Origin of the sequence: Roseimarinus sediminis, assembly GCF_050433125.1 — a bacterium.
Classification (GTDB): domain Bacteria; phylum Bacteroidota; class Bacteroidia; order Bacteroidales; family Prolixibacteraceae; genus Roseimarinus; species Roseimarinus sediminis.
Map to the genome: position 1 here is coordinate 288,358 of NZ_JBNPXV010000001.1, position 115,343 is coordinate 403,700.

83 protein-coding genes and 1 tRNA gene (2 of these 84 only partly in view) are annotated in these 115,343 nt (G+C 44.7%); 29 read left to right on the plus strand and 55 right to left on the minus strand.

Annotated features, from left to right (window positions below; translation table 11 throughout):
• The 3 genes from FHS86_RS01225 to FHS86_RS01235 all read left to right on the plus strand — a co-directional run.
• Positions 1-802 carry the 3' portion of a coiled-coil domain-containing protein gene (locus FHS86_RS01225; protein WP_429410283.1) on the plus strand. Its footprint begins 113 nt before the window's first position, so 802 of the gene's 915 nt are visible here — the last part of the coding sequence; the start codon falls outside the window, past its left edge; its stop codon occupies positions 800-802.
• 192 nt (positions 803-994) lie between these two features.
• Entirely contained in the window at positions 995-2,176 is a 1,182-nt protein-coding gene (locus FHS86_RS01230; protein ID WP_429410284.1) for a hypothetical protein, read from the plus strand.
• Positions 2,177-2,267: 91 nt separating this feature from the next.
• Entirely contained in the window at positions 2,268-3,152 is an 885-nt protein-coding gene (locus tag FHS86_RS01235) for an oxidoreductase (RefSeq protein WP_429410286.1), read from the plus strand.
• Positions 3,153-3,401: 249 nt separating this feature from the next.
• On the opposite strand, the gene FHS86_RS01240 is transcribed toward FHS86_RS01235, so the two are convergent.
• The 14 genes from FHS86_RS01240 to FHS86_RS01305 all read right to left on the minus strand — a co-directional run bounded on the left by FHS86_RS01240 (position 3,402) and on the right by FHS86_RS01305 (position 17,323).
• Entirely contained in the window at positions 3,402-4,595 is a 1,194-nt protein-coding gene (locus tag FHS86_RS01240; protein WP_429410288.1) for a phosphoglycerate kinase, read from the minus strand.
• Between the two features lie 471 nt (positions 4,596-5,066).
• Positions 5,067-5,459: an RNA recognition motif domain-containing protein gene (locus tag FHS86_RS01245; protein WP_429410290.1), complete on the minus strand. Its 393-nt coding sequence runs from the start codon at positions 5,457-5,459 to the stop codon at positions 5,067-5,069.
• Between the two features lie 249 nt (positions 5,460-5,708).
• Positions 5,709-6,806: an Mrp/NBP35 family ATP-binding protein gene (locus FHS86_RS01250; protein WP_429410292.1), complete on the minus strand. Its 1,098-nt coding sequence runs from the start codon at positions 6,804-6,806 to the stop codon at positions 5,709-5,711.
• An 84-nt stretch (positions 6,807-6,890) separates the two neighbouring features.
• The gene (locus FHS86_RS01255; protein ID WP_429410294.1) at positions 6,891-7,226 is read right to left on the minus strand and encodes an MGMT family protein; all 336 of its coding nucleotides are present in this window, start codon (positions 7,224-7,226) and stop codon (positions 6,891-6,893) included.
• Between the two features lie 9 nt (positions 7,227-7,235).
• A complete protein-coding gene (locus tag FHS86_RS01260) occupies positions 7,236-7,721 on the minus strand; it encodes a DUF4294 domain-containing protein (protein ID WP_429410296.1) in 486 nt (161 codons plus the stop codon).
• The gene (locus FHS86_RS01265) at positions 7,718-8,584 is read right to left on the minus strand and encodes an outer membrane protein assembly factor BamD (RefSeq protein WP_429410298.1); all 867 of its coding nucleotides are present in this window, start codon (positions 8,582-8,584) and stop codon (positions 7,718-7,720) included. The genes FHS86_RS01260 and FHS86_RS01265 overlap by 4 nt, the downstream gene beginning before the upstream one ends.
• Entirely contained in the window at positions 8,550-9,383 is an 834-nt protein-coding gene (locus tag FHS86_RS01270) for a hypothetical protein (protein ID WP_429410300.1), read from the minus strand. Before FHS86_RS01270 ends, FHS86_RS01265 begins: the two co-directional genes overlap by 35 nt.
• Entirely contained in the window at positions 9,367-9,765 is a 399-nt protein-coding gene (yidD, locus tag FHS86_RS01275) for a membrane protein insertion efficiency factor YidD (RefSeq protein ID WP_429410302.1), read from the minus strand. Before yidD (FHS86_RS01275) ends, FHS86_RS01270 begins: the two co-directional genes overlap by 17 nt.
• Positions 9,755-10,426, minus strand: a complete 672-nt coding sequence (locus tag FHS86_RS01280) for a hypothetical protein (RefSeq protein ID WP_429410304.1) — start codon at positions 10,424-10,426, stop codon at positions 9,755-9,757. The genes yidD (FHS86_RS01275) and FHS86_RS01280 overlap by 11 nt, the downstream gene beginning before the upstream one ends.
• Positions 10,427-10,545: 119 nt before the next feature.
• Positions 10,546-11,001, minus strand: coding sequence for a hypothetical protein (locus FHS86_RS01285; RefSeq protein ID WP_429410306.1), 456 nt, complete (start codon positions 10,999-11,001; stop codon positions 10,546-10,548).
• Between the two features lie 361 nt (positions 11,002-11,362).
• Positions 11,363-12,364 (minus strand): tryptophan--tRNA ligase, encoded by a 1,002-nt coding sequence (gene trpS / locus FHS86_RS01290; RefSeq protein ID WP_429410308.1) that lies wholly within the window; start codon positions 12,362-12,364, stop codon positions 11,363-11,365.
• A gap of 466 nt (positions 12,365-12,830) precedes the next feature.
• Positions 12,831-13,964 carry an AAA family ATPase gene (locus tag FHS86_RS01295; RefSeq protein WP_429410310.1) on the minus strand — a complete coding sequence of 378 codons (1,134 nt, stop codon included), beginning with the start codon at positions 13,962-13,964 and terminating at the stop codon, positions 12,831-12,833.
• Between the two features lie 212 nt (positions 13,965-14,176).
• Positions 14,177-16,558, minus strand: a complete 2,382-nt coding sequence (locus tag FHS86_RS01300) for a TonB-dependent receptor (RefSeq protein WP_429410312.1) — start codon at positions 16,556-16,558, stop codon at positions 14,177-14,179.
• A gap of 21 nt (positions 16,559-16,579) precedes the next feature.
• Positions 16,580-17,323, minus strand: a complete 744-nt coding sequence (locus tag FHS86_RS01305) for a hypothetical protein (RefSeq protein ID WP_429410314.1) — start codon at positions 17,321-17,323, stop codon at positions 16,580-16,582.
• A 239-nt stretch (positions 17,324-17,562) separates the two neighbouring features.
• On the opposite strand from FHS86_RS01305, the gene FHS86_RS01310 reads away from it, so the two are divergent.
• A complete protein-coding gene (locus tag FHS86_RS01310; protein WP_429410316.1) occupies positions 17,563-18,891 on the plus strand; it encodes a deoxyguanosinetriphosphate triphosphohydrolase in 1,329 nt (442 codons plus the stop codon).
• Between the two features lie 2 nt (positions 18,892-18,893).
• Positions 18,894-19,850 carry a DUF58 domain-containing protein gene (locus tag FHS86_RS01315; RefSeq protein WP_429410318.1) on the plus strand — a complete coding sequence of 319 codons (957 nt, stop codon included), beginning with the start codon at positions 18,894-18,896 and terminating at the stop codon, positions 19,848-19,850.
• 8 nt (positions 19,851-19,858) lie between these two features.
• Here FHS86_RS01315 and FHS86_RS01320 read toward each other — a convergent pair whose 3' ends face one another.
• The 3 genes from FHS86_RS01320 to FHS86_RS01330 form a co-directional block, all read right to left on the minus strand.
• Positions 19,859-20,782 carry an oxidoreductase gene (locus FHS86_RS01320; RefSeq protein ID WP_429410320.1) on the minus strand — a complete coding sequence of 308 codons (924 nt, stop codon included), beginning with the start codon at positions 20,780-20,782 and terminating at the stop codon, positions 19,859-19,861.
• Positions 20,779-21,129, minus strand: a complete 351-nt coding sequence (locus FHS86_RS01325; protein ID WP_429410322.1) for a hypothetical protein — start codon at positions 21,127-21,129, stop codon at positions 20,779-20,781. The genes FHS86_RS01320 and FHS86_RS01325 overlap by 4 nt, the downstream gene beginning before the upstream one ends.
• 105 nt (positions 21,130-21,234) lie before the next feature.
• A complete protein-coding gene (locus FHS86_RS01330) occupies positions 21,235-22,149 on the minus strand; it encodes a glycoside hydrolase family 16 protein (protein WP_429410324.1) in 915 nt (304 codons plus the stop codon).
• 432 nt (positions 22,150-22,581) lie between these two features.
• Here FHS86_RS01330 and lacZ point away from each other — a divergent pair, with 432 nt between their 5' ends.
• The 4 genes from lacZ (at position 22,582) to FHS86_RS01350 (ending at position 32,511) form a co-directional block, all read left to right on the plus strand.
• Positions 22,582-25,707: a beta-galactosidase, LacZ type gene (gene lacZ / locus FHS86_RS01335; protein WP_429410326.1), complete on the plus strand. Its 3,126-nt coding sequence runs from the start codon at positions 22,582-22,584 to the stop codon at positions 25,705-25,707.
• Positions 25,708-25,868: 161 nt separating this feature from the next.
• Positions 25,869-30,008, plus strand: a complete 4,140-nt coding sequence (locus tag FHS86_RS01340) for a hybrid sensor histidine kinase/response regulator transcription factor (RefSeq protein ID WP_429410328.1) — start codon at positions 25,869-25,871, stop codon at positions 30,006-30,008.
• 200 nt (positions 30,009-30,208) lie between these two features.
• Positions 30,209-31,363: a glycoside hydrolase family 43 protein gene (locus FHS86_RS01345; RefSeq protein ID WP_429410330.1), complete on the plus strand. Its 1,155-nt coding sequence runs from the start codon at positions 30,209-30,211 to the stop codon at positions 31,361-31,363.
• A 179-nt stretch (positions 31,364-31,542) separates the two neighbouring features.
• Positions 31,543-32,511 carry an L-threonylcarbamoyladenylate synthase gene (locus tag FHS86_RS01350; RefSeq protein ID WP_429410332.1) on the plus strand — a complete coding sequence of 323 codons (969 nt, stop codon included), beginning with the start codon at positions 31,543-31,545 and terminating at the stop codon, positions 32,509-32,511.
• A gap of 77 nt (positions 32,512-32,588) precedes the next feature.
• Here the strand turns inward: FHS86_RS01350 and FHS86_RS01355 are convergent, their stop codons facing one another.
• The 10 genes from FHS86_RS01355 to FHS86_RS01400 all read right to left on the minus strand — a co-directional run bounded on the left by FHS86_RS01355 (position 32,589) and on the right by FHS86_RS01400 (position 54,271).
• The gene (locus FHS86_RS01355) at positions 32,589-34,226 is read right to left on the minus strand and encodes a RagB/SusD family nutrient uptake outer membrane protein (protein WP_429410334.1); all 1,638 of its coding nucleotides are present in this window, start codon (positions 34,224-34,226) and stop codon (positions 32,589-32,591) included.
• A gap of 29 nt (positions 34,227-34,255) precedes the next feature.
• The gene (locus tag FHS86_RS01360; RefSeq protein ID WP_429410336.1) at positions 34,256-37,456 is read right to left on the minus strand and encodes a SusC/RagA family TonB-linked outer membrane protein; all 3,201 of its coding nucleotides are present in this window, start codon (positions 37,454-37,456) and stop codon (positions 34,256-34,258) included.
• Between the two features lie 31 nt (positions 37,457-37,487).
• Complete coding sequence (locus FHS86_RS01365) at positions 37,488-39,032, minus strand: fasciclin domain-containing protein (protein WP_429410338.1); 1,545 nt, start codon at positions 39,030-39,032, stop codon at positions 37,488-37,490.
• 22 nt (positions 39,033-39,054) lie between these two features.
• On the minus strand, positions 39,055-41,010 hold the full coding sequence (locus FHS86_RS01370) for a fasciclin domain-containing protein (RefSeq protein ID WP_429410340.1): 1,956 nt from the start codon (positions 41,008-41,010) through the stop codon (positions 39,055-39,057).
• 37 nt (positions 41,011-41,047) lie between these two features.
• The gene (locus FHS86_RS01375; RefSeq protein ID WP_429410342.1) at positions 41,048-43,012 is read right to left on the minus strand and encodes a fasciclin domain-containing protein; all 1,965 of its coding nucleotides are present in this window, start codon (positions 43,010-43,012) and stop codon (positions 41,048-41,050) included.
• A 27-nt stretch (positions 43,013-43,039) separates the two neighbouring features.
• Positions 43,040-44,596, minus strand: a complete 1,557-nt coding sequence (locus FHS86_RS01380; RefSeq protein ID WP_429410344.1) for a RagB/SusD family nutrient uptake outer membrane protein — start codon at positions 44,594-44,596, stop codon at positions 43,040-43,042.
• Between the two features lie 12 nt (positions 44,597-44,608).
• Positions 44,609-47,896 (minus strand): SusC/RagA family TonB-linked outer membrane protein, encoded by a 3,288-nt coding sequence (locus FHS86_RS01385; RefSeq protein WP_429410346.1) that lies wholly within the window; start codon positions 47,894-47,896, stop codon positions 44,609-44,611.
• Positions 47,897-47,903: 7 nt separating this feature from the next.
• Complete coding sequence (locus FHS86_RS01390) at positions 47,904-50,447, minus strand: hypothetical protein (RefSeq protein WP_429410348.1); 2,544 nt, start codon at positions 50,445-50,447, stop codon at positions 47,904-47,906.
• Between the two features lie 46 nt (positions 50,448-50,493).
• Positions 50,494-53,160, minus strand: a complete 2,667-nt coding sequence (locus FHS86_RS01395) for a glycosyl hydrolase (RefSeq protein WP_429410350.1) — start codon at positions 53,158-53,160, stop codon at positions 50,494-50,496.
• Between the two features lie 262 nt (positions 53,161-53,422).
• The gene (locus FHS86_RS01400) at positions 53,423-54,271 is read right to left on the minus strand and encodes a tetratricopeptide repeat protein (protein ID WP_429410352.1); all 849 of its coding nucleotides are present in this window, start codon (positions 54,269-54,271) and stop codon (positions 53,423-53,425) included.
• Positions 54,272-54,811: 540 nt separating this feature from the next.
• On the opposite strand from FHS86_RS01400, the gene FHS86_RS01405 reads away from it, so the two are divergent.
• The 3 genes from FHS86_RS01405 to FHS86_RS01415 all read left to right on the plus strand — a co-directional run bounded on the left by FHS86_RS01405 (position 54,812) and on the right by FHS86_RS01415 (position 61,907).
• Positions 54,812-58,450, plus strand: a complete 3,639-nt coding sequence (locus tag FHS86_RS01405) for a LamG-like jellyroll fold domain-containing protein (protein WP_429410354.1) — start codon at positions 54,812-54,814, stop codon at positions 58,448-58,450.
• A 424-nt stretch (positions 58,451-58,874) separates the two neighbouring features.
• Positions 58,875-60,665 carry a glycoside hydrolase family 2 protein gene (locus tag FHS86_RS01410; RefSeq protein WP_429410356.1) on the plus strand — a complete coding sequence of 597 codons (1,791 nt, stop codon included), beginning with the start codon at positions 58,875-58,877 and terminating at the stop codon, positions 60,663-60,665.
• A 96-nt stretch (positions 60,666-60,761) separates the two neighbouring features.
• Positions 60,762-61,907 (plus strand): glycoside hydrolase family 88/105 protein, encoded by a 1,146-nt coding sequence (locus tag FHS86_RS01415; protein ID WP_429410357.1) that lies wholly within the window; start codon positions 60,762-60,764, stop codon positions 61,905-61,907.
• Between the two features lie 378 nt (positions 61,908-62,285).
• Here FHS86_RS01415 and FHS86_RS01420 read toward each other — a convergent pair whose 3' ends face one another.
• The 7 genes from FHS86_RS01420 to rlmH form a co-directional block, all read right to left on the minus strand.
• Entirely contained in the window at positions 62,286-66,476 is a 4,191-nt protein-coding gene (locus FHS86_RS01420; protein ID WP_429410359.1) for a BNR-4 repeat-containing protein, read from the minus strand.
• 272 nt (positions 66,477-66,748) lie between these two features.
• Positions 66,749-70,144, minus strand: coding sequence for a family 43 glycosylhydrolase (locus FHS86_RS01425; RefSeq protein ID WP_429410361.1), 3,396 nt, complete (start codon positions 70,142-70,144; stop codon positions 66,749-66,751).
• A 218-nt stretch (positions 70,145-70,362) separates the two neighbouring features.
• Positions 70,363-71,211 (minus strand): endonuclease/exonuclease/phosphatase family protein, encoded by an 849-nt coding sequence (locus FHS86_RS01430; protein WP_429410363.1) that lies wholly within the window; start codon positions 71,209-71,211, stop codon positions 70,363-70,365.
• A 16-nt stretch (positions 71,212-71,227) separates the two neighbouring features.
• Positions 71,228-72,529 (minus strand): pyridoxal phosphate-dependent aminotransferase, encoded by a 1,302-nt coding sequence (locus tag FHS86_RS01435; RefSeq protein WP_429410365.1) that lies wholly within the window; start codon positions 72,527-72,529, stop codon positions 71,228-71,230.
• Positions 72,530-72,622: 93 nt separating this feature from the next.
• Entirely contained in the window at positions 72,623-74,125 is a 1,503-nt protein-coding gene (locus FHS86_RS01440; RefSeq protein ID WP_429410367.1) for a type I glutamate--ammonia ligase, read from the minus strand.
• Between the two features lie 21 nt (positions 74,126-74,146).
• Positions 74,147-77,815, minus strand: coding sequence for a sensor histidine kinase (locus FHS86_RS01445; protein WP_429410369.1), 3,669 nt, complete (start codon positions 77,813-77,815; stop codon positions 74,147-74,149).
• 49 nt (positions 77,816-77,864) lie between these two features.
• Entirely contained in the window at positions 77,865-78,338 is a 474-nt protein-coding gene (gene rlmH / locus FHS86_RS01450) for a 23S rRNA (pseudouridine(1915)-N(3))-methyltransferase RlmH (RefSeq protein WP_429410371.1), read from the minus strand.
• Between the two features lie 487 nt (positions 78,339-78,825).
• Between rlmH and FHS86_RS01455 the strand changes: the two genes are divergently transcribed.
• Positions 78,826-79,224 (plus strand): DUF4783 domain-containing protein, encoded by a 399-nt coding sequence (locus FHS86_RS01455; protein ID WP_429410373.1) that lies wholly within the window; start codon positions 78,826-78,828, stop codon positions 79,222-79,224.
• A gap of 24 nt (positions 79,225-79,248) precedes the next feature.
• Entirely contained in the window at positions 79,249-80,196 is a 948-nt protein-coding gene (locus FHS86_RS01460; RefSeq protein WP_429410375.1) for a YihY/virulence factor BrkB family protein, read from the plus strand.
• Positions 80,197-80,214: 18 nt separating this feature from the next.
• Here the strand turns inward: FHS86_RS01460 and FHS86_RS01465 are convergent, their stop codons facing one another.
• Together FHS86_RS01465 and FHS86_RS01470 are read right to left on the minus strand one after the other, a co-directional pair.
• Complete coding sequence (locus tag FHS86_RS01465; RefSeq protein ID WP_429410377.1) at positions 80,215-80,850, minus strand: O-methyltransferase; 636 nt, start codon at positions 80,848-80,850, stop codon at positions 80,215-80,217.
• Position 80,851: 1 nt separating this feature from the next.
• A complete protein-coding gene (locus FHS86_RS01470) occupies positions 80,852-82,072 on the minus strand; it encodes a M16 family metallopeptidase (protein WP_429410378.1) in 1,221 nt (406 codons plus the stop codon).
• A gap of 192 nt (positions 82,073-82,264) precedes the next feature.
• Here FHS86_RS01470 and FHS86_RS01475 point away from each other — a divergent pair, with 192 nt between their 5' ends.
• Together FHS86_RS01475 and FHS86_RS01480 are read left to right on the plus strand one after the other, a co-directional pair.
• The gene (locus FHS86_RS01475) at positions 82,265-84,637 is read left to right on the plus strand and encodes a TonB-dependent receptor (RefSeq protein ID WP_429410380.1); all 2,373 of its coding nucleotides are present in this window, start codon (positions 82,265-82,267) and stop codon (positions 84,635-84,637) included.
• 58 nt (positions 84,638-84,695) lie between these two features.
• Positions 84,696-84,768: transfer RNA gene (locus FHS86_RS01480), tRNA-Phe, on the plus strand.
• A gap of 117 nt (positions 84,769-84,885) precedes the next feature.
• On the opposite strand, the gene FHS86_RS01485 is transcribed toward FHS86_RS01480, so the two are convergent.
• From FHS86_RS01485 to FHS86_RS01495, 3 genes are all read right to left on the minus strand, one after another.
• Entirely contained in the window at positions 84,886-85,740 is an 855-nt protein-coding gene (locus tag FHS86_RS01485) for a hypothetical protein (protein WP_429410382.1), read from the minus strand.
• 137 nt (positions 85,741-85,877) lie between these two features.
• On the minus strand, positions 85,878-86,612 hold the full coding sequence (locus tag FHS86_RS01490; RefSeq protein WP_429410384.1) for an HAD family hydrolase: 735 nt from the start codon (positions 86,610-86,612) through the stop codon (positions 85,878-85,880).
• 95 nt (positions 86,613-86,707) lie between these two features.
• Positions 86,708-87,109 carry a DUF1761 domain-containing protein gene (locus FHS86_RS01495; RefSeq protein ID WP_429410386.1) on the minus strand — a complete coding sequence of 134 codons (402 nt, stop codon included), beginning with the start codon at positions 87,107-87,109 and terminating at the stop codon, positions 86,708-86,710.
• 217 nt (positions 87,110-87,326) lie between these two features.
• On the opposite strand from FHS86_RS01495, the gene FHS86_RS01500 reads away from it, so the two are divergent.
• The 4 genes from FHS86_RS01500 (at position 87,327) to tdh (ending at position 92,201) form a co-directional block, all read left to right on the plus strand.
• Entirely contained in the window at positions 87,327-88,796 is a 1,470-nt protein-coding gene (locus FHS86_RS01500) for an aminotransferase class V-fold PLP-dependent enzyme (RefSeq protein ID WP_429410387.1), read from the plus strand.
• An 80-nt stretch (positions 88,797-88,876) separates the two neighbouring features.
• Positions 88,877-89,539, plus strand: coding sequence for a uracil-DNA glycosylase (ung, locus tag FHS86_RS01505; protein ID WP_429410388.1), 663 nt, complete (start codon positions 88,877-88,879; stop codon positions 89,537-89,539).
• 104 nt (positions 89,540-89,643) lie between these two features.
• Positions 89,644-91,032, plus strand: a complete 1,389-nt coding sequence (locus FHS86_RS01510; protein WP_429410390.1) for a GH32 C-terminal domain-containing protein — start codon at positions 89,644-89,646, stop codon at positions 91,030-91,032.
• A 137-nt stretch (positions 91,033-91,169) separates the two neighbouring features.
• Positions 91,170-92,201 (plus strand): L-threonine 3-dehydrogenase, encoded by a 1,032-nt coding sequence (gene tdh / locus FHS86_RS01515; protein ID WP_429410392.1) that lies wholly within the window; start codon positions 91,170-91,172, stop codon positions 92,199-92,201.
• A gap of 1 nt (position 92,202) precedes the next feature.
• On the opposite strand, the gene FHS86_RS01520 is transcribed toward tdh, so the two are convergent.
• Positions 92,203-93,066: a hypothetical protein gene (locus FHS86_RS01520; protein WP_429410394.1), complete on the minus strand. Its 864-nt coding sequence runs from the start codon at positions 93,064-93,066 to the stop codon at positions 92,203-92,205.
• A 136-nt stretch (positions 93,067-93,202) separates the two neighbouring features.
• Between FHS86_RS01520 and rbfA the strand changes: the two genes are divergently transcribed.
• From rbfA to FHS86_RS01535, 3 genes are read left to right on the plus strand one after another with little or no spacing between them, the layout of a single operon-like run.
• Positions 93,203-93,541, plus strand: coding sequence for a 30S ribosome-binding factor RbfA (gene rbfA, locus FHS86_RS01525; protein WP_429410396.1), 339 nt, complete (start codon positions 93,203-93,205; stop codon positions 93,539-93,541).
• 11 nt (positions 93,542-93,552) lie between these two features.
• Positions 93,553-94,365 (plus strand): class I SAM-dependent methyltransferase, encoded by an 813-nt coding sequence (locus FHS86_RS01530; RefSeq protein WP_429410398.1) that lies wholly within the window; start codon positions 93,553-93,555, stop codon positions 94,363-94,365.
• Complete coding sequence (locus FHS86_RS01535; RefSeq protein WP_429410400.1) at positions 94,366-95,586, plus strand: ABC transporter permease; 1,221 nt, start codon at positions 94,366-94,368, stop codon at positions 95,584-95,586.
• 3 nt (positions 95,587-95,589) lie between these two features.
• Here FHS86_RS01535 and FHS86_RS01540 read toward each other — a convergent pair whose 3' ends face one another.
• The 8 genes from FHS86_RS01540 to FHS86_RS01575 all read right to left on the minus strand — a co-directional run bounded on the left by FHS86_RS01540 (position 95,590) and on the right by FHS86_RS01575 (position 102,528).
• Entirely contained in the window at positions 95,590-97,176 is a 1,587-nt protein-coding gene (locus FHS86_RS01540; RefSeq protein ID WP_429410402.1) for an aspartate:alanine exchanger family transporter, read from the minus strand.
• 122 nt (positions 97,177-97,298) lie between these two features.
• A complete protein-coding gene (gene pepE / locus FHS86_RS01545; RefSeq protein WP_429410404.1) occupies positions 97,299-98,009 on the minus strand; it encodes a dipeptidase PepE in 711 nt (236 codons plus the stop codon).
• Positions 98,010-98,179: 170 nt separating this feature from the next.
• Complete coding sequence (locus tag FHS86_RS01550; protein ID WP_429410406.1) at positions 98,180-99,121, minus strand: outer membrane beta-barrel protein; 942 nt, start codon at positions 99,119-99,121, stop codon at positions 98,180-98,182.
• A gap of 93 nt (positions 99,122-99,214) precedes the next feature.
• On the minus strand, positions 99,215-100,096 hold the full coding sequence (locus FHS86_RS01555; protein ID WP_429410408.1) for a tetratricopeptide repeat protein: 882 nt from the start codon (positions 100,094-100,096) through the stop codon (positions 99,215-99,217).
• The gene (locus FHS86_RS01560) at positions 100,023-100,859 is read right to left on the minus strand and encodes a hypothetical protein (RefSeq protein ID WP_429410410.1); all 837 of its coding nucleotides are present in this window, start codon (positions 100,857-100,859) and stop codon (positions 100,023-100,025) included. The genes FHS86_RS01555 and FHS86_RS01560 overlap by 74 nt, the downstream gene beginning before the upstream one ends.
• Entirely contained in the window at positions 100,856-101,320 is a 465-nt protein-coding gene (yidD, locus tag FHS86_RS01565) for a membrane protein insertion efficiency factor YidD (protein ID WP_429410412.1), read from the minus strand. Before yidD (FHS86_RS01565) ends, FHS86_RS01560 begins: the two co-directional genes overlap by 4 nt.
• On the minus strand, positions 101,295-101,999 hold the full coding sequence (locus FHS86_RS01570; protein WP_429410414.1) for a hypothetical protein: 705 nt from the start codon (positions 101,997-101,999) through the stop codon (positions 101,295-101,297). The genes yidD (FHS86_RS01565) and FHS86_RS01570 overlap by 26 nt, the downstream gene beginning before the upstream one ends.
• A 118-nt stretch (positions 102,000-102,117) precedes the next feature.
• Positions 102,118-102,528: a TM2 domain-containing protein gene (locus FHS86_RS01575; RefSeq protein ID WP_429410416.1), complete on the minus strand. Its 411-nt coding sequence runs from the start codon at positions 102,526-102,528 to the stop codon at positions 102,118-102,120.
• Positions 102,529-102,614: 86 nt separating this feature from the next.
• Between FHS86_RS01575 and FHS86_RS01580 the strand changes: the two genes are divergently transcribed.
• Positions 102,615-103,157 carry a hypothetical protein gene (locus tag FHS86_RS01580; protein WP_429410418.1) on the plus strand — a complete coding sequence of 181 codons (543 nt, stop codon included), beginning with the start codon at positions 102,615-102,617 and terminating at the stop codon, positions 103,155-103,157.
• Positions 103,158-103,190: 33 nt separating this feature from the next.
• On the opposite strand, the gene FHS86_RS01585 is transcribed toward FHS86_RS01580, so the two are convergent.
• Entirely contained in the window at positions 103,191-103,916 is a 726-nt protein-coding gene (locus FHS86_RS01585; RefSeq protein ID WP_429410420.1) for a peroxiredoxin, read from the minus strand.
• 67 nt (positions 103,917-103,983) lie between these two features.
• Entirely contained in the window at positions 103,984-104,421 is a 438-nt protein-coding gene (locus FHS86_RS01590; RefSeq protein WP_429410422.1) for a Dps family protein, read from the minus strand.
• A gap of 104 nt (positions 104,422-104,525) precedes the next feature.
• Between FHS86_RS01590 and FHS86_RS01595 the strand changes: the two genes are divergently transcribed.
• The 4 genes from FHS86_RS01595 to FHS86_RS01610 all read left to right on the plus strand — a co-directional run bounded on the left by FHS86_RS01595 (position 104,526) and on the right by FHS86_RS01610 (position 109,360).
• Positions 104,526-105,473, plus strand: coding sequence for a LysR family transcriptional regulator (locus tag FHS86_RS01595; RefSeq protein ID WP_429410424.1), 948 nt, complete (start codon positions 104,526-104,528; stop codon positions 105,471-105,473).
• Between the two features lie 146 nt (positions 105,474-105,619).
• Positions 105,620-107,503 (plus strand): right-handed parallel beta-helix repeat-containing protein, encoded by a 1,884-nt coding sequence (locus FHS86_RS01600; RefSeq protein ID WP_429410426.1) that lies wholly within the window; start codon positions 105,620-105,622, stop codon positions 107,501-107,503.
• Between the two features lie 127 nt (positions 107,504-107,630).
• The gene (locus tag FHS86_RS01605) at positions 107,631-108,698 is read left to right on the plus strand and encodes an AAA family ATPase (RefSeq protein ID WP_429410428.1); all 1,068 of its coding nucleotides are present in this window, start codon (positions 107,631-107,633) and stop codon (positions 108,696-108,698) included.
• On the plus strand, positions 108,698-109,360 hold the full coding sequence (locus FHS86_RS01610) for a DUF4276 family protein (RefSeq protein ID WP_429410430.1): 663 nt from the start codon (positions 108,698-108,700) through the stop codon (positions 109,358-109,360). Before FHS86_RS01605 ends, FHS86_RS01610 begins: the two co-directional genes overlap by 1 nt.
• A gap of 36 nt (positions 109,361-109,396) precedes the next feature.
• Here FHS86_RS01610 and FHS86_RS01615 read toward each other — a convergent pair whose 3' ends face one another.
• The 5 genes from FHS86_RS01615 to FHS86_RS01635 all read right to left on the minus strand — a co-directional run bounded on the left by FHS86_RS01615 (position 109,397) and on the right by FHS86_RS01635 (position 113,793).
• On the minus strand, positions 109,397-110,374 hold the full coding sequence (locus FHS86_RS01615; protein WP_429410433.1) for an anti-sigma factor: 978 nt from the start codon (positions 110,372-110,374) through the stop codon (positions 109,397-109,399).
• 11 nt (positions 110,375-110,385) lie between these two features.
• Complete coding sequence (locus FHS86_RS01620) at positions 110,386-110,871, minus strand: RNA polymerase sigma factor (RefSeq protein WP_429410435.1); 486 nt, start codon at positions 110,869-110,871, stop codon at positions 110,386-110,388.
• 65 nt (positions 110,872-110,936) lie between these two features.
• Positions 110,937-111,458, minus strand: coding sequence for an FKBP-type peptidyl-prolyl cis-trans isomerase (locus FHS86_RS01625; RefSeq protein ID WP_429410437.1), 522 nt, complete (start codon positions 111,456-111,458; stop codon positions 110,937-110,939).
• 238 nt (positions 111,459-111,696) lie between these two features.
• On the minus strand, positions 111,697-112,647 hold the full coding sequence (locus FHS86_RS01630) for a phosphoribosylaminoimidazolesuccinocarboxamide synthase (protein WP_429410439.1): 951 nt from the start codon (positions 112,645-112,647) through the stop codon (positions 111,697-111,699).
• A gap of 150 nt (positions 112,648-112,797) precedes the next feature.
• On the minus strand, positions 112,798-113,793 hold the full coding sequence (locus tag FHS86_RS01635) for a PhoH family protein (protein WP_429410441.1): 996 nt from the start codon (positions 113,791-113,793) through the stop codon (positions 112,798-112,800).
• 189 nt (positions 113,794-113,982) lie between these two features.
• Here FHS86_RS01635 and FHS86_RS01640 point away from each other — a divergent pair, with 189 nt between their 5' ends.
• Positions 113,983-115,343 carry the 5' portion of a TlpA family protein disulfide reductase gene (locus tag FHS86_RS01640; RefSeq protein ID WP_429410443.1) on the plus strand. Its footprint extends 1,195 nt past the window's final position, so the window shows 1,361 of its 2,556 coding nt (coding positions 1-1,361); the start codon lies at positions 113,983-113,985; its stop codon lies off the right edge, out of view.

The following is a 115,343-nucleotide window of genomic DNA, read 5'->3' on the forward strand; positions in this document are numbered from 1 at the left end:
TTTCATGCAACGAAGGGAACACAAGGGCATTGTTCAGGAGTTGAATATAGAGAAAGATTCAATCCAGGTGGAGCTCGAGCAGATGGTGGTCAATTACGATTCGTTGAAAACCGACAACGATGAACTCAACAACCATATTTTGATTACACAGTCGGAAATTAAAAACCTGCTTGTTGAAATTGATCAGGTGAAAAAAGCCAGTTATCGTGAGATTTCGCAGTACCGCGACAAGGTAAATACCCTCAGGGGCATCATGAAAAGCTTGTACAATCAGATTGATTCGCTCAATGAGCGCAATAAGGTGCTCTTTGCCGAGAATCAGGAAGTGAAGCAAATGTATTCTGAAGAAAAAAACCGGAATGAGGAACTCGAAATAGAAAAAGCCAAATTGGAAGAGCGGGTAAAAAAGGCGCAGATTCTCGAAGCACTTAATCTGAGGGGTACCGGCTTAACACCCAGAGATCGTGAAACCGACAAGGTGGCGCGTACCCAAAAACTGATCATCAGTTTTACTTTAAGCAAAAATCTGACGGCGCCCAGGGGAGCCAAAAATGTGTACATACGCATTATGCGGCCCGATCAGCTCTTGCTTCTGAACGAAGGGGAAAACCTGTTCCGTTTCGAAGATCTGAAAATACCCTACACCGCCATGCGCGAAGTGAATTACGAGGGAATGGAACTTCCCGTGAATATCTTCTGGGACAATACCGGAAAAGAAGCGCTGTTGCCAGGCACTTACACCGTCGATGTTTTTGCCGACGGGTACAATATTGGAACTGCCGAATTTGTGTTATTACAATAAATAAAAGCGGTGTTTGCGCACCGCTTTTCCTGATTTTGATAAAAAGAAATCATTCCTGATTTTATTCAACCAATCAACTCCGTTCAATACTTTGTTCTTTATCAGGTATAGCTGTTACGTTAATTTTAATGAGGTAGTTTCAGTTTTGATCTCTTTTCTTTGAATTTTGTTTTACTACTCAAGCGCAAAATCATGGCAAAGCATTTTTCAGGTGACACAATTCATTTTAAGAAATTCAATATCAGTAGTGCATTGTATGCGCTGGCAGCACTCGAACAGGGCTTTAGGGTACGCATAAGCGATTTTGAACCCGACTTTTCCTTTCTGCCCGAACTGAGCACCCTGCATCCAATGAGCCTGAGCGAAGTTCCGGCGGCCTATCGTGCGTGGAAGAGCATTTATCACTTGTCAGGCTTATTTCCGCAGCTCTTTTTTCCGCAGCGGGTCATTGCCCTGAACGAAGCGGGCACCATCGATGTGAATGCAGCGAATCTTTTCGATAAGCTGTTGAAACGTGAGCGCGAAAACAGTTCCCTGCCCCTGAAATTATCAAAATATCCTTCACTTCGGGCACTCAACAGCTCGTTCGACAGCGCCATGCTCGTGTACGAATACCGTTTCGACCGCCAGCAGGCACTTAACGAACTGTATCGCATGTGCATTTCGAAAGGGGCCGTATTAACAAAGTCCGGTGAGGACCGGCAAACGAAACAGGAGTTGCAGGCAATGCCTGTTCAACATGAAGATTACGTACTGTTTGGTGAGGCAGACAAATGGAAGTTCGACAACAGCCTTCGTTATGAAACCGATCATTTCACCATCACGGCACAAAAGGTAGCTCACCAGCTTCCTGTTCATTTCTATCTTAAAAAGCACGAGGCAGGCATTGATGCTTTGCTCAGCAAGGCAGAACAAGGTTTTCAAGGCCTCCAACTCGACTGGCAACCCCGCCACAAGGAAGCTTTGCATAAAATGATTGTGAAGCAGCAAGCACTGATTCCCGACGATGAACTGCTTTACGACGGCCCCTTGAGTATCTGGCCGGCGATGATGAAAATTAACCAGCGAAAAATTAACAGACAACTGGGCGAAAAACTGAAATGGAAAAGCATTTCTGGCACGCAGGCTTCCAACCGGATGTCGGGGCAACTGTTCAGGCAAATTGAGCAGGAATGTAACGAGAAATTCGATCTGGCGCGGCAAACAGGTCTTGCTTATGCTGCTTTTTCCTATTATTTCTACCGCTATCGCGATCATATCGACGAAATGATCGATACGGCCTACGAACTGATGCAGCATCAGCGTAATCCCGAAACAATCTGGAAACAGGCCGAAGAAAAGGTGATCGCTACCGTGTATCGCCGGGAATTGTAATTTTTATGAAAATAAATGATAGGTGAGGGTAACCCTTTGCCCCTTTTGGGAATAAACAGTAAACTAAGTTTATTTAACCAACACTTATCTTATGAACAAAAAAGTGATTTTAATTACCGGGGCATCGGCCGGTATTGGCGAAGCAGCTGCGTGTATGTTGCTAAAAAAGGGCCACATTGTATATGCTGCAGCGCGCAGGGTGGATAAAATGAAAGTACTTGCTGCATCGGGTGCATTGCTTTTAAAGATGGATGTATGCGACGAGCAGTCGATGCGTGCCGGTGTCGAAAAGATCATTGCCGAACAGGGAGGCATCGATGTTTTGGTTAACAATGCCGGATATGGCTCGCTGGGCGCCCTCGAGGAAGTGGCATTGAGCGAAGCCCGGCACCAATTCGAGGTCAATGTGTTTGGGGCAGCCAGGTTGACACAACTGGTGTTGCCGGTCATGCGCAGAAAGGGCAGCGGACGCATCATCAACATTTCTTCGGTGGGAGCGCGCCTGTATGAACCATTGAGTGCCTGGTACCATTCGACCAAGTTTGCCATCGAAGGGCTGAGCGATTGTCTTCGTCTCGAGCTCCAGGCTTTTGGTGTCGATGTGGTATTGATCAGGCCGGGCTTTATCCGTACCGAATGGGACAAGGTAGCCCACGAGCAACTTCAGAAGTTTTCATCGGATGGTCCTTATGCCGGCTTGGCTGAATTGCTGGCCAATGCCCAGCAAGATTTTTTGTTTCCTTACTTTGCCTCCGATGCCAACATTGCCGCCAAAACCATCGTACGCTCCATCGAAGCCCGTAGGCCCCGTACCCGCTATGTGTGCGGTCGTGGAGCCAGGGCCTTTCTTTTGTCGCGTCAACTCTTTTCCGACCGCATGCTCGATCGTGTGTTGCGCCTGATGCTGACCACCTTTGGTAAACCGTCAAAATCAGAAAGTAAGGCAAGGAAAACAGTGCCCGCCCGGCGTGCCTGATTGATCATGGAGAGAATGAACCACCACAAAGGTTTTTGGCCAAAGCCGAAACGCTTCAATTAAAAACGTTGATTCCTCTGATTGGGCATACTTTTAAGTTGACCGATCCGCGAGAAGGAAAAGCCTGGTTTAATGAAATTTGACTTTATCAACAAAGGGCTTTTCCATGCTTGTTTCCTTTGTTTCAATTTAGGTAAAACGAAAAAAGCCCGGAAGTGACTCCGGGCTTTCTTATCTTGTTTCGGGGTTTTAGCTTCTTACAGCTGCCACACCCGGAAGTTCTTTACCTTCGAGGTATTCGAGAAGGGCTCCACCTGCAGTTGAGATGTAAGAAACCCCGTCGGCCAAACCAAATTGATTGATACAGGCTACCGAGTCACCACCTCCAATGAGTGAAAAAGCTCCTTTTTGGGTTGCAGCTACAATGGCATCGCCAATGGCACGTGAGCCTTTCGAAAAGGTTTCGAATTCGAAAACCCCAACAGGACCGTTCCAAAGAATAGTACCCGATTCTTCGATTACCTTTTTCATATTGGCAATGCTTTCAGGACCGGCATCCAATCCCTGCCATCCGTCGGGTATTTCGTTTGAAGGAATGGTTTTGGTATTGGCATCGTTCGAAAAGTCATCGGCTGCCAGTACGTCGGTAGCCATAATGAGCTGAACTCCTTTTTCCTTTGCTTTTTTCTCGATGGTTTTAGCCATTTCAAGATAGTCGTCTTCACAAATTGAATCGCCAATCTTTCCGCCACGGGCTTTTACAAAAGTATAGGTCATGCCTCCGCCAATAATAAGGTTATCAACCTTGTCGAGGAGGTTTTCGATAATGGTAATTTTTGATGATACCTTGGCTCCGCCCATGATGGCAGTAAGTGGTTTCGAAGGGTTCGTGAGCACTTTGTCAAGGCTTTCAAGTTCGCTGCCGATTACGTAGCCAAACATTTTGTCGTTGGGGAAGAATTTGGCAATAATGGCGGTTGATGCATGGGCACGGTGGGCCGTTCCAAAGGCATCGTTGATCCAGCAGTCGCCATTTTTCGACAGTGCCTCGGCAAAAGCCTCATCGCCCTTGGTTTCTTCGGGGTGGAAGCGCAGGTTTTCAAGAATCAGTACTTCGCCGGGTTTAACTTCACCAGCCATTTTTAGTGTGGCATCACCAATGCAGTCGGGTGCAATATTTACTTTTGCTCCGTCGAGCAGCTCCGAAAGGTGATTCACCAGATGGCGCAGTGAGAATTTGTCTTCCGGTCCGTCTTTCGGACGACCAAGGTGCGACATGATAATTGGCGATCCTCCTTTTTCAATTACTTTTTTAATGGTTGGAAGTGCCGCTCTCATGCGGGTATCGTCGGTAATTTCAAACTTTTCGTTAAGCGGCACGTTAAAGTCAACTCTGATGAGTGCTCTTTTGCCTGAAAAATCGTAAGATTCAATTGTTTGCATTGCGTTTAACTTTAGTTCTTAATTGAAAATCAAAGATAAGAATTTATGATTTAACCCCAGATGAACCAACTGATTTATTGATGAATTTAAAATTATGTTAGCATGGGTTTTCTTTTCTGATCAGGGGAAAGCTTCCTTCGGCTCCGGGCGAAAAAAAACCGGCTCTAAAAGAGCCGGATAATAAAATTCAGGCTTAATCGGTGTTCCCCAAACACAACTAAATGTAATGCTTAACTTCAGTACCTGTTTTATAGTTAATTCCGATTTTGATCAATTGGTTACCCTAAAAATAGAAAAAAAATATTCAATTGAACAATATATTCATGAATATTTACTTTAAAAGGTTTGATGTTAAGTGCAAAAGGTATTAATACAGGCACATACAAGTATCTTGTAATGGCAGGAGGTGTGCTTATTTATATTTCTTGTCAGCATGAAAAAAGCTGCCTGGTAGTTGGCAGCTTTTCAAATTTAATCGTCGTATCTGTTATTTCCACGGTCACGATTAAATGACCGATGTTCTCCGCCATCACGGTTTCTGTTATCGAAACGGCGTTGTTCCTGGCGACGGCCTCCTCCGTTGCCAGCTCCAAAACGGCGGTCGGATGTGCGTTTTTCTTTGGGCTTTGGTTCCGATTTTTTTACTACAAGGTAGTTGCCCATAAACTTGGTGTCGTTCAATTGCTCGATTGCTGCTGCGCCTTCCATTTCATTGATCATTTCAATAAAGGCATAACATTTCGACATGCCGGTTTCACGATCCATGATGAGTTTTGTTGAGGCGACGGTGCCGAACTGGCTGAATAGCTCTGTAAGATCATCTGCGGTTGTTTCGGCATTGAGTTTTGCTACAAAAATGTCCATAAAAGAAGATTAAATAAAAAATTGAATAATTAATTGTTAGAAGTTGTGTTGCAAAACAATCAGTCTGGGTGATGAAATGTTATGACGAAACAAATTCTAATGAAGCAAAGCTATTGAATATTAAACAGAAGTAAAAGTGATTTTTAATTTTTCAACATGAAAAAAAGGAGGAAAAATTATAAAATAGATCCATTGGATCGTTTTTTTAGGGAAAAGAAAAAGGGACTGTAGCTAAGTCCCTTATGAAATTTATTTCCGTGTTACATGAATCTTATGTGTTGGAGGAAGGTTTTCATTGCGGTTGGTCACGGCCTGCATCACATGTTGTGCCACCTCAGAAAATGCCTTTCCTGTAACAGAATCGGGATCGTTGGCAGCCGGAGTTCCCATGTCGCCGCCTTCGCGTATGCTTTGTACAATCGGAATTTGCCCCAGGAATGGAATATCGAGTCTTTCGGCCATTTTGCTTCCTCCGTCTTTGCCGAAAATGTAATAACGGTTGTCGGGCAATTCAGCGGGGGTAAACCAGGCCATGTTTTCAACCAGACCCAGTACAGGAACGTCTACCGATTTTCCCCTGAACATGTTTACTCCTTTGATCACATCGGCCAGGGCAACGTCCTGGGGGGTGGTAACAATTACGGCGCCGGTTACCGGAACGGTTTGCATCAGGGTGAGATGAATGTCGCTGGTACCCGGAGGAAGGTCAATCAGCAGGTAGTCGAGTGGTCCCCATTTGGCATCGACAATGAGCTGCTTAAGGGCATTCGAAGCCATGGGGCCGCGCCACACCAAAGCATCTTCGGGATTAACAAAGAAACCAATTGAAAGCAGTTTAACACCAAATTTTTCTACCGGAAGAATCATGTCGCGGTTTCCTACTTTTTCACCCATGGGCTTGGTAAATTCCTCTCCAAACATAATGGGTATCGAGGGGCCGTAGATGTCGGCATCGATAAGTCCTACAGTGGCTCCGGTTTTGGCAATGGCTACAGCAAGGTTGGTCGAAACAGTCGATTTTCCAACGCCGCCCTTACCCGAAGCAACGGCAATGATATTCTTTACTCCCGGCAAAACCGGACGTTGCATGTCGTGCAACGAACGGGTGGAAATGTTTCCGGCTATTTCCACATCGCGGCCCAACTCTTTCCAGATGGCCTGAACACATAGCGACTTTACAACAGGGATGTTGGGATCGTTCGATTTTTGAAATACCAGGGTGAAACTGACTTTTTTACCTTCGATTCTGATTTCCTGAACCATGTCGAGGTCTACAATATTTTGATCCGATCCGGGCATTTTTACCTGCCGGAGTGCATTGTTGATGTCTTTGGGTTGTATGGCCATAATCTTTGTTTTTGATCGTACAAAATTAGAAAAACATGGCGAATAAGATGAATTTATCCGAAATGATTGGTGATGAAAGTTACTTTAAGTGCTTTCGAGTTCAGCAGCGGGATCCCAGAATACTTTATCAAAACCGATAATCTGATCATCTTCAATTGTGATTCCTTCGGCTTCAAGCAATTCCTGCATGACATAAGTACCTCCAAAGAAGTTTTTACCGCTTAAAAAGCCATTTCGGTTGACGACCCTGTGTGCCGGAATTACTTCAGCCTGCGTATGCGATGCGTTCATGGCCCAGCCCACCATGCGAGCCGATCGCTGCATCCCGAGATAGCGGGCAATGGCGCCATAGCTGCTTACACGCCCGGGAGGTATACGTTTTACTACTTCGTACACATTGGTGAAAAAATCGTCTTTCATAAGCCTGGTTCAGTTTGTATCCATTTGAAAACGAAGTTGATTCAGCTGGTTTTCTATTTCGGGATATTGCCCGGCCGAATAAGTGGCTTTCAAATCGGCTCCTGCTATGCGAGCTAATTGCTGCCAGAAAAAGGCCCGGCCATAACTACGATAGGTGCAGAGCAAATCGAAAGGCGTTTGCCCCAGTTCACGATGAATCAGTAATAACAACAGTTTTCCCTGCCGAAGGTTAAGCATGAGCACCTGTTTGAAGTATTTCTGCTTAATTTCATTTTCAAAATTCTTAAGAAAGGCTTCTTTTTCTGCCTTGCCAGTTAGTGCTTGTAGTTGATGATTGGCCTGCCGGTATTCGTAAACAACGGTTTGCACCAGCGGCCAAACCAGCTCCAGATCGGTATTGAGCTGCTTTAGGGCAGTTGAAGGTTCCGATGCCCGACCCGTGAAGGGTAAGCAAAATACAAGCAGCCAAAGATACAGTTTTACACTTCCGATCATGGTGAGTTCCTATTTTCTGGGTTGAGCAGTTCGATGATGCGAAGATAGGATTCGTACCTTTTTTCTTCAATTTTTTCGATGGCCAATTTTTTCGAATGTTCCATTCCTCCATAATAATAGCGCTGTATCCATGGAAAAAGCCCGATAAAGGCATCCAAAAATGAATAGAGACTTACCACCCGGTAGGCGATGAATACCAAGCCACCAATAAGCAGCATAGAATTAAGCCCTTCTTTAACGGCACCTGAACTGAATTGTCCCAGGCCCGGTAAAAAGGCACTCATAATGTAGGCCCTGTTGGGATGATAGCGGCGGGGATAACGGTACACCTTGTCGAATTCGTTATTTAAAAGCACGAGCAATGAATCAGACGGACCGAAGTCTTGAAGCAGCAGCTTAAATTCATCAAAGGCCAGAGCGTCTTCGTGTAAACCCCAGTGGGCGATGCCCTTTAAAAAGTGTTTGTTGGCGCTTTGCATGGCGATCCGGCTTTCTTTAAAATTGTATAATTCGCTGATGCATAAAACGAATTGCTCCTGCATTAACAGGCAAAATGCCTTTTCAAGCACCGCCTCATTTTTCAGGCTGTCGCTGACAGAAAACTGATAAGTCTTGTCGAAGAATTGAGCAGCCAGCCCGTAGTTTCCCATCTGAAAATAACACTGTGCAATTCTGAACAAGAGGATGTCGCGGGGCTGATAAGCAAAATAATAAGCCCGGTTGTACTCCTTTGAAGCGATGTCGTAGTTTCCCAATTCGAACTGTTTTTCGGCCAGTTGAAATACATCGTTCACTGTTTGCGCCTGCAAATTAAGTGCAAGAATCAGGCTAACGAGCGATATCCAAAAGTTCTTCAGTTTCATGAATAAATTGGTGTTCAAGTTCGTCGTTGTATCTCACTGCTGCCCTGTTTCCTCCGTAAATGTTCGCAGCATAATAACTCACGGCCAATCCACCTGCAATCCAGGGATACACTTTTTCGGGACCGTATTTATTAAAAGCCCGGTAAGCAAAAAAACCGGTCGATGCTGTAAAGAGAAGCGAAACGGCACCGTCGCCCCAGTTTCCACAATACGCTTTGCCGCTTCCGGGCAGTATGACCGACATGAGTGTGGCCAGCCAGGGCTTTTTACGCGGTGCATGATAACTCTTTGCAGCAATAGCACTTAAGCCTGCGAGGGTGTAATTATTGACTGGTTCCAATCGCTGACTTAACTGATAGGCAGCTTCCCAATTCTTCAGCATTAAATAGCTGCCAAGCTGGTAGGCCGTTTGCTCACTCAGACTGATGTCCTGTTCAAGCACTTCCAGCGTCTTTTCAAAATTATTCCCGGCCATCAGTAAGCTGATGTATTCCTTCTTAAAGGCATCGTCCATTTGACCAATCTGTTGAAGACTGTAAGCCTCGAAGTACAATTCAGCTTTGTGGTAATTTTTTAGTTTGCGGTACGATTTTAAAAGCAACAGACTGGTGTTATCATCGCTTGTGCAAAAAAACTGAATGCGTTCGATTTCATGCACTGCCAGCTCATATTGTGCGGTGTTAAACAGGTAGGCAGCAAAATTGCGGGAGTTTTCACAATCGTAAAGGTTGCTCTGAGCTTTTGCGCTAAAAACATTTCCTGCAAGCAGCAATACAAGGAGTTTAATCAAGCGGGTCATAAAGCAGGCCGGTTTTCAGATTGTAAGCATATTGGTTTTTTGCAGCAAAGGGATGGCAGCGGGTGAGCCGGTCAAAGGTAAGCAGCCATGCCAGTGGAAACGACTTGCGCTGAAAGGCCTGAATGGCATACACCGAACACGAAGGTGAAAATACGCATGAATTCATGTCCTGCGACGAAACGAAACTTTTATACGTTTTGAATAAAAGGGCAGCACTCGCTTCCAGTTCATTGGTGCTGCGCTGGAAGTAAACATTGTAATTGCTTTTTTCTGCCGGACGAAACAGCTCACTTAAAAGTTCGTGCTTGTCCTTCTTCTGGGCCATGAGCCCACATGAAAGCAGCAGGAAGGATAGCAACAAAATATTTGGTTTATAATTCATAATTGTAAAGTGCATCGTTTCCGGCAAGGTTGATTTTCAGATTGTCGAGCTGTATGATTTGATAAATGCTTCCCTTTTCAAGATAAGTGGCAAGAAGAATTTCGGTGGGAAGAATAAAACCATCCACCTCACGATAGTGTTTTAGTAGCTGACGATTCATTACTTTTCCTTCACCATCAATCATGGTCATTGAGTAAAGTTGTTTATTTCGGGTAGCCACAATGACCTTCGAAACAAGCGGCCTGAGCTGATCCGGGGCAAGCCAGGTGGTGATCACCAGATCGTCTTTTCTTTCAATTCCGGATGCCGTAAAATTGTTTTCATTCAATCCAAAATCAGTAAAATTTCCGCTAAGCATAAAATGAAATACGGATTGTTCGGGGATAAGAAAACTGCTGCGCCTTTCCTTTAATTCATGGTTATTGAAGATATACATGCTGGTATCGCAGAGAATTACCTGTTCCTTTTGTGGAAAGGTAAAATCGAAAACGATTTTTTGATAGTTCTTGTCGTAATAGATTTTGCCTTTGCTGACCTGAAAAGTTGAATCAGCCAGCCGGGTTCTGGTAACGATGTCGGCACTCATGCGGTAGGCAAACTGAGCCAAGGTGCTACCTTCGGCCAGTAAAAAAATCAATACTATTAAAAGAATTTTGCGCATAACGAATATTAAAGCACAGCCTGTAAGTACCTTCTTTAGTTAAATAAAGCAAGCCCTTACTGGCCGGCATTGTGGGCCGGTTGTGAAGTAAGGGCCTGAAAAGTTGTTTTATCAAACGATTAAAAAGCCAGCAGTCCGCCACCAAAAAGTAAACTGCTCACCAGGCATCCCCAGGCCGATTTGGTGATTTGTCCGCTGTCGAAATCGGTGGTTAAACCCACGACCAGCATGCCCACCACATTGAACAAACAGCCCCATAAAAAGGCGCCAACAATGGGTGGTTCAGCCGAACCGGCGTTCATGGCAATGGCTGCCGATGAGCTTACATTCGCAATCAGCTCGCTGTTGCTCTCTTCCAGATCGGCATACGATAATTCACTGTTGTCCTCCAGAGCCAGCATAAGCTCATTTACCTCGTCGAAGGCACTGTAGATTTCCGCCTCGTCAAAATCGGCCAGCACGGCCGCTTCTGCATCGGGAAGCGAATTGGACACACTGTTGTAGGCCAGCGTGGGTACGCTGAACATGATGATGGCCAGTAAGCCGCAAAATACCCTGAGTAGCATCTTTTTCATCGCATTTGTTTTTAAGTAAATGAATAGGCGGGTAGCAATCGGTTGGTCGTGAAGCATGCCTGTTCCGGCTGATAAGGATCACAATTGCCCTTTCATCACGACTTTCGATTATTACCTTGTATAAAAATATGTTAATCTAACTGCTTTTCAAATAGTTTGCAGTTAAATACCGGCTATTTTGAATTATTTTAAGCTAATAACAGAAGACAGAAGACAGCAGGAAGGGTTGCAGGATTACCCGAAAAAGCAGGAATAATGAATAAAATGCGGCTACATTTAAAAACAGTGACCCGGCAAGAACTTTGTCTTAGCGGGTCACTGTTCAACAATGATGTATAAGGTCCACAAAAATTTCTGTGGCTTAAAACAAGCGCTTAAAACCAACCAGATTTTTCACTTCTTCGAGTGTTTTTTGTGCCGATTCGCGTGCTTTTTCTGCTCCCATACGGGCTACTTTGGCCAGGTAGGCGTCGTCTTCAAGGATGTCGATAATGCGCTCCCTTATGGGTTCGGTGTATTTGATAATGTCTTCGGCCAGTTGTTTTTTCAAATCGCCGTACCTGATTTCACAGTTGTTGTATTGCATGTCAAAATGAGCCACGGTATCGGGTGTCGATACAATTTTCAGCAGGGTAAAAAGGTTTTCAACCGGTTCGGGTTTGCTACTGTTGGGTTCGCTTGGACCGGCATCGGTGACGGCGCGCATTACTTTTTTGCGGATCGATTTTGGATCTTCATATAAATTGATGGCATTGCCTTCCGACTTGCCCATTTTGCCACTTCCGTCGAGCCCGGGGACTTTAATCATGTCGGCTCCGTCGAAGGTAAAGGGACGCGGAATGGGGAAGCATTCAGCATTGTACATTCTGTTAAAGCGTTTGGCAAATTTACGCGCCATTTCAAGGTTTTGCTCCTGGTCTTTACCTACCGGCACAAAATGCGCTTTGTGAATAATGATGTCGGCTGCCATGAGTACAGGGTAGGTGAGCAAACCAGCATTGACATTTTCGGGTTGCTTGCGGGCTTTCTCCTTGAACGAAGTCGTACGCTCCAGTTCTCCCAGGTAGGCGTTCATATTCAATATGGTGTACAACTCGTTGACCTCGGGTACATCGCTCTGAATAAAGATGGTCGATTTTTCGGGATCAATACCACAGGCAAGGTATTCGGCCAACACCTGTTTTACTCCGCTCTGAAGATTTCCGGGCGTAGGATGGGTGGTGAGCGAGTGAATATCGGCAATAAAAAAATAGCAATTAAAATCATCCTGCATGCGGATAAAATTCTGCACTGCACCAAAATAATTTCCCAAATGCAAATATCCTGTCGGCCTGATGCCGCTCACTACTGTTGGCTTGTTCATCCCTCTGATTGTTTGAATTTTGTAAATGCGCAACAAAAATATAAAAATCTGCAACAATAAGCCGAAGCTTTTCTGCGAATCTCCGGTTCATCGTCCCTGCAATTGGCTTATAATTTGGGGGGCAAACGGTCTGCGGCTGCAAGCGGCTACCAGCGGCACCTTGTTTCGCAGGGCAGGCAGTCGGCTTCCGCTGGTCGCCACCTGCCTGCCCGCTCAACAACGTTGCCGCCGGCAGCCGGCTTTCCGCCTTCGCCCTGCCCCGGGCGGGATAAGGCTGAGACTGAGGTTAAGGTTGAGGTTAAGGCTGGGTTGAGAAAGAGTAAAGTGCTTAAATGTTTCAGAAAAAGGGACGAAGGTGTTGCAGTTTTCTTTGTCAGGGGAGCAAGCTCTTCCTAATTTCTTGTTTTTTATTCCCAGTTCACTTTTTTACTAAACTTCATTCGTTTCACGCACAAGAATTAACTTGTTACATGCCCAGATGCTGAATCCATCGCATCAGCTGCACATCGTACAGGCGATAGTATCTTTTGCCATCTTCGTCCCACAGACTGCAGATCATTTCTTTCTTCATCAGCGACTTTAGCGAACGGAGCACGGCTGCCGATGATTCGAGCTGGTACCTGCCGATGAAATCTTTTGAGGTTACAGCGTAAATACGCGTTTCAGACGCTACCGCTTTTAAAAGTTTCCATTGCGCGGGCGTGAGCAATTCGCGGATGTTATAAAAAATGGCATCCTGTTCTTTCAGTAGTTTTTCGGCTTCCGATTTCCAAACCTCTGTTGTAACCGCAGGATGATCGGCCATGTAAATTCTGCTGCAAAGCTGCTGTACATAAAAAGTGTGCGTCAGGTTCCAGTCAAGAATTTCAGTCGCCACTTCATTGTTTATTTTTCTCTTTCGGGAAGTGAATTTTTCTACAATGAAGCGGGCATAGACCGATTTTTCGATGGGCTTTAGTTCCATGATCGATGTACTTCTAAAAAAGGGCTTTTGCGGATTGGTAAAAAGCTGATTCATGACATGGTATTCACTGCCCGAAAAAATGAAAACGACATTCTTTAGGCTTTGTACAATGGTGCGTAACCATGCTTCACAGTTTTTTTCACTGTACGATAAAATCTGTTGAAACTCATCGATGGCAATAATACTTGTAAATTCCTGGTCTTCGAGCAGGGAAAACAAACTGCTGATTTCGGTTTTTACATCTTCGGTCCTGCTGATGTCGAACGATACTTTCATGTTGCCACTCAGCTGATCGAAACTCAGGTTAGGCCTTATCGATTGGATAAAACTCCATATTTTTTTTCCTACCGAACTTTTTTGAGGAATGGCCTTGATAATAGCAGTGGCAAGAATATTCAAAAAATCAGACAAACTTTCTGTGTGCAGAATATCGAGATAAATCCCTTTGTAGTCCTGATCAAGTGTATAAAAAAAATGTTGGATCAGTCCCGTCTTTCCCATTCTTCTGATCGACATGATCGTAGTCGACTGCCCCGATGAAGCATTGTTAAGCAATGCTTTCAGTTCTTCTTCACGGTCGCAAAAATATTCAGGTCCGTGATATCCGGTTACCGGGAACAAAATTGCTTTTTTCATTTTTTTCACTGTTAAACATTCCAAAGATAGGCAACCTTTTTCGGGTAACAAAATGTTAGTAACAAAATGTTACTTAAAAGTAGGTGTGGTGTTGTTACTATTGAACGAGGAGAAAGCAGACAAGAGCAGGGCTAGTAAAAACAGAAAACGGACAACAACGGGCAAGCTGAATGGTTTATAAATCAGCAAATCCGTGTTGTCCGTACCCTCAATTAAAATTCAATAATAATCCCCAGAGTTGGTAAAAGTGTTCCACTACGGTTTTCAATGCGTTTTAAATCATAGCGAGTACCATTGTCGAGGGTAAGGGGTACACCGTTTTCGTCGGTTTGGCGTACCACAATGTCCTGGCTTTCGGCCTGAAAATTATAGGCATTCTGAATGTCGATATAAAACTTGGCTGTTAGTTTTTCGAGATAGAAGGCTTTGTCGACTCTCAGATCGAGCTGATGAAAGGCAGAAAAACGTTCTGCATTCAGGCGGTTGTAATCGAGATAGGGGCCACCATTCACCTTCCAGGCTTCAACGATCGATGTTTTTTCAATATCGTAAGGAGTATAAGGCAAACCGCCTACCAGACGCCACTTTGCTCCAATGCTCCAGTCCTTTTTCATTTTGTAGGTTACAAACGAAGTGAGCAGGTGCTTACTGTCCCAGGTTGTGGGGATGTATTCATCGGTATTGGCTTGTTTAAATTCGCTTCTTACGAGGGTATACGAAATGTTACCGTTCAGATTTTTCTGGTTGTTGATGCGGGCAAAAATTTCCATTCCGTAGGCACGGCCTTCGGCAATCGAAAGCACTTCTTCGTCGCCCAGCACACCATAGTCGGCCCCTTTGTTTGCCAGTGGTATGTTGTCGTTAATTGAGTAGGGATATTGATCGTAGGTTTTCAAAAAGCCTTCGATTGAAAGCTGAATCACCTGTTTGGGGCGGTATTCAAATCCGGCAATGTAGTGATTGGTTCCAATGTATTTCAGATCGTTGTTTTTGTTTACAAATTCGTCATTTACCTGAAAACCTAGCGAAGTGTATGGCGGCAACTGATAGTAGCGCCCAATGTTTCCGTTAAAGCTGAGCTGATCACTGAAATTGTAGGCCACCGAAAAACGGGGCGAAAACTGTTCCAGCGGGTTGTTCATGCTGGTCGAGTAATTGTTTCCGTCGAAACGGGTTCCCAGCGAAAGAATCAGCTGATCGGCCAACAGGTTTTTACTGGCCTGAGCAAAAAGGCCATATTTAAAAAGCCGCAGGTCTGTATCGTAGTTAATCTCAACCGGAAAGCCATCGTAGAAACGTTTTTGGTAGGTGTCGTTGGTGTAGCGAACATAAGCAAAATCGCCTCCGTAGTTGAATTTGAAACCATTGACACGGTTGGTGTTTTCAATTCTTAACTTGTTTTCAATTTCCCACGATTTGTAATTAAGTACTAAGTTGTCGGGATCCGATTCGTCATTTTCAAAATATTTGTACGATTCGTTGTTGAGCATGTTCCGGCTTAGGGCAACAGTGCTGAATCCTGTATTGTGAAAATGCTTGTAAACGGCCCCGTTGGTGTAGGTCCATTGTTCGTTTACGGCAATGTTGTTGAGAATAAAATTTTGGAAATCGTCGGGTTCTTCAATGCCTGTATTCAGTTCAAATACATCGATGGCACCAAGGCCAATAAAGGTCAGCTCGTTTTTTTGATCGATCCGTGTTTTCACCTTGAACTGCATGTCGTAAAAGTTAGGCAGGAAGGGGAGCTCAAGTACGCCGAACAGCAATTGCAGGTACGATCGGCGTGCCGATACAATGAAGGTTGTTTTTTCACCAATCGGACCATCGATGGTGGCCGAAACCTCCGATGCTCCCAATGATGCACGGAATTTGAGCTTTTCACTGTTCCCGTCAACCTGGCTGAATTCGAGTACACCACTGAGTGCATCGCTTCGGTTGGCTGGGAAAGCACCCGAATAGTACTTTACTTCGCGAATAAAGTCGGCATTGATGATGCCTACCGGTCCGCCTGATGCACCCTGGGTGGCAAAATGGTTAATATTGGGCACTTCAATTCCGTCGAGGTAGAAAACACTTTCTGAAGGTCCGCCGCCACGAATAATGATGTCGTTTCGGAAAGCAGGGGTGGAGGCAACTCCCGGAAACGACTGGATGACCTTCGAAATGTCGCGGTTGGCTCCCGGGTTGGTTTCAATTTCTCCAACGCCAATACTTTTTAATGATACCGGACTTTCTTCTGTCTTCCGAAAGGGACTGGCCGTTACGGTCACTTCTTCGATGGCCTGATCGGAGGCTTCCATTTTAATTACAATATTGGCAACATTGGCATTGCTCACTTCTACTTCATCCGAAACGGCATCCTTGTATCCGACAAATGATGTATTCAAACGGATAAATCCGGGTTGCAAGCCAAAAAGTTGAAAATTTCCGTCAAAATCGGTCACCGATCCCAGCGTGGTGCCCATCACCACAACATTAACAAATGGAAGTGGCTCATTGGTGTCGGCATCTACTACCTGCCCTTTTATAACCCCGTTTTGAGCCGAAACGAATAATGCTGAAAGGCTTAATATGATTACTAAAAATATTTTCATCTCCTTATATTCTTTAAGCTGTTATTGCTGAATGCTTGCTGATACTTTGTAAACAATGTTTTTGGCTGTGGTAATCGTTGTAAGGTCGGTGTACAGCGAACCGTCTGCTCCGGCATAATGACTATGTCCTATGGGGTTTAAATAGTAAGCCACATCTTCACTGCTCTGATCAATGGTGACGGCATATACCAGGGCAGGCTGACAAGAGGTTTTGTAATCGGGATCATCGGGATAGCGGCTGTTGTGCCAGTATTCGTTCCAGTCCCATGGTTGATTGATTTCCATTAACAACCTGAATTTTTGTGGCAGCGAAGAGCTGGCCCGGGTCGACAGTTTGAAATTATTTTGCGGTGTGGCTCCCGATATTGCATCGGGTAGGGGCTGCTCAGGTGTTGGCAGATAGGTGCTGCCATCGGCTTTGATACCCCGTTTATGTAACCAGTAGGGAAGGGTGGCCGGACGTTTGGCTTCGCCAGGTTTACTATCCCATTTGCCTTCGCCCAGAGATCCGTGGCCGTAAATGCCAGAGGCAAGGTACCGGGTTACAAAAAGTGTTTCGATGTAATTGCCTTCAAGGTCTTCGAGCCAGAAGGCAAAAGTTGGATGGTTGTGTTCTGCTCCAGCAATAAAACGAATGTCGATGGCAATACCTTTACCTTCAATATTGCTTTCAACTGTGGCCGCTGTTTCCGTATTTATTTTTTTATCAAGGCAGCCGGTTATTAGTAAGGCTGCAGCTATAAAAGCCAGTAATTTTGTTTTCATTTTGTAGTTTTTTTAGACGAAACAAGCATGAAACAATTTTGTTTAAATAATTGAAAAAAATACTTACACAAAATTAAACAAAATTTGCTTGGCTCCTAATTTATTTTAGCAGCTTTCATAAAAGGCATCTTAGAAAAGTTTGCATAAGTGAGCTGTAGATGAATTAGGATGGGAAGGTCAATATTTTAAAAACTGCCGGAATTGATTAAAATAGTACCTTTAAGCAATTTTATAAAGTGATGAACTGGAATCAATTGTTATCGATAAAACGACTGGGTAAACCTTCGTCAGGAAAAATAACGGCCGATAGTCGTACTGAGTTTCAGCGTGACTACGACCGGCTGATTTTTTCATCTCCATTCAGGCGACTGCAGAATAAAACCCAGGTTTTCCCTTTGCCGGGAAGTGTGTTTGTTCACAACCGGCTTACACACAGTCTTGAGGTTGCCAGTGTTGGACGTTCACTGGGTAATATCGTCAGCAATGCCATAAGCGAAAAGGGCGTTGTACATCCTTTGCTTGGAGAAATAGGTTCGGTGGTTGCTGCTGCATGTCTGGCACACGATATGGGAAATCCGCCATTTGGTCATTCGGGTGAAGATGCGATCAAAGAATTTTTTAAAAGTGGGCACGGCCGAAGTATGAAAACCGAGCTTTCAGAGGCCGAATGGAAGGATCTTACTTTGTTCGACGGGAATGCCAATGCTTTTCGTATTCTGAGTCATCAGTTTAAGGGAAGGCGGGCAGGTGGTTTTGCGCTTACCTACACCATGCTGGCTTCCATTGTGAAGTATCCCTATGAATCTCAAGTGGCCGAAAAAGCAAAATTTGGTTTTTTCCAGAGCGAAAAGCAGACCTTTGTTGAAATTGCAGGTGATCTGGGGCTAAAAGCGATCGATGGCAGGGGAGTCAGTTTTGTACGACATCCCCTGGTTTTTTTGGTTGAGGCAGCCGATGATATCTGTTATCAGATCATGGACATCGAAGATGCGCACAAGCTGAAAATTTTAAGTTACGATGAAACCAGGGCACTTTACCTGGCTTTTTACGATCGGGCAAACGATGCTGCAACACTTCGGAATATCGAAAAAACACTGAATGAAGTGACCGATCCGAATGAGCAGATTTCTTACCTGCGGGCGGGTGTAATCAGTCGGCTGGTCACCGAATGTGCCGGGGTATTTGTCGATCATTATGATGCCATCATGGAGGGCAGCTTCAGCGCTTCGCTCATCAAAAACCTGTCGCCGGTAAGTGCCGCGGCCATGAAGAATGTGGTCGAAGTGTCGGTCGAAAGGGTTTATGCCGATTCATCGGTCATTGAAATTGAACTGGCCGGATATAAGATAATCAGTACCATCATGAGTCATTTTATCGATGCGGTAAGCGAAGAAAGCAAGTACGGCAAAAAGCTGTTAAAGCTCTTTCCCGAGCAATTCGTCAGCGATGATGAATCAAAGTATGCACAAATCCAGTCGGTGGTCGATTTTGTTTCGGGCATGACCGACGTGTATGCGCTTGATCTTTACCGCAAGATTACCGGGATCAACTTGCCCGGGATCGGTTAAAAATGGTAACTTTGAACCCCATGGAACACATTGCTAACTTACATAACCTCGAGGAGTTTCAGGATTTTGATCATCTTGATTTCATCGCCAAAGAAGTGGTGGAAGGTTTCATTACCGGATTGCACCGCAGCCCTTTTCATGGTTTCTCGGTTGAATTTTCGGAACACAGGCAATACAACGAAGGAGAATCGACCCGTAATATCGACTGGAAATTGTATGGCCGTTCGGAACGCCTGTATGTGAAACAATTCGAGGAGGAAACCAACCTGCGTTGTCAATTGGTGATCGACACCTCGTCGTCGATGTTGTTTCCCTATACCCCCAAGGGAAAATTTCAAATGAATAAACTGGCTTTTTCGGTTTATTGCAGTGCAGCCATTATTTACATGATGCGCAGGCAGCGTGATGCCTCAGGGCTTAGTCTTTTTTCCGATCAGGTTGATTTTCATGTCGAGCCACGGCTTTCATCGGTTCACCTCGATTTGTTGTACAGCCAGCTGGCCGCTTTATTAAAAAGCGAACAAGGGAAACTCGGGAAAGGAACCAATTCGGTTGAGGTTTTGCATCAAATCGCAGAAAACATCCACAAACGCTCGCTGGTAGTAATTTTCTCCGACATGATCGAGAATGCCGATGCCGATGAAGTTTACCAGGCACTTCAGCATTTAAGGTACAACAAACACGAAGTAGTGCTTTTTCATGTAAGTGACAAAAAGCATGAAGAAAAACTAAGCTATTCGAACAGGCCACACAAGTTCATCGATCTTGAAACGGGGGAGCAGATCAAACTTAAGCCCAACGAGGTAAAGGATGCCTATGCAAAGGCCATGAAAGATTCGGTTGAAGCGCTTCGCCTGCGATGTGGACAGTTTCATATCGACATTATTGAGGCCGACATCAACGATGATTTCAGGCATGTACTTCAATCGTACCTCATTAAGCGCGAAAAACTGGTATAAAAGCAGAATCAGAATTGGTAGGTAACACCGGTTAATTTTTCTGAAACTTCCCAAAGTTTTTGAGCTGCTTCAGCCTGATGCGAAGCAGCATTCGATTTCACCTTCACCGGATGCCCCTTCATTTCGTTAAATCCGTCGGGGCCATAGTATTCACCTCCCTGAACATTGGCATCAACTGCAGCCCTAATTTGAGGAAGGGCGCCCATGTCGGGCGTTTGCGAGATCAGTTTAAATACAGGATAGCCGATTTTAAACCACGAATATTTTTCGATATAGCGCATCAGTCCGGTTCGCGAGACGCCCGGGTGGGCGGCAACGGCCATGGTTTCAGCTTTATTGTTATTTAGTTTTCGCTGCAACTCGTAGGTGAACAACAGGTTGGCCAGTTTCGACTGGGCGTAGGCTTTCATGGGCTGGTAGCCTTTTCCGTTTTCAAAAAGCAGGTTGTCGAAATGAATTTTTCCAGCTTTGTGAGCCATGCTGCTTACGTTCACAATACGCGATTTGGGTGTTTTCAATAACAGCCCCAATAATTGTCCGCTCAATGCAAAGTGTCCCAGGTGGTTGGTTCCCAGCTGGGCCTCAAAACCATCGCTGGTGGTGAAATAGGGCGTGGTCATGATGCCGGCATTGTTGATCAGCAGATTTAGCTGTGGCAATTCGGCCTTCATTTTGTCGGCAAAATTTTTAATCGAAGCAAGGCTCATTAAATCGAGGGCTTCCACTTCTATACTGCCTTTAATTTCATTTTTCAAAATTTGGGCTTTGGCCTCTTCTCCTTTAGCCAAATCGCGGCAGGCCATGATTACCCGCGCTCCTTTTTGTGCGAAAGCCTTCACTGTTTCATAACCCAGGCCTGAATTGCCGCCGGTTACGATTGCTATTTTGCCTTCGAGTTGAGGCATGGCACTTAAATCCCAATGTTGTTTCATTTACTGATGGTTTGAACTTTTTGTTTCGATTTAATGATAAAGATTACAATGAAGGCTACTTTCAATGCAATGCCTGGTATCATTAACAAGGCGGGATGAGCAAAGGTTCCCTGTGAACGTAAATAACTTCCACTTAAAAAAAGTGTGAGGCCGAGTAGCAAAAGAAGCAATTCAAAACCTGGTTTGTAACTTCCGTCGCGGTATTTTCCAAGAATGTAGAATATTTTACAGGCAACACCCGTCAGGATGATAAGCAGAGGAAGTGGTGCCTCGAGTCCGCTTGCTTTCATCACAATGCCGGCTGTTAGGAGGATGATTCCTGCAAAAAGTAGCCATTTACTGCTCATGGGTTCTGTTTGTAAATGAATGATTTTAATCTGAGCGAAAATAGAAAGAATTATTGAAACACAGCCCGCTTAAAAACAAACACAAGCAACAATGGAGCCAGGCTCCTATTCAAATTCGTAAAACCTTACATAGTCGACCTCAAAGCTAAGCGGAAATTGGGTGTTTGAAGGATTTCCCCCGTTCGAACCCAGGGCCAGATTCAACAAAAGATAAAAACTTTCGTCCATTCCAAAGGGATTATGACCATCGGGATTAAGTGTTTTTGTTAAGTCAATTTCGTTGATGGTTTCCCCGTCGATGGCAATGCGCATCGTTTGGGCGTCCCAATGCAGCGACCACACGTGGTATTTTTCAACCCAGCGTGGATCTTTGTTCAGAAAATGTTCCAGAGGAACGACGGCTGTATCCCATTCGCCGGTGTATGCTTTTTCCGATCCCCAGGCAGCATTGGCGAGTATGGCGGGCTTTCTGTCCGGGCGATAAAACTCCATGATGTCGATTTCACCTCCATGAGGCCACCGGCCTTTGCTTCCAAGCAGCCAGATGGCCGGCCACGATCCCATGGAAGAGTCGATGCGGGCCCTTATTTCGTAGTAACCTCCCCCTTTCCATTCATGATTACCTCTGGTAATAAGGCATGCCGAGCTGTATTCGGCATATTGCCTGTTAATTCGCCAATTGTCGCTTTGTGGATTGTAGTTGGGATTTATGATCTTTTCCCGCTTTCCTTCGATTAGTAAACGTCCCTTACTGCAATTGGCATTTTGAGGCTGGTACCACTGAAGTTCATTGTTACGAACAAAACCATATTCATAACCCCAGTTGTTGGCATTGGGCTTTCCTTCGTTGTTGAACTCATCGTGCCATATCAGTTTCATCCCTTCATATTCACAGGGTCCATCGTTTACAACATGGTAAGGATCTGTTTCTGCCCCACCGGGATTTTGGCTTCCAAAGCTTTTAAAAAATGGCATGGTGAGCAGCGAAATCAGCAGCAGGCTTGCCTGAATTTTATGCATGGTGTAGGTTTTATTAGTATCAATAATGATAAAGTTTCTCCTTATACAAAAATGCATCCTATTGATATGAAGCACTGGGATGAATCTGAATATTCATAAGATGAAATGGATGGAAATAGCAATTTTTCGGAAATAAATAATACTTTTTAATTCCTAATTGGAGATAAAACTTCAGCCTGCATGATCGAAACTGCTTTCTGAAGACAGGAAGTGTTTTTATTTCAATGATTATTCTGGAAGTTAATTGGCCGGCATTCCTTTTATGACTGGAAAAATTGCTATAAAATGTTGATTTCATTTTACACGGATTTTCACTTTACCAATACATTAGCAACGGGAGTTTTTTTATTGCAAGCGGCTTTCCCGGAAGGCCGGTTTTCCTTCAAATAGAATATTAACCTGTTTATATAACTTATGCTGAAAATGAAGAAAATGAAACAAGCAGTAATATTGCTATTGCTGACATTGTGCACAATGGGGGGAGCGATGGCCCAGCATCCCGACTGGGAGAACCCCGAAGTTTTTGGAATCAACAAGGAGGAAGCAAGGGCTACATCGATGGTTTATCCCGACGAAGACATGGCCTATAAGAACAATTATCAGGCTTCGCCATTTTATCTCTTATTGAACGGAACATGGAAATTTAACTGGGCGCCCAACCCGGCACAACGTCCTGAATTGTTCTATCAGGAAACATACGACGTTTCCCACTGGGATGAAATTAAAGTCCCATCAAACTGGGAACTCGAAGGATATGGTGTTCCGATTTATACCAATATTCGTTATCCCTTTCCCAAAAATCCACCATTTATTGCACACGACAATAATCCGGTTGGCTCGTACCGCCGTACCTTTACCATTGATGAAAGCTGGACTGGTCGCAAGGTTTTCCTGCATTTTAAAGCCGGAACATCGGGCATGTACGTTTGGGTAAATGGCGAAAAAGTGGGATACAGCCAGGTGACGAAATCGCCTGTTGAATTTGATATTAGCCCTTATGTCCGACTGGGAGAGAATACCCTGGCTGTTGAAGTGTATCGCTGGACCGATGGCAGCTACATCGAGGATCAGGATTTTTGGCGCTTAAGCGGCATCGAACGCGACGTGTATTTGTATTCCACTGCACAGGCCCGTATTTTCGATTTTTTTGCCAGACCACAGCTTGACGCCAACTATAAAAATGCTATGTTGAACACCGAGTTGCTGATTCGCAATTATGATGATGAAAAGCTGGAGGGTGCCAGTGTGAAGCTAAATCTTTTCGATGCTTCAGGCAGGCAGGTACTTTCAACGAATAAGCAATTCACTGTGGATGCAGCTTCGGATCAGAAAATCATTATTTCTGAGAAGGTGAAGCAGCCTTTGTTATGGAGTGCCGAAACACCTCATCTTTACAAGTTGGTGCTCAGTCTTCTTGATCAAGATGGTGACCTGATTGAAGCGACCAGTACCCGCATTGGTTTTCGCAGTGTGGAACTGAAAAACGGACAATTGCTGGTTAATGGCCAGCGCATCATGGTAAAAGGGGTGAATTTGCACGAACACGACGATCGCACCGGACACTACGTGCCGCAAGAAACCATCATGAAGGACCTGAAAGTGATGAAGCAGTTCAACATCAATGCCATTCGCACCAGTCATTATCCGCATGCTCCCGAATTGTATGAATTGTGCGATGAATACGGATTTTATGTGGTGGATGAAGCCAATATTGAAACCCACGATATGGGGGCTGAGTTTCAGGCCTGGTTTCGTCAGTCGGAGCACCCGGCCTATCGACCCGAATGGGATGCAGCCCATCTCGACCGCATTGTACGTCTGGTTGAGCGCGATAAAAACCATCCTTCGGTAATTATCTGGAGTTTAGGAAATGAATGCGGAAACGGACCCGTGTTTTTCAAGGCATACGATTGGATCAAGAAGCGTGATATCAGCCGCCTGGTGCAGTTTGAACAGGCCGGTGAAAAATCGAATACCGACATTGTGAGCCCCATGTACCCTTCAATAAGAAACATGAAGGAGTATGCCAGCAGAGAACAGGTCGACCGTCCTTACATTATGTGTGAATATGCACATGCCATGGGCAACAGTACCGGAAACTTTAAGGAATACTGGGACATTATTTATGCTTCGCCCAACATGCAGGGTGGCTTTATCTGGGACTGGGTTGACCAGGGACTTTTAACCACCGATGGCAATGGCCGCAGCTTTTGGGGATATGGCGGCGACCTTGGCAGCGGGCATTTGCACAACGATGCTAACTTCTGCCTGAACGGACTGGTGTTTCCCGATCGTACACCACATCCCGGATTGTACGAAGTAAAAAAAGTATACCAGAACATTCGCTTTACTGCCAATACGCCGGTTGAAGGGAAAATTACTGTGGCCAACGAATACAATTTTACTTCGCTGGGTCAGTTCGATTTTGCATGGGAGCTGCTGGTGAATGGTGAAGTAAAAAAGAAGGGAACTTTTGAAACCAACCTGGGGCCCGGCAAAAGCAGGGAAATCACGCTGCCCCTGGGTGCCATCGATATGAGTCAAAACGATGAGTATTTGCTGAATGTATATGCATACACACGCAAAGCCACCGATCTGCTTCCTGCAGGTCATGAACTTGCCCGTGAGCAGTTCGCGCTCAATGCCGATGCCTGGTTTGCTAAAAATGAAAATTCAAGGGCTTCCGAAAAACTCGAAGTAAAGGAAGATGAGCGTTCGCTCACCGTTTCGGGTGATGCGTTTCAGGTGCGCTTCGATAAAGGTTGGGGCGGGTTGACTGATTACCGATACAAGGGGAAACGCCTTTTACAATCGGCTCCCGATCCGAACTTCTGGAGAGCTCCGGTTGATAATGACTTTGGAAACAATTTGTCGCGTTCGTCAAATAGTTGGCGCGAGGCCGGACATCATAAACGGATGACCGGATTTGAAAGCGAACAGAACGACAATCAGGTGAAAGTAACAGTCAATTGGGAGCTCACCGATGTGAACTCGCAGTATAGCGTGGTATATACCATTTCGCGTGATGGCTCGGTGCAGGTCGATGCTTCGTTCAAGGCAGGAAAAGAAGGCTTGCCTGAGATGCCCCGCTTTGGTATGGTGATGGAAGTACCTGCTGCCTTCAATAACTATACTTATTATGGTCGTGGTCCGTGGGAAAACTACAGCGACCGGAATTATTCATCGCAGCTCGGAATTTACCAAAGCAAGGTGGCCGATCAGTATGTACCCTACATCAGGCCACAGGAAAACGGTAACAAAACCGATGTACGCTGGTTAAGCCTTAGCGACAGCGAAGGAAACGGACTGATGATTAAAGGCAAACAGGCCTTGAGCGTTACTGCTCTGCACAACCCTGTGAATGATTTTGATCCGGGAGTAAGCAAGAAGCAACGACATACCACCGATATTTATCCCCGCGATCAGGTCTTTCTGTATGTCGATTTGCTACAGCGCGGCGTTGGTGGCGATGACAGCTGGGGTCGAAGGCCGCACGACCAGTATCGTCTTTTGGACAAAGCATACAGCTACAGCTACATTCTTTCACCGCTTAAGTAGGAAACAACAAATAACAGAACAAAGGTTGCATCATCGGTTGGTGCAACCTTTTGTTTGTTAAAGAGATCGTGTAGGTGAAGGTCTGAGCTGTCAATTTTCAAGTTAATTCAGTTATCTTTGAAGCACTTATGTCATGGTCTATATTTAAAACTTTTTGTTTTATGTTTCGAATTGGTATTGTTTTGCTGCTCTTGTTTTTATCATCAACTGTTTTTGCTCAGCAGAAGCTCGATTTTAACAAGCTTTCTGTCGAAGACGGATTTTCAGGAAGTAAGGCGAATGCCATCATTCAGGACAGCAAAGGCTTTATCTGGATTGGTACCTGGAACGGTCTGAACCGTTACGATGGTTATCACTGCGAAATTTTCAGACCCGACTATCATGATTCGACCACCATTAGTAGTCGCGAGGTGGTAGAATTGCTCGAGGACAAAGAGGGCAATATCTGGATTGGTACTTCATCGGGATTAAACTGTCTGAATCCTGCCACGCTCGACATTCGCAGGTACGAATTTGATCACCGGATTATTGCACTTTATGAGGACAAGTTGGGCCAGATCTGGGTCGGAACCTGGAATGACGGACTCTATCGGCTTAACCCCCAAAGCGGCGACACCGAACATTTTCTGCTCAACGACATTGTAAGCGACATATTTGAAGATTCGCGTGGAAACCTGTGGATTGCAACTTATTACGGATTGGTCAATTTTGACAGAAATACTTCAGGCTACGTGCGTTATCTTCCCAACGAGAACAAGGCATCCAATTCCATCAGTCATTCCATTATTACCAACATTGTTGAAAGCGAAAACGGTGATTTATGGCTGGGGTCATGGGGTGGTGGCCTCGATCGGGTAAAGGTGCATCCCAACCGCGATAGTCTTCAGTTCATCCATTATATGGCAGGAAGTGGCGAACATGAGCTTTCGTCGAATGTTGTATATCGTCTTTATTACGACGATTTCGACAACCTTTGGATCGGAACCTGGGATCAGGGACTGAATCTTCTGGTGAAGGAACAACAACAGAAAGCACCCGGTGAAGCTGTTTTTTATTCTTATCAAACCGACCTGAGTGATGCCTACAGCCTGTCAGGAAATAACGTCACCTCTCTTTTTGTCGATCGTTCGGGCATCCTTTGGGTGGGCAGTTCGAAGATCGACCGGGCCAATATCAATAAAACAGGAGTAACCCGTTACAAAACCAACCGCCTGGTTGACCATCAATACATCGAAAGCTATGTTCGTATTTTTGAAGAACAGGATCCCTTTATCTGGGTAGGAAGTTCTTCTGAATTAATGCTGTATAAAAAGGATAAACAACAATACCGGAATGTAAAAAATATTGGTCAGCTGCAATACCGCTTCGATAATTACACCTATACCTCGAATTCGGTAATGAGTATCATTCATGTTGATGATGAACTTTGGGTGGGTACCGAGGATGCCGGCTTGCTTTGGTTTGACGCCCGCAATCCTGAAAAAGTATCGATGAATCGGTTCTCCTTTCTGAATACCGCTACACAGCCTGCATTACCAGGTAATAAGGTGAGCAATCTTTTTGCTTCAAAAAAATACAAGGGAGTAATTTGGGGTGGAACCATGCAAAACGGCTTTTTTAGTCTTTACCGTACTGCCGCCGGTATAAAAGTTAAACATTACCGTGCAGGGCGCGACAGCAGCCGTTGCAGTGACAATAACATCAGGGCCATTTACGAGGACCATCGGGGTAAAGTTTGGATCGGAACCCAGAACGGGCTCAATTGTTTCGACCCCGAAACCGAAACCTTTCAGAAATTCTTCTATTCGTTGCCCGACACCAATTCAATCAACGACAATGTTATCAATGTGATTTACGAGGACCACCTGAATAATCTTTGGATCGGAACCAATGCCGGTTTGAATAAAAAGCTGGTGCGTAAAGCCGATGACGGGACAGAAACAATTTATTTCAAAGGCTATCCCAAGGTTGATAACCTGAATAATGAAATAATTCTGAATATACTGGAAGATGATTTCAACCATCTGTGGCTTGGATTTTATCGCGGACTCGTACAGTTTAACGAAGAAGAAGAAAAAATTGTTAAGGAATATTTCACCAATGAATTCCAGAATGTACGTATACAGCGAAGTTCGGCCCTGAAAACCAACAATGGCCTTCTGTTTTTTGGAGGGGATGGTTTTCTGTCGTTCAACCCCGACAGCCTGTTTAAGAACTCACTAGCACCTCAGGTTGGTATCACCGACGTATTGGTTTATAATGAAAGCATTCAGAATAGAAAAGATAAGTACCAACTCGATCAAACCATTCCTTATTTAGAAGGCATCGAACTTTCTTACCGCGACGAAGTGCTTACCTTTGTTTTTTCAGCCATGGATTTTAAAAATCCTGAGAAAAACCGCTATGCCTATATTCTTGAAGGATATGATAAACAGTGGAATGAAATTGGCTCACGAAATACTGCGACCTATACAGGCATTCCGCCCGGCGACTATGTTTTTAAAGTAAAAGCGGCAAACAGCGACGGAGTATGGAGCATTGAACCTGTAAGCTTCGATCTGTCGGTTAAGCCACCCTGGTGGCGCACCATCTGGGCCTATTTATTTTATGTAATTTTAATTTTTGGTCTGCTTTATTTCTTCAAGGAATATTCAATTATACAGGTTAGAGAGAAAAGCCGGATCATGCTCGAACACCTGCACAGCGAAGAAAAGGAACGTCTCAATGAGTTGAAGGCCCATTTCTTTACCGATATTACCCATGAATTCAGGACACCGCTTACTTTGATTCTGGGGCCTGCGCGTGAATTGAAATCAATGGGTGGTATACCTTCTTACGCCGTGAAGCAGGCCGATTTAATTCAACGCAATGCGCATAAACTGTTGCGCCTTGTGAATCAGCTGATGGAATTCAGGGTCATCGAAAAAGGAAAAACCAAACTGAATATTCAGCGCTGTGATGTGGTAGAGCTGATGGATGGCCTCTATGAATCGTTTAAACCCATGGCCGATACCCGTAACATTGATTTCAAAATTAGCTACAATAGTCCGGCAATCATTGCCTGGGTCGATTGTGAGAAGTTTGAAAAAGTGGTTTATAACATTGTGTCCAATGCCTTCAAGTATTCTGAAGACGAAGGGCAAATTGGTATTATTGTCGCGCTGGAGGAAAACGATAAAGAAGAAAAAGTACTTGTCATTGAAGTTGAAGATAGCGGCATTGGCATTGCCGATGAGTACAAGGAGAAGGTATTTGAACGCTTTTTTCAGGTGCATCAAAAACGTACGCAAAATACCGGAGGAATTGGTTTGTACATTTCAAAGTCGCTCATTGAAGAGCATGGCGGAACCATTGAACTCGATAGTGAACCCGGTAAAGGAAGTTGTTTCCGAATTGCTGTTCCTGTTGGTGACGGCCATCAACTTGCATTGAATGAGAACGATGAAGCCATGCCAGCACAGGCAGCGAAGCATGTGGCAATAGAAGAAAGTGCCGAAAATGAAGCCATGCCTGCCCGTAACGGAAACAACAGCAAATTGCCCACGGTGCTGATTGTTGAAGACGATAACGACATGAACGAGTTCCTGGTATCGGGACTCAGCTCCGGATTCAATGTACTGGCATCGTTCAATGGGCGCGAAGGGCTTGAGCTGGCACATAAGGCCAACCCCGACATCATTGTTACCGACATTATGATGCCTGAAATGGACGGCTTTGAATTGTGTAAAGCGCTTCGCAAAGATCTCTCAACATCGCATATTCCTGTTATTTTTCTTACGGCTAAAACCATGCACGAAGACGAAATCAAAGGTTTGAAACTGGGCGCAATCGATTATGTTTATAAACCCTTCAATCTGATTTCGTTGAAGCTGAAAATTCAAAATGTACTCGATAACCGCAAAAGCCTGCACGAGAAAATGCGGGCCGAGCAGTTGCTGGCGCCCGAAACCATCGAGCTCTCATCGCTCGACGAAACTTTTTTAAAGGATGCTGTCGATGCTGTGAATAAATTCCTCGACGATTCGTCGTTCGATGTGGAGAAATTCAGTCAGGAAATCGGGATCAGTGCCAACCAGGCCTATCGAAAAATAAAGGCACTCACAGGTCAAACGGCCAAAGAGTTCATCCGAAATCAACGACTGAAAACAGCAGCCTCGTTGCTGCTTCAGGAAAGGCGATCGATCTCGGAAATCATCTACATGGTCGGATTTTCTAGTCCTTCGTATTTTACCCGTTGTTTTAAGGAATATTATGGCTGTACCCCCAAGGAATACATCGATCGGAAGGGCAATGTTGAATAAATGGGAGTGACTTTGCAGTTTTTACTTCGTTCTCGCTAAAAAACGTTTGTTTTTCGATTTTGTGATAGTTTATGATCGGTTTCTTGCATCCGCTGCGGGCCTGTTCCTTTATTTTTGATTGTTGTGTTTGCTTGATGAACTTTTTAGCTTCATCGTGAAGTTGATAGCTGGCACATCATGCTTAGAAAAACTCCAAAAACATGAGACAAGAACAAAGAGAAATCAAAAAAATGAAGACGGGCTTACTCGCCTTGTTGCTCTTACTAAGTAGCAGCAGTTTTTTATTTGCACAGCAAAAGTCGTTTCGCCCGGGTGAACTATGGCCCGATGAGGAGGGCGTGCACATCAATGCCCACGGTGGTGGTATTTTATTTCACGAAGGTACCTGGTACTGGTTTGGTGAACATAAAACAGCCGGAAGGGGTGGAAATACTGCTCTGGTAGGAATCGGATGCTATGCATCGACCGATTTGTACAATTGGGAAAACAAAGGAATTGCCCTTTCGGTTGTCGACGATCCTGAATCGGACATCGTGAAAGGTGCGGTAATGGAACGCCCTAAGGTAATTTTCAACGAAAAGACGGGCAAGTTTGTCATGTGGTTTCATCTCGAACTAAAAGGGAAGGGCTACAGTGCCGCCCGTACGGGTGTAGCCATCAGCGATAAGGTAACGGGGCCCTACGAATACATCCGCTCGTACCGGCCCAATGCAGGAGATTGGCCACTTGAATTTACCAATGCAATGAAGACGGCCGTCGATAACAAGGAACTGGAATGGTGGACCGCCGAATGGCGCAAGGCGGTTGATGACGGGTTGTTTGTACGCCGAGACTTCGAAAAGGGACAAATGGCACGCGACATGACCCTTTTTGTCGACGATGACGGAACGGCTTATCACATTCATTCTTCTGAAGAAAATCTGACCATTCATATTTCAGAACTTAACTCCGATTATACCGGTTTTACCGGAAAGTGGACCCGTGTTTTCCCCGGAGGCCATAATGAAGCACCAGCACTTTTTAAGCGAAATGGTATGTACTACATGATCACATCGGGTTGTACCGGATGGGATCCGAATGCTGCTCGTTCGGCAGTTTCCAAATCGATTTGGGGCCCCTGGGAACCTCTGGGTAATCCCTGCATGGGCGAAGGAGCCGATCTTACTTTCGATTCGCAAAGCACCTTTGTTTTGCCGGTTCCGGGTAAGCAAGATGCCTTTATTTTTATGGGTGATCGGTGGAGGCCCCGCAATCCCATTGATGGCCGTTATATTTGGCTGCCCCTTGAATTTGATGGCGAAAAACCTGTCATGCGCTGGCACGATGAATGGGATTTATCGATTTTCGATCAATAATTCAATTGCAGGAAAAGCGATAATAAGCTGCAGGAGCCGGTATTTGTATGATGCCGGCTCCTGTGCTTTTGCATTGATAAGCAACTGAGTTAAAAATTAATTCTCTATTTTTGCCGGACATTTTAAAAGCTGTTGTTCATTGGTGCAATGGCTTGTTTATTTTTTCAATATAGAATAGGATGATTGAAAAGAAGGAAGTAAGTATTAATGAAGCGGCCGACATTATAAAACGTGGAGGACTGGTGTCGTTTCCAACCGAGACCGTTTATGGTTTGGGGGCCGATGCCTTTAATGCTCAGGCGGTGGCACGTATTTTTGAGGAGAAGGAACGACCTTCGTTTGACCCACTCATTGTTCATATTGCCGACAAGCAGCAATGGGAAGATTTTTGTCAGCCTGAATTAAAGGAACTTGTCGACCGGCTGGCTGAAAAATTCTGGCCCGGGCCGCTAACGCTGGTGCTTCCGCGAAAAAATAATTTGCCCGAAATTGTCACTTCCGGGCTCTCGACGGTTGGTGTACGCATGCCTGCGCACCCGGTAGCCCTTGAGCTGATCCGGAGGGCAGGCACCCCGATTGCCGCACCCAGCGCCAATAAATTTGGAATGCTTAGCCCGACAGAAGCAGCCCATGTGGTCAAACAGCTCAAAGGGGTCGATGCCGTGCTCGACGGGGGAAAGACGACCGTTGGCATCGAGTCGACCGTGATTTCGCTGAGCCGCGAAGGATTTGTAATGTTACGGCCCGGTGCCATTACCAGTGAGGAACTGGAGCACATCCTGCCGCAAATTACGGCTCCGGCAGGTGGAACAGGCCTTGCTTCACCCGGACTGCTGAAATCGCATTACAGCCCGCGTAAACCGCTTTATATCGAAGGGGAGTCGCACATTAAAGGTGACAAGGGAAAAGCAGGCTACATCGCTTTACAAAAGACTTCAGAGAAGTTACCCTTTGCCCGTGTTGAATACCTTTCGGAAAATGGCGATTTAAAAGAAGCTGCCATTCATCTTTTTAGTGCGCTGCATCGCCTTGAGGAAAGCGATGTTGACTTCATCGTTGCTCAGCCGGTTCCCGAAAAGGGAATTGGTATTGCGGTAATGGACCGATTGCGCAAAGCAGCTTATCAGTACCGTAACGAAGCAGAGTAAGTAGTCAAAAAATACATAAAAAAAGAAGGCTGAAATCTACCCGATTTCAGCCTTCTTTTTAATATACAGTAGTGCGTTTACCGTTGAATATACCAGTTGTTCATGTCCTGGAGTTTCGACTCAATGGCTGCTGCATTGGCAGCGTGTTTTTGAGCTACCTTTTGAGCCAGGTACGAAGGATCGTTGCGACGGATGGCGATGCGCATCAGGTCGTGAAAACGGTTGCCTTCGAAGGCGAGTTCAAGCGCCATTTCGTCAAGCAGTAAATCTTCGACATACTCGATTGAATCGGTAAGCGTTGGAAGTACCGGAATACGGTAAGCCGGTATGGTTGAAACATTGCCCGAACCACGTGCATGGATGCCGCCGTTATTTTCAAATATGTTTTCGTTAAAGTTGGTGTAAGTAAGGAAAGTTCCCGTGCTGTCGGTGTAGCTACTGTATTTTTCGTGGCGCGGAACAATGGAATCTGTCGCCATTACCTGGGGGCTTAAACCATGCTTCAACACGGCAAAGGCCAGATTCGGTTTACCAGCACGGTTTACGGCCTCGGCATAGCGCAGGTATAAGGTGGCAATACGGTAAACAATAATTGCTTTTGAATTATCACCTGTCAGATCACTGTACTTAATAATAACATTCCCCAATTCGGTCGTCGAACCCGAGGCCATCGAAAAATCACGATACGACCCGGGATAACCACGCATGTCGCCTTCGGTTATCATGTTTTTTGATTCATAATACGTTTGCCGATTCCAATTATTAATGGCAGGCTCCGAAGGCATAATTTCGTACTTATACATTGTAAGGCTGTCCATTAACGAGCCATCGCCAAATTCGGTCGAAGCAGCCATCAGTGATATATTTTCTGAACTGTTAAGGTCAAAGATTTGAGTAAACCAGTTACTGTACCATGAATTAAAATTAAACACCTGATCTTCTGTTAGCCAGCGCATGTAGCGCATTGTGCTTGTGTATAAATTCTCTTCCACCATCAGTTCGTGATAAGCCATGGCAGCCTCTTCGTATAAGCCTTTCCACAGATACAAGTCTCCCAGCAGCATATTGACCGGAAAAAACAACTTACTGGACTGGATATTATCGCTCAGTGAAATGGCCTCAGGCAATTCATATTCTTTCCAGGGTAACAGGTCGGCAATCAGTACATCGGCCAGTTCATCGAAAGCATATTCGGGATACTGTTTTTCAGCATCGCTAAGGGTGAGTAATGGATCCTCATAATAAATTACTTTTCCATAGTTTAAAGCCAATTGCATGTAGGTCCAGGCACGTATTCCTTTTATTGCTGCGTATTCGCGGTACATCACCTTTTCAGCTTCAATAACTATGGAAGTGTCGATTTTTTGAATCACATAGTTACAGGCATTAATTACTTCGTAATAACTTTTACTATCGACATAGGGATTGTCAGCTGCAAACTCGAAGTTGTTAATTTCCTTTAGATAGATTCCGGCATTTTCAGTTATATCCATCAGGTCAGCCCTAAGTTCACCGAGTAATACATATTGACCCGACAATTTCGATAGCTTACTTAAGACGCCTGCATTCCCATAAATAGCTTCTTCAGGTGATGCAATGCTATGATCGTCGGGCTTCAGAATCCTTTCCGAATCGACATCGAATATGCTGTTACAGCTGTACATCGAAAATGCCACTGCCAACACGCCCAGCCATATTTTGTTATATTTCTTCATCGTATGTTTGTATATTTTGGTGTTCATCATTAAAGGTTCATTTTAATTCCTATAAAATATCCCCTCGTGGAAGGAATCAAACCGGTATCGATACCCTGGAAAAGTACACTATTGTAGGGTGAAACTTCAGGATCGCGTCCGAGATAGTTGCTGAATGTAAACAGGTTATTAGCCGATAAACTCACGGTTAATCCGGAAATTATACTGGTTTTTAAATCAACTTTGTAATTAAGGGTCAATGATTTAAACTTCAGATAGGAACCATCTTCAATCCAGCGGTCGGAAAAACGTGCATTGCCCATGGGGTCAGCATACATGGCTTTAGGCTGGTTGGTCACATGGCCTTCGTACGACCAGCGGGTAAGCATTGCAGTGGTTTGGTTCATAATGGTTCCTTCAACAGAGCCGCCACCCGATTCGAGTTGCGAACGCAGGTAATTGTACACTTCGTTTCCATATGAATAGGTAAAATAGGCATCGAGACTGAAGTTTTTATAGGCCAGCATGCTTGAGAACGAACCATAAATATCGGGATTTGGATCGCCAATGACTTGTTTGTCCTCTTCGTTGATGATATTGTCATTGTTCAGGTCTTCAAAATGGACATCGCCAGCAGTAAAGTAAGTATCATTCCCAGCCCGGTCAACAATTTTCAGATTTGCATTTGATGCTTCGTCCTGTGTTACAAATACTCCAAGTGATTTATAGCCGTAAAACAATCCAGCCGGATTTCCTTTTGAAGTGATTATTTCAGCATTTAGTACTGAAGTGGTATAGCTGCCTTGTGGCAAATCCATCATCTGGTTGGTGTAATGACCTGCACTGGCCGAAACTTCCCATTTAAGGTTTTTCCTGTTCAAAACTTTAATGCTCGTGTTTACTTCGAAACCAGTATTCTGTAAGCTGCCACTGTTTCCTAAATAATATTTGTCGCCTACAAGCATTGGAGCTTCAAGCATCGAAAGCAGATTGGATGTTTGATTATTATAAACATCAAAGGTCAGGTCCATCCGGTTGTTGAATAAGCTGGCATCGACACCAAAATTCAGCTTTGCTGTAGTTTCCCATTGTACTTTATCGTTACCAAGGTTATCAATTACTAATGCGTTGGCACGTCCCATGTATCTTTCTGAAGATAGATAGGAAACCCAGGCATAGGGAAGGATGTCGTCGTTTCCGCTTAAGCCGTAGCTGGCACGAACTTTCAGGCGGTTGATAAAGTGGATACCGCTCATAAAGTCTTCCGATGATGCCAGCCATGCAGTATTTAGCGATGGGAAGAATCCCCAGCTTTGGCCAAATAGTTGAAAACCACCTTCAGTTTGGCGACCAAAGCGCGATGAACCATCGAGGGCCATGGCTACTGTGGCATAATAGCGGCCCTGATAGTTATAATCGATGTTAATGTAATTCGAAATGGAGCGGATGCGGTTGTTCAGGCCGTCGGCATCTTTAAACTCCATTTCTCCCATCAGGTTCCTCTTCTGGTCCGATCCGGTATTGTGACCTACACCATAATCCATTTCGTAGAAAGTGGATAAGAAACGCCATCCGAGCATCGCGCCAACATGGTGTCCGCTGGTATAGTTTTTTGTGTAGCTGATCCGGGTATCGTCGAAAACGGTGATATCGCGCATAACCTGTCCAATGAACATGTTTTCCGAAATGCCATAGCCCTCGATGTACTGATCGGCAGCTCCGACCATCGGTTTATAAAAAGTTTCCTGTACTTTATCGATACTATAATCGAACATGCTGCTCAGGGTCAGTTCGGGTGTTATTTTATACACCGGCTTCAAACCAATGTTGAGACGGTTATTCTTGTTCAGGTTAAGTGAATTGGCAATTATGGCCGAGGGGTTACCTACATTAAACAAGTCACTGTCTTCGAAATTTTTAGTAAGTGTTCCACTAACAGTATAGGTATTGGGATGTAAAAATGGTGCTTTAATCATTGCCTGGTAGGTGGGCGATGTATAAAAATCAACCCCGTCGTTGAGCATTGTGCGGTCGATGTTGCTGAAACCGATATTGAGCCCCATATTGAAGTTGTTATGCAGCGAAAAGTCGGCATTAAAGCGTGTATTCAGGCGATTCATGTCGGTAGTTTTAATGATCCCTGTTTGCCCAAAATAACCCAACGAGAAGTTGTATAAAGCTTTATCGTCGCCACCACTTACGTTAATGTTCATGCTTTGAACCTTGCCTGTTCGGTAAACTTCATCATCCCAGTTGGTATTGTTGTGAAAGCGGGGATAGGCAGGATTTGTGGGATCATCCTGCACAAAATAATAATTCCCGATGTTGTTGGCATATAACTCGGTAGTACCCATCAGCTCGGTAGCATATATTTTAAACTGATCGAGCCCCATCATTGGAAGCGAGTTGCTGCTTTCGCTTACACCTCCAAGTGCGTTGACAGTAATTTTTGTTGCTTTATCCTTACCTCTGACCGTATTAATGAGGATGACGCCATTCCCACCTTTGCTTCCATAAATTGAAGTTCCGTCTTTTAAAACGGTTACGCTTTCGATGTCGTTTAAGTCGAGCATGGCCAAAGTATTGTTGAAAAATCCGTTATGCAAAGAAGGTGCATCATAATGGTTTTTCCAGATTACACCGTCAACTACAAACAGGGGCTGTGCATTACGATTCAATGAATTGAATCCACGGATAAAATAAGCGGCACCGGTGCCAGGCATGCCCGACCGGTTGATTGTACGCACATTGCCACCCAATTGTTTTTGGATGGTTCCATCGATGGATGCATCGTACAAATCGTTTATTTCATCAATTTGCCTGATCGCAGCCGTAGTTTGCGAAGTACGTTTGATTTTTCCGGCGATGCTTTCCACTAGTTTATATGAGTCGGAAAATATCTTTGGATATAGGTCAACTTCGAGTTTATCGCGGCCTTGAACGGGAATTTCTCCCTGATTGTATTCAAATGCATTGATAATCAACACCTCGTTTTTTGTTACGATATCGATGGTAAATTCTCCTTCGTTGTTGGTAGTTGCCGATGTTTGACTGTTGAAGGTGCTGATTTGAGCAGCTGCAACTGGCTGACCAGTGTTTGCATCGTGCACAACACCAGAAACTTTGAAATTCTGACCGGTCACAACCGAATCGGGTTGAGCGATGGCAGGTACACACAAGGTAATTGCCCACAATAGAAAAAGCGGACGGATTAATTGGTAAATACCCGGGGCTATGTTAGTTCGTTTCATATTGCACTGTCGTTTCATTATTTCGTATTTGTTATTTCATCACAGGTTCCAGAATGATACAATCGATACGCATATCCCTGCTGAACGCTTCTGCTTCTTCCATCTTCACATCGTTCGAGACTTCAAAAGTTATCGGAGCGTCGGGATAATCACGGCTTACAAGGTTTGCAAACTCAAAATCGAACTGCCCCACAAAAAGCCTGGTCACTTTAGTTGGATCGCTTACGGTAACTTCCGGATTAAAGGTTTTGCGACTGGTACGGCCGCCGGTGGTTCGTATATAGTTCAACACAAACTTAGCCTTCATTGGCTTCACATTATTTGGATCGGCAATGGCATTTGGTACAAACACGCAATAAATATTATAGCTTGCCGACAGAATATTGGGTATTGAAAACTCAACTGATGAAACTGCAAGGTTACTGGTTGTTGTGGGTTCAACTAATATGTACCTGTTGTTAGAAACATCATATTCATCGCCACCATAAACCCTTGAATAAACGTTACTATTGGAATTTTCACGACCCTGAGAATTTTCGGCTTCAATTCTTATTTCATTAAACCAGGCAACCGTGTCGGCATAGGGAAATACATCCGATTGGAATACGATTCCATTACTTAAACTGGTTCCCTGTGTGTTTCCAAATATTTCATCAGGGTTATGGAAAGTTGTATTGGTAGTTGATGTAATTGAATCGAGTGATGCCGGTGATTCAATTTTCCCCCGGAACACCAAATCTTTTACAGTATAGAGAGGGACAAGTTCGTTTTTACGTTCTACTCCACCAAATTCGTCGGGGAAGTTAAAATATTTCCCGATACGCGAAGTGGCATCACTCCATGCATCGTTTTTCAAGGTCAGCATGGTATAAATACTATCTTCGATGTCGAGTTCGCCAATGATACCCAGTACCTGGTTGTGAGATACAAAAACTGAATCGTAAATCGGATCACCATTGTCATTGACCCCGATTTCGAGACTCAGCTGCGGCATAAATACTTTTTGGGTTTGGCCAAACAGGTAGTTCCGGAGGGAATCGATACCCTCGGCATTTTGAAGGTGCTCCCATATGTTATTCTGATAGGGGATGTATCCATTCAGAACATGTACCAACCCATTTTTAGTGGGCTGATTTGGTTGAATGATCGACACATTGCCCATTTCGGCCCCATTGGCTCCCTGTGTAATGTTTAAATATTTATTCGAGAGCATTTTAACAGGCTTGCCGCTTAGGTTGGTAGTTGAATATTTATTACGTGCAATATGGGTTTGAACGACCTGTAATACTTTATTGTAATCGTTCAGATCGATACCCGAAAGTGCTTCGTTATTGGGTGCCCAAACGGTAAAGGTTTGCGACGAACCGATTAAGGAATCGTAAGCTGTAACTTTAAGCATTTCGTTAAAAACACTCAATTCTGACTGTTCGGCGATATATTGGGCAAGTGAATACTCTGGCAAATCAAAATTATCTTCGTTGTAATGTTCTTCCCAATTGTCGTTACACGAGAAGAAAAAGAACAAAGCAGCCATTGCGATGAAATGCCTTAAGCCTATGTACTGAAATCTAGTCATTATGATATGGAGTTAAAATATTTTAATATATATCTTCTTTTTCAATTACTTCAAGCGGCACAAATTCGAGGTAGTCGAACATGAACTGACCTTCCTGAGCTGCTTTTACAGAAAACTCGTGGGTGGTCGTTTCGTCGAAGGTAAAAATTCCCAGGATTTTGCGCAGGGCATCTTCGCTGTTTCGGGCAACACCCATGTACCATCCTCCATTGTTCGAATCTTTTATAACCTGAAAACTGGCAGGAGCTTTCATATATCCCCTGTTGCGCATCATTTTGTCATTCTCGTACCCATTTGGATCGTTAGGATCCATACCTGGTACCATATGGCCAATTCGTGGGTCGTTGGCAAGTATTGATAGATTTAATGGAATGCCACAGGGCTTGCCATCCCAGTATAATTGAGCCACGCCCCTGAAGGGAGTGGGCTGGTAACCAAACCTGATTTCATAGGTTCCGGCAGGTATCGGAAGTGTGGTGATGGTAAAATCGTACAAGCCGGTAAGGAATATTTCATCTCCCTGGTAATCCTGAAAACGGTCGTCGGGGGTGATGTAACCAAATACGGTGGTTTCAGAAACCCTTACCCTTTCGATATAACCCTGGGGAAAATCCCATTCAATACTCGGATGTTCTTTCGATGCACTTCCAATTCGCATGTTATTGTTGGTAAGTTCGGGAAAGAAGCTTGCACCATCCATGCGGATGCGTTTGCTGGTAATTTCCCTTTCTACGTCGCGGGTATAGGCTAATATTCCGTCAATCTCGTGGAACACGCCGTTTAAGGCATCGTTATCATAATCGTCGGTTAGCCGAACAGCCTCACCGGTTTCTGAAATCATGTTAAAAATATTGTACTCGTTCGATGTACGCAGAGTGCGTACTTCGATTAAGGTATTGGGTGCCATGGGTTCGATGTATTCAAACATGTCGACCACTTTAATAGCGTGGGTTTCGCCAGTGCTTTCAAAAAACTGACCGGTATTATCGTATGCTTCAATAAAGAGCCTCCGGGTTAATTTCTTATTAATTAAGTGATAGGCAATCAGTCTGTTAAGGCTGTTTTTACGGTCGGTGATATCGCTAATGCCCGCATCTTGTGGGTACATGGGGTCATAAAGCTCTTTGGCATAGGCAGCCATCTCATCAAGATTGCTAATTCCATATTTAGCAAAGGTTTCATTGCTGGGAATCAATGCCGTGTATCCATATTTCTTTTCTTTGGGTACGCTGGTTAGAATTCCGTGGCCTTGTACCACACCATCTCTCTCCAGGAGTACTTCGTCGGGCACATAGTCCTTATCTTCAACCAGTAACAGTTCGTTCCCCAGCCCGGTAGTAATTACAGCATTGTAAAACAATGAAAACTTATCTTCGGCTGCAATGGCTTCGACCAATGAATTTTCGGTAGGAGAAAGTACCTGGTCAATTTCATGAATGACGCCATTATGTACCTCCATGTTCATTTTTGAGATTGCAGAATTTCCATTAATGGTATATACTAATCCGCTGCCATTGCTGCTGATGGCCACGCGCAGGTAACGTCCGCTCATGGTCAGGTTGGGGATAAAACCATTTCCGAACAAATCGGTTTCCAACACATGATCTTTAATGATGTGGTTATACACCAGTTTTTTTATGGAATCAAGCGACATTTCATTCAATGACGAGAAGCCCTCCTGCTCATAATAATCGAAAATGGCCAGGTTGTTTGGCAGGAAACAAGTATACTCGCCATAAGCATTCAGCAAGCTTTTCACTCCTGTCGTATCAAGCATTTTCGAGAATTCAGAATAAACTTCAGGGTTTTCTTCAATGTATTGTCCCATTGTTTTTCCTGTAAATGTGTAATAGTTTTCACCTACATCGTCGCTATCGCAAGCGGTAAATAGGCCAACGAAGGCTCCAATTACCATTACCCATAGTAAGTGCTGACTGGCAAACTTCCTTTGCCTGTCTTTTCCAATTTTATTTTCCATTGAACAATTCATATTTTGAGTGTATTTGGAATTGTTTTTAATAAATATCTTCTTTTTCAATTACTTCAACCGGAACAAATTCCATGAAATCGAACATGAATTCGCCACTAACTGAAGCCTTTACTGAGAAGGTATGATTTTCCATTTCTGGAAAATGATAAATTCCCAATATGCGTCTCAACGAAGCAGGAGTGTACCGGGCTACGCCTTGCCACCAGTCTTCATCAATTACTTTAAATGAAGCAGGACCTTTCATATATCCCCTGTTCCGCATCATTTTATCGTTTTCAAAACCTTCGGGGTCGGTAGGGTCGTTACCGGGAACTACAAAACCAATTTTCGGGTTATCGGCCGCAAGCCTTAAATCAAGCGGAATGCCACATGGCTTACCATCCCAATACATTTGAGCTGCTCCACGATTTCCATTGGGCTGATACGCAAACCTGATTTCGTAGGTGCCGGCAGGAATTGGCGGTGTGGTGATGGTAAACTCGTACAAACTACGAGGCACAAATATTTCGTCGCCCTGATAATCGAGAAAGCGGTCGTCGGCATTGAAATAGCTAAAAACCGATGTTTCGCTTGCATCAACACGTTCCAAAAACCCCGGAGGAAAGCTCCAGCGCTCCGAAGGATAATCTTTTGATGCACTGCCCACCCTGATGTTGTTGTTTGCCAATTCGGGGAAGAAACTTGCGGCATCCATTCTCAGGCGCTTGCCCGACAGCTCTGTTTCAAACGCCCGGGTATAGGCTAGTATTCCATCAATTTCGTGATAGACACCATTCAGAGCATCGTTGTCGTAGTTTTCTGTAATACGAATTGCCTCGCCGGTTTCGCTAATCATGTTGAATACATTGTACTCGTTGGAAGAACGTAAACTGCGCACTTCGATTAAAGTATTCGGACACATTGGCTCGATGTATTCATACATATCGACCGTTTTAACGGCATGTGTTTCACCTTTTGTATCGTAGTCCTGACCGGTATTATCGTAGGCTTCCATGATGTAATACAGCGGCATCTTCTTATTTACCAGGTGATATGCTACAAATCGATTCAAACTGTTTTTAACGTCGGTGTAATCATCGATTGATGCATCTTCGGGATACACCTGATCATAAATCGATTTGGCATATTGTGCCATGGTTTCGACCGAGGTAATGCCATATTCATTAAAGGTTTCGTTGCTCTCGACAAAGGCCGTAAAGCCATATTTGCGCTCTTTTGGGATGCGGATAAGGCTGCCAATACCTGTTGTTTGTTTTCCGTCTCCTTCAATTTCAAGGAAAAGGTCTGAGGGGCGGTAGGCATCGTCTTTAATGGGCAATAAGGACTTGTCAAGTCCTGTGGCCACCAGTGCTTCGTAAAACAAAGTAAATTGATCATCCTGGGCAATGGCCTCAACCAATGTGTTTTCGGTAGGAGAAATTACCTGATCAATTTGATGAAGCACCCCGTTGTGAACAATAAGATTTGGCTCGGTTACCAACGATGCATGATTTATCAGGAAGTTCAACTTTGAATTACTCATATCGAAACTTATTCGCAAATACCGTCCACTCATGGTAAGATTCGATAGAAAGCCATCGGTGAAATATTCGGTATCTAAAACAAAATCCTTTATGATATGATTATAGACCAGTTTTCGAATGGAGTCCATCGACATTTCATTGATACCGCTAATTCCTGCATTTTCATAGAAAGAATAAATTGCCAGGTTGGTGGGGGCAAAGCAAGTATACTTTCCATAAGCATTCAACAAGCTTTTTACCCCGGTTGTGTCGAGCATCTGTGAAAATTCGGAATATATTTCAGGTCGGGCTTCAATGTATTGCCCCATGGTTTCTCCGGTGAACGTATAATAGTTCTCGCCTACATCATCACTATCGCATGCACTTATCAAGGCAGTAAATGCAAAAAGGAGAAGGCCCCAGGTATGGAAATGAAACATTGCCTTATACCGCGAAAAGTGATTTTTTATTTGATGTATATCGTGCATGAATAACATGTTTTTAGCCTTAATTGACTATTTATTGCTGTTTTCAACTTTATAAAATTCGTTTTGTTCCAGCTCCGGGTTGGCATCTATCTCGCTGATATGGATGGGCATGTACAACGCATCCATCACCGACATTTTATAGTAGGAAGATCCTTCACCGCCACCCGATGATTTTTTGGACAAATAGCCCACTACCGCCGATGGTGAATTGGTGCGACGTGCCAAACGCATCAGGTCGAACCAACGTTTTCCTTCAAACATTAATTCACGTTGACGTTCGCGCAAAACCAATTTTTCCAATTCTCCCTTATTGCTGTAGTTATTCAGGGTAAGTGGCAGTACTTCCTGTTCATCGTCGTAATTGGCACGCACATAAGTCTGGTTAACCAGGTCGATTACTTGTTGATTATCGGTTCCCAGTTGCACCAATGCTTCGGCTTTCATCAGGATAATATCCGACAGGCGATAAACAATCCAGTTGGGGGTTCCACTGCCGTAATAATAGCTATTTCCGCCCAATGAATTTTTCATGCGCATTACTCCGGCATATTTAAATACGTTATAGGAATCGCCTGAAGATCCCATGAACAGAAAATCGTATTGCCTTTGATCGTGTTCTCCTTCATATCCCGTAGCAAGCTTATAATAAAATGGACTATCGTTTGATGATATAACAGAATATGGGAATTCCCATTCGCCTGCCATCTCACCCATTTTTCCATAATAATTTTCAACAATGTTGTTTCGGTACAAATCTTCGTCAAACTGAATTTCAAAGATGCTTTCAGTAGAATTACCCATATAAAACACCTGCTGTAAAACCTCTTCACCATCAAGTAGTTCAAGGGTTTCGTCGCTTAAAACCTGATCGCAATATTTGATGCTGGTTTCATAATCACCTTTCCACAAGTATACATCAGCCAACATAGAACGAACGGCATTTTTGGTAATTCGGCCCTTACTGTATTGGTTCGTTTCGAATTTTTCACGGGTGAACTGTAATGCTTTTTCCAGATCGGCGATAATGTTATTCAAAACTTCATCTTCCTCCGATTGCTTTACCAAATAATTCTGATTATCGTCGATACTTGGCGTATCAATCCATGGTATTCTGTTGAAGGTGCGTACCAGATAAAAATAGGCGAGCGACCTGATGGCCAGTACTTCAGCCTCGAGCGAGCGGTATTCCGATTCGGTGAAGTTTTCATCGATGTCGACCACGCCGGGGGCATAATGAAGGAAAATATTACAATAATTGATTACCGTATACATTGGTCCCCATTTACTGAACTCATTGCCGGTATTAATATCGAGGTTAATGATTTTTACCTGGTCTTTATGCATGTCGGTACCGTAGGTGACGTTGTCAGAACGCAATTCGCCCCAGGCCAACATACGGCTCATGACCCCATCTTCGGTGAGCGATCGGTAGCAGGCAGCAACAACTTCATTAACCTGGGTTTCGTTTTGCCAGAACTCATCCAATACTACATCGCTTTCGGGCCTGATATCAAGCCATTCGTTGCAGGCAGTACCAAACATTAATAGAATGGTTGAAGCCAGTATGATATATATCTTTTTCATCTTCACAAACTTTTAAAATGTTAACGAAATTCCAAGGGTTACATCCTTCGAGCGTGGTGTTTGGGCTTTATCTTCACTAATACCCAAACCACCATAACCCACCTCAGGATCCACACCACTGTATGCACTCCAAACATACAAGTTATTCACAGTAAGGTAGAAGTTCATTCTTTCTACATTGAGTTTTTTAACCATATTCTTTGGTGCTGTATAGCTGAATGTCATATACTTTAAGCGGGTAAATGAGCCATCCTCGACATAACGGTCGCTGCCCAGCCAGTTGTAACCATAGTTGTACAATGCACGGGGCATATCGGTTTCATCACCGTCTTTTCTCCAGCGCCAGTTAACCGATTTGCTCTGGTTATTGAGCGAATGCATGTTTTCCATGTGCATGCGGTTGTTATTGATGACCTTATTTCCATAACGGAAGTTAAAGAACAGGGTGCAACCAAAATTTTTGTACCTGATTGTTGAGCCAAAACCTCCGTTTACCTTAGGATTTGAGTTACCCAGGTATACAATATCGAGTTCGTCGATCGAGCCATCGTGGTTGATGTCTTCGTAGATGGCATCACCACCCTGGAATTCGTATTCATTGCTTCTTCCATAGGCAAAGCGCATTTCGAGTGGTTCGCCCTCGTGATCGAAAATCACATTTCCTTCAGGATCGCGCGCCACTGGTGCATTCTCCTGGGTGCCGGGGATGTATTCGCTGTACTGATACACTCCTTTGTACCTAAATCCGTAGATCGATCCAAATGAGTTGCCTTCCTGAATGCGTTGCAGATAAGTACCGTTGCTGTAATTATAATCTCCATTAAAATTATCAAGTACATCCTGACGGAGTTCTACAATGGTGTTAATGTAATTCGAGAGGTTGAAGTTAAAATCGACAGTCAAATCTTCGTGGCGCAACCAGTTATGAGTGTGGAAGTTAAATTCCCATCCATTGTTGTCCATGGTTCCCACGTTTTGCCATTTCACACCACCATAACCTGAGGATGAAGGGAGTGAAAGGTTTTCGAATAATAAGTCCTCGGTATGTTTGTTATAAAAGTTAAGGTCCATCATGATGCGGTCGTTGAGGAAGCCCAAATCGAAACCAAGGTTGAACGATGAGGTGGTTTCCCATTTCAGTTCTGAAAGTTGCAAGGTAGTTGGCCGGGTTGCTGCCATTCCCAAATAACTTCCATAGGGACTGTATCGGCTAAAGTGCAAATATTCGTCTCTGGGTTGATTACCACTTATTCCCCAGCTTGGTCTAACTGCGAGCATGCTCAACCAGTGGTCGGAACCTTGCATCCAGGGTTCATCCGAAATGATCCATTTTAATGATATCCCCGGGAAGTTTCCATACTTATTGTCCTTTCCAAACTTGGTACTGCCATCGCGACGGAAGGTTGCACCTAAAATATACCTCGATTTATAGGTATAGTGCAAACGGGCCAGTAAAGCATTTGAGCGGTAGGAGGTACGGCTGGTTCCAATCCCGTCGAGAAATCCACTGGCCGAAGCATCAATAATACCCCCCGAAGGAAGATTACGGGTGGTTAATCCATGGCTTGAACGATTTCCGGTGCGCAACTGAAGCGATCCATATAACAAGAGGTTATGATCGGTATTCGCAAATTTTGGCTGCCAGGTTATGTTTTGATCGCTCATTACCGTGATGCTTTCTGTATCGGCGTGTTCGGCAACATTTACCGCATCGTCGTTCCAGTAAACATTCGATACCGATGAAGGCAGAAAGGTGGAAACCTTATCATTGTTCACATCGAACGAGACGTACATGTTGTAACGGAGCACCTGCTGGTTGGGATCGAGCAAATCGTACTGCAAACGGAAGGTGGGCAGGATACGGTAATTTTTAAGGTTATTCTTTGCTTCATAGGCCAGGGCAACCGGATTGCGTAAATCACGCTGATCGCCATGTAATGATGATTCGCGTGAAATATTGTAGTATACATCCATGTCATTTCCAAGGTTGTCCTGCTGATAAATGCTTACGTTGGGCATTTTACGATAGGCAATTTCCAGTAGATTGCCATTGTTTCGTTGGTTATCGGTATAGGTAAACGAGAACTCCGTAATAAAGCGGATCCTGTCTGACAACGCATAGTCGAGGTAAGCCCTCGATGAAATACGGTCGAGCCTTTGCCCGATCACGGTTCCGGTTTGGGTAAGGTATCCGCCCGAAATGCGGAAGCTGGCACGATCGCCACCACCCAGAACTGTCAGGTAATGGTCGTGTTTAAAACCGGGTTGGCTTACAGCTTCCACCCAATCGGTATTGTTATTAAAATTTTCATATTCCGAGTAGGTGGGGTCGTACATAAATTCACGCACGTTGGCCGCATTTTCGTTTTGTGCAGGGTTGAAATAGGCCTGCTTAATCATCATGGAGTACTCATCGCCATTCAACATTTCGAGCCCTTTGGGCTGGACCGCACCTGTGAGGCGGTAAGAGTATTGAACGCGGGTTGGGCCTTTCATTCCCCTTTTGGTTTTAATTACCAAAACCCCGTTGGCACCCTTCGATCCCCAGATTGCAGTAGCTGCGGCATCTTTCAGTACCGTAATCTCCTCTATGTCGTCGGGGTTAATACTCAACATGTTGGCAAACTGCTCCTGGTTGGCATTGGCAAAATCGAAGTTCGGATCCACCTCTACTTCATAAGGAATATTGTTGACCACAATAAGGGGTTCCTGGTTCGAGTTGATTGAGGTGGTTCCGCGAATTCTCATGGTCGTACCGCTGCCAAGGTCACCCGAGTTCTGAACAATATCGAAGCCGGCAATACGGCCTTGCAGCGCATCGTCGATCGATGAAACCGAAACACCTTCGAATTCTTTGGTGCTGATGGTTTGCGCTGCTACCGATAATTCTCTTTCGGGTATTGAAAATGATCCATCGGAATGGCGTTTTTCAGAGGTAACCACAATGTCGGATATCACCTGCACGTCTTCTTTCATTACCACATTAATGGTACGACGTGCACCAACTTCCTGTTGTTGCGATTTGAAGCCAATAAAACTGTAAACAATTTTGTTTTCTTGTGGGTTTCTGACTTTCAATACATAATGCCCGTTAAAATCGGTAATTGTGGCACTGATGTAACGATTTTTACTGTCCACTTCAATTACACTAACACCCACCAGGCTTTCATCACTGTTCTCAGCAGTAACGGTACCCTGTACAATCACACTCGGAGATGCCGGTTGTGCCTTCAATACATGAGGCATTAGCATGTACAGAATAAATATGATTCCGGTAACTATGTTTAATTTCATTTTCATGATCTTGTTATTCAAACCTTAAAATATTATCAATTTGATGAACTACCGCTGTAGAAAAAGTGTTGATTCGTGAATTTCTAAAATCAGTACCCACACCTGTTCCATCAATGTTTTTAAAACTACTGGGAAGATTATTAAATACATAATCCTGAGTCATGATATTATAAAGACCGTTTTCGGTAACAACATTGGCGGCATTTGAGCCATAATCTTCACGCGAATCGGTTGAAATGGTAAGCCCGTCACCATTTCCTTGTATACCAATTTTATGATACTTGTTTTTGTAGGTTCCGAAACGGGTTGCTTCATCATCGAGCTTGATGGTAGCACTTTGATAAACGACATCTACCGGTTTTCCGCTAATGAACACCGAGTTGTCCTGGAAGTGATAGCGTACAAAACGTTCAAGTTTAGTGATCATTTGCTGTTTAATGGCATTGTCGGTTGTTTCATTAATCTGTTCCCAGCTTGGAATTATACCATCGCGTATTGCTTTTTCGATGGCCTCGTTGGTAGGTACATAAACAGTATAATTGAAGGTGTTGAAGAACTTAATATTAAAATCGATGCCTGAATAGTTTGCCCTCCGAACCAGCACATTGCTACTGGGAAATCCTTCGAGCAACTCTTTAAATCTGGCAAACTCGGGGTTTGAATTCAGCACACTGTAAACAGATTGTAATGGTGCCTGGATGGGCTTATCGATAAAATAAGTGTTTCCGTTTTCCTGATTGTAAACAGTAACTACATTGGCTGCATTTCCGGTCATAATATCATGTCCGCCCTGAACTTTAAGCGCTTGACCGCTGCCCTCTATTTTCAGCATGTTGCCACCTTTGGTTGGATAAAAGGTCTCTCCTGTTTCAACATCTCCAATTACAATGTGTAAATCGAGGAGTCGCAGTAACCTGTCGGAAAGAAAGGCAGCTGTTTCAATCACAGCCAGTGAATCGCCAACTTCACCGGTTTCCATGTTGTATTCGTAAACGGTTCCGTTAACTGTTTTATCTTCTTCGTTATACCAGAATTTGATCACACCGGGTATATCCTGTCCGTAAGCAACCGGGTCGATGTATTCATCGAAATAATCATCGGTTGGAACAAAGAAGCTGTAGGTGCTGACCAGGGAGTTAAGGTAAAAGCGGAAATCGTTCTGGCGAATTACCCAGTTCATGATTTTCGCTTTATCGCTAAATAAAACCGGTGCATAAATCGATACGTAATCATCGGGTGGATATACCTTGTTGGTATGGTAGGCTACCCCATTGTTGGCCACATAAGTATCCTGAATATCGGCAACCGTGATGTTAATGGGCGAGTTTTCGCTGTCGTTCATTTTGCTGAAATGCACCGGTATGGTACTTAGGAACGATTCGCGCAGATGTCTTTTCAACAGCAGGGCAATGATGTCGTCGGGTATGTTGTCCCAACTTCCATAACGTTCTTTCAGGATCAAACCGGCCCCATTATTAAAGTAATCGTTCATGGCAGCATTGGTAGGGGCTAAAATGGCAGCCATATCGCTTTGCATGGCTGTAGCCGAACTCGAAATAAACCTGTTATTACTTGGATTGAATGGTAATAACAATTCATTGCTGATCATCTCACCATTTGGATAATCGCTGGGGCCACTGCCAGTATTCGATGTAAAATATCCCTTAACAAATAATGAATCGTTGAATTCAGGTTTGTATATTCTATAGTCGGTATAAATTTCTTCCTGAAAATAGGGAGCACAAAAGCGATCTAATAATTTTGAGAAAACTGAAGTTTCTTCGAAATCGCTCAAATGCTGGGCCAGATTCTTCCGGGGCAACAATACTTTATCCAGTACGTGAATGTACCCGTTTTTACAGGTTATATCTTTTTCAATCACTTTGTGCTCAAAAATATGTGCATCACCAGGATTGCGTGGCACTCCGGTAATTAATTCAAAATCAGAATCAGAGACACCGGCATTCAACAATGGCTTTTCCAAAAAATGAACTAAAGGCCTGGGCGTATTATCTTCTAAGTAATAGATGCCTTTTTCCTTAAATCTTGTCCAGTGAGGATTATCCGGCAATTCATTACCTGTCGCAAATTTTACTGAGTCGTAAATCGACAATGAAGTATTCCGACGAATTGCCGTACCTTTTTGAAGGCCTCCTGAGTTGTAATTGGCCAGCGTTTCCATCAGGTAAGCATTGTCGATCATGCCATACTTCAATATTAGATTTTTCTGGGTTAGCGACAGTTCATCGTAAGTGCTCACCCCCCATTCATTGTCGCGTAAGAATGCTTCAAAAACTTCATCTTTAACAACAAACAATGTTTTGCTACCTGTTTTTTCGAGGGTTGCCTTGTAGCCGGTATCATCGATTAATCGCACATAATAGGTGTAGCTTCCATCCTGATCGAGGTAATCGTAGATACTCTCTCCGAGCCACTCAGGCTCGACCTCATCGTAATAGTACTCGTCGTTACACGAAACAAACCACAATCCAAGCAGTAAAACAAGGCTTGCGCTAAGATACTTTCGAGCAAATAGTTTCCGGAATATCAGTTTCATTAGTTAATGGTATTAAACATAAATGATTCAAATAGTATTGTCTGTATTATTTTTTTACAATTCGTCGTGGTGCATAGCCTTCAATTTTCAGAAGGTAGCTCCCTGCCTTCAAATGGGCAATGTTCAGTTCCTGTTTAATCTTTGCCTTCAATACAATACGGCCGCTAAGGTCGTAAAGTACCGCGTCGCTGCTTTCTTTTAAATTAAGATATACGATATTTTTGCCAGGGTTGGGGTAAATATTGACTTGCTTCAAGTTGAACTGACGGCTGGCACTCAGCTCCTGTCCGGGTGCGAGATCCATGATCATCCAGCCCAGTTTGTCTTCTTTGATGGCCGTGATTTTGCCCGACATTTCGCGATGCTTTAAAACGGTATAATTGCTTTCGTCTTTTGTGAATCGGAGCGTCGATGCAAAATCGTCTTCGGCACTTTGCAGGGCAGACCAGATCGCCGGTGTGGTAAAATCGCCGGGTGTATTGATTGTTACAGGATTTGAAGAGATGCCGTTTTGCCCCTCGGATGTGCGGCCTACCAGTATGCGGTTGGGGCCCATGGCTCCAACACCGGGCTCAATGGCAAGAAAGCTGATGGCCTCGCTCCCGATTGTCACTTCGGATATCGCTTCCTCGCATTTGAGTCTGACTTCAAAGCCGCTTGTACTTACATTTTGAATGGCTACTACCGTTGGGAAATATGTGTTATTGCTTACCTGATTAGCAAATACTGCCGGTACTTCATCGAAGGATTGTTCAAAAGCAATGTATTTCCAGTTTTCATCTACATTAAGTTCTTTGCGGGCTTCGGCCTTTAGTGCTCCCATATTGTAAATACCTTCGGGAAGTGCCAGCATTGCAATTACATCGTCCTTTTTCAGCGGTGGATTGTTGAGATAGTTCCATGCATCGAACTGAAATTTGAACGACTTGCCCGTAATGGCATTAACGCGGTGAGTAAGTGCCACCACATTGTTAAACGAAGGAATGCCGTTAATTACAAGAGGAGTATTTTCATACTGTGGTGAAAACAAAAAGGAATTCCAGTCGGTGTTGTTCAGTAAAAAGTTACCATACTGAAAAGTTTGATCACCGCCCGACTGATAATAGGCTACGGTGTTTGAATTCACCTCGTCGCCATAGGGAGTTGCCAGGCTGAGACGGTATTCAATGCGCCCGCTAAGTGTGCTGTCGAGCTGATCGACAAAACTGTTTTCAGCAAGGTTGGTACTGCTGTATATCACTTTAAATTCACCGTCGTTGACTCTTTTCTCGATGGTATACGAGCGGGACAGATCTTCGTTGGGATTTTCCCAGCTCAAACGAATGGTGTTCGAAAAGGTCAGGTAACGGTAATTAAGCACCGGATCTGCAAAGTTCCATGGGCCCGGTATCACTTCATTGATCTTATTGTATGCAATTTTTGACGGATTGCTGGCATAGTATTCTCCTGCAGGAGTGAGCTGGCCGTTGAGTACCATGGCCCTTGCATCTTCCACCCAGTTGTAAATCGAATAGCGTTCAACAAAATGTGCGGTATCGAGTACGTTCAGAATGGCCTTGATGTCGTTCAGTTGTTTCTGGGCATTGGCCGTTGTTAATTGCGAAGGATCGTCGGGCCACCATTCGTTGGTCCAGTTGGCTCCGTTGTTCCATTCGGTAATCCAGATGGGACGGCCCGTGCGTTCGTGAATGTATTTCAGGTCGTTGTACCATTGCTGGGGGCTTTTGGCCCAGTAGGCATGAACAGCAACAAAGTCGACCCGGTAGTTTAGTTCGTCACAACGGTCGATAAAGTTAATAAGCGACCAGTTGTTGAAAGGATCGGATGTAGCAGGTGAGCCCAGTCGTAAACCCGATTTCATGTATTCGGGCCAGGCTTTGAGTGCGGTTTCAAACTCCATATTGGCCTGATCGGGGCGGTCGGGCTCATTAAAACCCAGGAGATGTGACACATTCTGTTTGTTGTTGATATCGCTCCACGATGGCCAGCCCCCGTTTTGTTTTATCACAGCATACTCTAAATTTTCAGAGGTAGAACCACCGGCACTCCAGTCGTAATACCAGGTGGCATTCACCATCTGGTATTCGTCCCAGTTCCATCCTGCCCAGCCTTTTTTGGTCACCCACTGGTGATTGAAAATGCGGATAAACGAAACCGTGCTGTCGAGCTCAAGTGGCATTGCTGCCAACTCGAGGTCTTCTTCGTCGGCAATAAAAACACGACTGTAGCCCAAACCATCGGCCTTTGTTGCCAGGGTGGCCATATAGCCCCGCTTTAGTTTAAATGACCGGATGGAATTGTTAAAATTTCCAAGCTGATTGTGATAAGTATGGATACTCAGCTGCATTGAATCGCCGCCAAAGTTTGATTCGCTGTAAATTGTCAAAGGTTTAAAGCCTGAAGGGTGAGGGATTAGTACGGTTCCATGAGCATAAATGGCCATCCTTCCGTTCACTCCGTTTTGAAACGGTACTCCGTTAACCTGTATTTTTGAAAGGTAGTTGTTGGCAACAAGCGAAGGTTTGATGTTGTCGAAAAACAGCCAGGCATCGCTATGATTGAGTGAAACACTGCTGTTGGTCATTACATCGTTGCTGCCGGTAAGGTGAAATTCAACCGGAAATTCAAGAAGCAGTTGCTGATCGACAAGGTTTTCCTGAAAAGTCTTCTCGATGGCATGCACTGAAGTGAAAGCAGTGAGTAACAGCAGCAAGAAAAATAATTTCAGCGAAGACAGGGATTCAATAATCGCTTTCTTGTTAATTTTCATAGTTAGTAATCAAGTTAGTCAGAATTTGTCCGCCATACAGCGGAAAATATCAGAACATAAAATAAAGGCATTTTCTGTATTGCCCTTTGTTCAAATTTCTCAATCAGTGTCACTAATTCACTGTGTCTGTAAATTTTTCAATGGGGGCTTGCATTTTTTCGATCAGCCTGGCTCCGGCTGATCATACAGAGGACAGGTCTGTTAGCTAAAGGTATTTATTCGCAGTTTCCTTGTCCTCAGTTCTTAAGTAACAATTTCTTATCACGCCTTTAAGGCTGGAATAAGATGGGTTTTCATAGGCTTTTATAAGATAGGGAAGTGCTTCGTTGTACATTGCCTTGGGTTTTTCGAGTTGTTTTCGATAGTTCGAATAATCGACCCTGTCGGGCTTTGCGAGCGACTCGTAATTCTTTTTCAAAGCATCGTAAACAGCCGATGCCTGTTTGTACAGGATCATTCCCTGGCCCATGTTGGCTCCGGCATGGTCGGGGTCGATGGCCAGTACTTTTTTGTATGAAGCACTTGCACCTTCCACATCGTCGAGGTTTTGCCGGGCTACGGCATCAAAAAGGTGAAAGGTGGCATTGTCGGGATACCAGCCGGTGAGTATTTCCGATTTCTGAATCAGCTTATCGTATTGCTTGGTATTGAAATAGTGATAAGCAAGACTTTGTATGATCGACGCTTCAAAGTCGGGGAACTCGCTTTGCTTTTGGAGCAGGGCAAATTCATAGGCTTCGTGGTCTTTTTCGGCCTTGGCCAGTTCGATCATCTGATCGTAAACCATCAGTTGGGGTACATTGCGTTTTAAGGCTTCACGGTAATATTGAAGCGCCTGTTTTTTATCTCCTGTCTGTTCTTCGCTGATGGCTGCATAGCCGTAAATCATGGCCATGTCGGTTGAGTCGCCTTCGCCCGATTGAATAAGTTGCTCGTAGCGTTCGAGTGCGTCACTGTATTGGCCATCCATAAAGGCCAGATCGGCTTTATTTTTAATGGTTTCGAAATCTTCCTGGGCGCTGGCCGATAAAAACCAGATCATAAGAAGAAACATTGTTGATGAGTGTTTTAGCAAATTCATTTCCCCGTTAACTTAATCATTTGTGAATAAAGAGCTAAAACTATCACTGTTTTAGCTGTGCCACTGTTATAAAATCAAGTATTTGTGTCACATTTTCAACACCGCCATTACGCAATTAAAAAGACAGACGATGCTAATCTCCAGTAAAACAGTCATAAGGCCTTGGGTTGCCCTGACTTTTTAAGCGTTTCCACGATGCATTTTTATTCGTTTCATTCATTCTAATTTCCTGCGAATATTTATAATCATCTGTCGATTTTGTTAAAGCGCCCTAAAAACAGTTTTGATAGCTTTAACAATAAATTGACCGTGGCGCGATTTGAGCATTTCCGTTTAATATGAAACAAGAATAAGTTCAATAAGTTGAATGTTGATAGGATGACAGAAATGTTGCCATTCTCATGTTGATCACCTGGACGTTTTCATGTGGCAACAAAGAAACAGAAAACGCAGTCGTTGTAAGTTGAAGATTAAGAGTACTATATAGCTAATTATTAACTAAATTGAATGTATATGGAAAAAGTTAAACTTTACTTTTTATTTGTATTGATCGGGTTGTTGTGCAGTATCAACACTTTTGCACAATTCACACCCGAAGATGGTCAGATTTACTACATTATCCACAAAGCCAGTGGATATGCCATCACTGAAAATCCTGACGATAATCGTTCGATTTTATCAGAAATTACCACCAACAATACTGCCCAACAAATGAGCATTATTGAGAGTCATATTGCAGGTGAATATTTCATTATCAATCAGGATTCGAATTACTGGCATTATTTTGAAGGTTGGAAAATGGGCTTTGCGGCCGATACAGCCGAAACTTCATCTGATTATCGCTTTACTTTTATTCCCGGCCCTGAAACCGGCGACTGGCATTTGCATGCAGTAAGTAAGCCCGACGATCAGGTGGTAGGAACCGATGACTACAACAATGGCGCTGGTATCTATCCCGATAAAAGTATGAGCAACGATCGTGGCGTATGGCTTGTGCTGTCGCCCGATGAGCTGGGTTTCAACGATCCTACGCTGGCCAGTCTGACAACTACCGTGGGTGAACTCTCACCTGAATTCAATCCCGAAGTACTGGAATATGAATTGTCGGTACCTTATGGAACTGAAGCAATCCAGCTGGCGGCTGAAGCCAATGGAAAAGCTGGTAGTGTTGTTTTTTACGATGGACTAGGCAATGAAATTATCAATGGCCTGGTTGCATTTTCTGGCGATGGTGTTGATGTTGAAGTCGTGGTAAGCGCTGCCGATGGCACCGAATTATCCTACTATTTGGCCATCTTTGTCGACGAAGGTCATGGCGACGCTACTTTGGGTTCTATTAATCTTTCAAAGGGTGCGCTTGATCCGGCTTTTAGTGGGGCAGTTACAGAGTACACACTGATTGTTCCCAATGGAACAACGATGGTTGATGTTATTGGTTTTCCCAATTTCCCTGAAGCTTCGGTAAGCGGCAGCGGTACCATTACACTAAGCAATGGATCGGGATCAGCCACCCTGGTTGTGACTTCGTTCGATGCTTCTGCTACAACCACGTACAACATTAACATCGAAGAAGCCGACGGTAAAAACTATGCCCTTCATCTTCCAGGTGTTTTAGGTGCTGAAAGCAATGTTGACATTTCGGGGCTGGCATTGAAAACGCTGCCTTATACCATTGAAATGTGGATCAAACCTGAAGGAGCCCAAAACAACAATGCCGGATTGCTGTATGGTCGCAATGGTGATGTACATGCCGGAGTTCAATACTCTTCGGGCTGGCAAGGTGCTGGCAGAATGCGTTTTATGACCAATATTTCAGGCGACTATGGTGTGGTAAGCGATGTTATTTCGACCGATATGTGGCACCATGTGGCCGTGGTACTGACCGAAAACTACCGTACGCTGTATATCGATGGCACGGTTTATAAAGAGGCCAAAGCCAATGCTCCTTACGATTATTCAGAAGGACAGGTTTTCCTTGGCTGGGATCATGGTGGCACCGACCGTGCGCTGAAAGGCCTGATTGACGAAGTACGTGTGTGGAACGATTCTTTGTCGGCCGAGCAGCTCGATGCCAACAGCTACGAAGTGCTCGTAGGAAATGAAAGCAATCTGGTAGCCTATTACAATTTTGATCTTCCCAACTCGTCTCAGGCTGTTGATGCTACTTCGGGACAAAACCACGGTTTGATTACCGGTGGAACCTATGCCGAATCATTCCCGCGTGCCAATCTCGAACTCGACACCCTGGCCGTTGACGGAATGACTTTAAAGCCTGTATTCTCACCAAAGGTTACCGATTACTATGTTACTTTTGAAAGAGGAACTACTTCGGCCAACATTGTTGCCGAAGCCGCCGACAGCAAAGCCACCGTTTCAGGTACCGGCAGTGTTTCAGTCGAAGGCGACAAGGGAACTTATACCGTTACCGTTACCTCACAGGATGGTCAATACTCACTGAGCTACAACATTCATTATGTGGTCAATACTCCGCTTACGCTGAATCACTCCTATACTTTTGCTGATGGAACAGCCACCGATGTAGTGGCAGGTGCCAATGGTGTAATTAATGGTGGTTCGGTTGAAGGTGGTGTTTATACTGCCTCAAATCCGGGCGATCACATTGAGTTGCCTGCCGGTGACATTGCCATTAACCAATATCCTTCGATTACTGTTGAAGCCTACGTAATGGCCGGAAATGGATTGAATGGTGGAAATACCATGCTTTCTTATTTTGGAAATACAAGCGGATCGTATGGTACCGATTATTTCTACACTGCTTTGGCCAACGGTGGAAAAAGCCGTACAGCCATTTCATGTGGAAGCTATTCGGCACCATGGGGAGCCGAAACCGGAGTCGATGGCCTTTTGATCGATGATGGTGCCTCACACCACATTGTAAGCACCATGACCAACGATACCATTCGTTGGTACATCGATGGTATGTTGGTTAATTCAGCAGGTTTGGCAGCACACAACACCATTGGTGCGCTGAGCGATGCCATGGCTTATCTTTGTAAAGGAGGCTATGTAAACGATGCAACCTGGCTGGGATCGATCTATGAATTCAATATCTACAGCGGGGTAATGGATGCCGAAACAGTCGCCATGCGCTCCATTACTTATCCTACCGATAGTGATGAAGCAGTTGCTACCTTGTCTGAATTATTAGTCGACGGAGTGGCTATTAGCGATTTCGCACCAACAAAGCTTAGTTATGATTCAATCATGACAGCAGGGGCTACCACTGTTCCTGTTGTTACCGCTACTGCCCAAAATGCCGGTGCTACCGTTACTGTTACCAATGCCGACCAACTGCCCGGTACAACTACTGTTGTAGTAACTTCGGCCAATGGCGAAAACAGCATTACTTATACCATTAACTTCAATTTTGAAGTTTCATCCGATGCCGCTTTGGCTGATCTGTTGATTGATGGTGCAAGTGTTAGCGGCTTCTCAGCATCGACTTACAGCTACGATGTCGAACTAGCTGAAGGAACTGCAAGCGTGCCGACGGTTACCGCTACAGCAAATCATTCAGCCGCTACCGTTGTGGTAACAGCCGCTACCGAATTGCCAGGCACAACAAGCGTGGTGGTAACTGCCGAAGATGGTTCAACAACTGCCACCTACAGCATTCACTTTACCGTTGAACTTTCGGCCGATGCAAGTCTTGCCGACCTCAAGGTTGACGGAGCAACTGTTGAAGGATTCGATGCAGCTACTTTAAGCTACATTGTTGAACTGCCTACAGGTACTACCGCTGTACCGGCCGTAACAGCCACTGCAAGCAACGCCGGAGCAAGTGTTCAGGTAAATGCTGCTGCTTCGCTGCCCGGAACAACTACTGTTGTTGTAACTGCTGCCGATGGTACAAAGGCGACTTACAGTATCGAGTTCAAGTTGAAAGTAGCTGTTAATGGATTTGATACAGCTGCCATTAAGGTATTCCCGACTGTAACCAATACTTCCTTTACCGTACAAACCGGAGGTGGCGAAAGCCTGATTTCGGTTTACGATATTACCGGAAGCAAAGTGAGTGAACAGCGAAGTACCTCTGCCAAAACACTCGTAAATGTTGAGCAAAATGGCATGTATTTGTTGAAAGTTGAAAACAATCAACAGGTAAAAACCTTCAGAATTATTAAGCAATAAGTTAAAATTTCTCATAATGTAAAAAGGACTGCCTCCGGGCGGTCCTTTTTTCATTGATTGAATCAAACAGGTTTTCTGCTTAAATTAAATCTGCTTTTTCCGGGAAGGGGTTGTTTTGTTTCATAAAGGGTGAATTATGATTCTGTGATACAAATATTTAATTTTTTAATAAGCAATTCAGAAGAGCATCACTAATATTGTTTGTATTAAAGCATTGTAGCGGGGTGATCTTGTGCCAAAGGGAAAAGCGACTAAAACTAAATTTTAATTAAACCAGGGCACTTTTAGCCTGTCATAATGCTTGGAGAAAATCTAAGCAGACAATGTAGAAGCGAAACAAGCACAGATACTGGCTGGTTGTGGAAGACTGGTCAGCTGAAAGAATTGTTTTCATATATTCTATCTGAAATTTTAAACTAATAATATGAAATTATCTGTTATTACAATCTTGTTACTTTTTGTCTTTACGGGGACAAAAGCAAACCAGGGACTGCATCAACTGTTAACCAACGTACCTAACCGTACGACTGTTTCCCTGAATGGCCACTGGGATTACATCGTCGATCCGTATGAAACGGGCTATTACGATTATCGCTTAAACCCAAGCCGCTGGGGCTTTTTTCGCGACGATGTGGCAGTTAAGGAAGGCGACCTTGTGGAATACAATTTCGAAGAGTCGCCCGATATGTATCTTCCTCACGACTGGAATACCGCCGACGAGCAACTGAAATACTACGAAGGAACCGTGTGGTTTCGCAAAGCTTTCAATTTCACTAAGAAAGATCAGAAACGTTATTTCCTCTATTTTGGAGCTGTTAATTACGAAGCCATTGTTTACCTCAATGGCGAATTGCTCGGACGCCACAAAGGCGGATTCACCCCCTTCAACTTTGAAGTAAGTGATAAAATGAAGGACGGCTTGAATAAGGTAATTGTTAAAGTAGACAACAAACGCCACCGCGACGAGGTGCCTACGGTCAATACCGACTGGTGGAACTACGGTGGAATTACACGCGATGTGATGATCATCGAAGAAGAATCGACCTTTATTGCCGACTATTCCATCTCGCTTGAAGGAACGAACCGGAAGCTGATCAGTGGCTGGGTAAAACTCGATGGGGAAGCCCGCCCCGAAATCAGCATCGAGCTTCCTGAGCTTAAAAAGAAACTGACGCTTCAAGCCAACGACGAGGGAATCGCCGCATTCAGTCTGAAAGCTGCACCCGAATTGTGGTCGCCCGAAAATCCGAAACTATACAAGCTGGTGCTTTCAACACCCGAAAGCAGCATGGAAGATGAAATCGCTTTCCGTACCATCGAAGCCAAAGGAAATCAGATTTTACTGAACGGTGAGCCGGTCTTTCTCCGTGGCATTTGTATGCACGAAGAAGCACCTTTCCGTCAGGGCCGCTTCAATACCCGCGAAGAGGCGCATACCCTTTTAAGCTGGGCCAAAGAAATGAACAGCAACTTTGTGCGTTTGGCGCACTACCCGCATAACGAACACATGGTACGCGAGGCCGAAAGAATGGGTTTCCTGGTGTGGAGCGAAATTCCGGTTTACTGGACCATTAGTTTCGATAACGAGGAGACACTGCAAAATGCCAAAAACCAGCTCAACGAAATGATTACCCGCGACCGCAACCGGGGTTCGGTAATTATCTGGTCGCTGGCCAACGAAACACCGCACAGCGACATACGTAACCAGTTTCTCACCAAAATGGTCGACCATGCACGTTCGCTCGACAATAGCCGGCTCATCAGCATGGCCATGGAAAAACAATACCGCGATAACTTTACTCCCGTAATCGACGATCCTTTGATGGGCATTGTCGACGTGGTGAGCTTTAACAGTTACATTGGATGGTACGACGGAACACCCGAAAAGTGTTCGCGCATGAACTGGATACTTCCCGACGACAAGCCGGTGGTGATCAGTGAATTTGGCGGAGGTGCACTGCAGGGCCACCATGGTAAACCTACCCAGCGCTGGACCGAAGAGTACCAGGAAGAACTCTACCGTCAGAGCGTGGGCATGTTCGACAAGATGGAACTGGCAGGAACTGCACCATGGATCATGATGGACTTTCTCTCTCCACGCCGTTTGCTGCCCGGAATTCAGGATGGATTCAACCGCAAGGGACTTGTATCGAACATGGGCGTTAAGAAAAAAGCATTTTTCATAATGCGCGACTGGTACGAACAGAAAAAATAAGACCGAACGCACAACACGTGCTGAAAAAACAAGCCGGCGACGCAGCGATCTCAGCGATTCGCCGGCTGTTATGCAAAACATAAAGAACAGAAAATAATGAGTTTAATTTTTAGAACCCTCCTGATGGTTTTGCTCTTTAGCGGAGTAACAAGTCAGGGTGCAGCAAAAAGAAAATCGCTTCCCGAAGCCGACGAAGTAAAAGCATTAATTGTAAAGGTGAACGATTACTGGCAGGAACAACATCCTCAACACGGCAGGGCATTCTGGGACAATGCCGCTTACCACACCGGTAACATGGCTGCCTACGAAATTACCCAACTTGAACGTTATCGTGCCTATTCCGAAGCCTGGGCCATTCACAACGAGTGGAAAGGAGCCAAATCGGATCAACGCGAAAACTGGAAATACCATTATGGTGAATCGCACGACTTTGTGCTTTTTGGCGACTGGCAGATTTGTTTTCAAACCTACATCGACCTGTTTGAGCTCGATGCCGAAAAAGATTCTTCAAAAATTGCCCGCGCCATCGAGGTGATGGAGTACCAGATGAGCACCCCCAACAACGACTACTGGTGGTGGGCCGACGGGCTTTACATGGTAATGCCTGTTATGACCAAGCTTTACAATGTTACCGGCAACGAGCTGTATCTCGATAAGCTGTACGAATATTTTTCATTTGCCAAAAGCATTATGTACGACGAGGAGACCGGCCTTTTTTACCGCGATGCCAAATATGTGTATCCAAAGCACAAAAGCCTTAACGGAAAGAAAGATTTCTGGGCACGCGGCGACGGATGGGTCTTTGCCGGACTGGCCAAAATATTGCAGGATTTACCGGCCGATTATCGCCACCGCGACGAGTTGGTCGATACCTACCTGAAAATGGCCGAATCGCTTAAGCAAAGCCAGCAGCCCGAAGGCTACTGGACGCGCAGCATCCTCGATCCCGAGCATGCCCCGGGTCCCGAAACCAGCGGTACTGCTTTTTATACCTATGGCTACCTTTGGGGCATTAACAATGGTTTACTCAAAAGCCGCAAGTACCTGCCCGTGGTTCAAAAATCGTGGGATTATCTTACCGGCACAGCCATTGCCGCCAACGGAAAGGTGGGTTATGTGCAGCCCATTGGCGAGCGCGCCATTCCCGGTCAGGTGGTCAATGCAGAATCGACTTCTAACTTTGGTGTTGGCGCCGTTTTGCTGGCCGCTTCCGAAATGTACAAACTGCTGGGTGGCCAATAAGCCCGACTCAAAATATAGCGAAAGGTAACACCTGTGCCCCGAGGCGCCCGTGTTACCTTTTTTTTATTGATATGGGCGGCCGGGCGGCCTGCGGCTCCAAAAAGCAGGGGCAGCAACCGGCCTTCACACCCGCGGGCGGGAGCTCCTCCGTCGCTCCGCCCGCGGGGTTCAGTCACGGCTGCCACCCCTGCTTGTTTTCCGCCTCCGTCCTGCCGCAGCATGCCGGCATCGAACGCCGAAACAACAATCAGAGCATTCGCCCACTCCCTTCACTATTTTTTGAGCGGGAGTGCATTCCTGCTCCATTGATGAATTTCATTATTTGGCAAATCATAATCGCGAAGGGGCTTAAAAAAGAAAAAGCCCAACATTTCCACCTTATTCTTTTTCGGGCACACACAGTATCCGGTGCATCTCCGTTTTTCCCCTGCCAAGGGTCTCAATAAAGTAAGTGCCCCTTTTCAGTGGAAGTTGTATTGGATTGATGTAAGCGGCTTTTTGTCGGTGCAACAGTCGGCCGTTCACATCGTATACCGCGATGCTTCCGGGCAGCTCATCAAATACGACGGTAAAGCTGCCACTGTTTTGTGTGGGATACACCTGAACTTTGTTTTGTAAATCATTCTGATGGCCGGTTTTTCTGGTGATGTTCACCGTATAGCTCATAGTGCTGCTTCCATCTTCGGCTGTTACTTTTATGGTAGCTAATGTACTGCTGTCTTCCAGCGTTACATATCCGGCGCCACTTACTGTGGCATTTTCATCTTCGGCAAGTGCTGTAATCAACACCTGTTCAGTTCCCGCTTCAACATAAAGGGTATACGAATATTGTTCGGGGTCGAAAGCGGGTTCCAAGCGACCTGGTTCAGCACTCAGAGTCGACAAACGCGCATTGTCCGATGCCTCCCTTAAAAATTCTGCGGCCCGTTCCTGAATCATCGCGTCGGGCATCATTCCGTTATAAATGTTGAACTCGTGAATCGAACCCTTCCAGGTAGGATCACTGGTGTAGCCTCCTTTGCACAACAGGGCCATGCTGGTTCCTAGTTCCGAAATGGCATTGTGGGCGGCCAGTTGGCTTTCACCCGCCTTCTGGCCGTCGATGTACCAGGTAATTATATCAGCGCTGAGGTGGGCACTTACATGGTGTTTTTTCCCGTCGTCGATACGGGGCGCATCCACTGTTGTTTCAGCGCTCCAGGGCGATGAGGTGTTGCCGCATGAAATGGCTGCACGACTTTTCCCTCCGTTCGAAAGGGTGGTGAAAAAATAGTTGCTTCCATACGAGCCACTCTGGTCGCCAAAATAGCTCAACATGGTATTGCCCCCGTTGCTTCCATTTCCTGCACTTACAAAGGCTTCAACGGTCAGCTCGGTGTATTGGTCAATGGCTATGAGTGCTGCCGGCAATTCAATGTAGTCGTTTCCGCCAGGCGAGGTCGAATAAATACCTTCGCTGATGCTTCCTCCATGCAGTGTGGCATGGGCTCCGCCAACATGATCATTGGCAGTTCCGTCATCAAAAGTATAGGAGTGCTTTAAAGCAAATACGGGACTTGTTATTTTAACATTGTATGTTTTTGTTGTCGTTCCATCGGCGGCAGTTACTATGATACTGGCACTTCCTTTTCCTCCGCTGAGGCTGATGTTTTCATGTCCTTCAACACTGGCAAACGGACTTGATGTCACTGCCTCGAACTGAACGGTTTCGCTTCCACTGGGAACTTCGAGCTGGTAAGAACTGATACTGGGATCGAAAGCAGGTGTTAGTTTTCCACGGTCGCTGCTTAGTGAAGCCAATAAAGCATTGTTCGAGGCAAGGGTGATGTAAGAAACCTTGTATTCTTTTTGTGCATATTCGTTTTCCGCCTTTACAAGCAGGGAAAAGCTTCCGCTTCCATTCGATACATCGATGGTACCGGCTCCTTCAACCGTGGCGTTCGGGTCGCTGGTCAGCGCTGTAATTTCAATACTTGCACTGTTGCCAGGCAAAAGCAGGGTGTAGTTTCCCAGCGATGGTGAAAAAGCTGGTGAAAGCACACCTTCGGATGCACTCAGTGCTGACAGGCTTGCATTGGCCGATCGCTTCATGCGCGGGGTGATCGCTTCGTACAGGGCATGTGCAGGAACCAATTCACGGGCCTGGCTTTCGGACGACCATTCCAGCCGAGTCAGTATTTTGCTTCCATAGCTGCCTTCCCACCTGATCCGGTATTTGTGCGAAGGTTGAAGCTCAAGCAGGCTAATGTATTCCTGCGCCTCACTATTTGCTTCCGTTTCAAGAACTTTGACTTCGTTGATCCACAGGGCTCCGGCTCCTGTAGTTGTCAGATGCAGGATATAAGCTTCGGCATAACTTGTTTCGAGAATTCCCTCAAATTGTACAAAAGCTGAATCACCGGGAATGCTTATTTCATTTTCATTGAGCAGGATGGTGGCCGTGCTGTCACTCAGCAACTGCCCGCCTTTCTTGTCAAATATTTTGATATTAAGGCCTTTGCCGGCTCCCTTGCTTTTCTTTTCAAGCAGGTAATTGGGTACGATGATTTTGCCGTCGTTGTCGCTGTGGGCAAAAACAAACGAAAGTACATTTTCATTCAGCAGGGCTTCACGGTCAATCAGGCCTTCGTTCATGGCAGCGTTGCTTTCCGAGAGGTCGAATTCAATCCAGTTTTGCCACTGATCGGCCGCAGCGGCAAAGTAAATCCGGTAATTGGGTGCGACCACGAAGAGGTTGTTGTTTTCGTCTACCGCAATTTCGCTGCGATTGCGGGTCGAGGGGCCAATTTCATCGTTGTGCCATTCGCCCGAATCATCGCGATAAATGTGACGCAATTTACCATTCACGATGCGGGAATTCCAGAAGCCGGTATTGGCTACCCCTTCGTCGATGTACGATTGTAGAATATGAATGCCCCCGTTATTGTCAACTGCCTGCGACTCCTGATTGATGAGACCGCGGTTGGTACCCACATCCCAAACTTTTAATCCTTCGGAGTGCATGCCCATGGGACTTGTTCCGGCCGTTCCTGCCTGGATGCCATCGGCATTGTACCAGGTGCGTCCATCGTCGTCGCTGTAGGCATAGTACACATCGTGATTGGTTTGTGCATCGGGCGTTTGGCGCCAAACCCACGAAACATGCAAGCGGCCGTTGGGATCGTAATTGAGCCCGTTGATGTAGGCATTTTCGCCCACATTGGTACCGTTCAGGTATTCGCCTACATAGCTCCATTGGCCGTTCGAGGCCGTATAGTCCCAAAGAAAATCATCGCCGTCGCCACTCCATCCCAAACGACATTCGAAAAGCAGATCGCCGTCGGGCTTCTGAATGAAACGCGGATAGGTTACATTGTCGACCACCTTTCCTTCGACCAGGTAGTTGAGGCGCTGACCAAAGGAGGCACTGCTCCATTCCATCGAGTCGGGCTGGTTGGCTAGGCCTGTAAGCGATTTACGGTAATGCAGCGGATCGTTGTGATGATCGAAGGCCAGGTGAATGCTTCCGTCGTTTTCGCAAATGCCCATCGAAATAGTATAGTGATTGTCTCTAACGCGCGTTGGAGAAACGGTGTAATCGGTGAAAGCAATCTCTTCCCATGAGCCAACAGGTAATTTTTTCCGGGCAATGCAAACCTGCGAAACCTGATTCCAATAACTAACATACTGATAGCCATTGTAGGTGGTAATGGCATTCTGCTGAAAAGATGCAAAATTGGCACCTTCGACCGAAGTGGATGCTGAGTTGCTAAGGGTTTCAACAGGAAGCTTTTGATGGGCGATGTACTGCGATGGATTCTCTTCCATCTCGTTAAAAAGCGATGATTGAACATAAGTACCACCATGGATGATCCCGTGCTGTGTTCCGCTCAGATCGCTTACTTTTTCGTCGGCTGCATCGTCGAAATTCCAGTAGGCAAGCAAGCCTTCTTCTTCTCCGCTAAGTACTTCTTTTTTTGCGTTTTCAAGTTCTGTCGCCTTTCTTTCGGTATTCCAAACACGCACTTCGTCGATTTCGCCCTTGAAGCTGCGCCCGGGAAGGGCACTGTCCCAGCCCAGATAAAGCTTACCGGCTGAGAAATCGTAGGCCGAATAAGTGCCTTGTTCAGTGTAGGCTTTCCCATCGACATACAAAGTACGGCTGGTGCTGGTGAGCACTACAGCAAGGTGGTGCCATACTCCGGCACTGAGTGCCTCCGAAAGCAAACCATAATCGTCGGCACTGTTGGTCATGAAGCGCAGTTTGCCTGCTCCCTGCCAGCCCGAGCTGTATTGTATCCCCGAATTTCCGCTTCCCCTGTGATAGAAAATTCCGGCATTATCGGCCTGATTTCCCTCTGGTTTAATCCAAATTTCGATGGTGTAGGGAAGACTGTTAAGCGGAAGCCCCGTAAGCTCAATATTTGAAAGGGCGCCATCGCTTCCACCCGGCAGACTCATGGCATAATTGGACGTTTCACCGGGCAGGTCGCCTGGCATATCTTGCTGTCCATTTGCATCCCGGAATGGCAGACTTACTAAGATGAATATTAAAATGAGACTGGTGAAAATGGTTTTGTTGTTTGTCATGTGATTCAATATAGAAGAAGCTGAACCGTGCCCGAACTTCTGTTTTGATAATGGAGCATAAAAATACAGGCTCGTATGATGGAGTTGGGCTACGTTTTCTAAAAACGCTGTCAGATATTCGATATTGAGAGCGTTATTAGAATTGCGCTTCAAATTGTGCCTGTAAAATGAAAGGGCTGTCGCTTACGCAACAACCCTTTTCTAACTACTTCCTATTCTCTGATCTAACTTTCAACTCAAAAACTGATCATCTTTTATATTTCTCCGACTTTCTATTTCACCGGATCGATTCCTTTTAATGTGGGTTTTACCCGTCGGATCATGCCTTTGCTGTCGAATTCCATGCGGTCGATACACACTTCGCGGTGAAAGCCGGCCGAACGTCCCATGCTCATTCCTTTGGGACGGGTAAAGCGATGATAAACGATGTACCATTCATCCTTTCCGGGAATTTGAATCACCGAATTGTGGCCTGTGGCGTAAATTTCATTTTGATCATCCCTGGCAATCACCAGGTTGTTTTCAGGAATCACTTCAATGGTGTCGGGGCGCGATGAATAGCCATAGCGTACCCGGTAGTCGGCATCGCGGGTATCGTTTTCGGACCACATAAAGTAGTAGAGTCCGTTGCGGTAAAATACTTCGGCACCTTCACGGAAGGTCGATGGTGGTGTAATGATTTTAAGTGATTCCTCATCGAACGATACCATGTCGTCGTTCAGCAACACACAGGCCAGATAACCATTGCCCCAGTACAGGTAATAACGGTCGCTTACCGGATCGTGGAAAACATCAGGATCGATTTCCTGGCCACCTCGTACTCCTGCTGGTTTTGCTCCAACCAATGCCTTGCCGCTGTCAGTAAAGCGTCCGTATGGCTGATCGTTCACAGCAACTCCAATTTTCTGGGCGGCGGTGAAGTAGTAAAAATAGCGGTATGCTCCATCCATTTTTCGTTCGATGGCCGTGGGAGCCCAGGCATTTCGGTTGGCCCAGTCGACATCGGTGAGTAAATCAACAATCACTCCCTCGTCGGTCCAGTGAACCAGGTCGGGCGATGAAAAGGTTTTGAAATAAGTGCCGCTCCAGCCGTCGTAACCATCGCTGGTCGGATAGAGATAAAACTTTTTGTCTTTCTCCGAATAGATAATTTCAGGGTCGGCATAATAGCCGCTGAGTACCGGGTTGTGGTCGCTTACTGCCTCAACACTCCAGGTTTTGCTGCCCACTCCGTCGGCACTGAAAGTATAGGCGACAGGGCCGTTTGAAAAATCAACCGGACCAGCGGGCTTGATTTTTGCTCCGGGAAACGATAAAAGCTTCGGGTTGAACGATGTAAGATCGGTTCCGGCCTCTACGGGAAGGTAAACCGTAGCGTCCTTTTCACTGACCACCACATTGTTCTTTTTAACGGCTTCGGAAGCGCTACTGTGATAGCCAAGTTCTGAAACGCTGCCCCATTTTTGAACCAGGCGCTGTGCTTCGGCCCGGGTAATTGGAATTACGGTTCCATGACGGGGATGAAAATTCATTGAAATTTCGTTATCGATTACCCTGAAGTTTTCCAGATCGGTACTTTCGGTAAACTGATAGCGCCCGCTGGTGTACATGTCGTACATCAGGATGTAGGTGTCGGAGTTAATCATACGGAAAACGCCCGAGCCTTCGACCGGCGAATCGGTTTGATCGACGTAATGATCGATGAGCTGGTAGCCTTCGGTTAATTGATCCGAAACTGCTTTTTTAATGCCATTGCCACTGCCTTCGGTCTTGAAGAAAAGATGGTATTTTCCGTTCTTGAAAACAATGTCACCATCGATGCAGGCATTATTGGTCGGACTGTAGAGCAATTGTTTTGGAGCCGACTCAAATGCGGTAAAGTCGGAATTGGTGTAGGCATAATAAATGATGTCGATGCCCTTGGGCTCCTTCATCGAGAAATAGACCATGTATTTCCCACTGCTTTCATCATAAAAGGTTTGCGGAGCCCAAACCCGGTGAACCGTTGAGAACTCACTGTAAGTTTGAGGAAGGTCTATTTTACTGTGGGTCCAGTTGACCAGATTTTTTGATTTCAGCAATACCATGGCGGTGTTGCTCCATCCGCAGGTGGGAACATGCAGGTCGGTGACCACCATGTAGAAGTAGCCGTCGGGGCCTCTCAGGATGTGCGGATCGCGAACGCCACCGGTTGTACTGATGGCTTTCGAATCGATTATCGGCTTTCCGTCGTTCAGCGCCCTGTAATTGAAACCGTCGTTGCTTAAGGCAAAATGAATGGCTTCTTCATTGGGGCCGTTGCCGGTAAAGTAGGCAAAAAGGTAGGATGAAAATCCTTCATCCTGCGCTATTTGCAGGTCAAAGTGGCGAGTTCTTGACGCATTGCCCTTTTGTACAGTGGCTGTTAAGCGAACCGGTATTTTTCCTTCGGATGAAAACTGAAGAATTTTTCCTTCATCACTCAAAAAGTCGGGACGATCCGATTTCCAGCTAATCAGCGAGCCTTCAATCCCCATGACAGGCAAGTCGAGCTTACTGCGCAACTGATCGGTGTTGGCATTCAGCTTTATTTCGGCAGCATCGGTCTCAACAGCATCCCGATCTTCAGGAAGAGGCAGTACTTTTATTTTGAATTGTTTTTCAAGCTGTTCATCTCCTTTTGTAAGGAGGGCAGTAAGTTTTATTTTTTCGGTTTTTTCTCCAGTTGCCGGACGATTAACTTTTCCGTTGGAAGCAAGCACTTCGGGTTTCGACGAAGTCCAGCTTACTTTGATTCCGTTTGCTGCATCCACGGGAAGTTTCAAATGAGTACGTACCATTTCACTGCCAATTTGTAAGTGAGCAGCTGCTTCGCTGAGCTGTTCTGCAAACAGTGGTGCATTCAACTCATTGGCCAGCTTAACCAGGCCCGAAAGCTCATTGGCTTCAAGCGCTTTATTATAGATTCTGAAATCAGCGATCAGGGTATTTTGCAGGTAGCGGTCGCTGGCATAGCACGATTTTCCAAGATAATTGTGGGTGGTAGCGCCCAAATCGGAAGGCCGGGTATTGATCCGTCCTTTTTGAACCGGCACTCCGTCGATGCTGAGGGTTCCCTGAGTTCCTTTCAATGTAAAGCTTACAAGTTGCCACCTGCCTTTGGGAAGTGTTCTTTGTAAGCCAACGCCTTCTTCGTTCTGCCAGTTGGTTTTGCTGATGGCAAGGCGGGTGGTGCGGGCACCCAGAAACATGTTTCCTTTTGGAAAATCAGCGATGTTTTCGGCATTGGCAAAAGTGGCAATGAAGTTGCCGGCTGCATCCAGATTGGTCGACGGGTCGATGTATAAGAGAACCGAAAGGGTAAATTCGTTTAGCGAGGCGATTAGCTCACCGGTGCTGCTGCCCATATCGAGGTAGGCATTGTTCTGGCCCAGCTCAAGCAGCCGTTGTTTTCCGGCGTTTTTAATCAGTGCTCCGTTCATCAGGGTTCCGTGGTGCTCGTTTCCCGACATGTCGGGAACGGAAAAGGTACCGGGTTTAACTCCTGAAAAATTGTAATGCAGTTGCAAATTTCCGCTTGCATTTCCTGAGTGCGGCGTAAAAGCAAACAATGAAATGAGGATCATGAAAGTGATCGTATGCATGGCAATGGCAAGCACTAAAAATCTAAATCTGGTATTCGAACTCATTTTGGTCATATTTTAAAAACTTAAAAATACCACCATTGCCACGCTGTGACTAGCTGTAAAATGAAAGAAACTGTTACAAAATTCAAGCATTTAGCACATATTCGATCTGCTTTGAAACTTTTTCGATGCGGCAGATTGAAAGTGTGTAAATACTCAAACATTATTGCCTTTTAGTACCGAAGCGCAAAAAGGCCCTATGGAAGTGAAGAACTGAAATATCAGGGAGCCGAAATAAGCAAAGTCGCCATAACAGGCAGGTGATCGGAGATGAAAAATTGATCGCTGCGTCGGTCGTCGATATGTATTTGCGAAAGCACAGTAAGATTTTTTACCAGCACATAATCGATGCGTTCGCTTAACACCCGTGAAGGATCAAAGGCGTTGTAAGTTCCTTCGGGACCATAGGCTGTTTTTTGAGTACTCAGGCGTGAGTCATCAAAAGTACGGGTAAGCAGCGTCATTTGACCGCTTTCGGGAACTGAGTTGAAATCGCCCATTAAAACCACCGGATCGTTTTCGGCATTCAGTGAATCGATGATTTGAAGAAGGAGCCTGGCCGATTCTTTTTGGGCAATGTTTCCAAGGTGATCGAAGTGGGTGTTGAAGACCCAAAGCTTTTGTCCGCTTTGTTGGTGTTTGAAAAGCGCATAGGTACAAATGCGCGGGAAAGCAGCATCCCATCCTTTTTCAAAAGGCACCAGCCCTTCATTTAACCAAATGGTATTTTGTTTAATCAGGGCATAAGCGGTGCTGTCGTAAAACAGCGCACTGTATTCACCCTTTTGCTGTCCGTCGTCGCGCCCCACACCGGCAAAGGTATAGTTGGGAAGTTGTTCATCGATGAAGCTTAGCTGGTGGTTCAGTCCTTCCTGTATGCCAAATATTTCGGGTTGATAAAAACGAATGAGCTCACTTACTGCGGTCTTTCTTTTTTCCCATTGGTTCTCACCGTCATTGGTGCTTGCATATCGGATGTTGAAAGTCATCAGTCGGGTGAGGTATTCACTGCCGGCAGATGTTGCAGGGATTGAAAGCTGAAAAAACAGTAGAATTAGAAAGTAGCGCATGATTAATTTTTCAAAATTATAATTTAAGTGCATCGAGCCATTGTTCAAGCCGCTCGATGGCTTCAACCATCTTCCCACAGTGGGTTTTGATAAAAACTTCATCGACAATGGTGTCTTGTTTCATTGCCTCATCCAAAACGGTTTTCCCATCGAAATCGACATAGGCCATCCGGCTGGTAAGTTCTTCGGGCTGGCGACCAAAGTCGCTTCCCGGAAGGATGGCAATGCCACATTCGTTCAGCAGGGCTTCGCACAATTCGTAAGAAGTGAGAATTCCCTTTGCTTTCAGCTTTTCCCGATAATATTCAAAATTGACGAATAGATAGAATCCTCCTTTGGGGCTTGGCATGGTAAGCTGTTTGTTTCTCAGCCGGCCTGCCATGTAGTTGCCCAAAGCCTTGAGCACAGCGCGTGAATGAAGCAGGTAATGATCAATTTCGGGATGATCTTCAAAGGCAGTAATGGCGGCATGTTGAATGGGTGCACTGGTTGAGGTAAAGGTTTCACTGGCTACAATGGCCATGGCATCCTGAAGCCAGCGCAGGTTTTTGGGAAAGGTGAAGGTCCCCAGCCGCCAGCCACCGGCTCCGGCCCATTTGCTGAGTCCGCTGCTGATAATGGTACCTTCGGGATAATAACGGGCAAGCGACTCATGAGTGCCCGAGTGATCAATGAGTCCGTATATTTCGTCGGAAACAACAATCAGGTTGTATTTTCTGGCTACATCGGCCAGCTTTTTCAGGCGGGTTTTTGGATAGCTTGATCCGGTTGGGTTCGAAGGATAATTGAGTATGACCACCCTGGGACGATCGGGATCGCTGCGGCAAATCAGATCGAGCTTTTCGGGGCTCAGGCGCCAGTCGTTGTCTTCGCTGGTGGGAACCCAGGTCACATGTCTTCCGGCAATGCGTGCCTGGGGAGAATAGGAAACCCAGCTTGGCGTGGGAATGATGAGCTCGCCATAGTATACCAATTGTAAAATGAAGATGAGTTCTTTCGATCCGGGGCCAATCATGATGTCGTCGGCGGTGCATTGAATGCCCTGACGGCGGTAGTTAAAGCCGGCAATGGCCTCACGCAGGGGCTTAAGCCCCCTGACCGGCAGGTAATCTTTTTGATGGGCATTCTTTCGCAAGGCTTCCTGAACGATGTCGGGAACAGGAAATGGTGACTGCCCCAGTCCGAGCTTGTAAACCGTGTGCCCCTTTTGAATCAGCTCATTGCTGCGTTCGTTGATCATAAGAGTGGCCGAAGGGCTCAATCCCCTTACATTCAAATTCAGATTAACGTAATGATTGCTCTTTTTTACACGCGACATAGCCTATGGTTTTGTCGGTGTAATTTATAAAACTGAAAGTTGAAAAGAAGCAATTTTCACTGTTTTTTTTGAAAGATTACAGGTTCATTCCTGTTAACGATAGTGCATAAAGTGTTCGATCATTCGACCGATGGCCTCGTTGTTCCGGCTTGCATCCTTGTCTTCTGTTCGCCAAAGTGCTCCCATTTGCCTGTGCTGAAGAACCAGGTGCTGGATGAGATTTTTGGGAAAGACGGGATAGCTTTCGGTGTAAAGGTCTTCGTCGTGCAGCAACTGTTCGGCGGCTTCGAGGCACGAGGCAGGTAGCGGGGTGAGCGATGAGCGGGCAGCAGCCTGTTCAGGATCATTCAGGTTTTCGCTTACCAGGCAGGTCTTCATCCGCACCATGTATTCTTCGTCGTGCAGACCGTGGGTGGCGGCCACCAGAATGGCGGCAACAAAAAGATAAAGTGAAGCCGATGGATCAGCCCCGCGGTATTCGATCGACTGGTTGTAGATGAATTCCTGCTTGTGCCGATTTTTGTTTCGTTGCTGGCTCTGATCATTCAGTGCCTTCATGTTGATTTTTGGAATCCTGATGAGTGCCGAACGGTTCGATGGCCCCCAGCAAACCGAATGGGGTGCTCTTAACTGGTCATTTAGCCTGAGAAATGAAGTAGGAATGGTATTGGCAAAGGCTGTAATTGAACCGGCATGTTGAAGTATTCCGGAAATGGTATGCATGGCTGTTTTTCTGAATTCGCGTCCTTCACCCAAAATATTGATCCCGTCTTTTTCGAGAATCAAATGGATGTGCAGTCCGTTTCCCGGTTGATCGATTGCCACTTTGGGTGAAAATACGATGTCGACACCATGTTTTCTTCCAATCATGCGAAGTACCCATTTTGCGATGTGCAGCTGATCGATGGCTTCGCCCGGTGACGATGGCAGAAACTCGATTTCGTGTTGCTCGTAATGTCTGTTGTTCAATTTAAAGCTTCCGTGTTCGGCATGGGCAAAACGGATTTTACCTCCACAGCGGGCAATGGTTCTGATGGCTTCGACCCTGATGGCTTCAAATTTTGAAAAGGGAGCCGAACTCTGGTAATTGCTTTCATCACTCACATAACTGTGATCGATCTGGCTAACCACATAAAATTCGAGTTCGCCGAATATTTTAACATCGTAGGTACTTTCGGCGGTAAATAAATCAACAGCACGCTGAAGAATATTGGCGGGAGCCGATTCAAGTGGCTCTCCATCCCAGGTATGAAAGGAGCACAGCAGGTCGATGGTGGGAATTTCACTGAAGGGATTCAGAAAAGCCGTGTTGTAACGGGGTATGACATACAAATCGGGGTGATCGTTTTGCATATAGCTAAAAACGGCATGACCATTCACCCTTTCACCGTAACGAAGCAGGTTCTCAAGCTCCTCACGGCCGGTAACCACAAAGTTGAGCGTGTGCAGCTTTTCATCTTCAGCCACATAGCGGAGGTTGATCATTTCTATCTCCTTTTCAAAAACATAGTTAATGATGTCGTTGAGCGTAAACTCACTGGCTGTTTTTTGAATGTAGCGCTCAAGCAGGTTGGCTGTAAAATGAAAATCGGCCATAAGCTGTAGTTTGAATGAGGGTTATTTTTTTATCAGTGGAATCATAATGTAAAACGTACTTCCTTTTCCCACTTGTGTTTTAAACCAAATGCTGCCATTGAAATTTTCCACTATATTTTTTGTAATAGCCAGTCCCAAACCTGCACCACTTGTTTTGGTGGTAAAGTTGGGGACGAAAATATTTTCCTGAACGTCAGGTGGAATGCCTTTGCCATTGTCGCTGATCGATATGGTGGCATTTTGTTTCTGTACTTCGATATCGATGCTTATTTTACCTTCCTGGTTTTCAGGAATTGCCTGTATTGCATTTTTTATCAGGTTGAGGATGGCTCTCGAAAATTGCTCCTTGTCGGCATACACCATGAGTGTGTTGTGGCGCTCGAATGGGGTCAGCATTTCGACCTGCCCTGTGTAGTTGTAAAGTTTGATAATTTCACGCAGCCGCGAGGTGAGTTCAAAGCTTTCATTCCGGGCTTTGGGAATTTTAGCAAAGTTCGAAAATTCGGTTGCAATGGCCGACAGATTATCGATTTGTTCGATGAGCGTATCGGTTACTTTCTTCAGTTTTTCCTGGTAGTCATCGGTAAGAGACGGATTCGAACGTTGCAAAAACTGAATGTTCAGTTTCATCGGAGTAAGCGGATTTTTAATTTCGTGGGCAATTTGCTTGGCCATTTCGCGCCAGGCAGTTTCCCGCTCCGAGCGTGCCAGTAATTCAGCGCTTAGCGCCAGTTCTTCCACTTTGCTGTTGTACTCGGCCACCAGCAAACCAATTTCATCCTCCGAGTTGTATTCGATGCGCCGGGTTGTTTTTCCCAACTGGATGCCACGCAGGTTTTCCCTGATAAGTTTAAGCGGGTCGGTAATTCGTGTCGAAATGAAATAGGCAACCAAAATGCTGGCCAGCAGGAGAAAAACGTAAATGTTAATGAAAGCCAGAATAAAAGTGGTGATTTCCTGTCGAAACTCCCGCTCTTTGGTAAAATAGGGCAGATTGATGTAGCCAATATTTTTTCCGCTTCGATTGATAAAGGGCACATAAGCCGAAAGGTATTCCATTTCGGCAATGTGTTCCTTGTGCAAAAACCGGGTCGGCTGGTTCTTATTCAGCTGAAAAATGGCCGTGTTGTCCATTTGTGTCGAAATAAGTCCTTTCTCAAAGACTTCGGGGCGCGAAGTGGCAATCAGTGCTCCGTTGGTGTCGTAAACGTTGATGTCGGTCCAGAATACATCAGATATTCTTACCAAATCGTAAGAGAGATAGTCAATTAATTGTTCGTTGAAGCATTCGATCTCGCCCATGATCATGTCCATTTCAACCGATACCGAATTGATCTTGTCAATCAGGTCGTTCCGGTGATTGGCCCGGTACTGGGCAATGTTGTATAGTATGGTTCCACTGCCTACAAGCAAAAGTGCAACAAATACCACTCCGATAATGGCTGCCTGTATACGCATTCTTAGTGAACCGGAATAGGCCGTAAGATTCAAATAAGGACGTGATGCAAAACTGACAAGCAGTGCCAGCAGAAAAAGAAATACAAAAATATAGGGAAAGGAAATCAAATAGTCGTAAAAGCCCTGCTCGGGGCGGCTTACAATAATGTAGCTGTCTTCCCCGGTTTGATAAATGCAGTGTTGGTAGCCATCCCACGATGCAAAACTTAGTTCCTCTGCGGGAAGAGGGTAAGCCATGGGGGTTAGGGCGTATAAAAAATCCCCTCCGCGGTCAACCAGTTCACCCTTGTTGTATTTGGCAAACGAAAAACTTCCTCGAAGCCGGTTTTCAAAAGTATTTGATGGAAGTAAAAGTTCAGGAAAACCAATGCCTTCGGAAGTGAATTTTGAATTCAGTTCAATGTATAGCGTCACTTCCTTGCTTGCTTCTCCGAAACGATAGGCGCCAAAATAGGTGATGCGGCCGTTCATGTTATCGACAAACGAAAAACGGATGCCCGGGATCGACATGCCGTGTTCTTCAATCAGGTGGTCGAAGAAGGGATAGCAGGGCTGCATGATGTTTTCAGGTTGAATGACCACACTGTCGGCAGGTGCACAAATGGTAAACTGTAAATCGTATTCCCTGAAATAACCACCAAAATACCTTCTGAAAAGATAACTTTCGAGTTCGAGGTAGGGTGGAGTGAGATAGTTTTGAATCAGGGTATCCGATTTCAGTTGATGGTCGATGTCGCGCAGGAAGACTTCGGCTGTGGGGTCGTGTTCGGCCGACAGATTAACCACCATTAATTCCTGTACTTTGTTTTCGCGTTGTTCAACAAAGCGAAGCAGGTTGATTAAAGAAAAGAAAGTGAATATCAACGAAAATAAAACAATGAGCGAAAGCTGATGATTCACCACCTGTCGTTTGTTGATAAAAAAGCCGGTCAGCACAATGATCCAGTAAAACCAGCTGAGTCTGATGCTTTCGGGAGGCCGAATCAGGATGGTGAGCAAGGTGAAAACCAGCATCAGTACTGTCACCATGAGCAGCATTTCTCTTTGCGAGGTATTTTTGCGGAAAATCCTGGTTATTCGGTAGGCCAGAAAGAAAAAGGTCAGAAAAAGTAATCCGATGGATGAAAAACCCAGAAAACTGTAGATGCTGATTTCTTCAATCCGGTACAAGGCAAACGAAATACTGGAGTTGAGCAGCAGGGTATAAATCATATAGCGGATGAAGACAAACACAAGGGCCAGCTTTATCAGCCATGCTGCCAGTACAATGCTTCGTAAACTTTGTTTGTTCTTGATTTTTTCGGGCAGGTCGAAAGTCCGTGAAAAATTAATGGCCCAGAAAAACAAAAAAAGTGAGAAAAGCAGAAATTCACCCAGAGAACCCCAATAAGAAGAATAGGCGAAATGATCGGGCGAGAAGAGCCTGAGCAGATAAACCGATCGCGGAAGGTTGAACTGGTTGATGAGACTGTAAAAACCAAGCAGCGCCAACAGCAGGATGAGCAACTTCAGGCGCGCGTAGCGATGAAAGTAGTGGGTGTTGATCCGGTAAATCAATGTGAATAAAAGGAAAAGCGCCAGCAGGTAAAAGGCAGCCGGAACATAAAGGTCGCTGTAAATACAGGGTAGTAAACCCGATGGAGCGATCGAAAAAAGAAAGCTGTTGCTTTTGCTGTATATAGGGTATGAACTTTCGGTTTTATAAAAATGCACTTCAAAATCATCGGGTAGATGAAAGCCTTTGGCAAAGGTATTTTGAAGGTAATCGTTTTCTATTTTATAATTGTATTTAATGAGAATAAGACCATAAACCATCAGTTCGTTTTGTCTCAGCTTTTTCAACACATACCATCCGTTGGGCAACTGAACAAAACCTTCGCCTGCCAGCGTGATTTCATTTTTAAAAGCTACCACATGATCTGACCAATATACCAGTTCATCATTTTGAGTGATGAGCAGGCTTAACTCTTTGTGCTCAAAAAGTTCGTTGTATGACTTAAGCGTCTCAAATCGTTTTTCGAGCCGATCCGACTGAAGTGTGTCGAGCCTTTTGGCTGCACCGTTCATCAGCTCATCAAGCTGCTTTTCCTTTTCATGGAGGGTGCGGCTGAAACGTTTGATGTCCTGCTGTCTGATTCCACCGGTCATTACATACCTTTCGGAAAATATTCCAAGCAGGGTAAAAACAACAAGTAGCAATGCTGGCTTTCGCAAATAGCTGGTTAGTTTCATAGGCAACAGCTTTGTGGTGGCTTCATTTTGTTAGTTGTTCAATGTGGCTTTATTGATGATGATAAGGTTCTCCTTTGATGATGGTCATGGCACGATAAAGTTGCTCGGCAAATATCAATCTCACCATCTGGTGTGAAAAAGTCATTTTTGAAAGTGATAGTTTGCCTTGCGCTTTTTGTATCACTTCGTCGGAAAAACCATAAGGACCTCCAACAACAAAAACCATGCTGCGCGTTCCGGCAATCATTTTCTTTTCTATAAAGGATGCAAAACCAAGCGAATGATAACTTTTCCCGTTTTCATCGAGCAGGATGACCTGATCGGCGCCGGCAAGCTGCTCAATTATCAGGGTTCCTTCCTTTTGTTTTTGTTGTTGTTCCGACAGGTTTTTTGTGTTTTTCAAAGCAGGTATTACCTGAATATGAAAAGATAGATAGTGCTTTAATCTGTTTTGATATTCTTCAATTCCTTTACGAAGGTATTCTGCTTCGGTTTTACCAATAAGAAGTAAAGTGATTTTCACGTGTGTGCTATGTTTTATGTTGTTGATTATCTGTTGAATTCTGTTGCCGGGCTTAGTGCCCATTGTTGGGGCCTCGTGGAGCCTGCTTCCATCAATCGACAGATCCTTTCCTTTTAATTAGGTCTTGCCATGCCTGTTTTCTACTTTTGCCGCATCATCTCAGGATTCAAAACGGCTTGTAAATTCATTTTCCCATCGGGGACCGATCCTTTTGAATTCTGTTTGTTTTGATTCATCGGGTGAATTTACAAAATATTATTGCTTGCTTCCACCTGATTGTTTTATAGCAGAAATATCAGCTGATCCTGTTTGTAAATAAAAGGGATCTTACTGACAAGAAAAGCCTTATGAATTGCTTAAAGCTTATAATTTGCATGCTATTTGTAGATAGGGGAAACGAACTTAATTGGGATATTAAAAAAGGTTTTGGAATAAAATTTTAATTTTTAGCTAATTTAGCTGTAAATTCAGCATTAAAAAATTCGACATGTCTGGTAAAATGAAACATATCTTATTCTTGTTTTTTTCTTTGTGCCTGATGGGAAATACTGCCATGGCGCAGGTTCCCGACGATATTATTGTGAGTCTGAAAACAGGCAATGCCGCCAGCCTGTCAAAATACTTTAGTCAGAATGTTGAATTGGTGGTTTTGGAAACCGAGAATGTTTACAGCCGCTCACATGCACAACAGGTACTGAATGATTTTTTCAAAAAATATCCTCCTCAGAATTTTAGTCTGATCCACGAAGGTGGAAAGGATAATTCGAGTTATGCCATTGGAAATTTGCAGGTTAAAGGCGATAAATTCAGGGTTTATTTTTTGCTGAAGGAAGTAAACGGTAAGGCCTATATTCATCAGTTGCGAATCGAACGACAGTCAAAATAATCACCTCAGAGCAAAGCATATTGCATGCGCATTATTCGTAAGTCACAGGAAAAGAAACTGCTAAGGATGGCGGTTCCTTACATAAATAAGGCGAAGCGGGTTTCGTTTCCAGGTTTCGACCATGTTCCTGTTTACAATGTAGCCCTCTTTTTTTTCAAGGGACTTCGCGACGGGGACATTAACCGCCGTGCTTCAGCTGTGGCCTTTAGTTTAATTCTGGCACTCTTCCCTGCTATTATTTTCCTGTTTACCCTTATTCCTATTATTCCGATTGCCAATTTTCAGGAAGAACTGTTGTTGCTCATCGAATCGATTGTACCTGAAAGCAGTTATGCAGCCATCGAAAAAATAATTATCGATATTATTACCATCAAACATGGTGGTTTTCTTTCCATCGGTTTTATTATGGCTGTTATATTCAGCACCAACGGAATCGTATCGCTTATTCAGTCGTTTAACGCCTCGGTGAATATCAGCGACACGCGCAGCTGGCTGATGCAAAGAGCCATTGCCGTGGCGCTTGTTTTCATCCTTTCCTTACTTATTACGCTGGGCATTACCTTGATTACCATTACCCAGCGCCTGATGAACTTCATGGTCGAAAAAGAGTTTATGCAGCAGGATTTTACTTATTACATGGTTTCGATAGGAAAGTGGGTGGTTATTTTGGCCGTATTTTATTTTGCCTATTCTTTTCTCTTTTATCTGGGGCCCGCCCGAAAAAGCAAATACCGGTTCATTTCGGCAGGAGCTACACTGGCTACTTTTCTGTCGATTATTATTACCGTGGGTTTTGGTTTTTATATCGACAACTTCGGGCAGTTTAATGCCCTCTACGGTTCAATTGGAACCCTGCCTGTTGTAATGATGATGATTTATCTGAACTGTCTGGCCATCATCATGGGTTTTGAGCTGAATGTTGGAATTGTGGCGGCCCGCCGAATTCACTTAACCCAGCTGGGTAAGGATTGACAGCTTCGTGTAAAATCCTTATTTTTTTCGGATGAGCGACATGCCGTCCCTGAAAGGAAGAATCACCTGTTCTACCCTCGAGTCGTTTTTTACCAGTCGATTAAAGTTGATAATTCCCTGAGTTTGTGAATCAGACAATTCGCTATTGGTGACTTTCCCATCCCAAAGTGTATTGTCGGCAATAAGGTAGCCTCCACTGCGTACTTTATCGAAAACCAGCTGATAATATTCGCTGTATTGCCGCTTGTCGGCATCGATGAAGACCAGGTCAAAAACTTCGTCGATGGTGGGAATAAGGTTGATGGCATCTCCAAAATGACAGATTACCCTGCTGTTCATGCCCGATTTATGAAGGTATTTACGAATGATGCCTTCCTGTTCGTCATGTAGTTCAATGGTGTGAATCAGTGCCTTGTCGTTGAGGGCAAGGGCCATGCTGATGGTTGAATAAGCCGTGTAGGTGCCCAGTTCAAGGACTCTTTGCGGATGGATCATCCGGCAAAGCATGTTCAGAATTTTTCCCTGAAGGTGACCCGATAGCATGCGGGGATGAATGCAGGTCAGATGGGTTTCTCTTTCCAGTTCAACCAGAAAATCTTCTCTGGGCTCGATATGACTTTCAAGGTACTGTTGCAGTTCAAACGAATGTTCCATATTACAGGAAAATTAATTTCGAAAGATTGGCTTCATCAAGCGTTTCATTGGCAATGGCATACAGGTCTTCGGCCGTAATCTGATCGATTTTCTGAAAAACCTCAGCGAGCGAATCAACTTTGTTAAAATAGAGATAGCTGCGTCCCAGTGTAAGCATCAGGTCTTCGCGGTTTTCATTGGCAATGGCGAGTTGACCAATGAGCTGTTTTTTTGCCTTGGCCAGCATTTGAGGTCCCAGTTTCTTGTTTCGCAGTGTTTTAAATTCACTTTCGACCAAAGCCAGTGCCTTGTACAGGTTGTTGCGCTCGGTGCCAAAATAAACCATGAAAATGCCGGTGTCGGTGTAAGGAGTATAGTTGGCTTCGACTGAATAGACCAGGCCGTTTTTTTCACGCAGCGACATGTTCAGACGAGAGTTCATCGAATTGCCTCCCAGTATATTGCTCAGCAATACCATGGGAAGACGCTGCGGATGATCGAGCTGGTAAGATTCAGTGCCAACAATGCAGTGCGACTGGAAGGTGTCTTTGCTTATTTCGAGACGCTTCGGCCGGTAGCCGCTAAAGGGAATCCTGATCCTTTCGTCCCGCTTTTCTGTCATTTGTTCAAAATAGTTGGCCACTGTCTTTTTAAAGCGCAGCGGATTGATTTTGCCCACCGAACAAATCACCAGCTCGTGGGTGTGGTAATTACGACGGATAAAAGCTTCTATCGCTTTGCGATTAAACGAGCGAACTTTTTTGGGAGTACCCAGTATGTTGCGTGCAATCGGATGTCCGTCGAAGACCAGCTCTTCGAATTCGTCGTAAATAAGTTCCGACGGTGAATCGTTGTATGAGTTAATTTCTTCAATAATGACCTCTTTCTCCATGCTGATTTCCTTTTCAGGAAAACTGGCATTGATCACAATGTCGCTAATAAGTTCAATCACCCGCGTGTAAAATTCACTGAGGAAAGTGGCAAAGATGGCTGTTTCTTCTTTGGTGGTGTAGGCATTGAGTTCGCCTCCAACATCTTCAAGGCGGTTGATCACCTGAAACGATTTGCGTTTTTTAGTTCCCTTAAATATGGTGTGTTCGATAAAATGGGCAAGCCCCTGTTCTGCATCCTGCTCATCGCGCGAACCGGTATTCATGATAATGCCAAAATGAGCGACCGGTGAATCAACAGGCTGATGAATTACTTTAATCCCGTTTTTTAACGAAAACGTCTGATATTCCATGTGTTTACTTATAAAAAAGAGTGCAAAAGTAGGAAAATAATAGCATTTCATGGCAACTCTTCATGAAAACAATGGTCTTTATACTTTCAGGGTAGAACTTTGTTTTTGCTTTGTATTTTTTATGGCTTAAAAAAGCAATAAATTTGTTAGCATATATTTATCAAAATAATAAACAATCCTGACCTGTTGACCATGAATCGTATTTATCTGCTTTTATTATTTTGTTTTCTGTTTATTGGCAGTTTTGCGCAATATCGCCAGAACGTCAGGGGAGTTGTGCTTGATAAGGCTTCGAAGGTTTCATTGCCGGGTGCAAATATTGCATTGATATCAGAAACGGGTACCAACCTGGGAACCATGAGTGATGAAAATGGAGCTTTTTCACTGGTAAATGTGCCCATTGGCCGGTATCGGCTTGTGGTTACTTATATGGGTTATGAAGCTTTCGAATTAGTTAATCTCGAAGTCAACTCAGGAAAAGAGAAACTGCTGGAACTTGAACTTACCGAAGAGGTGCTGGAAGTGGAAGAAGTATTGGTTACTGCATTAAAACCCGGTGAAACACACAACAAAATGGCGGCGCTGAGTGTTCGGTCGTTTTCGGTGAAGGAAACCGAACGCTATGCAGGCAGCATGGGCGATCCATCAAGAATGGCCGCAAATTTTGCCGGAGTAATTACTGCCAACGACAGCCGCAACGACATCATCATCAGGGGAAACTCGCCCCAGGGCCTGCTATGGAAGCTCGAAGGGATTTCCATTCCTAATCCCAATCATTTCGGAGCCCTTGGATCGACTGGCGGACCAGTGAGTATACTCAACAACAATGTACTCACCAATTCCGATTTTTTTACCGGAGCTTTTCCTGCCGAATTTGGAAATGCCCTTTCGGGGGTTTTCGATTTGAAAATGCGCAATGGAAACAATGAACAACATGAGTTCACCGGGCAGATAGGTTTTAACGGTGTTGAGCTGGGAGCCGAAGGGCCGCTTTCAAAAGAAAGGGGCTCGTCGTACATGTTCAACTACCGGTATTCGGTTTTAAGCGTAATGGATAAACTGGGTTTTGATGTGGCCGACGGAGCTGTTCCCGAATACCAGGATCTCACTTTTAAATTCTATCTGCCAACCGAAAATAAAGGGACTTTCTCGGTATTTGGCATTGGAGGCAATAGCAATATCGTTTTTGAAGATGAAAATACCGAAGGAGGAACCTCCTATGACACCAGCAACGATGTGCGCACCATCAATGGATCTTCGATGGGAGTTGCAGGTTTAACCCATCGTTACTTCCCCGATCAGCAGTCGAATATTTATTCTACACTTTCAGTCACTTTTCAGGAAGTGTCCACATCGATTGATACTGTTTTTCAGTCGCTTCCATCTAAAATCTTCTATGGCGAAAACAACCATGAATACCGCATTGGTTTTACCTCGAAATACACCCGAAAACTCGATGCCCAAAATACCTTTAAAGCAGGAATTGAAGTTCAGAATTTTGCCATTAACTATGCCGACAGCATTACAGGAGAGGTGTTCGACCCGCCAATTGATGGCTATGTGAAACAGCTGAATACCAGAGAAAAATCTTTAATGCTGGCCCAGCTGTTTGGGGAGTGGCAGTACCGTATGAACGAGCAAACCACCTGGTACGGCGGCTTGCATTACCAGCATTTTTTCTACAACAACACCATGGCTGTCGATCCGCGTTTAAGCCTGAGTTATGAATTGGACCGAAGTACTAAAATCAGTATCGCCTACGGTCACCATTCACAAGTACAGCCGCTTTATGTTTATTTTACCGAAAGTTATAACGAAGAAAGCGGAGAATATTCGCTGAGTAACAGTGCGCTAAAATTCACCAAGGCACATCATTTTGTGGCTGCTTACGATCAGATGGTAAATAACTATCTGAAAGTAAAAATTGAGACCTATTATCAGCACGTTTATCATGTGCCGGTGACGGCAAACAGCAGTTATTTTTCGATGGTAAATGCTGGCAATACTTTTCATCAGGAAAGAATAGAAAACCTTGTTAACAGAGGGTATACACGTAATTACGGTACTGAATTTACCATTGAACGTTTTTTGAAGGACAATTACTATTACCTGCTTACAGCCTCGCTTTTCGATTCAAATTATAAGCCAAGTGATAACATTTGGCGAAATACCGAGTTCAACACCAACTACATCGTGAATGCGCTGGGTGGTTATGAACTTCGCTTGAGTGCTAAGGCGTCTATCGATATGAATATGCGCCTGGTATGGTCAGGTGGAAAGCGTACCCTGCACATCGATCTTTATCAATCGAGAGAAGAAAACCGTACGGTGTACGATCATTCAAAGGCTTATTCTGCAAAGGGGGCGCCCTACTTCAGGCTTGATACGCGTTTTGCTTTCAAAATGAACGGGAAACACATTACTCAGGAGTGGGCCCTTGATTTGACCAACATGACCAATCACAAAAATGTGTATTCGGTATTTTATAATACGACGAAAAAGGACATTGATTATGTGTATCAACAAGCTTTTTTCCCGATGTTTTTATATCGGATTAACTTCTGATGGCGCAGGGTTTGGAAGATAAAAAATAAATAATATATTTGCATCGCTCAACGAAAAAGGTGCCATAGCTCAGTTGGTAGAGCAACGGACTGAAAATCCGTGTGTCCCCGGTTCGATTCCTGGTGGCACCACCTAAAAAAGACGATCATCAGATCGTCTTTTTTGTTTCCCAAATTTAAGCTTCTGCATCGAAGCCGGTTCTTCCCACCTGATTTTCTGATCGTATACAGACTTTTATTTGCACTTTATTACCAGCGGACAAAAAATCCAAAATCGATATCGGTTTGCATGAAATCGCGTGTGGGTGTTTCAATCGACTGGCTTTTAAAGTTGGTATCGTTGTAATTGTATGAAGTTTCTTCGTAATTGATTGAATTCTGGGTGATAAAATGACGTACCCTCACCCTTCCTCCGATGATGGCACTGTTGTAATTCAGAAAATCGAAGTTCAGCTCAAGGGTTGGCATAATAAAAGGCGAAAAGCTTAATTTGGTTTCATAATCGTAAACCACCTTTGAATCGGTATTGGAGGTTTTGACAAGGTTTTGTTGCTCGAAAGGCAAAAAAGAACCAAGGCCTGCCTGAAGCGCTACAAAAAGTTCCATTGTTTTGTATTTGGCCTGGAAATTAGGTGCAAGATAGGCTGTTGCCATCGAAAAATCCCAATCACGGCTTATCGGACTGGTCTTCACCTCACCGCTATTGGTGCGGCTGTAATATTGATTGAATTCGGTGAGATAGTATCGACTCGACATCGAACCAACCATCAGTCCAAGATTGCGGTTTAAACGGTAGTTGAACGAAATGTTGTAATTGTAGGGAACCAGTTTGTAGTTCAGGGTAAAGTTGGTTTCAAGCTGATATTTCGATTCAAACTCAAGTTTTGAGGCGATTTCAAAATAATTGTAATCGGCCTGGTTGTCCTGATAATAGATATGATCGAGGAAATCGAGCTGTTGGGCCGATCCGGGATGCTCCGAAGTAACATCCTTAATTCCATAGTACAATGATATCCATTTTCGGGTGAGATCAAATCCTTCGGCTGAAAAGACTGCTGTTGAAAGCAAAACTGTTACCAGTATGGTGCTTATGGTTTTTTTCATTGCGATGATTTTCTGAATTGGCCCTGTAAATTGTTCGCTACCCTTTAATTGCAATACAATTTACGATGGAAGCTGTAATAAAAAGTCAGAAAGACATCGTTAAGTTTAACAGAAGGCCGGAGTTTTTGACGTCGGGCCTAAAAGCTTTGATGAATGAGCGTCCAGTGGTGTTCTAATTCATTGCTTGAGGCAAAGACCAAATCGGCACCGGCATCCCATAAATGGCTTTCGTTAATTGGGCCGGTGTTGATGGCAATGGTAAACAAGCCGGCCGCTTTAGCCGAACGAACTCCCAATGGAGCATTTTCAACTACCAGTGATTGATGCAGACCGTAGCCCGATTTTTTCATGGCCATCAGGTAAGGTTCCGGATCGGGTTTTCCCTTTTTAACATCGTTGGCAGTAATCATTTTCTCTCTTTTTAGTGCGGGATGAAATTCCTTCTCCAGGCGGTCAATCAAAATTGCCTGCCCCGATCCGGTAACCACCCAGCAATCGATACCGCTGCCGGCGATGTTTTGCAGCAATAAAGGCATTGCTTGTATAATTTCGGGCTGTGGAAGCAGCGCCATGTAATCGTGCTTTTTTTGCTTGATGGCTTCAGCAAGGTCGTCCGATGCTTCCTTGTTGAGGTATTTTTGAAACATTCGTTTCACCGTATATTGTGCGGTGCTGCCTTCATTCATATAAGGTTCTTCAGCTGAAAGATGGAGGCCGTAAGCACTGAAGGTTTTCAACCAGGCTTCGGCATGCAGGGGCATTGAATCGAAAAGAACCCCGTCCATGTCAAAGAAGACTGCCTTTAAGTTGAATGATTGTCTGAGTTGTTGTTTGTATTGATTAATAGCTTGTACGATCGATTTTTCCTGCATGGCGCTAAATTTTCTGCAAAAGTAAGAATGCATGCCAATTTAGCTGGTTTGTGCACTTGAAACCAGAAATTGATAAACATTCGTTAATTCAATGCTTACTGAATGGCGCCAATGATGATGCCCATAACAGTGTAAACCAACACATCGTAACCAAAGTGGATGAGCCATAGCTTTTTGCTCTGACCTTCGTAGGTTACATTGTTGAACTTCGAAGTGCCAATCCAGAAGAAGGCAGTGGCAAAGCCGGCAAAGGCTCCCATGGCAATGCCTGGTTCTTGTCCCAGATACATGCTTAAGCCGAATGAAGCAATGAGGTACATAACAAGGGTTACCACAATTGGTTTCCACATGGGGCCAGCTGCACGCAACTGTTCTGCTGTGAAATTGTTTTCTTTCATCCACTGCTTTCCTAAAACAGGGCCATACCATAAACTGCCTGTGAACATGGCAGCAAGAGTTGCTGCAGCTACTGCCCAAAAATTAACATGAAATTCCATATTATAATGTTTTGTAATTGAATAAGTAACATAATGTGACCGATAAAGGTTGAAGGCATACTCAGTGTGGGTTGTTAGCAAACTGTTTTGGCATTGTGACCTGTGTCACCATTTGGGAGTATTCTGGCACCAAAAAGTACTTTGTTACATTAATAGTGATATTTTTAAGTGTTTTTTAAGAGGAAAGGCCATTAATTTGTAATTCATTTTTATTCTTATGCAGGAACTGGAGCAGTATTTTTCGAAATTCAGAGATAAAATAATTGGTATTGATGCCCGTTTTCAATCTCCTGTTGGCGAGCGCAACATCGTTTATTTCGATTGGATTGCAAGTGGTCGCTTGTATGGTCCGATAGAAGAAAAACTGAGCAGGGAGCTGGGTCCCTTTGTAGGCAATACACACACCGAGACTTCGGAAACCGGTACCCGTATGACGCTGGCCTATCGCTGGTCACATGAATATATAAAGAAGCATGTTAATGCAGGCCCCAACGATGTCATCATTACTGCCGGTTTTGGAATGACGGCGGTGATCAACAAATTTCAGCGCATTCTAGGTTTGAAATACTGTGGACGGGTAAGCCATAAATCGTGTCAGATGGATCGCAAAAAGCCGGTGGTCTTCCTTACCCACATGGAACATCATTCAAACCAAACCTCGTGGTACGAAACCAATGCCGATGTGGTAGTGCTTCCTCCGGGCGAAAACCTGCTGGTCGATCCTGAAATATTGCGGACCGAACTTCAGAAATACGAAGATCGTGAGTTCAAGATCGGATCCTTCACCGCCTGCTCCAACGTTACCGGCATTCGAACACCAATTCACGAGCTGGCAAAGGTAATGCACGAATATGGAGGAGTAATTTTTGTCGATTATGCCGCTTCGGCTCCCTACGACGCAATTGATATGCACCCCGATGATCAACGGGAAAAACTCGATGCCGTGTTGTTTTCACCACATAAATTTCTGGGCGGACCCGGGGCTTCGGGGGTTTTGATCTTCGATGCTTCGATGTACAAAAATGAGGCGCCCGATAATCCTGGTGGAGGAACCGTCGACTGGACCAACCCCTGGGGGCGCTACAAATATGTCGATAACATCGAAACCAGAGAGGATGGCGGAACACCGGGTTTCCTGCAAAGTATCAAGACGGCGCTTTGCTTCAGCTTAAAGGACCAAATGGGGATTGAAAATATCAGACGACGTGAGGAAGAATTACTCCAGCTCGCTTTCGAGGGGCTCGACACCATACCCGAAATAAAGGTGCTGGCCAACGAGCGTCGCGACCGGCTGGGCGTGATCTCTTTTTACATGGAAGGTCTGCATTACAACCTGTTTGTGAAATTACTGAACGATCGCTATGGCATTCAAACACGTGGAGGATGTGCCTGTGCCGGAACCTATGGTCATTTTCTGCTCGAAATGAGTGAAGACCAGTCGGACCTGATCACGCAGCAAATCAACAGTGGCGATCATTCGGTAAAGCCAGGCTGGGTTCGCTGGTCGTTGCATCCTACCACCACCAATGCCGAAGTAGCGCTGATGATTAAAGCCCTGAAAGACATTGTTGCCAGGCACGAAGAATATGCAGCCGATTATACTTATGAACGCCGGGAAAATCACTTTGTGCATAAAAATGAACAGTTTGGTGCATCCTCGATCGAAGAATGGATGACTTTCGATTGATTATTTTCTGTATTGCTTACAGCAAATTTTTACATTTGTAGTCTTTCGACAAGCATTTTTTTCAGCAAAAGAGTGATAGCATGGATGTAAAAATTGAACCCTCATGGAAAGAGGTACTGGCCGATGAGTTTGATCAGGCCTATTTTCAGCACTTAGCTTCATTTGTGAAACAGGAGTATCAAAAACATCCTGTTTTTCCTCCTGGAAATGAGATTTTCAATGCCTTTAATCTTTGTCCCTTTGAAAAAACCAGGGTGGTCATTATTGGTCAGGATCCGTATCACGGTCCGGGGCAGGCACACGGACTATGCTTTTCGGTGCGCGAAGGAATTGCATTTCCACCTTCGCTCCGAAACATCTTCAAGGAAATAAACAACGACCTGGGAACGAAGCTACCCGAAAGCGGAGATCTCAGCCGCTGGGCCACCCAGGGCGTATTGCTGCTCAATGCAACGCTTACGGTACGCGCACACTCACCTGGTTCGCATCAGAACAAGGGTTGGGAGACTTTTACCGATGCAGTGATACGCGCAGTATCTGAAAAACACAGCCATCTTGTATTCCTGTTATGGGGTGCTTATGCCCAGCGCAAAGGTGCCATGATCGATTCTCAAAAGCACCTGATTTTGAAATCGGTTCATCCTTCGCCACTTTCAGCAAGTCGCGGTTTTTTCGGCAACAATCATTTTAGTCTGACCAATGAATATCTCAGAGCAAATGGTGCTGAGCCCATTGTGTGGTGAGCGTGACCTGATAAACGGAAAACTCCGTATTAAGATGACTTACCCTAAGGGATCATCAGCTTTTCAATTATATTTGCCATCATTCAACCCATCAATATAGACCCATGAAGCACCTGTACCTGTTGATACTATTTTTACTACTTGCTGCAAGCAGCTTTTCAAAAAAGAAAGAGGAATTACAAAAGTACAATGAAAACTACCGAAGTCAGTACCATTTTTCGCCGGTGCTGAACAAAATGGGAAATCCCTTGTCGGTGGTTCTGATCGACTCGGTGTATCATCTTTATTTCCAATACAATCCACATAATCTGATGGATGCTTATTTCAACACGGGGCATGCAACAAGCAAGGACTTATTGCACTGGAAGCAACACGAACTGGTGTTCGAGCAAGTCGAAGGCATCAGCGATTCGATGCACCTTGTTCCCTGGTGGGGAAGCATGCAAACCATCGATGGTGAGCTCAGCGCCTGGATGAACCGCTGGGATGAAGGAATTGTGAAAACATCGGGAAGCGATGGTTTTGTGTGGAATGCTGAAGTAAAAACAGTTGGTACAGAGCAGTTCAAACAATGCGAACCTTATGTTTTTTGGCATGAGCCAACTCAAAAGTGGATCATGTTTGTTTACAACCGGCCTGAAAAAAGCATGCACATTATGCGCTCTGATGATGGAAGCCGCTGGGATGAGATCAATCAATTCAATTACAACTATGGCTTTCCTCAAATGATTGAATTGCCTGTCGACCGTAAAGCCGATAATACCCGCTGGGTACTGTTTACCGAAAAAGGAACCTACATTATCGGGCAGTTCGACGGAGAAAATTTCGAACTCGAAACCTCGGTAAAAATGCTGAATAACGGAAGTAATACCGGCAGTACAGTAGTTTTTTATGACAAAGCAAAGCAGCGCCATGTGGCCATGCTGAATGTTCAAAGCGAACAACATGCCGACATGGCGGCCAATGGTCAGTTAACTTTTCCTGCAAAGCTTGCCCTGCGTGAGTTGAATTCGGGAATCGAACTTTTTGTGGAGCCTTTAAGCGAAATCACCTCACTGTTTGGTAAAGAATATTCATGGGAAGATGAGAAAGTATATCCGGGTTTAAAGAACAATATTTTGAAGCGAATTAAAGGATCTGAGTTTCACCTGAAAGCCCTTATTGAAAATCTCAATAGTGACCGGTTTGGTTTTTTAATCAGAAGCGGAAGGAATAATCAGGGCATTGAAGTAAGCTACAATGCCAAGAAACAGATTATTACGGTAATGAATGCCCAGATACCCTACGAAATGAAAGGTAACAGTATCGAAATTGAGCTGCTTATCGACCGTTCGATGCTTGAAGTGTACCTCGATGGTGGTCGTTATGTTTTCAGCGAAGCCATCGCTCCATCGCCCGAAGCCACCGGGTATGAGTTGTTCACCACCGGAGGTGAGATCATGGTGAAATGGATGAAGGTACATCCGCTCAATTCTGTTTGGAAGCAACAGTAAAATCACCAATGAATATCATGTTTTAAAAAAACGAATCTTCAGAACTTGCACTGCAAGAGCTGAAGTGTTTCATTTCGTTTTTGCTTTTAGCTAAACTGAACACTTTTGCCCGAAACCGATCAAAACTCTGAATGCAAATGAAGGCGATAGTCAAAAGAAAACCCGAGCGGGGGCTTTGGATGGAAGATGTTCCCATGCCTGTTGTGGGTGCCAATGAAGTGCTTTTAAAAATTAGAAAATCGGCCATTTGTGGAACCGATCTGCACATTTATAAATGGGACGACTGGGCGCAAAAAACCATTCATCCTCCTTTGATCATCGGCCATGAGTATGTGGGCGAAATTGTTGAGCTGGGGTCAGAAGTCAATCAATATAAAATTGGTGAACGCGTAACGGCCGAAGGGCACATTGCCTGTGGGCACTGTCGCAACTGCCGGCGGGGGCGTATGCACATCTGTGATCACACCGTGGGAATTGGTGTGCAGCGCAATGGCGGCTTTGCCGAATATGTATCGGTACCGGTCAGCAATGTAATTAAGGTCGATCAGCGCATTCCCGATGAAATTGTATCGATCATGGATCCGCTTGGAAATGCCTGTCATACGGCACTTTCATTTCCGTTGGTGGGCGAAGACGTTCTGATTACCGGAATTGGTGGCCCCATTGGCTCCATGGCCGCTGCCATTTGCAAATTTGCCGGAGCACGCAATGTGATGGGGACCGACCTGAGTACTTACCGACGTGAATTGGCCCTGAAACTGGGTGCCGATCAGGTGATCGATCCATCAAAGGAATCATTCGAAGAGGCCATGGGGCGCATGGGCATGATGGCCGGTTTCGACATCGGGCTCGAATGCTCGGGCTCGTCGGTGGCCTTTAATCAACTCATCAACTACATGTACAACGGAGGAAAAGTTTCCCTGCTGGGCATTCTGCCGCCAAATACCACCGTCGACTGGAACAAGGTGATCTTTAAAGGGCTTACCATTAAAGGAATTTATGGCCGTGAAATGTTTGAAACCTGGTACCAGATGGAGATGATGCTGACCCGTGGCCTCGATATTTCACCCATTATCACCCACCGGATGAAGGCCGACGATTTTCAAAAAGCCTTCGACATTATGGAAGAAGGAAACTGCGGAAAAATCATACTCGACTGGGAGTCCTGAGTTAATTGCTGAGGAGATAGCGCGCCAACAGGTGTCGTTTATTGAATACTTCCACCTTGTCTGCCTGATAACGGATAAGCAGGCCTCTCTGCCGGCGATCGTATACAATAATCTCTTCTTGGTTGTAGCGTATCGTGTAGATTGGTTTGTACAGCTTTTTTCCTCTCCAGTGATGGATCTCGATGGCATTTCCGGCAGGATGGGTGGTAATGATGAATGTTTTGTCGAGGTGGATTTGTCCGTTTTCCAGATAAAAGTGATCGCCCCATTTGGGTCTTTTCGATGTGGAATAATGGTTGGGACCATGCCTGAAAATGCGGTCGTGCCAACTCCAACCATTTTTCATAAACAGCCCTTCTTCATTTTCAATAATTTTAAATTGCGGCCACCTTTTGTAAGAGGATGCCAGCGTGTCGCCAGTTTGTTGAACATTAAACTGTTCGCGGTAGCGCGCCCTTTTTCTGGCTTTTGTTGATAAAACACCATCTTTCATTTGGTAGTAGGTATAATCGGAACGGCGGTTTGGGTAAGTCGATTCTTCCAGATGAAAGTCAGTACCGTGCTGAAGTTTCAGCAGTTTATCGACCCTGATGGAGAGGTTGAAATTCAGGTCAGCAAACAGGAATTCTCCAATAGCAAAACCAACCAGGCGGTTTTGAACATCAATCGCTTTTTGGGTCGAATCGTTCACGGCAACTTTTTTGCTTTGCCTGATCAGATCAATTCTTAGCCCGTATAGATCATAAGCGGGTTCAATACTCAACTTTACTGTTTGTGCTTCGAAACCTTCGACATCGATTTTCCTGTTCATTTGGCTTTTGCCCATCAATGGAAGCAACAGCAGTAGGTAGAATAGTGCCTTCATCTTTGTTTTTGATAAGCACTCACAAGTTTCGTTCCACACAAAAATTGGCACCTGCTTGCAAGTTCCTGTACGAAATATTTTTTCCTGTTCAATTCATTAGAAATCGCTAACTTTGTCTTGTTTTTAAATTAGTAAGATGTATTCGATACGACAAAATAAAGTTTCAAGATTAATACAAAAAGAGCTGGCTTCGTTTTTTCAGCAGCAAAGCAGGGAATCGTTCCGGGGTAAAATGATCTCGGTAACCGTAGTAAGGGTTTCGAAAGACATGTCGGTGGCCAAAGTCTACCTGAGTATTTTTCCTTCGGAGGATGCTGAGGTAACACTGGAACTGATTAAGCAACTGGCGGGCCAGGTTCGGGGCGAACTGGGTCGAAAAGTAGGAAAGCAACTCAGGGTAATTCCGGAGTTGAGTTTCTATCTTGACGATAGCCTCGATTACATTGATAACATTGAAAAGGCCCTCAACAACTAACTTCTGTAAAAATGCAATACGATCCCATCAAGCGAAGCCTTGGCTCCGTTTTCAATAAATCAACCAGTTTACGTCGCTTGTTTTACCGTTTGCTTGACCTTTTGCTGCTGCGTTCGTGGCACATTCGTCGTGAGCTGAAACGTTGGAACAATCCGGAAAAACCGCATATCCTCGATGCCGGCTCAGGCTTTGGACAGTACACCTACCGCATGTCGAACCTGTTCAGGCAGGCCCGCATAAAGGCTGTTGATGTAAAGGAAGAACAGGTAGCCGATTGCAATGGTTTTTTCGGGCGCATCGGGCGAAACGAGCGGGTGGTCTTCGAAGTAGCTGATCTTACGCGCTTTGATGAGCCCTCGACCTACGATCTGGTGCTTTCTGTCGATGTAATGGAACACATCGAAGAAGATGTGCAGGTTTTTCGCAATTTCTACAGCTCGATGAAGGAAAACGGCATGTTGCTGATATCGACCCCTTCGGATCAGGGGGGCTCCGATGCACACGATCACGAAGGCGACGAAGTGTCGGGCTTTATCGATGAGCATGTACGCGACGGATACAATATCGAAGAAATTAAGGAAAAGCTCCGAAGTGCCGGATTCAGAGAGATTTATGCCCGTTATCAGTACGGAAAGCCTGGCAGCCTGTCGTGGCGCCTTTCGATGAAATATCCCATCAAACTACTGGGAGTAAGTAAAATATTCTTTGTTGTCCTGCCGTTTTATTATCTGCTTACCTTTCCGGTGAGTGCCCTGTTGAACTGGCTCGATCTGAAAATTGAACATCGTACCGGTACAGGATTAATCGTTACAGCATTCAAATAATTGAATTTTCCACTTTACATAGCCCGCCGATACCTTCTTTCAAAGAAGTCGCGAAATGTGGTGAACATCATTTCAGGAATTGCCATGCTTGGAGTAGTGGTTGGCACTACGGCGCTGGTGGTGGTCTTATCGATTTTCAACGGGCTCGATGTACTCATCAAATCGTTCTTCAGTTTTTTCGATCCTGAAATTAAAATTACACTGAACGAAGGGAAACAGTTCGATCCGAATAATGCCCTCTTCGAGCAGATTAAAAACGACGAATCGGTCATTCACTTTTGCGAAGTGGCCGAAGAAATTGCTCATTTCCGCTTCGAAGGCCAGCAATACATTGCCCGTATCAAGGGGGTTGAAGATGAGTACCTCGAAATGAGTGGCGTTGGTGAAGTAATGTACGATGGCGATCTGCTGCTTAACGATGGCAATTTCGACTACACCATCATTGGCAGGGGACTGGCATACAACCTGGGAGTGGCAGTCAATTTTATCCGTCCCATTCATATTTCGGTTCCCCGAAAAGGACGGACTTCTTCGGTCTTGTTAAATCCTTTCCGGCAGCAACATGTGTACCTGGGAGGAATTTATGCCGTTGGCCAACAGGAAGTAGACGATCAGTATGCCTTAATTCCACTGCACATGGCCCGCGACCTGCTTGACATGGACGGCACGGTAAGCTCGGTGGAGTTGGGACTTGCCGAAGGAGTGGATGTGAAGAAATTTCAGAAGAAAATTCAGCATTTACTGGGCGACGAATTTTTGGTCCAGAACCGTTATCAACAACACGAATCGTATTATCGCGTGGCACAAAGTGAACGATTCTTCATCTTTCTAACCCTTTCATTCATCCTCATCATTGCCTCGTTCAACCTCGCCAGTTCTATTTCGATGCTGATACTCGACAAGAAGAAAGACATCAACATCCTGATTAGCCTGGGGCTTACCAAAAAGCGACTGGGAAAAATATTTTTATACGAAGGAATGCTGGTTTCAACCATCGGAGCCCTTATCGGACTCGTACTTGGTATTTTAATCTGCTATGGCCAGATTCATTTTGGCTGGCTGAAATTTCCCGGAAATTTTGCTGTTGAATATTACCCGGTCGACGTGAGAATTCCAAGTCTGATCGTGATTGCCATTACCGTTTTGCTCATCGGATCGATTGCTTCATGGCTGCCCGTTAAACTTCTGCCGCGCCGATTCTTCCGGATCAACGAAGAATAGGGCCTAAAATATGGCGCCAATAATCTGAACAACAATAATTAACAATACCATGGCCAGCGGATAAACCGTGGCATAAGCCTCCGAAGGTGCATTGGTTTTGGTCATGGTATCTACAGCCGCCAAGCCCGGTGTGCTGGTCATACTGCCGGTGAGGGCACCCAGCATACTGAGCAGGTTGATTTTAAAAAACAGACGGGCAATAATGGTGGTTGCGATCATTGGAACTAGGGTGATAATGGCACCTGCAATGAACATATTGATACCGTTTTGCATAAAAATATCGACCAGCTCGGCACCTGCCGAAGTTCCAACGGCGGCCATGAAAAACAGCAGTCCGAATTGTCTGATCAGCTGGTTGGCGGCACTGGTCATGGTCCATAAAATGGGTCCTGTTTTGCCAATGCGGCCCAGCATCAGGCCGGCGAATAATACACCACCGGTTAAGCCGGGGCTAAAATTGAAGTTGCCAAACGAAAGGTTGATTTTTCCAATAAGTACCCCTGCAATGATGCCCATGGCGATGGGCAGAAAATCGGTATCAGACAGGCGGCGGTCATCGTTTCCGAAGATGTTTACCACCTGCTTCATGTTTTCGGTACCACAGGCGATCATCAGTTTGTCGCCAAAATGAATGCGCGAACCGGGCGATGGAGATATGTTGATGCCTGCCCGGGTAATGCGGGTGATGGTTGCTCCGTAATTCTCATTCAGGTTCAGCTCCCCAATGGTTTTATTCACATATTCCTTGTTGGTAACAAGCACTCTGCGTACATCGAACTGTTTTGAAAGCGGAAATTCAACATCGGTTTCATGGCCAATAAGCAAACTGATGCGTTTGAGCGCCTCACGATCGCCAACTGCTTTAATGATGTCTCCTTTGTGAAGAATGGTTTGCGGAGTGGGTGTTACCGCCACGCCTTCGTGCATTACCCGCGAAACCACGGCCTTGGTCATAAAGCGGATGCGCAGATCGCTGATCGATTTATCGATTACGTTTTCATTTTCGACGATGAAATTGGCTTTTAATATCTCAGGAAAATCAGATTTCAGGGCTTCATTGTATTCTTTTTCGGCCTGTTTCACATTCGTCTTCATTAATTTGGGAAGAAAACTGACAAACAGAATGACCCCGATCACCCCAAAAGGATAAGCCACCCCATAACCGATTGAGGCCAGTGGAGAACCGGTTGTATCGATGGCTGCTGCCAGACCGGGCGTACTGGTCAGTGCTCCTGTGAGTAAGCCAATGCCGATGTTGGCATCAATGTCGAAAAGATAAATAACGCCCAGCGTGGTCAATCCGGCAACAATGATTAAGGTACTTGCCAGAATGGCCAGGTTTTTACCATGTTTTTTAAATGAATCGAAAAAACCGGGTCCGGCCTGGATGCCAATGGTGAAAATAAACAGAACCAGCCCGATTTGCTGAAAGTCGTGTGGAATAATCACTCCATAATGCCCAAAAACCAGCGCAATGAAAATTACTGCCGATACATCGAGCGATATTCCTTTAATTTTAATTCTGCCTAAAAGAAACCCGAGGGTAACAATCAGAAAAAAAGAAAAATAGATGTTGCTGAAAAGGCCCATGACAATTGTTTTAAAAACTGTGCAAAGTTATGTTTTTAAATACAGGCTTGTCATTGGCCCGGCAAAACAATTTTTTATAAGCCCCATTTCTTAATCAAAAGAAAACATGGAAATGCCAGTATTTATGTTGTAAGCAAAAACGATAAATCGTCACCCGCATTCAGCTCTTTAGGACGAATTCCTTTCTTAAACAAACGGGCAGGAAGTTTTCCACGCAAATGTAATGCGCTGTTTTCGAGCAGGAGCATGCTTCCTTCGCGAAGGCCTAGCACATGCATTTGGGGGTTGATTTCGATGAATTCGCTGATGCGCTGTTCTCTTGTTTCGCCTGCATGGCCTTCGGGATTGGCATCGAGGTAATGCGGATTGATTTGAAACGGAACCAGATTCAGTACATCGAAGCCGAGCGGGTCGATAATGGGCATGTCGTTGGTGGTTCGGATGCTTGGGCAGGCAATATTCGATCCGGCACTCCAGCCGACATAAGGTGTACCCGCTGTAACTTTTTCCCTGATGGCTTCGATGAGTCCCTGGTCGCGCATCATTCTGACCAGCTGCCAGGTATTGCCACCGCCCACTACAATGGCTTCGGCGTCGGCAACAGCCTGCATCGGATCGTCGAAGTGATGAATGCTGACAATGCGGTGCCCTATTTCGTTAAAACGCTCATTTACATTTCGTTCGTATTCGTCGAACGAAAAAGTTACCGCAGCAAAAGGAATGAAAAGGGCTTTGACTGCCGTACTGCCCAGAAATTGCTGAATATCGTATTTCGGATAATCGAGATAAGGCTCACCGGCCATGGTTGAATTGCTGATTAACAAAAGTCGCATAATTGAAGGTTTTAATGAAGAACAAAGATAAGGGCATCCTGTTTTCGAAACAATGCTTTCGCTCATTCATCCAATATTTATCAACTTCAATTTGCTTGACCGGCCCCTGATTTTTAAGCAAAAAAAATCCAGACTGTACACCAGCCTGGATTTAAAAATGATGTATGTAATTAAAAGGTGAAGGTAAAACCGAGAGTTACCGGAGTTGTTAGGGGGCCTTTTCCGTCTTCGAACAGGGGCGTGTTGTAATAAGTAGCAAAAATGCCTACGTCATCGAAGCCAATTCGGGCGGTATATCCCCAGCGAACAGGAGCAATGTTGTGGTCGCTGCGGTCTTTGTTCTTCTCGTTCCCGATTTTTGTTTTGGTATGGTCGCCCAGTTTCAGTCCGCCAATTAAGCCGCCGGCGATGAACATGCGATCCTCTCCATGGTTTCCGGGTATCTGAATTTCAAGCATTAGCGGAGCCGTCAGGTACACTGTTGACAGCTTGCTCTTTCTGAAATCATTTTCAGGCAGGGCAATGGGCTGAATCATTCCGCTTTCATCACGTGCAATGGTAAACCGGTTGCGAAATTTGTAGTCGTTAAAGTTCAGTCCAAGTCCGGTTACAATTCCAACATACGAACCAAAACCAAAGCTGTATTCGGCAAAATTCCAGTTGAATTCGAACGATTTTTCTGCCCTGGTATCCAAAAAAGCAGGTGTTCCTTCGGGATACATCGAATAATCGGTGTTGTACAGCAGATTGCCACCAATCTCTAAACCGCTCCAGTGTCCGTCGAATTTTTTCTTCCGGTTGATTTTAATGGTCTCAATCTTGTTGTTTTCTTTGTCCCATGCTCCTTCTTCCCATTGGCTTTCAAAATCTTCCAGTTTCTCAACATCAATGGTGGTGTTGTTGCTGTCGCTGATAATTTCAACATTGTGTTTTCCTACACGAATCTGAACGGTGTCCTTTTTCGGGCTTTTTGTTGTGCTTTGCTCAACATTGAGTTCTTCTTTTTCGATGAGGATGTCAAATTCATCGGTGCTTGTTTTGCTTGTGGTCGTTTGTGCGTAAGCTGTGCTTAAAAAGAAACTGATGACGAATAAAATACTAAGTGTTTTCATGGCTATTTATTTTTCTGTTTGTGTTTTCTGTGTTAATGTTTCTGACCGTATGACGGCAAAGGCCGGAAAAATGTTACAGCAGCTTTTGAAAAATTATTCGCCCTGAAGAGAATGTATGACTAACTGGTTGACAGCAAGATTAAAATCGGAAAGTGAATTCCTGTTTTTTTCCCGGGCCAGATCGCCTGCCCGTTTTACTCCGCCCAGATATATTTTACTGAGCATCCCTAGTCCGGCCACGTAGCCGGTAATGTAATAGCCATGATAAAACTGGTGTACACTAAAGCCAAGCAGCGATGCATTGATCAAAAAGTTCAGCATGCCTTCGCCTGCTTTGCCTGCATATACCTGACCCGATCCGGGAATGAAGCGCGATAGGTTTTCGGCTTTACGGGGATTTTTGATTTTAGGAAGTTCGTTCTGATACAATGAGTCGGTAAGCGCGTTCAGCTGTAAAGCCTGTTCCTGGTCAACAGCCGTTTTGCTAAAATAATGCTGAAGTGTGGCACGGGCGTCGTTCCAGTTGTGTTGTTCGTTGAGGCAAAGTGTTTTTAGCGGAAGGAAACTAAGCCAGGTGTTACTGTCGCCCGAGCGTGCCAAAAATTCATCGATTTTCCAAAGTGCTTTTTGGGCTTCACCATTCAGGTAAGTGCAAAGGGCAAGTTCGTAATTTACAAGCGCATAAAGCGTATCCGTACTATTTGAAAAATAGATGGATTGCAGGTTTTCAGCAGCACGTTCATATTCGCCGTTTTCTTTATAGCAAAGCGCTTTATTGAATTGCAGACTTTGAATTCTTCCGGCGTCTGATTCATAAAAGATGCACCGCTCATATTCAATGGCCGCTTCAAAGTAGTTGGCACTGGCAAAGAGGCTGTCGGCTTTTCCTTGCCCGGCAAAGCTACCTGAAATAGTTACGCAAAGGAATGTGCAAATGAAAAAGAACCTGCTGATGCATGACTTGTTGGTATTCATTTTCGACAATTTTAGCGGTCATTACTGATCCGTAGATGTTTGAAACATAGGAAGCAGCAAAAGCGCTTCCGAAGGCAAGGGTTTTAATGTGAGTCGCTCCCAGTTTGTTGTAGTTTTCCCAGGAAATAAGGCCCAGACCGGCGGTAGCAATAAACGCTGCTATGCCCTGTCCTGTTTTCCCTGCATATATTTTTCCGCTCCCGGGAACAAGGGCCGAAAGCAGACCCGCCACCACCGGCGATTTGGCGCGATGTTGCTCCAGTTCGAGGGTAATATTTTTAAGGCTGCTGAGTGGTTCATAAATCACAGAAAGTGAAGAGTCGATGCTTTGCCAGTTTTTAGCTGCAAGCGCATAGTGTCCATTGAGCACATTGATGCCGTTGAGTTCGAAATTTCGAAGTGTCCTAACTGAGCCTTCTTTGGCATCAATTTCACTAAAAATGGAAGTCGCTCTTTCGTATTTGTTGTTGAAAATACAATTGCTGCCTGCAAAAAAGCGCGATTTCAAATAAAAGTCCGATTGCCGGCTTACCTTTAACAAGGCTTCGGTCGATAAAACTAGTTCTTTCAGGTGGTAGTGGGCCTGACCTTTGAAATGATGGAGTGAGTCGTTGTAGCTGGTACGGCTGCTGTCGAGTAAAAAAGTTACCTCGCGATAAGCACCCTGGTTCAGCAAATGCTCAATGAATCGGCTGTCGGCTTTTTTCTGGCCGGCAGCGGCCAGGGTAATCAACAGTAAGCACTGTATGAAAATGGTCTTCATTGGTATTTGCTAATAGGATCGTGAGCCCTGTGCGTGTGCCGATCGAAATCGGAGGGAAGCAAATCGACCGATGATAAACGATTACAGCGGTTGAGCCGGTCGAAAGTCAGCAACCCGCCTTTTATCAGGCCAAACTCATGCACGGCCTGTTTGCTGAAATCAGAACAACTGGGGTGATAAAGGCAATCGGCCGAGAAATGCTGCGAAATGGTATTCTGATAAACAAAAAGCAAGCCACCATAGCCCAGGCTTATCGGGTTGAGTGTTTTGAACGACGGCGTTTCATTCTTATAAATGTAAGGCCTTGTTGAATGCACAGTTTTCTGTTTGTGCAGCTTTTTTTGAATTTGTTCAAGGTCGCTTTTTATATTGATGGTTTGTGCCTGTAGGCCTTTCATCCCTAAAAAACCTGAAATGAACAAGGTTGTGGCCAAACTAATTTGAAGTAAGTGGCTTCGCATTTTCGGGAATTTTAAAATTGAAGTATTCGCTGTGTGCTTCATCACTCAGTTGAACATTGGAGAAAAGGGTGCGATTAATAATTGAATCACCTTTTTCGCGGTATGTAATTTCAGTAATGCGCATGGGCATTCTGAAACTGTTGAAATCGGCATACCGTGAATAATAGATTTTCTTTGTTGTTTGCCCTTTTGCTGTGAGGTATTCGGCATATACCGGATTGGCCCCTTCGAATACCATTTTTACCCGGCTGATAAGCTGCATGCTTTCCGGAGCTGTCCATTCGGTGACCAATAAGTTGCCTTCGTAATTCCGGCTGGTGAGGGTGAAGCCTTCATCGGCCAGTCCGAGGTCGTCGGTCAGGTTGTTGGTAAAATAAAAAAGCAATGAACGTTTGCTTGTATAGCCTTCAGCCTGCCTGTAAAGCACTTCGTTGCGCGCCGGATAGTACAGCGTGAGTTCACCCAGCTGGTTCGCAATGCTTAGCATCTCATCGGGAGCTGAGTAGTATTTTGTTAGCAACAGGCGTTGTCTGTCGTAATACAACTCAATTGTACTGGTACTTTTTTTGCGGTTTTCAAGCACTTCGGTTTGTTGCTGTAGCGATACATAGCGGTCATGTTGTGCATTGGCTGTGCCAGCGATCATTAAAAACAGCAAGAGGTTCAATAGTTTTACCATGGGCTAAAAAGAATCTACTTTCTAATGAAAATGAGGTTTGCACAATTTTAAATAGAAAACCTGAAGGGTTTAACAAAGAAGCCTGTTTGTTTTAAACAGGCTTCTGTATGTTGCTTTCTTATTCTACCCACATGAAGAATTTCGGGTTGTTAACATAGGGAGAAATGTCTTCGTAGTTAACAGCCAGCATGATAAGGTCGATCAGTGGAATGATGCCACCAAAACCACCACAGGTTAGGATGTAGGCAATTCCTGAAATGGGTTCGGTACCCAGGTAGAAACGGTGGATTCCCAGCGTACCCAGAAAGAAGTCGAGTAAGATGGCTACCATCGGGTCTTTGCCCTCAACAGTGTAGTCGGTCGATGACATGCCGGCACTTGTAATTCCGCTTTCGAGCATGCTGGTTTCGATGGCGCTGTCAAATAACTGGTCAACTGCAGCTTCGTCGAGTCGATACGTTGATGCATGACTTTGCTGAACCATCAAAAGGCCCATGACTACTGCAAGGAATAGTACAATTTTTCTCATACAATAAAAGGTTTAATGGATTAATTTATATTCAATCAAGAAACTTCTGTTTGTTTTATTATGAAAACCAAAATTAGTTTATTTTTATGTTGATGACGACTACTGAAATAGAAAATTTTCTGTATACTGCTTATTCAAAGGCAGAATATGAACTGATGTTCCAAAAAACATGCCAAAGCAGGGAGCTTTTTCTCACCATTTGGGAAATGGTGCGCGACCGGCCACCCGAAAAAGGCTGGCGGCTTTTGTGGATCATGGATCATGCAACAGAGAAGGACCATCGCTTTATTTTACCCATACTCGATGAACTGTATCAATTGGTGTTGAGAACCAAAAATGAAAGTTTTATCAGGCACGCCATGAAGCTGATTTTGCGTTGTCCCATCGATGAAGAATATGCCGGAGCCTTGCTTGAACGAAGTATTGAATGGATGAACAATGCCAGGGCAAAGGTCTCGACTCAGGGCCTGGGCCTCGAATTTTTTTATCAGGTCTGCCTTATTTATCCCGAACTGGAGGGGGAGTTGCTGGCTCACATGGATGCAATGATTGAGCGAAAGCCGGGAGCAGGAATGTCGGTGCGCATCAGGCAAATCAGGGAGCAGCTCAATAAAAAAGCCCGCCCGTAAGGGGCAGGCCTGAAGGTATTTGGGGCTAATGAATTATTTTTTGTTCAGCACTTTGCCGAGCACTTCGTCTTTGTCGAGCTTCTTGGTGCAGAAGAACCAGTCTTTACATTCTACACCTTCTTCCTGTCTATCCATGCGGTCTTTGGCTGTGCCACACGATCCGGCAGTTGGAACGATTACATCGTCGCCCGGACGCCAGTCGGCCGGAGTTGCTACATTGAATTCGTCGGCGGTCTTGAGTGCAATAAGCGCACGGTATAATTCGTCGAAATTACGTCCTAAACTCAATGGGTAATAAATAATGGTACGGATGATTCCTTTTGGGTCGATAATAAATACGGCCCTTACTGCTTTTGTATTGCTTTCACCTGGCTGAATCATGCCATATTTGGTAGCCACATCCATGGTGATGTCTTCGATCAGGGGGAATTTCACCTCAACATCTTTCATTCCCTTGTATTCGATTTTCTCTTTGATGGTGCGCAGCCAGGCAATGTGGCTGTAAAGCCCGTCGACTGATAAACCAACGAGTTTACAATTGGCTTCGGCAAACTTGTCCTCCATCGAGGCAAAAGTCATGAACTCTGAAGTACAAACGGGTGTAAAGTCAGCAGGATGGCTGAATAAAATCACCCACTTGCCTTTGTAGTCGGCGGGAAAATTGATGTCGCCCTGGGTAGTTACTGCTTTGAATTCGGGGGCTGGTTCGCCTATGCGTGGAAGTGATACTACTTTTACTTCCTGATTGATGTTTTCCATTTTTTTTGTTTTAAATGATTTTACAATAATATGATTGTGTGTTTTATGGCTTCTCGCTTAAGTGGCATTATGAAAGTGTGGCAGTAAGCATCCATACTTTTTTCTCACTGGAGGCAATCAGTTCACTGAATAAGGCCACAGTTCCCTCGTCGCCGTTTTCGGCCGCTTCAGCAATAATTTCACGGTAGTTATTCAGCAGGGCATTGTAGTTGTCAACGGCAATTTGCAGGCTTGCTTTCCCCTTGGGCACTTCGGTTACCGGAGCGATGTTTGAATGAGAAACATAGTCGCTGAACTGATGCAGTGGGGTGCCTCCGAGTGTCAGTATTCTTTCGGCCACTTCGTCAACCACTTCGGCTGTTTCGTTGTACATTTCCTCATATTTATTGTGCAACATGTAAAAGTCACTTCCTTTTACCAGCCAATGCATGGTTCTGAAATTTTGATATACTACCTGAAGATTGGCCAATACTTTGTTTAAATTTTCTACGCTGGTTGTTTTCATCTTTCTTTGTTTTTAATGATTGTTAATTTTTGTTTTGATAGTTCAAAAGTAATATTGCTTATATTTAATGAATCAAATAGACCTATAAGTAAAATATTATAGCTATGACACTTCTTCAACTTGGATATGTAATTGAACTGAGTTATTACCGGTCGTTTTCGCATGCGGCTAAAAAACTAGGAATTTCGCAACCGGCACTGAGCCTGCAGGTATCCCGTCTGGAAGAGGAGTTGGGCATGCAGCTTTTCAGGCGTACATCGGGCAAGGTGGAAGCAACCAGCGAAGGGGAGCTGTTCATTGAGAAAGCGCGTGAGCTGATTCAGCTATCCGAGAACCTGAAGAATCTGCCTTTCGATCTGGAAGCAAAACCTGAGGGTGAACTGAAAATAGGCGTGATTCCAACATTGGCCCCTTACTGGTTTTCGATGTTCATGACCGCTTTTTCGAAGCAGTATCCGTCCATCAGACTTACAGTTACTGAATTGAAAACTGAGGAAATCATTACCGCACTCAAAACCGGATCGCTCGATGCCGGATTTATTTCAACACCGGTTGAAGCGGCAGGTGTGCTATTTAAACCTTTGTTTTATGAGCAGTTCTTTCTTTATGTTTCCGACAAGCATCCCCTGTATTCATACGATGAAATCGATCTTGATAAAGTCGATTTAAGTGAAATGTGGTACCTCGAGGAGGGGAATTGCTTTCAGAATCAGGTCGACTCGGTGTGTATTTATGCCAAAACACCCGGCGAGCATCAAAACATGGTCTACCTGTCGAATTCTATTGAATCGTTGAGCCGCATTGTGGAACAGGTCGGGGGAATTACTTTTATTCCCGAACTGGCGACCCTTTCGGTTGGGCCCGAAAAAGAGCAGATGATCAAGTCCATTGCAGCTACCGTGCCGATACGTGAAATCAGCATGGTGACCACACGTTTGTTGAAAAGTGAAAGGCTCATTAAGCTCTTTCTTGAGCATGCCATGTCGGTAATTCCACGACGCATGCTCAAGGACGATCGTGGCAAGGCAATACCAGCCGGTATCAAGGTATAAATATCAAATGCCGGCATGGGTGGTTGTTTTTTTCGTAAAAATGAGGGGTCAAATTGATGATGCTACTTTAAGCGTCTGTTTTATGAACAGTCTTTATTAAATTAGGCTTTGGAAATGCTTTTAAAAGCAAAAATGAAGTCAACAAAATGAATAACAAAATCGAGATGAAGCAAAAAAACTTTAGAAGTCGCATCTTTTTTGCCAGGATAGGGAGTCTGGCATTGATGCTGCTGATGATGACGGGAGTATATGCACAGCCTTCGGGTGGACCTTATGGCCCGGTAAAGCAAAATTATCAGCTGCCCGAGGTGGATGGGCGTATTTATTATGTTGCGCCCGATGGCCGTGATGATGCCAGTGGAAGCAGCATTGATGCACCTACAAGTATTGAAAACGCCATTGCCAAAGTAGAAGGCGGCGATGCCATTGTGCTGAGAGGCGGAACTTATCGTACCGGCGATCTCCAGCTGAATCAGGGAGTTGTCATCCAGCCCTATGCCGATGAACAACCCGTACTGAAAGGTACTCTGATTGCCGATGAATGGACACCACTGCGCAATAAGCTGTGGATTACCAAATGGGAAAAACTCTTTCCATCAGCACCTCAAAGCTGGTGGGTACGCACCCGCCAGGGCATGTTTACCCCGCTTTACAAATTCAACGACGACATGGTCTTTGTCGATGGCCGTTTTTTGAGTGCTGTGGGCTGGGAAGGCGATGTGGATGAAAATTCATTCTACATCGATTACGAAGCAGGACTGGTTTACATTGGGGTAAATCCTGAAGGTAAGCAGGTTGAAATTACCGCCTGGAACGTGGGCCTCGAAAGAGTGATTGGTGATGTTCATGGCAAGGCTTCCGATGGCAAAGGCTATACCATGCGGGGCATCACCTTCACACAATATGCCTACAGGGCCCTCGAAATTCAGGGAAAAGATCCCGAAGGCGTATCTCCCGAATCGGAACACGGAAAGGATGTGGTGGGAACCACCATCGAAAACTGTGAGATATCGTATTGCTCAAGAGTGGCAGGCTACCTGCGGGGCGATCATCTGACACTTCGAAACAACAGGATCAGCGATACCAGTACCGAAGGGATTTTTATTCTGGCCTCGAACGATGTCCTGCTCGAGAAAAACATCTTTACCCGAAACAACATTGAAGAAATTACCGGTTATTTTCCGGCAGCCGTGAAAATTTTTAATCAGTGCTACCGTGTTACCTGTAACGACAACCTGGTCATCGATCATCCTTTCTCCAACGGCATCTGGTACGATGTGGGCAATATCGACGGCGTATTTACCAACAACTGGATCGAGGGAGTTGGTTTCTGGCAGGGCGAAGCACCTACCGATCAGCTGTGGCCCAGTCAGAACGGATTCTTTTTCGAAATATCGAAGGGAGCCCTTTGTGCCGGGAATGTGTTTGTGAACTGCGACCACGGAATGATGGTGCTCAACAGTAGCGATGTTAAAGCGTATAACAACACTTTTGTGAACAGCATGGCCTGTATTGGCCGCAATGAACGGAGTGCCGAGGGCGATCATTTTGGCTGGCACCCTGCAACTGGTCCGGGAGTTGACGAAAGGGTCGGACACGAATTTGTTAATAACCTGCTGGTAGCCGATGCTGCCTACCAACGTCAGCTTTTGTTTGTATGGCAACCACCTGCAGTTTGTGAAAGTGCCGGTGCTAATCCGCTGCAGGTGATGGATCACAACCTTTATATCCGAAATACGGAAGAGAGTAAAGTACCGCTGATACTTTGGAGTCCTGCTGACAATGAAAAATGTCAGAATGCCTATGCTTCCGTCGCTGCTTTTCGAAATGATCATCCGGAGTACGAACAAAACAGCTACGATGTCAGCAATTACGGGGGATCTCCCTTTATGAGCTCCGAGCTGGGCAACTATCGGCTACAAGCGGGAGTGGAAGCGGCCTACAATTCGGCAAAGCTTCCATCTGAGATCATGCAAATGATTAACAGGAAAAAAGAAGTGGGGATAGGAGCCTATCCGATAAAAAAGTAAGCACAGATTAAAATTGTATTGAACTACCTTACAATTAATAGCATACTAAAGAAGGCTTGGCGCAATGATTTATTAGAAGGTGTCTTTTTATTTCTTAATTTTGATCTTAAAGATTAAAATAGACTAAATGGACTATATTGAAATATCAGGTTTTAAATCAATCCAGAATGAACGGATTGATTTAAAACCTATTAATCTCTTGATAGGAGCCAATGGCAGTGGTAAAAGTAATTTTATTTCGTTCTTTGACTTTTTGAACCGGCTGTACAATAGAAACCTTCATGAATACATAGCGCTAACAGGAGGAGAGAATAAAATACTTCATAAAGGCCAAAAAGTTACGGATAGGATAGCATTTAAAGTTGAGTTCGAAAATGGATTGAATGGTTATTTTGTTGAATTAAAATTAGGTACAAGTGGCTTCGTGTTCACTGACGAACGACTATTATTCAGAAGTGATTCCGGAATTAGTATTGGTCGCTCAGAAAGGGAAGCGCGTATAAAAATAACTGATCATTTCAGGGCTAAATATGTTATTAAATATTTGAATGGATTTAGAAAATATCATTTTCATAATACAAGCGACAAATCTCCTTTTACAATTCCCAGTCATACTGAAAATGACATTTTTTATTTGTATAGTAACGGTGCAAATTTAGCGGCATTTCTTTATTCAATTAAGCAGCATGCTAAAATCGTTTATAATCGTATTGTGAAAACAATCCAATCAATTGCGCCATATTTTCTCGATTTTGAGCTTATCCCCAACAATGAAGATTATATAAAACTGCAATGGAAAGATAAGTTTAGCGATATAATTTACGGTGTCTCAGATTTGTCGGATGGTACAATTAGGTTTATTGCATTAACTGTTTTGTTCATGCAACCAGATCTCCCCGATACCATTATAATCGATGAGCCTGAATTGGGCTTACATCCTACTGCGATATCAAAATTAGCAGGAATGATAAAATCAGTTTCAACAAAGGGGTGTCAGGTAATCATCGCGACTCAATCTACCGATTTAATAAGTCATTTTTCACCAGAATCTATAATAACCGTTGACCAAATAGACGGTTGTTCTAAGTTTAATCGTTTAAATGTTGATAATTTTAACGAATGGCTTGAAGACTATACTATTGATGATCTGTGGAAACGAAATATTATTGCAACCGGGCAGCCAAACTTTAAATAATGAAACGGATTATTGTTGTTTGCGAAGGTGAAACCGAGAAAGAATTTTGCAATACAATTCTGACTCCATATTTTGCTAAGATTGACATCTACTTGCAAGCTCCATTGATAAAGAAATCAATGGGAGGTATGGTAAAGTGGCTTGAGTTGAAAAAACAAATTACGCTTCATTTAAGAAATGATGCGAATGCGTTTGTTACAACATTAATTGATTATTACGGTTTATATAGTAAATACCAATTTCCTAAGTGGGAGGAATCAGAAAAGATAGCAGATAAGAATCTTAGAATGCAAAATTTAGAGCTTGGAATGAAAGATGATATTGAAAGCTCTTTACGATTTCGTTTTATTCCATATTTGCAACTTCATGAATTTGAAGGGCTCTTATTTAATGATATAACTATTTTTCAAGAGCAAATTCCTCCAGATGAATTAATTGGTGTTGATGAGTTGAAACAGGTTTTTAAAGAATATGATAATCCGGAAATGATCAACAATAATAATGAAACTTCCCCCTCTCATCGTTTGGCAAGAATAATTCTTGGTTACAATAAAATTGTGTATGGACATATTCTGGCTGAGGCGATTGGATTAGACCGAATGAGAGCAAAAAGTCCACGATTTAATAACTGGATCGAAAGATTAGAAACGCTTTGGTATTAGATTCTATAAGGTATTTGCTTAGTTCATTGGCACCTTCTATTCTTTACCTCTTACCGGAATCGAAAAGGCAAATAATTTCGAGTTGTATTCAATTTTGTCAATCTTCCCCTTATCGACCGAATAATCAAGTTTCTCATCGCTTACCTGTTTAATTTTATTCAAAGCAAGCTGGGCAAACTTGTCCATTTCGTTGCGTGGATCGAACTCGCTGATCTCACGGGCCAGTAATTCATTGATGGTGGGAAAAGGCTCGGTGTTGAGCTTTGGCTGCTCTGTCTTCCCAAATTCCCGCAGGTGATCATCGTAGGGTGCAGACGCTGCTGCCTTAACGCTTTCAGTGATACCGGCCATCAGGGGCATCAACATTGCTTCACGCTGGCGAGGCCTTACCTCTTCTTGTTGCTGACTTGCTTGTTCAAAAGCAGCATCCATCTCAAGGGTAGCCATTTCAGACCTTAGCTGGTCGGTATTTAGCACTGCCTTTGGAGTTTCGCTCAAGGGCGCAATTTCGGCTACATTCAGCACGCTGGTTGCTGCCGGCCGGTTAAACCAGAAAACCAGGGCCAGTACGATCGAGGCAGCCGCTGCAAGCCATACCGGAGCCACGATTTTCCGTGAACGTTTAAGCTGCTTTTTGTAGGGATAAGTAAGCAGCAAATCAGGTTCTGATACTGTTGCCTGGTAAAGTTGTAACTGGCGGGCAGCTACGGGATGACTTGAAACATAGCTTTCGAATGCCTGCTTTTCATCGTTTGTTAATTCGTTTTCGACATAGCGAATACAGCTGTCTTCTAAAAGCTCGGGATGATCAAAGTCTCCTTTTAAAAGCGATTGCTTATCAAAGACAAGTGCTTCATCGGCTTTCAGATGAATCGCTTCCAGTCCTTTCAGCTCTTCGGCCAGGTCGGGGTTTTCACGCAAAAAGTCGAGCAATTCATCGGTCTCCCGCGTGGTCAAAGTGCCATCGAGCAGATCGATAAAATAGCTTTCGTAATTTTTGCGTGTGATATTCATTTTGTCTCTTTTTATAATACTTTTTCAATCTGACCGATGTAATTTTTCAGAAATACCCTTGCCCGGTAAATATATACTTTCACCTGCGATTCGCTGAGCTGGCACATGTCGCCGATTTCTTCGTACGAATAGCCTTCGTAATCGCGAAGCAGCAGGACCGAACGCTGCACCTCGGGCAGCTTTTTAAGGCCTTCGTCGAGCACTTCCTTTAAATCGGAATAGTGTCGCGAGTGCGAGTTCTCGGGCATTTCTGAAGTGTCGGTAACAATCATCCGTTTCTCCTTTCTGATCATGTCGACCATGGTGTTGTGTGCAATACTGAAGAGGTACGATTTGGCTTTCGAGAAAGTAACATCGCGGCAGTTGCGCCACAATTTCTCAAAACTGTCCTGCACCAGATCATTGGCTCGCTCGTGATCCCTGATATTCTTCAGCACAAAGCGGAAAAGGCCGTCGGCATATTGCTCAACAATGAGGTTGTACTCTTTGGTCGTCATTCATCGATTAGGTTTACATCGAATAAGACGGACAGGGGCAGAAAAAGTTACAGATAAAATGTGTTTTAATAAAAGCTGTGCAGATCGACTTCGAAAATAAGTACTGAATTGGCCGGAATGGTTTTCGATTCGCTTTCGCCGTAGCCGTAGTACGATGGCAGGTAAAGGATGATTTTGCCATCAGTCCCGATGAGGGGTATTCCAACCTGCCAGCCTTTGATGAGATTACTGAGTTGAAAAGTGGCCGTCATGTCGGTATCGGTCTGATCGAATACAGTGCCATCGAGCAACATGCCCTTGTACGAAACTTCAACGATGGAGTAAATATCGGGGCGCTGGCTTTCACCTTCGGCAATGATGTGGTAAAAGATGCCCGACGCTTCGTGGATCTCGGCCACCGAATCATGCTCGGCCAGGTAATCGCTGATCAGCAATGAATCGGCCTGGTACTGGGCCTGCACTTTTTTCTGGTAGGCTTCCCATTCTTTCTGGTATTCCTCGTAAGCATCGTTGTTGTTTAAATCGCATGCAGCCATCGAGAAGAGTGCAATGAGCAGGGAAATTATGTAGAAAGCAGTACGTTTCATTTTGTATTCAATTAAGTTGATAAATGCGGAAAAAATCAGCTGTATCGGCTTTTCCTTCTTTAATGCCAGCAAGCTTTGTTGTAATGGATGCAGAAAACAGGAAAAGGTTGCTTCGTCCCAAAAATAATGAAATCTTTGAATAGGATCCGGAATATAGGGGATGAACTTTGTTTTAAAAGGGATACAAAAAATGCCGGAGATTTGCTTCCGGCATTTTTATAAGCTAAAGGAGCTTTGTTTATAGTTTTGTCTGAATGTATTCACTTACATTCTTTTCGATGCGCTTCTGCACATCATTTACATCGGCCTTGACAAACTGGTCGCCGGTAATGTTTTCGTACAATTCGATGTAGCGTTCACTTACGCTGTTCACAAAGGCTTCGTTCATTTCGGGAACTTTCTGACCGTCTTTGCCCTGAAAACCGTTTTCGATGAGCCACTGGCGCACAAATTCTTTCGAAAGCTGTTTCTGGTTTTCGCCCTTGGCCTGACGTTCCTCGTAACCTGCCGCGTAAAAATAACGCGATGAGTCGGGTGTATGAATCTCGTCGATCAGGTAGATCTTACCATCCTTCTTACCAAATTCGTACTTGGTATCGACCAGAATCAGTCCTTTTTCAGCTGCCATCTCGGTGCCCCGCTGAAACAACTCGAAGGTATATTGCTCAAGCAGTTTGTAGTCTTCTTTTGAAACCAGCCCCTGGGCCAGAATTTCTTCTTTCGAAATGTCCTCGTCGTGGCCTACATCGGCTTTGGTGGTTGGTGTAATCAGCGGTTTTTCGAACTTCTGATTTTCAATCATGCCTTCGGGCAGCGGGTTGCCGCAAAGTGTGCGTTTGCCATCGCGGTATTCACGCCAGGCATGGCCGGTAAGATAGCCGCGGATGACCATTTCGACCTTAAAAGGTTCGCACATGTGACCTACGGTGACCATGGGGTCGGGTGTTGCAATCTTCCAGTTGGGAACAATGTCCTGAGTTGCATCGAGGAACTTGGCTGCAATTTGGTTCAGCACCTGACCTTTGTAGGGAATGCCTTCGGGAAGCACCACATCGAAAGCCGAAATGCGGTCGGAGACAATCATTACCAGGTATTCATCTTCGATGTTGTATACATCACGAACCTTGCCGTGGTAAACACTCTTTTGACCGGGAAAGTTGAAATCGGTTGTTACAATCGCATTACTCATTGTTATGTGTGTTTATAGGTGTTTTGCTTTTTTGCTATCTGACTGACAGGAATCCTCTCTCAAATATTTTATCCATTTCGCTAATTAAACAATCTCGCTTGCTTTTTGATGTAAAAATCACTTAAAAAGTTTTGATAGATGAAGGTCATTTTACTGATTTTCTTCTTCTTTGGTTTTCCTGATGGCTGCCTTTCGTCTGTCTTCCTGTTCGGCATAGAATTGGTCGTAGGCATTTACAATGTCGCGTACCAGTTTGTGACGTACAATGTCATTCTGGTTCATTTGAACGATGGCAATGTCGTCGATGTCTTTTAATATTCGCATGGCCTGAATCAAACCTGAATCGCTCTTTCGCGGGAGGTCAATTTGCGTGGTATCGCCGGTGATGATGATTTTGGTGTTCAAGCCCATGCGGGTCAGAAACATTTTCAGCTGATTCACGGTGGTATTCTGCGCTTCATCGAGAATTACATAGGCATTGCTGAGCGTACGTCCGCGCATAAAGGCCAGCGGGGCAATTTCGATGACCTTGTCTTTCATAAAGTCTTCGAGTTTTCGGGGAGGAATCATGTCGCCCAGCGCATCGTACAAAGGCTGCAGATAGGGATCGATCTTTTCCTTTAAATCGCCCGGCAGGAAACCCAGCCTTTCGCCCGCTTCAACCGCAGGCCGGCTCAGAATGATCTTTCTGATTTCCTTGTTCTTTAAAGCACGCACCGCCATGGCAATGGCTGTATAGGTTTTTCCGGTTCCCGCAGGGCCAATGGCAAAAATAAGGTCCTTTTCAATGCAGGCATCGACCAGCTTCTGCTGATTGGGTGTTCGTGCCCTGATGGGTTTCCCCGTATTGCCATAAATCAATACATCTTTTTCGCCGGTATCGGGGCTTTCCCCCTGATCGTTCATGATCAGCCCGATGGTTTCAACACTCAAGCGGTGAAAATCGTGGTACTGATCGAGCAGTGCATTCAGCTTGCTTTCAAATTGTGCAATTTCATCCTCGCTGCCCATGGCCTTAACAATGTGGCCGCGGGCTATGATCTTCAATTTGGGATAGTAGGAGCGGATTTTATCCAGGTTGTTGTTGTTGGCTCCATAAAATTCTACGGGATCGACTCCTTCGAGATGAAATGATTTTTCGAACATTGAAATGTTTTATCGTTTAGTCTTCAAAAATAAGGACTTTTCGGGAGAATTTGTCTTTGTTGACATCCGATTGGTCAAGTTTAAGCATTGCAGCTTGTTAACATTTTTTAAATAAACATAATAAACTCTTAATTATTTTGTTTTGTATATTGCAAGGCATTCATTATTAATCTTTAAAAACCCAAAGAGATGAAACTATCCCTTCTTATTTTGATACTGGCGCTGGCCGGTACGCTATGCGCACAAAAGATTGAAAAGCCCCGAACAGGTTTTTCCACCGTTTCGAACCTTCGCATTACAGCGCTTGAACTGAGCGACAGCGAGACTTCCCTTTCCTTTGAGTACAAGGCTGCTCCCGGCAGCTGGATTTTTATACCAAAAGGAAGTTGCATTCAGGTGGTAGGCTCGGAAAGCAAAAATTATGTACTTCGTGCCGAAGGAATTCCTCTGGATTCGGCCTATCATCTCGATGAAAGCGGCAGGGTTGAATACCAGCTCTTCTTTCCGGCCATCGATAAAACAGCAGCACGCATCGACTTTTTCGAAGACAATGAAGGTGGAAACTGGAAAATATTTGATATCAGGCTGAAGGAGGAAAGCACGACGAGCCCGTTAGCCGCGGTGCTTCAAAACATCTGGTTTGCAGCCGACGGCAGCAAGCAAATGCAAATTGCCCTTTACGACGATGTGGCGGTTTATCAAAGTCAGCTCTGGAAAATCGATGAGGTGACAAGCGAAGGACCGATAGAGGCAGTGAGCCTTTCCAATAAAAAAGGCAAACAAACACTTTACTTCGAGAGCATCAATGAACACCAGTGCCGGATGGGCACCGACAAGCAGACACTGTACGAGCTGAACGACTGGCCCAACGATTTGCCCGATCAGCCCAAAGCCGGTAATGATGTGTATACTGCAGCCCTCTTAAAATCGGCCGAAGCCACTTATTCGGGCTACATCCGCGACTATACTCCACGTGCGGGCTTTACCACCGGCATGGTGCATGTCAACAATGTGCTCACCGGCAATCAGGAGTCATATGTGCTTAAAATTGAGGAGAGCGGCTATTTTTCGGTAAGCATTCCCATGTGCTATCCCGAGGAAGTTTTCTTGTCGGTACCAGGCATGCATCGTACGGTTTTTCTCGAACCCGGAAAAAATACTTTCCAGCTGCTCGATGCCGGAAGCGTTTACAATGGCTTGCTGTTTCAGGGCGAAATGGCCATGGTGAACAATGGCCTTTTTGAACTGAAGGACATCAATTACTTCGATTATAATAAGGTACGCGAAAACATACTCGATAGTACGCCCGAAGCCTATAAAGCCACCTGTGTCGAAATTCGCGACAAGGAGCTGAAAGCCCTCCATGAAGTGAAACAAAGCAAGTTCATTGCCGAAAAGGCGTTCCAGGTAAAGCAAAAAAATATCGAATGCGATTACCTCGAAAGGCTTCTGAGTTACGACATGAACTATTACAGTGCACTTCGCTCAAAAAAGGGAAAGGATGAACAGGTAAGCATGGATGATGTTCCTTCGCCCGATAGTTCCTGGTA

Bases quoted from the DNA above. Each gene is read 5' to 3' on its own strand.
- FHS86_RS01230 (WP_429410284.1), top strand. From the start codon at position 995: ATGGCAAAGCATTTTTCAGGTGACACAATTCATTTTAAGAAATTCAAT.
- FHS86_RS01235 (WP_429410286.1), top strand. From the start codon at position 2,268: ATGAACAAAAAAGTGATTTTAATTACCGGGGCATCGGCCGGTATTGGC.
- FHS86_RS01240 (WP_429410288.1), bottom strand. From the start codon at position 4,595: ATGCAAACAATTGAATCTTACGATTTTTCAGGCAAAAGAGCACTCATC.
- FHS86_RS01245 (WP_429410290.1), bottom strand. From the start codon at position 5,459: ATGGACATTTTTGTAGCAAAACTCAATGCCGAAACAACCGCAGATGAT.
- FHS86_RS01250 (WP_429410292.1), bottom strand. From the start codon at position 6,806: ATGGCCATACAACCCAAAGACATCAACAATGCACTCCGGCAGGTAAAA.
- FHS86_RS01255 (WP_429410294.1), bottom strand. From the start codon at position 7,226: ATGAAAGACGATTTTTTCACCAATGTGTACGAAGTAGTAAAACGTATA.
- FHS86_RS01260 (WP_429410296.1), bottom strand. From the start codon at position 7,721: ATGATCGGAAGTGTAAAACTGTATCTTTGGCTGCTTGTATTTTGCTTA.
- FHS86_RS01265 (WP_429410298.1), bottom strand. From the start codon at position 8,584: ATGAAACTGAAGAACTTTTGGATATCGCTCGTTAGCCTGATTCTTGCA.
- FHS86_RS01270 (WP_429410300.1), bottom strand. From the start codon at position 9,383: ATGACCCGCTTGATTAAACTCCTTGTATTGCTGCTTGCAGGAAATGTT.
- yidD (WP_429410302.1), bottom strand. From the start codon at position 9,765: ATGAATTATAAACCAAATATTTTGTTGCTATCCTTCCTGCTGCTTTCA.
- FHS86_RS01280 (WP_429410304.1), bottom strand. From the start codon at position 10,426: ATGCGCAAAATTCTTTTAATAGTATTGATTTTTTTACTGGCCGAAGGT.
- FHS86_RS01285 (WP_429410306.1), bottom strand. From the start codon at position 11,001: ATGAAAAAGATGCTACTCAGGGTATTTTGCGGCTTACTGGCCATCATC.
- trpS (WP_429410308.1), bottom strand. From the start codon at position 12,364: ATGAACAAGCCAACAGTAGTGAGCGGCATCAGGCCGACAGGATATTTG.
- FHS86_RS01295 (WP_429410310.1), bottom strand. From the start codon at position 13,964: ATGAAAAAAGCAATTTTGTTCCCGGTAACCGGATATCACGGACCTGAA.
- FHS86_RS01300 (WP_429410312.1), bottom strand. From the start codon at position 16,558: ATGAAAATATTTTTAGTAATCATATTAAGCCTTTCAGCATTATTCGTT.
- FHS86_RS01305 (WP_429410314.1), bottom strand. From the start codon at position 17,323: ATGAAAACAAAATTACTGGCTTTTATAGCTGCAGCCTTACTAATAACC.
- FHS86_RS01310 (WP_429410316.1), top strand. From the start codon at position 17,563: ATGAACTGGAATCAATTGTTATCGATAAAACGACTGGGTAAACCTTCG.
- FHS86_RS01315 (WP_429410318.1), top strand. From the start codon at position 18,894: ATGGTAACTTTGAACCCCATGGAACACATTGCTAACTTACATAACCTC.
- FHS86_RS01320 (WP_429410320.1), bottom strand. From the start codon at position 20,782: ATGAAACAACATTGGGATTTAAGTGCCATGCCTCAACTCGAAGGCAAA.
- FHS86_RS01325 (WP_429410322.1), bottom strand. From the start codon at position 21,129: ATGAGCAGTAAATGGCTACTTTTTGCAGGAATCATCCTCCTAACAGCC.
- FHS86_RS01330 (WP_429410324.1), bottom strand. From the start codon at position 22,149: ATGCATAAAATTCAGGCAAGCCTGCTGCTGATTTCGCTGCTCACCATG.
- lacZ (WP_429410326.1), top strand. From the start codon at position 22,582: ATGAAACAAGCAGTAATATTGCTATTGCTGACATTGTGCACAATGGGG.
- FHS86_RS01340 (WP_429410328.1), top strand. From the start codon at position 25,869: ATGTTTCGAATTGGTATTGTTTTGCTGCTCTTGTTTTTATCATCAACT.
- FHS86_RS01345 (WP_429410330.1), top strand. From the start codon at position 30,209: ATGAGACAAGAACAAAGAGAAATCAAAAAAATGAAGACGGGCTTACTC.
- FHS86_RS01350 (WP_429410332.1), top strand. From the start codon at position 31,543: ATGATTGAAAAGAAGGAAGTAAGTATTAATGAAGCGGCCGACATTATA.
- FHS86_RS01355 (WP_429410334.1), bottom strand. From the start codon at position 34,226: ATGAAGAAATATAACAAAATATGGCTGGGCGTGTTGGCAGTGGCATTT.
- FHS86_RS01360 (WP_429410336.1), bottom strand. From the start codon at position 37,456: ATGAAACGAACTAACATAGCCCCGGGTATTTACCAATTAATCCGTCCG.
- FHS86_RS01365 (WP_429410338.1), bottom strand. From the start codon at position 39,032: ATGACTAGATTTCAGTACATAGGCTTAAGGCATTTCATCGCAATGGCT.
- FHS86_RS01370 (WP_429410340.1), bottom strand. From the start codon at position 41,010: ATGGAAAATAAAATTGGAAAAGACAGGCAAAGGAAGTTTGCCAGTCAG.
- FHS86_RS01375 (WP_429410342.1), bottom strand. From the start codon at position 43,012: ATGCACGATATACATCAAATAAAAAATCACTTTTCGCGGTATAAGGCA.
- FHS86_RS01380 (WP_429410344.1), bottom strand. From the start codon at position 44,596: ATGAAAAAGATATATATCATACTGGCTTCAACCATTCTATTAATGTTT.
- FHS86_RS01385 (WP_429410346.1), bottom strand. From the start codon at position 47,896: ATGAAAATGAAATTAAACATAGTTACCGGAATCATATTTATTCTGTAC.
- FHS86_RS01390 (WP_429410348.1), bottom strand. From the start codon at position 50,447: ATGAAACTGATATTCCGGAAACTATTTGCTCGAAAGTATCTTAGCGCA.
- FHS86_RS01400 (WP_429410352.1), bottom strand. From the start codon at position 54,271: ATGTTTCTTCTTATGATCTGGTTTTTATCGGCCAGCGCCCAGGAAGAT.
- FHS86_RS01405 (WP_429410354.1), top strand. From the start codon at position 54,812: ATGGAAAAAGTTAAACTTTACTTTTTATTTGTATTGATCGGGTTGTTG.
- FHS86_RS01410 (WP_429410356.1), top strand. From the start codon at position 58,875: ATGAAATTATCTGTTATTACAATCTTGTTACTTTTTGTCTTTACGGGG.
- FHS86_RS01415 (WP_429410357.1), top strand. From the start codon at position 60,762: ATGAGTTTAATTTTTAGAACCCTCCTGATGGTTTTGCTCTTTAGCGGA.
- FHS86_RS01420 (WP_429410359.1), bottom strand. From the start codon at position 66,476: ATGACAAACAACAAAACCATTTTCACCAGTCTCATTTTAATATTCATC.
- FHS86_RS01425 (WP_429410361.1), bottom strand. From the start codon at position 70,144: ATGAGTTCGAATACCAGATTTAGATTTTTAGTGCTTGCCATTGCCATG.
- FHS86_RS01430 (WP_429410363.1), bottom strand. From the start codon at position 71,211: ATGCGCTACTTTCTAATTCTACTGTTTTTTCAGCTTTCAATCCCTGCA.
- FHS86_RS01435 (WP_429410365.1), bottom strand. From the start codon at position 72,529: ATGTCGCGTGTAAAAAAGAGCAATCATTACGTTAATCTGAATTTGAAT.
- FHS86_RS01440 (WP_429410367.1), bottom strand. From the start codon at position 74,125: ATGGCCGATTTTCATTTTACAGCCAACCTGCTTGAGCGCTACATTCAA.
- FHS86_RS01445 (WP_429410369.1), bottom strand. From the start codon at position 77,815: ATGAAACTAACCAGCTATTTGCGAAAGCCAGCATTGCTACTTGTTGTT.
- FHS86_RS01455 (WP_429410373.1), top strand. From the start codon at position 78,826: ATGTCTGGTAAAATGAAACATATCTTATTCTTGTTTTTTTCTTTGTGC.
- FHS86_RS01460 (WP_429410375.1), top strand. From the start codon at position 79,249: ATGCGCATTATTCGTAAGTCACAGGAAAAGAAACTGCTAAGGATGGCG.
- FHS86_RS01465 (WP_429410377.1), bottom strand. From the start codon at position 80,850: ATGGAACATTCGTTTGAACTGCAACAGTACCTTGAAAGTCATATCGAG.
- FHS86_RS01470 (WP_429410378.1), bottom strand. From the start codon at position 82,072: ATGGAATATCAGACGTTTTCGTTAAAAAACGGGATTAAAGTAATTCAT.
- FHS86_RS01475 (WP_429410380.1), top strand. From the start codon at position 82,265: ATGAATCGTATTTATCTGCTTTTATTATTTTGTTTTCTGTTTATTGGC.
- FHS86_RS01485 (WP_429410382.1), bottom strand. From the start codon at position 85,740: ATGAAAAAAACCATAAGCACCATACTGGTAACAGTTTTGCTTTCAACA.
- FHS86_RS01490 (WP_429410384.1), bottom strand. From the start codon at position 86,612: ATGCAGGAAAAATCGATCGTACAAGCTATTAATCAATACAAACAACAA.
- FHS86_RS01495 (WP_429410386.1), bottom strand. From the start codon at position 87,109: ATGGAATTTCATGTTAATTTTTGGGCAGTAGCTGCAGCAACTCTTGCT.
- FHS86_RS01500 (WP_429410387.1), top strand. From the start codon at position 87,327: ATGCAGGAACTGGAGCAGTATTTTTCGAAATTCAGAGATAAAATAATT.
- ung (WP_429410388.1), top strand. From the start codon at position 88,877: ATGGATGTAAAAATTGAACCCTCATGGAAAGAGGTACTGGCCGATGAG.
- FHS86_RS01510 (WP_429410390.1), top strand. From the start codon at position 89,644: ATGAAGCACCTGTACCTGTTGATACTATTTTTACTACTTGCTGCAAGC.
- tdh (WP_429410392.1), top strand. From the start codon at position 91,170: ATGAAGGCGATAGTCAAAAGAAAACCCGAGCGGGGGCTTTGGATGGAA.
- FHS86_RS01520 (WP_429410394.1), bottom strand. From the start codon at position 93,066: ATGAAGGCACTATTCTACCTACTGCTGTTGCTTCCATTGATGGGCAAA.
- rbfA (WP_429410396.1), top strand. From the start codon at position 93,203: ATGTATTCGATACGACAAAATAAAGTTTCAAGATTAATACAAAAAGAG.
- FHS86_RS01530 (WP_429410398.1), top strand. From the start codon at position 93,553: ATGCAATACGATCCCATCAAGCGAAGCCTTGGCTCCGTTTTCAATAAA.
- FHS86_RS01540 (WP_429410402.1), bottom strand. From the start codon at position 97,176: ATGGGCCTTTTCAGCAACATCTATTTTTCTTTTTTTCTGATTGTTACC.
- pepE (WP_429410404.1), bottom strand. From the start codon at position 98,009: ATGCGACTTTTGTTAATCAGCAATTCAACCATGGCCGGTGAGCCTTAT.
- FHS86_RS01550 (WP_429410406.1), bottom strand. From the start codon at position 99,121: ATGAAAACACTTAGTATTTTATTCGTCATCAGTTTCTTTTTAAGCACA.
- FHS86_RS01555 (WP_429410408.1), bottom strand. From the start codon at position 100,096: ATGAATACCAACAAGTCATGCATCAGCAGGTTCTTTTTCATTTGCACA.
- FHS86_RS01560 (WP_429410410.1), bottom strand. From the start codon at position 100,859: ATGAAGACCATTTTCATACAGTGCTTACTGTTGATTACCCTGGCCGCT.
- yidD (WP_429410412.1), bottom strand. From the start codon at position 101,320: ATGCGAAGCCACTTACTTCAAATTAGTTTGGCCACAACCTTGTTCATT.
- FHS86_RS01570 (WP_429410414.1), bottom strand. From the start codon at position 101,999: ATGGTAAAACTATTGAACCTCTTGCTGTTTTTAATGATCGCTGGCACA.
- FHS86_RS01575 (WP_429410416.1), bottom strand. From the start codon at position 102,528: ATGAGAAAAATTGTACTATTCCTTGCAGTAGTCATGGGCCTTTTGATG.
- FHS86_RS01580 (WP_429410418.1), top strand. From the start codon at position 102,615: ATGTTGATGACGACTACTGAAATAGAAAATTTTCTGTATACTGCTTAT.
- FHS86_RS01585 (WP_429410420.1), bottom strand. From the start codon at position 103,916: ATGGAAAACATCAATCAGGAAGTAAAAGTAGTATCACTTCCACGCATA.
- FHS86_RS01590 (WP_429410422.1), bottom strand. From the start codon at position 104,421: ATGAAAACAACCAGCGTAGAAAATTTAAACAAAGTATTGGCCAATCTT.
- FHS86_RS01595 (WP_429410424.1), top strand. From the start codon at position 104,526: ATGACACTTCTTCAACTTGGATATGTAATTGAACTGAGTTATTACCGG.
- FHS86_RS01600 (WP_429410426.1), top strand. From the start codon at position 105,620: ATGAATAACAAAATCGAGATGAAGCAAAAAAACTTTAGAAGTCGCATC.
- FHS86_RS01605 (WP_429410428.1), top strand. From the start codon at position 107,631: ATGGACTATATTGAAATATCAGGTTTTAAATCAATCCAGAATGAACGG.
- FHS86_RS01610 (WP_429410430.1), top strand. From the start codon at position 108,698: ATGAAACGGATTATTGTTGTTTGCGAAGGTGAAACCGAGAAAGAATTT.
- FHS86_RS01615 (WP_429410433.1), bottom strand. From the start codon at position 110,374: ATGAATATCACACGCAAAAATTACGAAAGCTATTTTATCGATCTGCTC.
- FHS86_RS01620 (WP_429410435.1), bottom strand. From the start codon at position 110,871: ATGACGACCAAAGAGTACAACCTCATTGTTGAGCAATATGCCGACGGC.
- FHS86_RS01625 (WP_429410437.1), bottom strand. From the start codon at position 111,458: ATGAAACGTACTGCTTTCTACATAATTTCCCTGCTCATTGCACTCTTC.
- FHS86_RS01630 (WP_429410439.1), bottom strand. From the start codon at position 112,647: ATGAGTAATGCGATTGTAACAACCGATTTCAACTTTCCCGGTCAAAAG.
- FHS86_RS01635 (WP_429410441.1), bottom strand. From the start codon at position 113,793: ATGTTCGAAAAATCATTTCATCTCGAAGGAGTCGATCCCGTAGAATTT.